We start from the raw sequence: 115343 nt of genomic DNA, 5'->3' as shown, positions 1-115343 counted from the left end.
CATCTGGTCAGGTAAAAAAGGAAACTCCAACATCAATCATAGCGCCCATCTTTGGGGAGCTGCTTATGGGGTCATCATGACCTTAATTTTAGAGCCGCGGCTTATCCCACACTTTCTGAACAAATTAACCCAGTTACCTATTTAAAGCTGAACCCCTAGTTTGCAAATGGATTGCATCCATACGCATATAGGCTCAGTAACATTTTTTCACAGCAACGGGTGGTCCTGATTTTTACAATGAACATCAGGACAACTATAAACCAAGGAAATTGCGATGAAAATAATGTCTATATTTGCAGCCTTGATGATCAGTCTCAGTTTTACAGCCTGTGCGGTACACACCCCTGAAGGGAGTATCATCGTCGATCCTGATCGTTCTTATTATCCTCATGGCCAAGGCGATTTCTGCCCACCTGGACAGGCCAAAAAAGGTCGCTGCTAAACTCAAAAGCCTTCTATTCAGAAGGCTTTTTTATTACATATATTTTTACATAAATTTGGCATGAAATGCCAAGCAGGAATTTGATTTGGCATAGATAATGTTTACAACTGTATATAAATAGCAAATGCCAGTGAGATTTCTTGCATGTCCAATCCCTTAGATGGTCTTCAATTTCCAACTTACCCTAAAACACAAAAAGTTAGTACCTCACGTACAGGGAAAGAGATTATTGCAGAGGCCTTAGCCAATGTTGATCACCAAACCTCTGTTACTGCACTTACAGAAAAGAACTGGCGTAAACAATATCCACGCTATTTTAAATCCTTAGTTGAATTTGGGATTCGTAATCAAATTGCACCGATTCAAATGGCACAAGACGGTCTTATCAAAGTACACAACATATTTGAGTTTTATCGCGATGGGCAAAAGCATCTCCTCAAAGATGTAATGTCACTTGAAAGCGCACCACTGCATACTATTAAACTCAAAGGCGAAAGTCATGCGACGCCTGAATGGTCTGTCCCTTACAAAGGTACACAGCTTAAAGGGGGAGCTTTACTTGCACAAATCCAAACGTGGTTAGATGCAGGTGTGATTGAACCAAGCCATGCTGAAGCACTGATTGCTTGTGTGAAACATCCTGAATGGTTTGATTTATCAGATCGCACGATGGTTTTGTTCGGTGCGGCATCTGAAGCTGGTCCACTCACATGGTTAGCCCAATGGAAAGCAAATATTGTGGCGGTTGATTTACCCAATAGCCGTGTATGGGGCAAAATTTTAGACACCATTCAACACGGCAATGCCACGCTATATGCCCCATCAGTTGAAGCTTTGAGCGAGGAAACACCTGTGTCTGTGCTTAAAGAAAAACTTGGTGCGAACTTACTGACACAAGTGCCTGAAATTGCACAATGGTTGGTACAAAACCCACATCAGTTAGATTTGGCCGCGATTGCATATTTGGATGGAGAAAAGCATGTCCGTGTTTCTGTTGCAATGGATGCGATCATGCAATATGTCAGTGCGCAAAAAGCAGATACCAGTTTGATGTATATGTGCACACCTACCGATGTCTATGCAGTCCCAGAAGAAGTCATTACAGCGTCTGAGCAAAAGTTCAGTGGTCGCTCTAAAACCCAGCAGATGATCAGCAAGAGTATTTCAACCCTCAGCGGACAACTGTTTTTTAAGAAAAACCTACATGAGCTCGTCGAGTCAGATAATGACAAGTCTTATGGTATTACCGACTGTTTAGTGATTGAACAAGGACCAAACTACGCGTTGGCTAAACGTATTCAGCAGTGGCGTGCAACGCTTGCTCGCTCGGAAGGTCAGCGGGTCAGCATCAACATTGCACCATCAACCACCACACACTCCGTCACTAAAAATCCACTGCTCAAAGCCGCATTTAATGGTGCGAGCTTGTTTGATGTTGAAGCCTTTAAGCCTGAAACCACCAATGCCATCATGGCGGCTTTATGGATCCATGACCTGCGTAATCCTGAATCTGTAGCCAATCCAGAGAACAAACTTGAACATCCTCTAGAACTGATGATGCACGGCGCCAATCATGGTGGCTTATGGCGTGTAGCCTATTTAGCACGTACTGCACTGCCCTTTGCTGCACTCTATGGCTTTGCCGCAGATAAACTACCTTTAGACAAAGTGTGGGCGAAATTCAAAAAGTAAAATATGAACAGTATCGTTCATAAAATACAGAGCTAAAAAACGCTACCCAAGGTAGCGTTTTTTTATCATTGGTTTTTACCAATCAGATTAAACAAACTGTAGGAACAACCAGAACAAGCCACCTGATAAACAGATCGTTGCTGGTAAGGTAAAGATCCAAGCCGAAAGAATGGTTCTTACTGTTGCAAAGTTCAGACCAGACTTGTTTGCCACCATGGTCCCTGCAACCGCAGAGTTCAATACGTGTGTGGTCGATACAGGCATACCAAAGCCATCCGCGGCTGCAATCGTGGTCATCGCCACCAGCTCTGCTGACATGCCTTGACCATAAGTCATATGGTTTTTACCAATACGCTCACCTACAGTCACCACAATACGCTTCCAACCCACCATCGTACCTAGACCTAAAGCCAATGCCACAGCCACTTTCACCCATGTTGGGATGTACTGCAAGAATGAATCAAGGTTACTACGATATTCTTTTACCGTCTTCTTGCCCGCTTCAGACATCGCTGGTAATTGATCTGCTTTATCCAAACGTTTGAACGCAGTCGTACTTAAGTACATGTCATTACGTAAGGCAGAAACTTCAGCTTCAGGAATATCTTTAAGATCTCCATAATGGCCAACACGCTCACCCAAATGATCTGTCAAACTGGCTAAAGCAGGTACGACTTCTGGGGTCATTTCTTTGGTTTGAATATATTGCGTGATCACCGTACGGGCTTTTTCATCTGCAATATCGTTATGATTCGGATAAATCACAGCCGCAGTTTGATCTGAAAGTTGAGCAAATGACTGAATGTGCTGTGAATCTAAATTCTTATTTAAAGAATAAGCCAAAGGCACAATACCAATCAAAATCAGCATGATTAGCCCCATACCTTTTTGACCGTCATTTGAGCCGTGTGCAAAACTCACACCGGTACAAGTAAAAATCAAAATGGCACGAATCAGTGGCGGTGGTGGTTTGTTGCCTTCAGGTGGTTGGAACAGTTCCAGTTGTTTCTTAAAGATTTTTTTCACCAACAAGAACAACACTGCTGCAAAAGCAAAACCGATCATTGGTGAAAACAGTAAAGCTTTACCGACTTTAATCACCTGATCCATATCGACACCTGAAGCTCCACTGCCTGAATGCATCAGGTAGTTCATGATGCCCACACCCAAGATTGAACCAATCAAAGTGTGTGAACTCGATGCTGGAATACCCAAGAACCATGTGCCCAAGTTCCACAAAATCGCAGCGATCAACATGGCAAACACCATGGCAAAACCTGCGCCTGAGCTGACATTCATAATCAACTCAACGGGCAGCAACGCAATAATACCGTAAGCCACTGCACCACTTGCGACCATAACCCCAAGAAAGTTACAGAAACCTGCCCACATCACCGCAACAGGTGCAGACAGTGCATTTGTATAAATGACCGTTGCAACCGCATTGGCAGTATCGTGAAAGCCATTTACAAACTCAAAACCCAAAGCAATGAACAATGCCGTTGCTAAAAGGATTAAAGAGTAAAGATTCAGTGCAGGAACATGCGATAAGTCAGCAGAAAGCTGAAAGCCAATATAAATTAGCGTTGAAATAATGACCGTTAAAAACACCGGCATAAAAAATTTCGGTGTAGGTACGTGCACATTCGTCGACTTGACCTGTGTCACGTGCACCTGATCTTGGACGGGAGGAATATTAGAATTCATGCAGACGGCTAAAGAGGATATCAATATCCCCTATTGTTCAATTTAATTGTGACAATTATATGACAAATGCGTGTCACATGAAGCCAATTTTTTCATAATTGGCTTATTTTAGATCAGCAGTAAATCACCTATAGGCCTTGAACGCACTGTGCTGGCTCAAAATTTAATTTTTCGGTGCTACTTACGCTGAATTATTTTCTTACATTTGGCTGTGCTGTCTGTAACAATCTGCTCTAATCAATATTTTTTCATCTCTACTTATTCTGATCTATTAACATAGCGGGTCTATATTTCACTTTCGTGAAAACTAAAGCTAAATCAGCCTTTTTTATTTGCCATATAGCCAATACCACTTGAATTAGGCATCAATGAACCTGCTTTTCTGCTAAAATATTGCACGTTTTGAAAACCTGTTTGTGAGTTTTGAATGTCTACACTTGCCACCTTAAAAGCACTTCTTGCCGAGCGCATCCTTATTATCGATGGTGCGATGGGTACCATGATTCAGCGTCACAAGCTCGAAGAAGAAGATTATCGTGGTGAACGCTTTGTAGATTGGGCTTCTGACCTCAAAGGCAACAATGACCTTTTGGTGCTGACTCAGCCACAAATTATTCAAGGTATTCATGAAGCATACCTCGATGCAGGTGCAGACATTATTGAAACCAACAGCTTTAACGGCACACGTGTTTCGATGTCGGACTACCACATGGAAGACCTCGTTCCCGAGATTAACCGTGAAGCTGCACGTTTAGCGCGTGCAGCATGCGACAAATATTCAACCCCAGATAAACCTCGTTTTGTTGCAGGCGTACTTGGCCCAACCTCCCGTACTTGTTCTATTTCACCAAATGTAAATGACCCAGCGTTCCGTAACATCACCTTTGACGAACTCAAAGAAAACTACATTGAAGCAACCTATGCCTTAATCGAAGGTGGTGCAGACATCATCTTGATTGAAACCGTGTTCGATACATTGAACTGTAAAGCGGCAATCTTTGCAGTCAAGGAAGTGTTCAAGCAACTTGGTCGTGAACTTCCCCTCATGATCTCGGGCACCATTACCGATGCATCAGGTCGTACTCTAACAGGTCAAACCGCAGAAGCGTTCTGGAACTCGGTGCGTCATGGTGACTTACTCTCAATTGGTTTTAACTGTGCCTTGGGTGCGGATGCCATGCGTCCACACGTTAAAACCATTGCGGATGTTGCAGATACTTTTGTTTCTGCCCATCCAAACGCAGGTTTACCAAATGCCTTTGGTGAATATGATGAAACCCCAGAGCAAACCGCAGCCTTCATTAAAGAATTTGCAGAAAGTGGTTTGATCAATATTACAGGTGGTTGCTGTGGTACAACGCCTAATCATATTCGTGCCATTTACAATGCTGTTAAAGACATTCAACCACGTCAGATTCCTGAAACCAGACCTGCATGTCGTTTAAGTGGTTTAGAACCATTTAATATTTATGATGATTCATTATTCGTTAACGTCGGTGAACGTACTAACGTTACAGGCTCAAAAAAATTCCTGCGTCTTATCCGTGAAGAAAAATTTGCTGAAGCCCTAGAGGTGGCACAGCAACAAGTGGTTGCAGGCGCACAAATTATTGATATCAACATGGATGAAGGGATGCTCGATTCGCAAAATGCGATGGTACATTTCCTCAATCTCGTTGCATCTGAGCCTGATATTTCACGCGTGCCGATCATGATTGACTCATCAAAATGGGAAATCATTGAAGCAGGCCTAAAGTGTGTTCAAGGTAAGGCTGTCGTGAACTCAATTTCCTTAAAAGAAGGTTATGACGAGTTTGTCGAAAAAGCACGTTTATGTCGCCAATATGGTGCAGCGATTATTGTCATGGCCTTCGATGAAACTGGTCAGGCAGATACCGCAGAACGCAAGCGTGAAATCTGTAAGCGTTCTTATGATGTTTTAGTCAATGATGTTGGCTTCCCCGCTGAAGATATTATTTTTGACCCGAACGTGTTTGCAGTGGCAACAGGGATTGAAGAACACAACAACTATGGCGTCGATTTTATTGAAGCCACAGGTTGGATCAAACAGAACCTACCGCATGCCATGATCTCGGGTGGTGTCTCTAACGTCTCCTTCTCCTTCCGTGGTAATGAACCTGTACGTGAAGCGATTCACTCGGTGTTCCTTTACTATGCCATTAAGCAAGGCATGACTATGGGTATCGTGAACGCGGGTCAAATGGCGATTTATGACGATATTCCAAAAGAACTGAAAGATGCGGTTGAAGATGTTGTACTGAACCAAAACCAAGGTGAATCAGGTCAAAACGCCACAGAAAAATTGCTTGAAGTGGCAGAAAAATTCCGTGGTCATAGTGGCGCGCAGCGTGAAGCTGAAAATCTTGAATGGCGGAATGAGTCGGTTGAAAAGCGTCTTGAATACGCACTAGTAAAAGGCATCACTACCTATATCGACGAAGATACCGAAGAAGCCCGCCTCAAAGCCAAACGTCCTCTTGATGTCATTGAAGGCGCATTGATGGATGGTATGAACGTGGTCGGTGATCTATTCGGTTCGGGTAAAATGTTCTTACCGCAAGTAGTAAAATCTGCACGCGTGATGAAACAAGCTGTGGCATGGCTGAACCCGTACATCGAAGCCGAAAAAGGCAATGCACAATCTAAAGGCCGTGTTTTGATGGCAACCGTAAAAGGTGACGTACATGATATTGGTAAGAATATCGTGGGCGTGGTCTTGGGTTGTAATGGCTATGATATCGTTGACCTTGGCGTAATGGTGCCGTGTGAAAAAATCTTGCAAACCGCGATTGATGAAAAATGTGACATCATCGGTTTATCTGGTTTGATCACCCCGTCTTTAGATGAAATGGTGTTTGTGGCCAAAGAAATGCAGCGTAAAGGTTTTGACATTCCTTTATTGATTGGTGGTGCAACCACATCGAAAGCACATACTGCCGTTAAAATTGATCCGCAATATTCAAATGATGCAGTGATTTATGTGGCTGATGCGTCTCGTGCGGTGGGTGTGGCAACCACCCTACTCTCGAAAGAAATGCGCGGTAATTTTATTGCCGAGCATCGTGCGGAATATGCCAAGATTCGTGAACGCTTAGCCAATAAGCAACCGAAAGCAGCCAAACTCAGTTATGTAGAATCGATTGAAAATGGCTTTAAAGTGGATGCGAATTATGTGCCACCTATTCCAAATACGATGGGTACACATGTCCTCACCAACTACCCACTTGCAACATTGGTGGAGTATTTTGACTGGACACCATTCTTTATTTCTTGGAGTTTGGCGGGTAAATTCCCGAAAATCTTAGAAGATGAGATTGTCGGTGAAGCTGCAACGGATTTGTATAATCAAGCGCAAGCCATGCTCAAAGATGTGATCGAGAATAATCGTTTCGATGCTCGTGCTGTATTTGGTCTATACCCTGCACAACGTACAGGTGCAGATACAGTCAGTGTATTTGATGAAACAGCGCAGAAGGTTACGCATACTTTTGAACACTTGCGTCAGCAGTCTGACAAAGTCACAGGCAAACCGAATTTATCTTTAGCCGACTTTATTAGCACCTCTAAAGACAATACGGATTATCTCGGTGGTTTCACGGTATCGATCTTTGGCGCTGAAGAATTGGCAAATGAGTATAAAGCCAAAGGGGATGATTATTCTGCAATCTTAGTTCAGTCTTTAGCGGATCGTTTTGCCGAAGCGTTTGCCGAACATTTGCATGAGCGTATCCGCAAAGAGTTCTGGGGCTATAAAGCCGATGAGACTTTGGGCAATGAAGAATTGATCAAAGAGAAGTATGTCGGTATTCGTCCTGCGCCAGGTTACCCTGCTTGCCCAGAGCATTCTGAAAAAGCGGTGTTATTTGACTGGTTAGGTTCGGAAGAAAAAATCGGTACGAAACTGACTGAACACTTTGCGATGATGCCGCCTTCTTCTGTAAGTGGTTTCTATTATTCGCACCCTGAAAGTGAATACTTTAATGTGGGCAAGATTTCTCAGGATCAGCTTGAGGATTATGCAAAACGTAAAGGTTGGACACTGGATGTAGCGAAGCGTTGGTTAGCACCGAATTTAGATGATTCGATTATTTAATTCATAGCCTTCGAGATCGCTTTAACAGATGAAAGAAATCCCCTCAATTGAGGGGATTTCTTATTCTAGAAACTCAAAAGATCACCATCATTTTTATGACAAATCTTGCTAAAAAATGTCTAAAAACTTGATGCATTAGCAAAATCTATCGTCATTTTTTAAAAAAATTGATCATTTCTATTATTGTAATTTTATAAAATATAATTAATATCCTCTTGGATTAGTTAATTGATTAATCAATTAACGCTTAGCATTCATTTTTATTTAATTAAAACAAGGACGGATTAAATAAATTGATGCATCAAAAGCTAAAACAAGGACAGATTTCTTTGAATATATGCAAATATTCTACAATTCATAATCCCGACTTTATTCTAATGGCAACATCCATCATTAGCGCATGAACAAGTCCATCAAAGGGTGAAGAAGTTTTGTCCAGAATTTTAGTGCTTATTCACTCCTATATATACTGATTGGTAGCTCAATGAAAAAACTCATGAACGATGCAGAAAGCATCGTAGTCCAAATGTGCAAAGGATTTGTACTAGCTCATCCAGAACTTGCATTCAATGAATCTTATAAAATTATTTCCCGTAAAGAAAAACACCAAAATGTTGCCTTGATCAGCGGTGGTGGCAGTGGTCATGAACCTGCTCATGCAGGCTTTGTGGGACAAGGCATGCTTGATGCTGCTGTTTGCGGCGATGTCTTCGCATCACCTTCACAAATTCAAGTCTATAAAGCCTTACAACAAGTAGCCTCAGACAAAGGCGCACTGATGATCATCAAAAACTATTCTGGCGATATGATGAATTTCCAGAATGCTGCTGCACTTGCTGCTGATGATGGTATTCAAGTCGATTTCGTTAAAGTGGCGGATGATATTGCGGTGAATGACAGCCTATATACTGTTGGTCGTCGTGGCGTTGCTGGAACCATCTTTGTACACAAAATTGCAGGTGCTGCAGCATCTAAAGGCTATGAGTTGGCACAGGTCAAAGCACTTGCACAAAAAGCTGCGGACAGCGTCACCAGCCTTGGCTTTGCATTTACATCATGTACAGTTCCCGCGAAAGGTACACCAACACTGATTTTAGCTGACGACGAAATAGAATACGGCGCAGGTATTCATGGTGAGCCAGGTATCCGCCGTGAGAAAATTTTGCCTTCTAAAAAATTAGCACAACGCATAGTCGATGATTTGTTCCTCGACCGTCCAAACTTAACAGAAGTTGCCGTACTTGTTAACGGCTTTGGTACAACGCCATTACAAGAGTTGTATGTATTCAACCAAGATGTTTGTGAACATCTCGCAGTTCGAGGTATTAAAATTTACCGCACCTTTGTCGGCAACTATATGACCAGTATCGATATGGCTGGTGCCTCTGTTTCGTTATTGGCTTTAGACGATGAGCTAAAAGGTTATTTAGATGCTGAAGCAGATACTCCTGCATTTAAAATGGATGGTTCGGCTGCCCTGCCATTGGAGTTTGCAACAACTGGTTCACAGGTGGAAGGTACATTAAATACCGATATTGAAACGCAAGCAGAGCATGCAGAAATTGCCAATGAGCAATTCACTATTGAAAATATGCGCTATGTGGTTGATGTCATGAGTGCTTGCATCATTAAAAATGAAGTGCCGTTCTGTGAACTTGATGCACATGCAGGTGATGGTGATTTTGGCATGAGTGTAGCCAAAGGCTTTAAACAGCTTAAACGCCAATGGCATGAACTTGCACAAGCACAACACATGGACGACTTCTTGTTTAACTGTTCAATGATCATTATGGAGCATTGCGGTGGAGCTTCTGGACCAATTTGGGGTTCTGCTTTCCGTGCTGCGAGCAAATCGATCCAAGGTAAAGAAACCTTAACAACAGCTGACTTTGCTGCCATGCTACAAGACGCGGTTAAAGGTATTCAAATCACAGGTGAACGTTCATTTGGCCGTGGTGCTGTGGTGGGTGATAAAACCTTAATTGATGCCTTGGTACCATGTGCGGATTCATGGTCTGCAAATACCAACAAAAGCTTTAAAGAAAACTTTGTCTTAGGTGCTCAAGCCGCGGTAAAAGGTGCAGAATCAACTAAAGAGGTTGTCGCTCGTATGGGCCGTGCAGGAATTGTTGGGGATCGAAGCTTAGGCCACCCTGACGCTGGCGCGCATGGTTTAGGTGTAATCTTTACCGATATCGCCGAGCATCTTAAATAAGCTAGCTTACACAACACCCTAAAAGCATCGAAATCATTTCGGTGCTTTTTTATTTTTTAAATCTCCTTGTGCATCATTTCTTTCTACTTTGAAAAAAGAAGAAACCCTAAAAATTATTTGGAAGCTGAAAATCAGAAAGATTTATAATCAAATGACCTAATTGCTTGTGCTTATTGCCACCACATTCCAGTGATGCATCATCTCGCGCAGTACAATAAAGTAAACCAAACTAGAAAGACCGTCATCAGCCACTTTAGACACATAGTATTCCCTGCGCTCAATAAATGTATTAAAAGCACTTTCGAGCTGCACACGGTCAATTTGCTGCTGATCTGGAAAGAATAATGCTAAGACTCTTTGAAATAAGGTATCTGAAGTCATGGCAGTCTTGGGTTGGGCATACTTCATCTGAACGGATTCTAACAGCTCTTCAATCACATAAATCATCGACTCAATCGCAAGCTCATCCAGCAGCCCATGGCGCATACTATTCGACTGTATATAGCTTAAACCTTGATCTAGCTGTATATGCTGTCCATCCATTTCAAATGAAAGTCGATCTACGCCCAAGGAAAATTTGAGTACACCATTCAAATCAGTCATCGCTTCAATACTCCAAAGTCGAAGCACATAGCCCCAATGTATTTATACATAACGATAATCAACCTACCGAAATGCAATCGCGCCATCTTCGTTTGATAAGATAGCGCGATTAAAACTAAAGGTCAGCAGTATTCAGTTAGTTTGCTTGAGTCTTCGGTAAAAAGAAGGTCGCCAAACCAATTAAAGGCAATAACGAACACACGCCAAACACCCATTCAATGCCTTTGACGTCAGCTAAATATCCTAAAGCTGCTGCGGCGATGCCACTCACCCCAAACATTAAACCAAACATCAAACCTGCAATCATGCCAACTCGTCCCGGAACAGCTTCTTGCGCATAGACCACCATTGCGGCAAAGGCAGAAGACAGCACTAGACCTGTTATGACTGACAATACTGTAGTCCAGAACAGATTGGCAAAAGGCATCATTAAAGCAAACGGTGCCATGCCAACAAAAGACACCCAAATCACTGCTTTACGCCCAATTCGGTCTCCAATCGGCCCACCAGCAAATGTACCCAGAGCCACCGCAGCCAAAAAGGCAAAGAGATGTAATTGCGCACTTTGTAAACTGAGCTGAAACTTGTGCATTAAATAAAAAGTGAAATAGTTACTGATGCTGGCGATGTAAGTAAATTTGGCAAACATCAACACGCAAATGGTCGACAGCGCGATGACGAGTTGACGCCCATGTAGTTTACTTTGGACTTGATGCGCACGTGCTGCCAACTGTTTTTTACTGTGGCTGATGCTCCAACGGCTGACACCGAACAGAACCCAAATCGCAAGTAAAGCAAATACAATCAACCATGCCACGGCATGCTGTCCAAACGGTACAATGATCAACGCTGCCAATAAAGGCCCAATGGCTGTACCAGTATTGCCACCGACCTGAAAGGTCGATTGTGCTGTACCAAAGCGTCCACCTGAAGCCATTCGCGCCACACGAGAGGCTTCAGGGTGAAAGGTTGAAGATCCCACACCAATCAATGCCGAAGCCATAAGCAGTACAATAAAATTTGGTGAAAATGCCAACAGTAAAATGCCGCTAAAAGTCACCACCATGCCGAGTGGCAGCAGATAAGGTTTCGGATGTTTGTCGGTATACAGTCCAATCCAAGGTTGCAGTAGCGATGCCGTAATTTGATAGACCAATGAAATTAATCCGACTTGCGCAAAGCTTAGGGAAAAATTGGTTTTCAGCATTGGATAAATGGCTGGCAAAACTGCTTGAATCAAGTCGTTGAGCAGATGCGCAACCGCCACCGCTCCCACCACTTTTATAATCATACCTTGCGGTTGCTCATTGATTGTAGCTTGACCCATACCCTCTTTCATTTGAATTGAAGACGACATCCCTCGCAAACTCCATGTATTTTTCATCAGGCATTGATTGTAAAATGTCATTCATAAGACTATCTTCCAATAATCATTGTATAACTGACAATTTTAAACTGCACATGCCAAATTCTCTGATTCAAACCGAAATGTCCGAATTGGTGATTGGGCTTTCTTCTGAGCATACCTATCGAGAGATTACCCCTGCGCATACCCATTCGCGGGCGCAGTTTCTATATGCTTCGACAGGGATGATTCAAGTGTTCACCCCGAATCATGTCTGGATCGTGCCGCCAATGTGCGCGCTATGGATTCCGGCACATGTTGAACACAGTGTGATTTCATTAAGTCGGGTGAAACTCAATACCGCATTGGTTCAGGCAGATGCAGCTGCACTGCTAGGGCAACATTGTTTTATTATTCGGGTTAGCAAGTTATTGCATGAACTCTTGATTCGACTCAATGCGATTGAACACATTCCACCTTCCGAGCTGATCAGCTCTGATGAACTGTCACGATCTCTACAGATTTTAATTTTTGATGAAATTCATAAAGCCAATCTGTTGCCGATTCAAATTCCATGGCCGCAAGATCGACGCTTAATGAATATTTGCCAAGCGCTATTAAGTACGCCCGATCAGTTAAAAGATTTAAGCACATGGGCTGATGAAATTGGCACCAGCTCCAGAACCTTGATGCGCATGTTTCAAAAGGAAACAGGGCTGTCTTATCGTGCATGGGTTCAGCAAATGCATATTGCCCATGCCTTAAGTAAAATTGCCAGTGGCGAGTCCGTTGCGCAGATTGCAAGATCTCTTGGTTATAGCAATCCGAGTGCGTTTAGTAGCATGTTTAAACGTCATTTGGGACAAACCCCACAACAGTTTAAATATAAAGATGAATAAAAACAACACTCGCGCCTAAGCACTCAGGCGATCGACAAATAAAATACCATTTAGATGGTCTATTTCATGTTGCACAATGCGTGCAGGAAAACCTTCAAAAGTGCTTTCCATTACCTCACCAGTCAAAGTGTGATACAGCACCTTAATGCTTTGCGCACGCTGTACCTGACCACGCTCATTCGGTACGCTTAAACAGCCTTCTTCACCTAAGGTCGTTGCCTGCGAAAACTCTAAAATCTCAGGATTGACCATCACCACGGCGTCCATTTCAGGCGCATCGGGATAGCGTAAATTTGGCCGTGAAGCCACAATAATGACCCGCTTTGAAATATAGACTTGTGGTGCGGCAATGCCCACACCGCTCCGCTCCAACATGGTCGCAATCATGGCAGAGGCCAACAGCATGAGCCAGTCGCTATTAAATTCTGCATCTGCTACGCGAGCAGCTTTGAGTCTTAAAATATCTTCACCACGTTGTGCAACAGGTAAAATGACACTCATACACAAATCCTAATTTTTATACCTATTTATTCTTTTTATATCATAAGCTTTTTATCTCGCCTGCGTTATATATTTACGTTGACCATCAAATCAACTATGTTGATTCATGTATAATTTTTAGTTCACACCCAGTAAAGAAAGATTGATTATTCATTCAAAAAAGACTTCTTTAAAATCAAATATAAACCTTTATTCAGCTTTGGAAATATACGCATGGATGCAACACCACGTTTGACCAGAGAAGACAAACGTACCCTTGGGCTGTCATCACTCGGTGGTGCACTTGAGTTCTATGACTTTGTTATTTATGTTTTTTACGCCAAAATTATTTCTGAGTTGTTCTTTCCCGCAGGGCTCAGCCCATTTTGGGCCATGCTGAATACTTACGGTATTTTTGCCGCAGGTTACTTCTTCCGTCCACTTGGCGGCGTAGTCATGGCGCACTTTGGCGACCTCATCGGGCGCAAGCGTCTATTTAGTTTATCTATTTTGCTCATGGCTTTACCTACCCTCATGATCGGGGTCATGCCAACTTTTGAAACGATTGGTTATGCTGCGCCGCTGCTTTTGCTCCTTATGCGGGTTGTACAAGGCATCGCAATTGGTGGAGAAATTCCAGCGGCATGGACATTTGTCTCCGAACATGTCCCTTCTAAAAAAATTGGTTTTGCTAATGGCTTACTTACGGCTGGTTTGTCACTCGGCATCTTGCTCGGTGCTTTAATGTCACTGTTCATTTCTCTTCAGTTTAATGAAGCAGCTATACATGATTGGGCATGGCGCATTCCCTTTATTGTGGGTGGTATTTTTGGCTTAGTGGCCTTGTATTTACGCAGTTATTTGAAAGAAACACCTGTATTCAAAACCATGCAAGCACGTAAAGAGCTGTCTAAAGAAATGCCGGTGAAACAAGTCTTAGCCAACCATAAAACCGCCGTGGTGATTGGCATGCTCTTGACTTGGTTCTTAACTGCTTGTGTGGTGGTACTGATTTTAGCCATGCCAAACTTACTGACGGGTGCCTTTGGCTTTGAACGTAGCGATGCTTTTCAAATGCAAAGTGCTGCGATCATTATGCAAATGCTGGGATGTATACTCGCTGGGACCTTAGCCGATCGTTTTGGTGCAGCCAAAGTCCTGATTGTTGGCTCGCTCGGTGTTGCCGCTATCGCGACCATTTTCTACCACAGTTTAGGTGCGGTCAGTCCAACTACTGTGTTTGTACTGTATATGCTTTTGGGATTCTTTTCAGGCACGGTAGGGCTTGTGTCCTATAGCATGGTCAAAATGTTCCCTGCTCCGATCCGCTTTTCGGGCATTTCGTTTTCCTACAATGTCGCCTATGCCATTGCAGGAGGCATCACACTGCCTTTGGTTCAATGGCTCAGTCTCTATAGCAACATTGGCGCGATGTATTATATTTGGCTGGTCTGTTTGGTTTGCTTCTTCACAGCTTTGGTTTATCGAACTCAGTTTGAAACCAAGCCATAAAATGATAAAACCCTTCAATCGAAGGGTTTCTTTTTATGTAAGCTACTTTGAAAACATGAGGTCAAAGCCTTTAGCTTAAGGTTTCTGCATGCAGATTTTGGCGCAGTTCATCTTCCACAATATCCAACTCGATTTGGCTAAACTTACGGATTTCACCTTCAGCATGTTTTTCTAACATACCGCCAATTAATGGTACTTTTACTTTTACCGTCCATTCCAGTTGAAAGTGAATCTGCTCATCATTACCCGATACACTACGTTGGCACACGGCTTCTAAAGGTAAGTTGGGGTCTAAACGAACTTCCGAGCTGAGCACAACTAAATTGCTGACGTCCGTACGTTGTAAACGAAAGGCATCTTTTAGAAATTTCTTCGCAATATCGGGAATATTGACATCCAAATTATACGCGCGCTTGAGGGTATAAATATCGCCGACTTTATTCGACTCCAAAATTTCCAACTTCTCACTGGGAATACGACGACAAACATTTTCATGTAAGCTGATATCGGCTGCGAGTCGACGGAAGTCATCCAATGAAACACCTTTGATGGTGGCATTGACTACAAACTGATGTGCCATAGTATTAAATCCTTTATTTTTTGTTTTTGTAAACATCCATGCCCTGATCAGGACTGAAAAACTGGATCTCGTCATCCTGTAGAAGGGTCAAATATAGACGATGCTCCAGCACCGACTATACCGTGATCTAGATTTCAATGTGTGCCATTCTGTATGACAATATCATCTGCAATATAAATAAAAACCACACGCTCAAAACAGGCCAAGCGAATATCAAAATGCTCGGCCCCATCATCCAGTCCTGTAACCGACCAAATTGCACTGCTGGGTAAATCACCCAGCCAAGTGGCCTGATAAAAATCCGCAACCGAATCAAAGTCCAGATATTGCTTTGGACTTCCCTTTAACCGTTCGATGACCGACTCAAATTGAACCAATTGTGCGTGTTTAAAGTCAATCAACATTACCTAGCCTAAACACTTTTCAGCTGTTGTTTATGGCGTACCTGTGTCCATTGCCACCATCCAAAAGCCGCCAAGCCAACAAAGCCTGCATATAAAGCTGCGGTTAGGAACAAATCTTTATAGATAAACATACCAACATAAACAATATCAACAAATACCCACAGTATCCATGTCGCAATATGTTTATGACTGGTCCAATAGGTCGCCAACAGACTAAATGCTGCGAGCTGCGCATCCAATAGCGGTACAGCAGCATCGGTAAAATACTTTAAGCTCAAGCCAAATGCTGCACCAGCCACAGCGGCAAGTAGCATTTGCAAAATCACTTGCCGAACTGTAATCGGTTCAATCCGAATGTCATGATCTTGTTGTTTACCTTTGAGCCAGTGATAAAAACCGTAAAAGTTCACCACTACAAAGAAAAACTGCAAAATGGTTTCACCATATAACTTATAGGTATAAAACAAATAGGCATATAACAAGAAAGCAGCGAAGTTAAACCACCAACACCACATATTGCGCTTAATGGTCAACGTCACCCCGATTAAGCTAATGATGACTGCAAATATTTCAAGGCTAGACATGGTTCAACTGGTATTCAAAGAAGTGCTGCTATTATGAAAAAAAACTCAATAAAGGCAAGACAATTCCACTCAATCTAAACATGGATCTTTTTTCGAGGAATCGGATCAAACTATCGAGTCACAGAATGCATACGCATAAGTTTTGACAGTTTTCTAACAATCGTTTAAAAACTTATAAAACGATGCAGGAATAATCAAAATGTCAGAACAACAAGGTCGTGTCAGTCGCGAAGTTCGCGGTTCGTTATTTTTAATTGGTTTAGACCGCGCAGCCAAGCGCAATGCTTTCGATAGTTATATGATTCATGACTTATCACTGGCCCTTACCGAATATGAGGATGATCCTTCACTGCGCTGTGCTGTAATTTTTGCCCACGGGGAACACTTTACCGCTGGGCTTGATTTGGTTGAGTTACAACCCAAACTCACTGCAGGCGTTTTCGACTTTCCTGCGTCACAAATTAACCCTTGGGGCACCAGTTCCAGACCTCGCACCAAACCCGTGGTTGTGGCAGTCCAAGGCTTTTGCTTTACCGCGGGAATTGAACTCATGCTCAATGCAGATGTGGTGATTGCCGATGCCAATACACAATTTGCCCAAATGGAAGTACAGCGCGGCATTTTACCCTTTGGCGGTGCAACGGTTCGCTTTGTACAAGCGGCGGGTTGGAACAAGGCTATGCGCTATCTACTCACAGGTGACAGCTTCAATGCACAAGTAGCTCTCGATCTCAATTTAATTACCGAGGTCATAGAAACATCCACGCCAAATGCTGCATTAGAGCGAGCATTGGCCCTTGCAGAATCAATTGCACAAGCTGCACCACTGGCCGTCCAAGCCACGCTGGCTTCTGCGCAAGAAGCCGTACAACACAGCGCAGACTATGCCTTTGCACATTTACAAGAGCACCTCAGCCCGCTACTCAAAACCCAAGATGTCCAAGAAGGTGTCATGGCAATGCTACAACGCCGCCCTGCTCAGTTTAAAGGACAGTAAAGCTCAAAAGTCTGGAACCGACTTTAGTATTTAACAAAAAAGAAGAAACGATGATGCAAGGCACAGCCCATTTAGATTCGCCCCAAATTGAGAAACAAACTGTAAAATTTTCAGCAACCGATGGTTATGTACTCGTTGGTACACGTTATCGCTCATCTGAGCCGATCAAAGCCAACATCATTGTTGCCAGTGCAACAGGTGTACCACAGCAGTTCTATCGTCGCTTTGCTGAGTATGCAGTAGCTCTAGGTTATCAAGTCCTAACTTTTGATTATCGTGGTGTGGGGCTTTCTGCACCGAAGCAACTCAAAGGTTTCGGCATGTCCTATTTGGACTGGGGGCAGCTAGACTTGTCGGCTGCCATTGACTCTATCCGCAAAGATGACAAACCTATCTTTGTGGTTGGACACTCTTATGGAGGCCAAGCACTCGGTTTAACCCGCAACCATGACCAAGTCACTGCGATGTATTGCTTTGGCACAGGTGCGGGTTGGCATGGCTATATGCCGTTTCGGGAGAAAATGAAAGTACATGTCATGTGGAATCTTATTTTCCCGCCGATGGTTGCACTAAAGGGCTATCTGCCTTGGAGCCTGCTGAAAATGGGTACCGATTTACCTGTAGATGTCTACACACAGTGGCGAAAATGGTGTAAAAATCCGACCTACTTTTTTGCAGATCCCGAGCAACAACACTTACTGGAACAGTATGCACAGGTCAAAACCCCAATCTATGCTGTTTCAGCACTGGATGATGACTGGGCTTTACCGAACTCAAGGCATGCATTTATGCAGCATTATCGGCATGCGAACATGCATTATCTCAATATTGAAGCCAGTGACTATGGCTTGAAAGAAATTGGACACATGGGATATTTCCGCCAAGGGGCCGAAGCCATCTGGGACGATATGCTGAACACTTTCGATGGCTATTTATCATCACCAACCACGACGGAACGTTAAAGCTCTATGCGCCCACAAAAACTGAGTAAAGAACAAATCCAGTTGCACTGCATGCAAACCTTTAAAACCCATGGTTATGCAGGCACCAGTATGGATTTATTGGCAAAGTCTTGTGGGCTCAGTAAAGCGGCATTTTATTATTATTATCCCAATAAAGAAGCTTTGGTTTTAGATATTTTGCAAGTCAGCCAGCAATACTTAAACCATAAACTGTTCAGCATTTTGTGTGATACGCACTTAGAGTATTGCGTTCGCTTTGAACACTTGCACCAGCAAGCGGTCAACTTTTTTAGTGCGGGTGTTCAAGGCTGTTTAGTCGGGATGCTGTCTTTGGAAGTCCCACATTTATCCGAACAAATTCATCTCAAAATTCAATCGATTTTCCAAGATTGGGAGTTGGCGTTGTTGCACTACTTTCAGCAAGTCATGCCTATTGCTCAAGCTGAGGCACTGGCTAAAATCAGTGTTGCCGATTATGAGGGGGCAATTTTAATGACACGCTTAAAACAGGATGACTTCTACCTAACTCATGTTGCAGAACGAATTCTTAAACAGTTATCCATGGCTGTGATAGATGCTGTAGAAGCTTAAGCGAGGAGATCAATCCCGAGTACGATAGCTTTTTTTATGCTCGCATCCACTGCGGTCAATATGCGTATAAAACATGCCATAACGACTTACATAGTATTCAAGCGACTGATCATAAAAGCTCCAAAAAATAGACCATTCATTTAAATCCATTTTGCGAATTTGCGTCTGGGTTTTCGCAGGCATTTTGACCAATAATGTGCTTTGCATCAACGTTGCATCTTCTTCGACCGTGAGCAATATCGCTTGATCTAAAAATAGAGTCGCCACGTCATCGAACAGCTCTTGTTCATAAGCATCAACTTCAATAACACGCTCAACCTGAGGTGATATATTGGTATGCGTTGCCATTTGCACAGATGCTGCTTCCGATTCAACCGCTTTTTTTTGTCGCTTCAGAAAGCGGTGCTTTTTTTGAATTTTGATTACAATAATAGATGCCGCAACCAAAGCAATGAGTATGCAAATCATCAGTAAAAATGTCGCCATGCCCTGCTCTCGTAACAAATATTCCCTTTTAAAATACAGCATTATCGCTCAAATAAACATCAAAATAATTAAAGCAGACTGCGTATGAACTCAAATGCTCAATTCGATGACTTGTAATTGGGTGTTGATTCTCAGACCAATTCAAGTGATTCAACACATATTCGCACGAATGTGAAAGGCATCACGATATGTGATTTTTCACTCACAAAATCACTATAAAAAATAATTAACTTAGTGTGATTGAACAACAAAGTTACATCCGTACTAACAGTAATTCAATTTAATAAATACAGTCGCTAGCATGAAATAGCTGTTTCTATAGCTCTAAGAAGAAAAGATGATACGGGCAGCCCAACTTCAGGACATTCCTGAAATTTTAAATGTCGTGCACGACAGTATTCGATCATGTATCAAAGACCACCATCGCCATGAAAGTACGATTCAAATTTGGCTAGAAAATAAAACCCAATCCAACCTGATTATGTGGATGCACTATAACGACAGCTGGGTCTATGTACTCAATCAGCACGTAGTAGGGTTTATTATGGTCAGTGATCAAGGTCGTATTTTACTCAATTATATTTCATCCGCTGAACAACAGCGCGGCATTGGGAAAGCCTTATTAGAAACCGTTATTGAACATCTTAAACGTAAAAAAATTCGTCAAATGAGTTTAGAAAGCACCCAAACAGCATGCTCTTTTTATCAAAAACATGGCTTTCAAATCCACATCCAAGACATCTCAAATCCCAAAATGGTGACTATGGTTAAACTCTTATCCTAAAGGTGATTGACCGGAGCATGACTCACCTAAAAATCACTTATTTTCATATGATTCATTGGGCATTTTCATCTGATCACGCCCCGCTTCTTTGGCTTGATACAGTTTTAAATCGGCCGCTTTCATAAGGTCGTGAATATTGGCATAACTCGTTTCACGATCCATCCACGACACTCCCATACTCAAAGTCACATAATCTTTGCCATCTAGGCGGTTATGATGCTCAAAGCGCGCACTGCGCACCGCATCTAAAACGGTTTGCATGATCTGACTAATAATCACAATTGGGACATTATATAAAACAATGGCAAACTCTTCCCCACCATAGCGTGCTAAGTAGGCATTATGTGGCAGTACCGCACCAATCACTTTGACTAGATTTTGCAGGACTTCGTCGCCCTTTAAGTGCCCATAGTAATCATTATAATTTTTGAAATAATCGACATCCATCATGGCAAAAACCAAAGTTGCATGACTATCTTGTTGTGTTTCAACAAAGCGCTGCTGAATTTCTTGATTCAATGCACGCCGATTATAGGCGCCTGTTAAGGCATCAATTTGAATTTGATATTCGAGTTTTTCATTTAAGTCATGTAATTGAGAGGTGCGCTGTTGCACTTTTTGGTCTAGAGAATCATTCAATTCAATTAAATTATTATTTAAACGTTCGGTATGGTAAGTCTGATAAGCATAGTTACGTGATTGTTGGAACATCACCAAAAGTGCATACAGACTGGTAGAGATAAAAGAGAGATGAATCGAATCAATCACATGCAGCGTCAACAAAAAGTCATGGATAAACGATATACACAGCAATACCACGGCGTATAAATTGAGTTTTGAATATTTTTGCTTGGTCTTTAAAGTAATGTAAAAACCATAAGCAAAATTAAGCAAAATTATAATACTGAAGAATGCGCTATAAAAAGCCAGCTGCTCAAAAATGACTTGATCGGATAATAAGGTAATGACGATATTCAAGGTCAAAACCAGCATTGAAATGGTATAAATCCAATGCTGTAAATAATGCTGATTAAGAAAATACATATAGCTCAAAAAGAACATGACCGCTAAATAGATAAATAAATATTCTAAGCGTATACCCCACAACCAGTTGATATCTAGGAAAGTCGTATAAGCATATGGCGCGGTAAAAAGATTATGTAATGCTAGGAATAAAATAAAAATACCAAAAACAAAAATACTTTTACTATTCCGTTCATCTGAACCACGGAACATCGAGAACATGGTGGTGAACATTCCAACACCAAACACCACGCCACAGATCATGGCAATACTCATCATCAGTTGCTGATAATGTCGATTAATCGTTTTAGCAATGCCAATATGCATGGGGCTTTCAAGGCCGCCGCGTAAATTGTTAAAGTTTGAGGCTTGTATACTTAAAGTAAAATAGGGGCCGTCAGGGACAAAATAAGCAATCCGCGGTGCATTTTCTGTTTGCTGTGCTCCCGCATTATCCGCGACATCCCCTAAACGAACTAAAAAATCGCCATTGAGATAAACCCGATAAGCACAATTTTGATTGGGGATATGAATGGCTAATCTTCGGCCAATAAATTCCTCCGGAATTTTGAAATGACCGACAAAAGTCCCATAACCCGTATTACTGCCTGTAAGTTCTTGAAATGAAATTGGCAGTTCGGTAGTTTTAGAAGGGAGTTTACGATTAGGCTGAGAAATCAGCTCTTGGTCATAATAAGACCATGTACCTTTTAAATAACTGGTGGTTTGTTCGGTGAATTGAATGTCATTGACATTTTTTTGGTGCAAATAATACTGCGTAGGCTCAGCTTCATATTGTGCCCACGTCGAAGGTATTAAACTTAAAACCAGCAAACAGCCTAAAATAAGCCCAAACAAAGACTGTTTGCTCAATGAGCTATACAAAAGCGACTCTTCCCTTAAATACGCTCTGCCTAAGAATTAATCTACAAATGTTTTTCTTAAAAACCAAGTGTTTTTACAAATGAATCAAATACATCCTTGTAATTGCCTAATTATCACTAATTTTGATTAATCACGTGTTTTTACATCATACAATTCAATTTCAAAAATCAAATTTGAATTGGCAGGAATAATATTGCCCATTTTACGCTCACCATAAGCCAAATGTGACGGTACGATGAGTTTACGTTTACCGCCCACTTTCATCCCCATAATACCTTGGTCCCAACCTTTAATGACACGGCCTGTCCCAATCACGGTTTCAAAGTAATTTCCGCGGTCTAACGATGAGTCGAACTTGGTTCCATCTTCTAACCAGCCCGTATAATGCGTGGTGATTAAAGCACCTTTGACTGCTTCTTTGCCTTCACCGACAACCAAATCAATAATTTCTAATTCTGCGCTCATGTTCTCGCTCCAACCTGTTCAATCAATAAATCTAGTTAAACTGCATGCTTATTGCAATTGCGTCCACTCAATAATGGCTTGAGCATGGTCACCAATTAAGGTCCACTCACCATCCATTACATTCAACTGAAGTTGCATGGTCCGCTCACACAGGGCTTGAACCGCTTCAGTACTTGCAGTCGACAATTGCCAAATTTCAACATTGTTCAATGTCTTCAACTTACTGTTGCGCTTATACCATTCATCGACCGCTGTGCCATAAGTGACAATCGCCACTTGCTTACAACGTGCACTGGCTTTTTTCACTTTATCTTCGTCTGGGCTGCCCACTTCAATCCATTTCACCAGCTGACCCGTGAGGTCTTTTTCCCACAGCGCAGGCTCATTGGTTTCAAATAAGTCTTTGGTAAACTCTAAAGCTTCATCCGCAAAACGTGCAAACGCTAACAAACGCACCATCAAACGCTCAATGGTTTCTGAAGGATGCAATGCCAAAGTCAGTTGATAGTCCCCATATTGGTGGACATCCATATTGGCAATATTCAAATCTGCCTTATAAATTGTAGCTTTAAGCGCCATACATACCATCCTCAAATTTGCCGACTAGCATATAAGATTTCGGCTTTTTTTGCTTAAAACAATTTAAGTCATTGCTCAATGCGGCATGCAAAAAGTGCGCTTTCAAAACCCATCCAATCTCTTTCTTTTTGAACAATCAATTCAACTCGGTTATCAATCCCTTCTTCAACATCTTGATAGTTAAACTGTTCAGGATTGAAATTAAATGCCTTCCACCCCTGATTGGTATGGAAAATTCCTTTAATCCGTCGCCAATCTTGCTGTTCACAAAGTAAATCTAATAAATCGTAAAAGTCAAAAACCCAACGCTTCGGCATTTTCCAACCTGCAACACTATAACCTTGCGCCGTTTCTACATAGTGATACGGCAACTGTTTAATCTCAGGAAAATCTTGTTGAGTTGCTTTCAACTGTTGCTGAATGTTCAGTAAAGGCTGCTTTAGTCGTTTTGTTCCGATGTACTCAAAATCGATTTGCGTAAGCTCAATCTTGCCCTGCTCTGCCATCAGCCACTGCTGAGCATAAGGCTGATATTCGGTTTGCAGTTTTTCAAGAGCATCTTGATCTGCTTTTTGCATATGAGCTTGATGCGAAACCACCACAATCTGCGCCGCTTTTAATTGATCCTGATAGAGATTTTGTAATGTCCATGCATGATCATGTAAACGTGAACCATCCAGCACCGTGATCGGTGCACGCATGTGCAGGGTCGAGTGCCAATGTGGCTCGGTCAGTTGCTCTAGTAACTGTGCTGGATGTCCCAAGCCTGTGGGTTCAATAAACAGCCGATCAGGCTTTTGTTCTGAGAGCAACCGAGACAGTGCAATTTGCATCGGTAGTTGGCTGCTACAACATAAACAGCCACCAAGTAATTCTTTCACCGCATAGCCTTCTGTTTGTGGCATGAGCTGTTGATCTACGCCAATTTGCCCAAACTCATTCATCAGTACCGCCCAAACTTCATGTTCCGGTTTCTGACCTAACAAATGCATGAGCAAAGTAGTTTTACCTGCACCAAGAAAGCCCGAAATAATATGCGTAGGAACCGCCTGCGGCATCGACATCAGTTTCAAAATTTTATACCTAGCATGGAAAATGATAAAAACAGCACAATAAAATAAGCCATCATCTTAATTTAAATAACCAATTTTCTCATCTCAAATCCATGGCATCGAACACTCAGCATTCAATTGGCTGACATTCCATTCATCGATACCCGTATTAGACAAACTTCCTTACATTTTACTCAAAACTGAAATTAGGGTTTCGCACTTAATTCGCATGCTTTGTACAGTTTATGTGAGTTTTCAAACATCTATATTGATCATTAATTCTTCATTCCCTCTCAATCTATTCACAAAAAACTTCTACTTGTTACTTAAAGCTTACTATTTTTTCATCATCTGTAGTTTTAGGTAATGTGCACTTTTCACATTGTTGCTTCGATTGAACCGCAGATATTCAGGCGATAGCATGAAGCTCAGTTCAAATTGATGTGATGATCAGTCTGAACTATTTTTATCTATAAAATATAAGGATGCCAAAACCATGAAACTTTCACACTTAATTATTGCAACATCTTTAACAGCTGCGAGCTTTGCAACTTTTGCTGCACCTCAACAAGCGCCAGCTCAAGAAGACAAAGTTGTGGTATCAACCCAAGAAACAGCTGAAACCACAGACTTAAGTGCAAATGCACCAGCTTCGGAAGCATCAGCAGAGCAACCGAATCAAGAAAAAGCCGCTAAATAATTGAAATGTTGAGAGATCCAGTGGCTTTACTCTCCTGCTGGATCGCAACAACTTTTTAGCGTCACTTGAAACCAAGATATATCCTGTCTTGGTTTCTTTTAATTTATGTGCATGGACTATAGAAGTTCAAGATCAACAGGTGCAGAAAGCCAAATTTGCGTAGTTTTCCCACATGAGCTTCTATTCAAAACATAAACGTCAGACATAAAAAAGATCCCCTATGCAGGAGATCTTTTTTTAAAAACTTAACTATGTGAGGTTTTTTTATAAATACTGCACGAAGGATGATGGTTCTCTTGTAAACGCGCGACCTTACGTTGTTCTGCCGCTTCAAAACGGCAACGCTTCCAGTCATTGTCCAAATTCAACGCAGGAATTTGTTTTGGCTTACCATTTTCATCTACCGCGACCATGGTGAAGTAACAACTATTGGTATGGCGTACTGTACGCTTTTGAATATTTTGTGCTTCAACACGAATACCAATTTCCATCGAAGTACGACCGACATGGTTCACGCTTGCCAAGAAAGTCACTAACTCGCCCACATGAATCGGCTATTTAAAATTAACTTTATCAACCGATAAGGTCACCACATAACTTCCTGAAAAACGACTTGCACACGCATATGCCACTTGGTCTAACAGTTTCAAAATGGTGCCACCATGCACATTTCCTGAAAAATTCGCCATATCAGGTGTCATTAAGACCGACATAGTGAGTTCAGACTGGTCATCCGCAGCCGCAGCAATTTGATCTAATGGGGACATCGCGTTCTCTAATTGGTAAGATAATAGGATATGTGACATTTATTATATCGGTTTTGAACGCTAAATTTGGTAACAAAACCATCATTATTATTTATAGTGATTTGAATATCATTCAAAAATATATATATAAAGAAGACTAAGCTTTTGAATCTATAGGCCTTCTTTAAATTTTAATTTATTCAAAAACATTGTCGCTGTGATCTTTTCGCAGCACATAAATGGCTTTGAGCCTCATTAGCATGTATTTCTAGTTATAGAAACACATGCTAGTCCAGTCCATTCAGGCTTTTATTTTGAGATCACACCAGATCAATGCGTTCGTGCTTGAATACTTTGAATATTCAATTTTTGCTTATAATTTTTCTGCGCAAAAACTTTTTGAATCTGTCCTAACTGCGCAACGGTTGCATCGACCCCAGCTTGCATGGTCAACTCACGTCCACTCACATCAAAAATATGTACTTTCTCACGTAAGTCTGGCTGAATCACAATATCAGCATTTTTCAGCTCAATTTGTGCAAGGTTCTTTTGCATAATATTGATATTTTGGTTAAACAGCCCCCAAACATTTGAGGTTTCGGTATACATTGGCTGTGCCAAAATATCAACTGCAATAATAATATCCGCCCCTAACTTACGTGCGACATCAACAGGCACGGGGCTGACTAAACCGCCATCCACATATTCATCAGTACCAATCTTAGTTGGAATAAACATACTCGGGATCGATACCGATGCTCGAACCGCTTGACCAGTATTGCCATAGTTAAAGACGACTTTTTTGCCTTCTTTTAACTGCGTCGCCACCACATACATCGGGATAGGTAAGCGTTGAAGTGGAATGTCGTTCACTTGTTCATTGACATAGTCTTCAACTTTTTGACCATCAAAGAAACCTTTCATGTCCAAACGAATATCTCGCACGTCATTGGCTTTCATATTCAGCGCAATATCACGAATTTGATTGGCATTTTTACCACTTGCATACAGTGAGCCGACGATACTGCCGGCACTAGTGCCGACGATAAAGTCGGGATGAATCCCCGACTGCTCTAAAACTTGAATCGCACCAATATGCGCATAACCACGTGCACCACCACTCCCCAACACCAAGGCAATAATTGGACGGTTTTGTTCTTTTTTGAGATGTTTAAAATTGATCTGGTTGAGTCGCTCTTGGGCTTCCCCTGACTCAGTTTCGGCTGAAAAAGCCTGATTTGGCGTTTCTTGAGCAACTTTGGGCATGCTTTGACAGCCTGCTAAAGCGAGCAATGTAAACGACATAAGGCTAAGTTTAATGTTCAACATGATTCACCGAGGTTGAGATAGCGCGAAGTTTTCCAGCAGCATAGTGTATGAAAATCAGCAGTCCAAGTACTGTTGTTTTTCGTAAAAGCGTCATATTCCCCTATTATAATCTGTTTCAATTTTTCAGCATAATTCAACATGCACACTCAGCAACTCACTCGCATCTTTCTGCACTTTTTAAAATTGGGTTGCTTGTCTTTTGGTGGGCCTGCTGCTCATTTGGTGTTTTTTCACCGACATTTTGTACAGCAACTTCGGTGGTTGAGTGATGCTGAATACACCCAACTGGTTGCTCTCGCACAATTGCTCCCTGGGCCGACCAGCAGCCAAGTGGGTATTGCCATTGGTTATCAACTCCAAGGCTACCGCGGTGCGTGCGCGGCTTGGCTCGGTTTTACTTTGCCGTCTATGCTCCTCATGGCATGTTTCGCGGTACTGGGTCAGCAGTATTTCAATCAACTCAGTGCGATGACACTACATAGCATTCAGTTGATCGTTTTTGCTGTGGTGGTCTGGGCCTTTTGGCAAATGTTGACAAGTTTCTGCAAAACTATCTGGCAATATGTGCTGATGCTACTTAGCACCTTGTTTCTTTACTTTGTGCCATGGTCATTCAGCCAAGTTATCGTCATCTTTGTTGCTGCTCTGGTCGGTATTTATTTCGCATCAGATTCGACATCAAAGCTCCAAGACAGCAGCTTAAAATCAAAAGTCCAAGCAAAGCAGACTTATCTTTGGCTAATTGCCTTTGTTTTGCCTTTTGTAGTTTTTATAGTGTGGCATTCATCTTCTTTACTCTTTTCACAGAGCCTATTTAGTTTTTATCATGCAGCATCTTTGGTTTTTGGTGGCGGGCATATTATTTTGCCACTTTTACATCAGGACTTCGTCGTCAGCCATATTTTATCTGCCGAACAATTTGACTTGGGTTATGCACTGGCTCAACTCATGCCCGGCCCCTTATTTAGTTTCGCCAGTTACTTAGGTGCTTTATTACCTTTAACGCCCTTTGTTTGGCTGAATGTGGTTCTAGCCACTTTAGCAATCTTTCTGCCCTCATTCTTTTTAATCTTTGCAAGCTTGCCCTATTGGTCTTGGCTTATGCAGCAAGCTGCGATACGAAAAGCCGTGATTGGGATTAATGCTGCAGTGGTCAGTTTACTGCTGTGTTTAGTGATACAAATGGGACAAAGTTATTTCAAGCATTGGACTGACTTAGTTTTTGTAATCGCTGTTATTTTACTGCTTCGAACCAAACTCCCGATTTGGCTAAGCCTGATTTTAAGTTTTGCACTGTATCAGCTGTTGTTTTACTTTAGCGGTTAAATAGCCATAAAAAAGCCCCTATCAATGTAGAGGCTTTTTTATGGCTAAATAATTACCAAATGTCTGATTTCACTTTGTCTTTAAATTTAGGATGGTTATCCAATTTAAACACTGGCTCTTTAACACCTTGTTTCAGCTGTGCCAAATAGTCTTTTAACAGCATCAATAAGAATGGTGTTAACAGCAAAATAGCAAACAAGTTAATGGTGGCCATAATGCCCATGAACAAATCCGCAGTGTTCCAAATGAGAGGCACGCTCATTACTGAACCGAGATACACCATAATCAAAACAAAGATACGGAAGACGAACATCACCTTGGCATTGTTATTGATAAATTGCACATTCCCTTCAGCATAGGCATAGTTACCAATGACTGATGAAAAGGCAAACATGAACAAAATCGTTGCAAGGAAGTCATCACCCCAAGAACCAATTTGGCTCTCTAAAGCCATTTGGGTGAGCGCTACACCTTCAAAGCCCGCATCATGATAAAGTCCTGAGGCCAAAATAATAATCGCTGTACATGAACACACCACGAAGGTATCCACAAATACACCGAGCATTTGTACCAAACCTTGGTTTACAGGGTGCTTTACATCCGATGCAGCTGCCGCATTCGGTGCTGAACCCATACCTGCTTCATTAGAGAATAAACCACGTTTAATCCCCATCATCATTGCCATAGAAACCATCGCACCGAAGAAACCACCAGCAGCAGCTTCAAACTCAAAAGCTTTAGAGAAAATGAGCTGGAAGATATCGGGTAAAATAGCGTAATTAATTATGGCGATATATAAAGCAACAGCCAAATACAACAAGGCCATCAATGGCACAAAACTTTCTGCCACTTTAGCAATACGTTTGATCCCACCAAAGATAATCATTGCGGTCAGCAAGACTAGACCTAGTCCAACCCAAGACACCACAATATGAATGCCACCGAGTTCAAATGCTAGATTGGCTTTATCCCATCCCCATGCGTGTGCTGTTGCACCTGTAATTGCATTGGCTTGTACTGCGTTAAACACAAAACCATAGGTTGAAATAAGCGCAACAGCAAAGACTACACCCAACCATTTTTGTTTCAGGCCTTGGGTAATATAGTAGGCAGGTCCACCACGGAACTGTTTATTTTCTTGGTCACGCACCTTAAACAACTGCGCGAGAGATGACTCTACAAAAGCCGAACTCATACCCAAAAATGCAGTGACCCACATCCAAAATACTGCACCCGGTCCACCAATCGCAATTGCGATCGCAACGCCCGCAACATTACCTACACCCACACGACTTGCAAGCCCAGTGACAAAAGCCTGAAAAGGTGTAATGCCATGATCATCATCACATTCCTTACGGCTTGATTTCATGACCTTGATGCTGTGCAAAAATAAGCGAACCTGTACTGCACCCGTAATTAGGGTGTAAAACACTCCGACCGCAACAAGGAAAATCACCAAAAAGTCCCACAGAGGTCCATTCAGTGTATTCACCCACCCGAGTAATGTTTCATTTAATTGATCATTCATCTCGATATCCTAATTATTGTGAGAGACCTGAAAGCAAAAAAGCCCTAGTTTCCTAGGGCAAATTGCATTTCCAATTAGTTAAAATATTGCAAAATAGACTGAATGACAGCCACGTTAATCAAGTCTACAAAGAATGCGCCACATAAAGGCACAATCAAGAATGCCTTGTGCGAAGGACCATACATGTTGGTAATCGCCTGCATGTTTGCAACCGCAGTCGGTGTTGCACCCATACCAAATCCACAGTGACCCGCAGATAGCACCGCAGCATCGTAGTTTTTACCCATTACACGGAATGTCACAAATGCAGCATATAAGCCCATCGTAATCGTTTGCGCACCTAAAATTACCACAAGCGGACCTGCAAGGTCAGCCAATTGCCATAATTTCAACGAAAGTAGCGCCATCGCAAGGTACAACGACAATGATGCGTTACCAAATACATCAATCGCACGGTCAAAGATTTGAACTTTGAAAATACCTTCCAGCACATTACGTAAAATCACACCACCTGCAAGCGCCCAAACAAAAGTCGGTAACTCAAGCATTGTGCCTTTCATATGGCCGGTCATAAAGTCAGCAAAAGCCAAACAGCCTGCAAACAAACCTAATGTGGTAATCGCATTATCCGCAGTGATTAAACGCACACGATGTGGATATTCAAACGGTACATATTCTGTTGAATTAATATCAGTCAGTGGCGTGTTATCACTCTTTTCAATTTGTTCATTGGTACGTGGCGTCGCCAATTGATAGCGGTTAATAAGTAACTTCGCTAAAGGACCACCAATCAAACCACCGATAATCAAACCAAATGTCGCACTCGCCATACCCAAAGCTAATGCACCTTGGATACCATGTTTAACTTCTAGAATTTCACCCCAAGCACCCGCAGTACCATGACCACCAGTTAAGGTAATTGAACCTGCAATCAAACCAATAAGTGGGTCAATGCCCAATAAAGTTGCAAGGCTAATGCCGACAAAGTTTTGCACCACAATAAATGAAGCGACAGCCATCAAGAAAATAATCAGACCGATCCCACCCTCACGCAATTTGGCAAAGTTTGCACTTAAGCCAATTGAGGCGAAGAAAATCAGCATAAAACTTGTTTGCAATTCGCTACTGGTCGTGATGCTATAGCCCCAAAGACTATGCACAACCAAGGAGATAATCGCTGCAACTAAACCGCCTGCGACAGGCTCAGGAATGTTGTAGCGTTTCAAGAAACCAATTTTATTTACCAAGAAGCGGCCAAGTAACAAAACAATGACAGCAGCAATCAAGGTATAAAAAGCGTTAAAAGTAAATTCCATGACAATTGTCCATAAAGCGGATGCTTAGATTTTGTTATCTGGCTAATAAGCCACCGAATCCATTGATACTTCAAGAGATATTTCGTAAATCTGAGACAAACTCAGTCTTGCGTATGGAAATTCAGGCAATGGGTAAATTGGTAACAAACTAAGCGATCTGATGCATAACATGTTCAGTTCTACATGATGAGTAAACTGAAATAACGTAATGCCCAATAATGTTTGGACACAGATACGGTTTTTTGAAAAAAATCACAAAACCGCCCCATATTGGCTCAAAAACAACCAATAAAAGTACAATATGGGCGAAAGACCGACATTATGCAGATTTTTTATAGATAATCTTTATTTTTTTACAATAATTTCCAACTATTTCACTTATTCTTTTCTGACTTAATACTTAAGTCTATATTCAAAATGTATTTAGTCTGTATAAATTTCCCTACTCAAACAAAACAGGAGCCTAAAGCTCCTGTTTTTTAAACTACAACTATTTCATCACATGATTAGAAGCTGTATTTCGCCATTAAGCCAACACGGTTGTCTTTGTAGCTATCACCAGCAAATGTATCACGTTTACCATTGATATATTCAACACCTAGGTCCAATGGCTTAACTGGTGAATAGATGAAGTTAATCCATGCTTGGTAAACTTCTTCATTTGCTGTTGGATTTAAAGTTGCATAATCTGTGCTGTCATCTGCAAATAGAGCGCCATACGCTAAAGTCGAGCGTAATTTTTCGTTGAATTTATACGTACCACCAACTTGCACACCAAACGCTTCATTTTGCTCGATATTGCCATTTGCAGGATCTACATAAAATGCCGTGTTGCTTCCGTATAAGTAGTTGCTATTGCCCTGTACATAAGACACATCAGCACTGAGTTTTAACGGATCAATCACTTGATAGTTCACACCAGCAGCAATACCCCAACCTGTTTTATCATCACCCGATTCTTCAGATTTGTATTGCTCGACTAAACCACGTACAGATGCATTGGCTTTACCATCTGCAAAACCTTGCGTTAATTTCGCAGTTAAAACTGGCAAGCTATATTTCACATCAGATGCAACATTTTTACTGTCCGTAGCATTCCACTGTGTCGCAGAACTGTTGCCCTCTTCTGCAGCAAGGAATAATTTGGTTGCTGGCGCTAAATTAAAGCCATAACGTACTTGTGGAATACGTGTTGTACCGCCACCCACGTTCGTGCCGAAATCAATCATTTCTGGCGCATGGTTAGACAAGAAGTTAGATGTGGTTTGACCAAATAGCCAACTGTTATAAGTCAAATACGCATGACGAATACGAAGGGCTTCATTTGTTCCAGCAAAGTCCACTTCTACTTTACCGCCAAGTTTGTTATCACCACCAACATTGGTATTAAAGTCTAAACCTAAACGCGTGGTTTTCGCTGTTGCACGCAGTTTATCTTTAGTTTGGCCATCTGAGCTTGCAACTTTGTTGAAGTCGTCATCCGCACCTTCAATAATGTAGTTTGCATCGCCACGAACAAAACCATACAGGTTAATGTCTGCGCCAGACTTAGATTTGAACGAAGACAGTGGAGATTCAGCTTTTACAGGAGCTGGCTGTGTTTTCACCTGTTGAATCTGAACTGCTTGTTGTTGTTGAACTTGTTGCTGTTGTTGCATCAATGCTTTTAGCTCTGCAACTTCGGCACGTAGCTGAGCGAGTTCTTGTTGTTCTTTGGTTGCAGCATGAGTTGTTGTCATCATCAGAGCAGCCACACTAAGTGCTAGGCTTTGAGCGATAAATGGCTTTTTATTGAGGGCTAAACGCATACACAAACTTCCTTTATTACATTGTTAATGGTGAATCAAAAATTCCATTTCATTAAAATTTTTTGCACAAAAGACCACTCCGTTTTGGTCTTTTCATATGCAAAGTAATCTTATAAAGATGAAAAATCGCACATTTCGATGTTTTAAGATATGACCTTTTATTACTCTTGCCACTAAAGTCTAATGCCAGCAATTTTGAACGATAATTGATGCTATTCGCGATTGGCTTTGAAGCATCAAATTACAATTTAGCCAGACTTTTGCAATAATTAAGTAACAATTCTTCATATTTTCTTAAATATAGACTGAGTTTTATTTGAGATCTATACTTTTTTCTTATAACTAAAGTCTTAGTCTAATAGATAGCCACCTATGCCCAATGATGGGTTAAAATCACAGCTTTGCACCAAAAAAGCCTAACTATTCAGACGATTATTGAGCATGATAAATAAAATATCCCCAAGCACGAATACACGGTTATGGCAAATAGATGTGCTCATAGGAAAACTCCTAACAAAATGTTTGAGCAAACCCGTCAAACTCAATTTAGACCGTCTGAACATCCTGAAAAAACATCGAACAACAAAAAAGTTTTGTATTTTATCCAGAAAAATGGATTTCGCCTTTTATTGAGCGCCGCCGTGAAAATGGTTGGGGAGTGTATGACTTGCTTAATATTCAAAAAGGTGAAAAAGCGAAAATCGCACAGCAGCAATCACGTAATGACTAATTTTTTTTACGCACCTGTCGAACTATTCTTCACAGTCAATCAAGCCATGGGCATCGGCGCGAAAATATTTCCATATGATGCAAAATGTCATGCTTTGCAGCCAAAGCACGAGACTCAGGCACTTGCTTACAAGCTGCATAGAATCATTTTCATGCTCTCGTGCTGAATACACTTGGTGCTGCACAATTTGAAGAATTGGTCTGCAGTGTGGCACTGGGTTATGGGGATCCTGAGCAGATCGTCAATCACTTTATAACACCACGCGTATCAGTTGAAGATTTTGCAGTATTATTAAATAATGACTAAGATTTAAAGCATTCATTTAAATAAAAAAAAGACTAAAATGAGTCTCTTTTTTATATAGTCACGACTTCAGTTTTTAGGCTTTTTCGTGCTCAAGCTTAAACACATAATACAAAGCCAAAGCCACAAAAATAGCCATGACAATGGCCATATTCAAAAGTGCCGACCAGAGTAGAAAATTAAGAATCACACCACAAAGTAGACCACAACCAAATTGCATACTGCCCATAATCGCACTGGCCGTTCCTGCCCGTGCACCCTGCTCAGACATTGCAATCGCCATGGCATTTGGCCCTGTAAAACCGATTGCTGCGACAGCGAGAAACATCCCTGCACATACGATATATAAGGGCGCATGCGTCATGCTACCCGCTACCAATAGCAGCCCCACACCAGCCAGTTGCAAAAAACTGCCTAATTTTAAGCGCTGAAAAACACTTAACTTTTGTGCCAGACGTTTATTTAAAGTCGAGAACAGCATAATTCCAACTGCATTGGCACCAAAGGCATAGGCAAAAACTTGCTGACTTAAGCCGTAACCATCCATCAGAATGGCAGCAGAAGCACTGATATAGCAAAAGAGTACAGCCCCAGCAAAGCATCCAACAAACATCGGGCGTCTAAAGCTCGAATCTTGCAGAATCGCTCCGTAGAGGTTTAAAACTTGGTTAAAGTTAAGCTTTAAACGACGCTTCGGGTCTAAAGTTTCTTCAAAGAAAAAATGTACGCAACACAAACTTCCCAAGCCAACGACCATCAAAAAGCCGAAAATACTATGCCAACTACTGAAACTCAGTACCAGCGCGCCTAAACTCGGTGCAATAATCGGCGCGATGGTGGTCACAATCATCATACTGGCAAATGCTTGGGCTGAGGCTTGCATATCTAAACGGTCACGAATCGCAGCTCGAGCAATCACCACACCTACACAACCGCCTAAGGCTTGTAAAACCCGAGCGGCAATGAGACTCCACTCACTGTTTGCAAACACACACAGTAAACTGGCAATAATGTAGAGACTCAGTCCAAAATACAGCGGTTTTTTCCGCCCAATTCGGTCACTTACTGGCCCATAAATCAGTTGTCCAATAGCCAAGCCTAAGAAGTACGCAGGTAAGCTGTTGGCCACCATTTGTGTGCTTACCCCGAAATCATCTGCCATTTGTGGCAAAGCGGGTAAATACATATCAATAGACAGTGGACCAAGCGCAGTCAGTGAGGCAAGTAAGAGAATCCAAGCGTTGGAATAGACCGCTTTTTCCTGTGTAGTCGACATAGGATTAATTTATGTTTTGGAAAGAGAGTTTGCAGACAAGTTTACACGCTCCATAGTATGATTTATACCAGAGCAGGTGAAATTTCACATATTCTCATATTTGAAAATTGTCCAACCCTAAGCGACAAACAAAGGTGCCCTTTGAAAGCATGGCTGACCAGTCTAAAACAGGCTACTTATAATACAACCTTCATGTATAACCTCCGCATGGTCATTACTTTTGCAGGGACTGCTTTTGTTCCATATTTTATGGGTTTTCAACTGGCAACTATTCCGCTAACACTCGGCGCAGTTGCTGCAGGTTTAAGTGATATTGATGACCGCTTTTCCGTGCGAATCATGAATTTAATTTTTACCTATATTGGCTTTTTCATTACTGCAACGTCGATTTACTTTTTATTTCCGCACCCAATTTTATTCGCACTGGGTCTAATAGTTTCGTGTATTGGTCTGATTTTACTGGGCTCACTGGGACGTCGTTATGCCACCATTTCCTATGGTTGCTTAGTGGTTTCCGTTTACTCCATGCTCGGTGTCGGACTTTTTGACAACTGGTATACACAACCATCTCTGCTGGTGATTGGAGCAATTTGGTATAGTATTATTTCAACCATCAGTTTTCTGCTCTTTCCCGTTCGTCAGGTACAAGACAATCTATCGAAGTGTTATTCCTCACTCGCCGATTTTCTGTTTGCCAAATCCAACCTGTTTGATGTTGATATGACAGCTAACAGCTATCAACAGAGCATGATTGAACTGTCGTTGGAAAATGGTAAATTAATTGCAATTTTCAACGATATGAAAACCGCCCTACTCACCCGATTAAAAGGTGATCGTGGACAACGAGATACCCGTCGCAGTCTGCAATATTATTTTGTGGCACAAGATATTCACGAGCGTGCAGATTCAGCACATATTGATTATCAAAAACTGGCGAAAATTTTTCAACACAGCGATATCTTATTCCGCTTTCAACGAATTTTATCTATACAAGCTAAAGCCTGTAAGGACTTAAGCAGCAGCATCTTAAACCGTCAAACCTACACCCATAATAAACGCTTTAAACATGCTTTTGAAAACCTCCGTTTATCATTAGAAAAGCTCAGAGACGAACAACAATATGACCAAATTTGGGTCAATGCTCTGTTTTCACTGTATCAAAACTTAAAGTCGATTGATGCACAGCTACGTAACTTAGAAACTGAACGCAATATTAAACTCGATAAAGCTAAGCATATCGAAAGCCAGCTCAAAGATGATGACCTGAAAGGCTGGGATGACATTAAGGTTCGGATTAAACAACATCTCACCCCCGAGTCAGTTTTATTTAGACACGCGATTCGTCTGTCTATCGTGCTATTAGTTGGATATATCTTTGTTCAAGTCACTAACATTGAATATGGGTACTGGATTCTACTTACAGCACTCTTTGTCAGTCAGCCCAATTTCAACGCAACCAAACGTCGTTTACGTTTACGTATCGTAGGGACGTTGGTCGGAATCATTTTAGGGTATGCCGTATTGTACTTTGTACCTTCGATTGAAGGACAACTTCTCGTATTGGTTATCAGCGGGGTACTTTTCTTTGAGCTTCGCAGTAAACAATACGCTCAAGCCACCGCTTTCATCACCATCTTGGCGCTGATTAATTTCAACTTAGATGGTATGGGATATGAAGCTGCCCTTCCGCGCATGATGGATACCTTAATTGGCTGCGGACTAGCATGGTTAGGCGTGAGTTTCATTTTCCCTGACTGGAAGTTCCGTCGCCTACCCCGCACAATTTATCGTTCGCTTTCCGCTCAATGTGATTATTTAGCTGAGGTGATTGAACAGTATAAGTCTGGACGCAACAATGGCCTGAATTATCGTGTGGTCCGTCGTGCCGCACACAATACTGATGCCGAGGTTGCTTCACTCATTTCCACTTTAGCCACCGAACCCGACTTTGACCCAACGCAAAAGAGCTTGGCGTTTGAGTTCTTGTGTCTAAATCATACTTTTATTAGCTATATTGCAGCTTTGGGGGCTCATCGCTAAAAAATTGACGACTCAGAAATTTTAGAATTGATGGATCGCGCTTTTGACAATATCCAAGGTGCGCTCCTGCGGGATGAAATGCCTGATTTAACTGCGCAAAATATGCTACAGACCATTCGTCAGCGTTTAAGCCAAAATAATGAGGAAGATCAGAAAGCATTGATCATTTTACAACAGCTTTCGTTGATGTTTAGCATCTTGAATCAGTTTAGTCGTTTGAAGCAAAGTTTAAGCCACGAACGGGATCATGAGGCCACAGAACTGGCTTCATTATAATTTGGGTGATTTTGGAACAATATACTCACTGAAATGCTCTAAATGATGCTAAACTTTTTGCAGTTTTAAATCTGTTACTTTCACTATGACCGCGAAAAATTTATACGCTTATACTTTACAGCCTGTGACCTATGAAATCACTGAAGCTGAACAACGCGATGCTCAATTAAAAATTTGGCGTAGCACAAACAAAATTAGCATGAAAGCTTGGATCATCATGGCTGTCGTTACAGCCCTTTCGATTCTTGGCCTAATTTTACTCAAGAATTATTCAACCATCTTTTGTTGGGTCGCAATCGCCTGCGTCGTGGTTTACCTTTTAGTCCGTAAATTCGGTTTAGAATGGTATGTGAAGCGAAAAATGAATGAGTTTCCAGTTCAGGAAATTAAAGGCATTCGTTTAGGTGTACAACCTCACGGTCTGATTATGCGCCAACAAATGGGCATGCAAGAAGGTGTCGGTGCGATCGGTTGGAAAGACATCTACGAATGGTACAACACACCTGAGTTTTTGTTGATTAAATTCAAAGTGAAAGGCCAAGAAGGTGCATACATTCTGCCAAAACGCATGGATAGCAAAAACTTCTCGTTTAATACGATTCGTAAACATTTAAAAGAAACAGTCGGTGAAGCGCAGCCACTTTAAGTCCTGCCTTTCTCTTCTATAAAAAAACCTCCAACTTTTGGAGGTTTTTTATATCTTCGACTATTAAATATAAATGATAATGAGAATAAATATTAATTTCTAAATCCATATTATCTTCTCAATCTTCAGGTATAATTTCCGCACAACAAATCGCTCACCATTAAGTATCGCCATGTTTAAAAAAACATTTTTCCAAGTGCATTGGTTTTTGGGAATCACTGCGGGTCTTATCCTGTCGCTTATGGGCGTCACAGGGGCTATCTATTCTTATGAACAACAAATCTTAAAATGGATGAACCCAGACAGCTATACCGTTCATGCAATACAAAACAATAAATTAACCCCTGCTGAGCTGTATCTACATTTCCAAAAACAAGATCCTGCCATCAAAATCAATAGTATTACGATTGCTCAAGAGCCAAGCACTTCAAGTACGGTCAATATCGAGAAAGAAGGCGCACGTCGTGGTTATAACATGATGGTGAACCCGTATACTGCTGAAGTCTTACCCGAAGTTAAAGGCCGTGAGTTTTTTAACTTTATTCAACAGTTACACCGTAATTTAACTGTCGGTCCTGTCGGTAAACAAATTACTGGCGCTTGTACCCTCATGCTTATTTTCTTTGTGTTGAGTGGTCTGTACTTACGTTGGCCCAAACGTCATTCCATCAAACAATGGTTTTTTATTAAACCTAAATTGAAAGGACGCAACTTCATTTGGGATTTGCATGCTGTTGTTGGTACTTGGGTGGTGATTTTTTATCTGATCTTGGCCTGTACAGGACTGTACTGGTCTTATGATTGGTGGCGTGATGGCATGTTTAAAGTTCTTGGTGTTGAGCGCCCACAAGCCCAAATGCAAGAAGGACCCCGTCCAAATGCTGGTACAGCTCAAGGCCCACGTGGCGAACAGGCTGGTGCTCGTGGTGGAGAATCACGTGAGCAAGGTCGTGGCGGCCCACAAGGTGAGCACACTGCACGTGGCGAACGTGGCCAAGGCGAACAACATGGTGAGCGTAAAGGCTTATCTCCAGAACAAGTACAAATTGCTTTAACCCAAACATGGACAGGATTTAACGCACAAGTTGGTCGAGACTATTCAACCCTGACCCTAAATATTCCGAAAAAGCCCGATGGTACACTTGAGCTTTCATTTGTAGATGCAATTCCACAACATGAGCGAGCGCGAAATTCAGCGGTCTTCAATTATCAAACTTCGCAAATTGAAAAAATGGAGTTGTATGAGCAGAAGAAGCTGAATGAAAAAATCATGAGCAGTATGCTTCCTGTGCACCGTGGTAGCTTCTTTGGCCCAATTTATCAATTCTTTGCCATGTTTGCATCACTGATGATGCCACTGTTCTTTGTAACCGGTTGGATGCTGTATCTAAAACGCCGTAAGCAGAAGAAACTCACTCAGCAAGCCCGTGGTGGAGCTTTGAATGTTCCAGTTGATCCAAATACGAAACCATGGCTCATTGCTTATGCAACACAAACGGGTGTTTCTGAACAAATCGCTTGGCGTACTGCAACCAGCTTACAAGAAGCAAGACAACCTGTAAGTGTTAAAGCTGTCCAACACTTAACGCAAGATGACTTAAAAACTGCTGAACAAGTGCTTTTTGTTGCAAGTACTTATGGCACAGGTGAAGCACCTGACTTAGCTAGTAGTTTTGAAAAGAAATTTTTAAATACAACTTTGGATTTGTCACACCTTCACTATGCCGTGTTGGCTTTAGGCTCTCAAGAATATCCTGATTCCTATTGTAGTTTTGGACATCGTATTGACCGTTGGTTAAAAGCCAATGGAGCGCATGCTTTGTTTGCAACCATTGAAGTCAACAACGCAGATAGCAATGATATTCAACGTTGGAACAATGCTCTTGCCTCTGCAACCAAACTTGAGCTTCAAGCCATGAATATTGACAAAACCTTTGATCAATGGACTTTGGCACAACGTGAAGTACTCAATCCAAACAGTGTCGGAGCACATGCTTATAATATTGAGCTAAAAACCAACTTCGATGCAACATGGCAAGCGGGTGACATTGCTGAGGTTCAGCCAGGTAACAGCTCCGCACGTATCCAAGCCTTTATGCAAAAGCATCATATTGCAGCACAGAGCATCGTTGAGTCTTTAGCCATTTCAATTGAGCAAGCGCTTTGGGATAAGAACCTCAACACAGAGATTGAACCTTTTGCCAATTTGGAACATTTACTGGAACAGTTGAGCCCTTTACCTACACGTGAATACTCGATTGCAAGTGTACCAACTCAACAAGTGTTACGTTTGGTCGTGCGCCAACAGCAAGATTCAGCAGGTGAACTGGGCTTAGGTTCTGGTTGGTTAACCCAACATGCCGAGCTTCAACAACCTATCGCACTACGTATTCGTACCAATGAATCATTCCACTTGATCAATGACAACCGTCCTATCATTTGTATTGGTAACGGCACAGGCATCGCTGGTTTAATGAGTCTACTCCATGCACGTACCCGCCTAGACTATACGCAAAACTGGTTGATCTTTGGTGAGCGTCAACGTGAACATGATTTCTTCTATCAAAGTACGATTGAAGCGTGGCAAACCACAGGCATGCTACAACGCTTAGATTTAGCCTTCTCGCGAGATCAAGCAGAGAAAGTCTATGTACACCATAAACTACGTGAACAAGCCACTGAGCTTAAAACATGGGTTAAAATGGTGCCGTAATTTATGTCTGCGGTAGCATTAATGGTATGGCGAGCGATGTCGATGCTGCCCTAATTGAAATCTTAGGCGAAGAAAAATTAGATCAATTGCGTCAAGAAGGTCGTTACCGTCGTGATGTTTACTAAACACTAAGCCCGAGTAAAAAACCGAGCCACAGTGCTCGGTTTTTTCATGCGTAAATTTGCTAGAATCCATGCAAACGATAACCCACAAGCCTATATGCAAAAATCAAAAAGAGTCATTAGTTTTATTATCGGGTCATTACTGTTCGCAGACGGTTTGTATTTTGTTTTACAACTACGCTTTAATTTTGGCACCCTCTTGCCCTTATTGATTGGACTAGGTCTAATCATTTATGCACTGGCTTATCCTAAGCTTATCGCCTATATTCAAACCAATACAATCAGACAATCAATATGGCGTTGGGCTTGGGCGATTTTCTTTGTTTGGGTTTTTAGCTTAGTCATTTTCTTCGTCTTTTTAGGGTTTTCAAATCAACAAAATACCCCTCATGTCGCTGCACCCGCTATTGTAGTTCTTGGCAGTGGTCTGAAGCATGGCAAACCGAGTCCAACATTGGCCAGCCGTTTAGATCAAGCGGCAAGCTATGCCAAGCTACATCCCAACAGTATTATGGTCGTCAGTGGCGGCCTCTCCTTTCAGCAAAAAAATAGTGAAGCTGAAGCAATGCGACAATATCTGATTGATTTACACCATATCCCAGCACAGCGTATTTACACCGAAGATCAAAGCACCAGTACTGAGTTAAATCTGATCAATAGTAAAAAGATTTTAGCCAAGCAGCATATTTCTCTCCAGCAACCGATTGCTATTGTGACCAGCGATTTGCATATCCCCCGTAGCCGTGCTATAGCCATACGTCAAGGTTATCAAATGCCCATCATGATCAGCGCTCAGACACCTCTTGCCACTCGCTATAATGCATGGTTACGTGAATATTTTGCGTATTGGAGTGGTTTATTACTCAACGAATACTAAAATGGGATCATCTTGAATTAATGGAGGCGAATTGTCCGTGGCGATGGTAATTGTAATTGTTTAAATAATTCAGGTTTCTGCATTGAAAATTGGTATAAATAGTTTTTGATATCTAATAATAATTTTTCTGGTGCAACCAAGACATTCTGCCCTTCTGGGCTTAAATTCATCGAGACCGTGGTTTTTTCTGAACGTAAGAATGGAATCACTTTTTCGACTAAATCGCTAAGACCAATACTCTGGATTTCGTAGCCCGCCCAATTATCTTTCACTAAAAGTTGTGCTAAACCTTTACTCTGCCACATTGCAAAAGAACGTTGTCCAGTCGGCGTAGCACATAAAGCCCAACCATCTTGATATAAGGCAATAACATGACCTTGATGCACGATAGTTTCGATAAAAAGACGATAGATTTCAAGAGGATCGTAAGCAGTATTTTGGTTTTTAGACGCAGCTTTGCGTTGATATGGGTTTCTCATAAATCTGTCATATTTTAAAATTATTATTGCACAGAAGTGTATGAAAACAGCTTGAGATAAGCAAGGTTTTTACGATAAGGGAATATGGTGGGCGCTGACGGGATCGAACCGCCGACATTCTGCTTGTAAGGCAGACGCTCTACCAACTGAGCTAAGCGCCCTTGAGAAATAAAAATAGCGTCGCTATTTTTATGATGCAAGAAAGAAATCTTACTTGATTCCATTTACTAGCACAAGGGATCTAGAAAATGGCGCAGCGGACGGGGCTCGAACCCGCGACCCCCGGCGTGACAGGCCGGTATTCTAACCAACTGAACTACCGCTGCAACGGTAATTGCGAATGCAATTAGGGTCATTAAGCTTTACAGCTTGAATATGGTGGGCGCTGACGGGATCGAACCGCCGACATTCTGCTTGTAAGGCAGACGCTCTACCAACTGAGCTAAGCGCCCTGATTTAAGATTGTCAGTCTTAGTGTTCAAATTTAAGCTCAGGGACTTAAATTTATATTTTAAATGGCGCAGCGGACGGGGCTCGAACCCGCGACCCCCGGCGTGACAGGCCGGTATTCTAACCAACTGAACTACCGCTGCGTTGTAAAATATGGTGGGCGCTGACGGGATCGAACCGCCGACATTCTGCTTGTAAGGCAGACGCTCTACCAACTGAGCTAAGCGCCCTGATTAAGATTGTCAGTCTTAGTTTTAAACTTAAGTATAAATGGCGCAGCGGACGGGGCTCGAACCCGCGACCCCCGGCGTGACAGGCCGGTATTCTAACCAACTGAACTACCGCTGCACTTACACAAAGTCACTAATGTGGTACAAACAATATTAAAAATCTTAAGTGGCGCAGCGGACGGGGCTCGAACCCGCGACCCCCGGCGTGACAGGCCGGTATTCTAACCAACTGAACTACCGCTGCACGTAAGATCTTTAACGTAAAGGCTTGGTGGGCGCTGACGGGATCGAACCGCCGACATTCTGCTTGTAAGGCAGACGCTCTACCAACTGAGCTAAGCGCCCTTAACGTCTTTATCGTTTGTGAGGTGCATTATAGAGAATCTTTACAGGCTGTCAAACGCTTTTCGGCTTGTTTTCACTTTTTTGCAATCGAGTGATTAAAAAATAGGTTAAATGGTATAAAAACAAGTATTTTCTGTATGTTATTTAACATATTTGCGAAAATTAAAATGATTATTCGCTAAATTTCTTTTCCTCAAAATACACATTTTCTATGATTAATCCCTTCTTCTACTCAATATTCATATTTTAAATTACAGCGTTGAATACTCAATAAAATAAGCTTGCATATTTTTTAACAGCTATTTTTAGAGTTCAAGTTTATGTTCGGAAATATAAACCAGTGCATTGCAATCAATTAGTTCAAATAACTCTATGACATCCGTATTACGCATACGAATACAGCCATGCGACATCGGCATCCCCATTGGTTCGCTATCAGGTGTTCCATGAATATAGATATAACGTTGATAGGTATCGCAGCCTTCCCCGCAATTAAAGCCCTCTTCTAAACCACTCAGCCATAAAATCCGAGACAAAATCCAGTCCCGCTCAGGAAACTGCTTGGCTAAATCGGTGTCATATACTTCACCTGTCGGCTTTCGAGCAATAAAAACGGCATTTTGCGGTTGCTCAGCACCATGCTTCTCAGCAACCAGATGCCAACCTCGCGGCGTTTTACCACTATTTTCAGTTTCGCCAATGCCATTTTTCCCCGACGAAATCAGATAAAATTTATTCTTTTTAGGCAGCGTTAAAGTCTGTTCAGCCAGATCAATCAAGACGTCTGCATCAGCAATTACATAAGACATCAGTTGTCCTCTATTTGTTTTTTATCTATTACAGTATTTGGTTCTGGGCGTAACCATAACCATATTGCGACAAGCAACATGGTGGTATTGGTAAATAATTTCACTAAAAATGGTGCATTGGTCAGTAGCATGATCAGTCCACTGATCAACATCATGATACTGGCAAACCATTTCGCTTTACGTGGTACAGTTCCATTGGCACGCCATGCTCTTAACGTTGCGCCATATTTAGGATGGTTGAGTAACCAAGCATCCATTTGTGGCCAACCTTTAGATGCAGCCCAAGCGGCCAAGATCAGAAAAACAGTGGTTGGCATACCCGGCAACAGTGCACCGATAAAGCCTAGGATGACAAAGATCACCACTAAACAACGCCAAAACAACGTTTTCATACCACTTTCCTGAACACCGAATTGCGGTAGTATAAAGTGTTTTTTAATTTTATCCGTTGTCCTTCTGCATATTTAGCTTCTTTTTTAAGGCACTCACATGCATCTCATTTCACAGCATCAGTTGTTCGAACCTTGGCTCCAACTCAGACATCCATTGGTTCGCCAGTTAGCTTTTGCTGTAGCAAGTCCAAACATTTTGTCTGCGTTGCCGTTAGAGCTCGATATACAACATGCTTTTCATTTTCATCCCTCACAGATCTGGCAACAGCACTTTTACACCTATTTACCTCGCCTTAAACAGCTCGATCAAGGCCCTAAAGAACTTGAAGACTTTATGGCTCAACTGAAAAGTACCCGTCTGGGTCTGCGCTTTGAAATGTTCATGTGGTTTTGGTTACTGGATCATCACTATCATGCTTATGAATTATTGGGTCATAGTATCCAAATCATTGATGGTGCACGTACTACGGGTGAACTGGACTTTTTAATTAAAAATACCGAAACCAATCAAGTCGAGCATTGGGAAGTCGCGTTGAAATATTATTTAGGTGAAACAGATCTAAGCTTAACCACATGGTATGGGTTGAATCGTACTGATACTTTAAACCGAAAACTAAAACACTTTACCCATAAACAGTTTCAATTCCAGCAAGCTTTAGACACAGACATTCAAACGCGCTTTGCCGTTTTAAAGGGGCAACTCTTTCTCCCTCTAAGAAATGGTTTCACGGCAGTTGATGCTTTAAATCAATACTCCCTTCCCGATTGGCTCAATCCAGACCGTCGACTGGGCACTTGGGGTAACATCATTCCAAAGGCCGACTTGAATTACTATCGCCTACAGCGTCAAGAGTGGATTTGTCCAAATGCAGAAATCAGCAGCCAAAATGCACATTGGTGGACAAATGGACTGTACTTACAAAATCAAAACAATCAGTTTTATATGTACCGAAATCCAAATCTGATTTTAACTTGATTTTGCAGAAGTTACTTTATACAAAAATACATAACGCAACATACGCTTACTCATCTCCTGTAAAACGATGCTATTGTTTAAAGTGTTTATTTTTTAACCTTTAAAAACATCAGAACAAAATCATTTGATGACAATACCAAAATTTTGGAGAATGAAATGAAGAAAATTATTGCTAGTTCATTAGTTATGCTTTTTGTTTTAGCCGGCTGTAATACCGTCAAAGGTATTGGTGAAGATGTCTCTTCAGCAGGTAATGCTGTATCAAATACCGCTGAAAAAACCCAAGATGAAATCCGCAAGTAGTTAATATTTGCATCAAAACCTTATCCATTGATAAGGTTTTTTTATTGCTAAGTTTCGCATTCCAGAGATTAATCGCCTATTATAGTGCCGACTGTTTTATTGACTTTGAAATGCGCATGACCTCTTCTGCTACTCTCGATCTAAGCCTCCAACTTTTACGTCAGCCATCGGTTACACCTGTGGACCACAACTGTCAAAATATTATGGCTGAACGCTTAGAAAAAATTGGTTTCAACATTGAATCTATGCGCTTTGATGATGTTGATAATCTATGGGCACGAAAAGGTACTGAAGCACCTGTATTCTGTTTTGCGGGTCATACCGATGTCGTCCCTACAGGTAATTTAGACGCATGGAACTCAGACCCATTTGCCCCTGAAATTCGTGATGGCAAGCTTTATGGTCGCGGTAGCGCAGACATGAAAACAGCCTTAGCCGCGATGGTGGTTGCCTCTGAACGCTTTGTTGCAAAACATCCGAATCATAAAGGCTCAATCGCCTTCCTCATCACCTCAGATGAAGAAGGTCCATCAATCAATGGCACGGTCAAAGTGATCGAAACACTCGAAGCCCGTAATGAAAAAATGAAGTGGTGTTTGGTGGGTGAACCTTCAAGTACAGATCAACTGGGTGATATTGTTAAAAATGGTCGTCGTGGTTCACTCAATGCAGTACTGACAGTCAAAGGAAAACAAGGTCACGTGGCTTATCCACATTTGGCCATTAACCCAATTCACATGGCCTCTAAAGCTGTTGCTGAACTTTGTGATACAGTTTGGGATCAGGGCAACGAATACTTCCCTGCAACCTCGTTCCAAGTGTCAAATATTCAAGCAGGTACAGGGGCAACCAATGTCGTCCCAGGCACCATGACCGTAACTTTCAATTTCCGTTATTCAACTGAATTGACCGCTGAAGAATTAAAAGCACGTGTTTTAGAAATTTTGGATCGTCATGGTTTAGTCTACGACATTAAATGGACGCACTCAGGCTTACCATTCCTGACTCCAGTCGGTGAGTTGGTGAATGCGGCTAAAAATGCCATTCGCAATGTGACTGGTGTAGAAACTGAGCTTTCAACCTCAGGCGGGACATCAGATGGTCGCTTTATTGCACCTACAGGAGCTCAAGTACTTGAACTTGGTGTTCTCAATGCCAGCATCCATCAAATTGATGAGCATGTAAATGTCGCTGATCTGGAACCGCTTGCTGAAATTTATGAACAAATTTTAGAAGGCCTTTTGGCATAAGCGTACAAACCCACATAAAAAAGGAACTCTATTGAGTTCCTTTTTTATTGCATTCAAACTTAAGCTTAAAGCCCTAAACTCGCCTGAATTTTATTTAAATTCGGTATGTGGTAAGTCTCATCCCCCATACGCACCAGCTGGAAAATGGTGGGATCATTCACAGGGCTTTCATCATCAACAATTTCAGAAATACGCAAACGAATTGACTTCGGCATTTCATTACACATCAAAGCAAAGCGCTGAGAAGCATCATCCCCCTCAATCACTAGCGCAACGCCATCAGTTTGGTCTGGACGGTTGATGGCATAAACAGGCAGATGAAGATCATGCCATTCCACCGTTTTCACTTGCGTATCACTGTCGAGCGCTGAAAGTACAATATTTTGTGGCAAGAGCATGGGGGTTTTACCATGACATTCAATGATATAAGCATCAATAAAACCTGTTGATACCGTAATCAGGTATTGCAATTCTTGCTGACTGATTTGCTCATTCATGCTCTTTGAAACATTTGCATTCATTTATTTACCCCTGCTTTTCAGCCAATAACTGCTGAATGTTGGCAAGTAATTCTGCCTCTTGGAACGGTTTGCCCATGTAGTGTGTCACACCCAAGCTGAAAGCACGTTCACGGTGTTTTTCACCCGTACGCGATGTAATCATAATAATCGGCAAGTTCTGGTGAATTTCGTGGTGACGAACCAAGTTCGTTACTTCGAAACCATCCATACGTGGCATTTCAATATCCAGCAACATCAAGTCTGGTTTAACACTCTCAAGCTGCTCCATCGCATCGACACCGTCTTTTGCTGTCACAATATCAAAGCCTTGGCGCTCTAATAAGCGCGATGTGACCTTACGAACCGTTACCGAGTCATCCACAATCATCACTAAACGACGCGTATCCTGATGACGACCAAAGTCACGATGATCAGCTGCATGCGTTACACGCTTGGTACTTAAAATCTGACGTGCAATGTTCTGACCATCTAAAATCAAGCATACATGACCATCACCCAAGATCGTTGCACCCGCAATTGCACCAATGCTGGCAAACTGTTGTCCAACTGGCTTCACTACAATTTGCGCACGTGAACCAATCAGCTGATCGACCAATAATGCAATGGTTTGTCCACTGTTGCCTTTAATCAACAACACCGGCAATGAATGTCCAATATTACTCAAACGTGGAATCGGCTGATTGGATAAAAACTCAGATAAATAGCGCAGTTTATAACTCACACCATCAATTTTGAATTGGTCATCTTTGCTGTGGAAATAGTGATCCAGTGCTGTTGGAGCAATACGCACAATACGATCAATCTGCGCCAATGGAATCGCATATTGTTGATCACCGGCTTTCACCATCAACGCATCACTAACCGCTACCGTAGTCGGTACGCGAATAATGAAGGTCGTACCGAATCCAATTTCCGATTCAACCGTGACATGTCCACCCAGTGCTTTAATTTCACTTTGTACCACATCAAGACCAACACCACGTCCAGAAATCTGCGTCACTTCTTTGGCCGTACTAAAACCCGGATGGAAAATAAACTGTAAGATTTCTTGTTTGTCTAGCACTTGATCGGCTTTAATTAAACCTAAATTTAGCGCTTTCGCTTTAATCGTGCTTTCATCAATACCCTTACCATCATCTTTAAAGCTGACGATAACATCTGTACCTTGACGACTAATGTTCAGTTCAATTTGGCCTGTCGCTGATTTTTTCGCAGCACTACGTTGTTCCGCATCTTCAATACCGTGGTCGATTGCATTACGTAGCATATGCTCAAACGGTGTAACCAAACGTTCAAGAATCGTACGATCTAATTCACCTTCGGTATTGTGGACAACCAATTCCGTTGGACGGTTCAAGGTTGATGCAGTCTGACGCACAATACGCTGCAAACGCGGCAACATACGTGAGAACGGTACCAAACGTGTCCGCATTAAGCTTTCTTGAATTTCCGCTTGAATACGGGATTGTTGTAATAACAAACCTTCCGCATCACGAATTTTCTCAGCCAAAGTGCTCTTAAAATCGACCAAATCCGAAGCCGATTCGGCTAAGGACTTAGACAATTGATTGAGCGATGAATATTGGTCCATTTCCAAGGGGTCAAAGTCTGCGTAGCGCGAGTTTTCAGACCCGTGCTTCGCAATAATTTGACTTTCAAGCTCGCCTTCCATTCGACGTAACTGATCCGCCAAACGCTTAATTGCAAGCTCCATCTCGTTCAACGTATTGCCGAGTTGACCTAAGTCCATCTCAATACGTGAACGGTTAATTGCATTTTCACCTGATAGGTCGATCATTTTCTCAACCAAATCAGCTGAGATACGAATCATCTCATTACCACCATCCAAATGAGTCGTTTCTTTCCACTCACCCAGCATTGCTGGCGGCTCAGTACCATCACCCTGCACAAACTCAAAACTTGGTACCGCATTAAGTAAATCAATTTGAGTTACACGCGTCGGTAATTGCGCAATCACATCCACATAATCAATAGATGCTAAGCTGTTTTTCAGACCATCATAATTACTAAAATCACGTTTGAAGATGGCTTGTTTTAACCATTCAAATGCGGTTTGCAATAATGGGTCATACACGTTTGAACTGAAATTATGTACAGCAAATTGCTCAAATGTGGTTTCTAGCTCATAAGCAATCGCACCAACGGGCTCATTCTCCGCCATACGCGCGCCGCCTTTTAAGCTGTGCGCGGCACGTTGCAATTGTAGTAACACACTACGGTCACTACGTTGTTCAGTCCACTGTTTCAGTAAGCCATCCGTAGTCGCTAAAATTTCTTCAGCTTCTTCCAAGAAGGTTTCTTCAACAATTGATAAAAGACTGGCTGCTTCTTCAACAGCGCTGACTGCTTCTTCTTGGACAAGTGACGGAGTATCCAGCTGTTCAACAACAGTAACATCAGTGTTTTCAACTACACTCGACGCTTCAGTCGCAGTTGCTGACTCAACAGCAGCTGTTTCAACTTCAATTATTCTATCTACATTAGATAAAGGTTCTTGAACTGGAGGCTGAGCCTCTTCAATTGCTGCAACGAACGTCTCAGCCAATGGTTCAGATGCTGTAGTTGTAACGACCGTACCCTCAACTAGGCTCTGAATGTTATGCAATACCTTGATGGTCGCTGTTGCTGGATAATCAACCTTCTCGGTGCGAATGACCTGAATTCGGTCTGCGACATCATCCTGTACTAAACGTATGATGCTGATCAACTGTGGCGTTGTGGCAATTTGCTGACGAATCACACGCTCATAAATAGACTCTAATTCGTGTGCAATCGAACCAATAAAAGGTGCAGAAATCATATTGGCACCACCTTTTAAGGTGTGCAAATAACGCATTAAATTATTGAGTGCTGCTGTATCATTGCCATTTTTAGACCACGTATTGAGATCCTGATCCATCCCCATCAATAATTCTTCGGCTTCTTCCAAGAAGATATCGAGCAAATCATCATCAAAATCGGTATTGGCTGTATTCGATTGCTTGTACTGATGATCCGATGCAATTTGCTGCGAAATCTGCGCAAGATCAAGGCTTGGTTGTAAAGTATTTCCAGAAACAATAGCCTCAGCAACAGGTTCAATTACCGTCGTCGAAGTCGATTCAACATCTTGCTGTACGAAGGCCATTAATTCATTCAGAACTTTATGTACATCTTCAGTCAGAATGACACGCTGACCAGCTGCTAAAGTGTCAAATAAATGGATAAATTCTTGATGTGCCTGACCAAATAACTCATATGCATAGTCTACATTGAGTAATTCTGGCTTTTCCAGTAAGGCTTGATAACCGGCATATAGCTCAGAAGTAAAGTCATGAATTCCTTGAGCAGCACGGTTATTGGTAAATTCCAGCAATTGTTTTGCTTGTTCACCTAAGTGCTGAATATATTCAGGATATTCAACCTTAGCACGCTGATCAAACTCAAACTCGGCATCAAGCAGCAGATCAATATTTAACTCGATCAGCTTCGAGACCATACCTTGTGGGTTCAGTTCATCGTCTACGTCTTCTATACTGAAACCATAGTTATCCCAAGCCGTAGTGAACGTAGCATAAATCACGTCAAGCTGTTCGTTCGTACCACGCCCAAGCACATGTAAATAGTCACGTACAAATTCAGCATATTGGGTGAGTAAAGAGATTTCCTTCGAAGTAGAAACGATCTCTTCTTGAACCAAAGTTTTAAATAGATTTTCAACTTTTGAGCTGGCATTAAAGACATGCTCAATTTGCGCCATAGACGAACTACCGCGCAATGTATGTAAAGCCCGGATTAAACCATTGTAATCTTGTACTTTGGTTTCATCTGCATTTAAGAACTGATCGATAGTCGCTAAATGGTCTTCCGCTTCTTCAATGAAGATCGCTAAAGTTTCTTCAAGGACATCATGCACTTGATCATCCTGCTCAGAAACGTCTGCAACTTGTGGCTCAGATTCAGCCACTTCGATATCGCTCAGCTCTAGTCCCGTCACGACATCATTACTATTTAGATGATTAGACAGTTGTAGCAACTCTTCTAGAGCAGGTTCTAAACTTTGATTTTGTTGTAATTGTTGTCCAATTAAAACCAATGGACGAAGATCAAGATCAATTTCCTGCACCGCTTTAAAAGTCGGATACAGTTTAAATTGATACAGTTTAAATACTGTCTTAGCAAATTTTTGAACCGTTGCTGTGAGCGGTACAGCTCCTGAAATCACACGATTTAAGGTGTCTTCAACTGCCCATGCTGTTTCACCTGCTGACTTTGCCCCTACCATACGACCAGAGCCTTTTAAGGTATGGAAGTGACGACGTATGCTCAACAAGGTTTCTTGGTGGGTCGGTTCAGCGTACCACTTTTCAAATAATGGATCTAACTCAACGAAGATTTCTTCAATTTCTTCAACAAAAATTTCAAGAATTTCTGCATCTTGATCTAGATAACTATCTTCCGGAAGCGTTGTCGTTTCAACTAAATGTTTTAATATTTCTTTCATAGCTAAGGCTTCTTGCGTTGTCAGCTACCCAAAAAAGGTGCATAAACTTCATTATAACCATCATCCCAAACCAGTCTTTTTGCGCAAACTAATTGAGTTGATGTGTATCCTGATTTTGGCATGCCACTCAAGCGATGAGCAGCATACCTCCCCCAAAGCAAGTGCTTAATCAGGCAGTTTAAAGTCTGTTACAGACTCACGTAACGCTTCCGCCATGTTCGCAAGTTCAGAGACTGAACGTGCTGTATCGAAAGTCGCAGTGGTGGTTTGTGAGGTAATTTCTTGTACGACATTCATCGTGGTTGCAATATGACCTGCAGACGCTGACTGTAGCTTTGCTGCATCCGAAATGTTTGCAATCAATTTCGCCAAATTACCCGATACGTTTTGAATCTCATCCAGTGCAACACCCGCATCCTTAGATAAGTTCGCACCGCGTACAACCTCAGACGTGGTTTGTTCCATCGAAATTACAGCTTCGTTGGTGTCGGTCTGAATGGTTTTTACCAGTGTTTCAATCTGCTTGGTTGCTGAAGCTGAACGCTCTGCAAGACGCTGTACTTCATCTGCAACTACGGCGAAACCACGACCTGCTTCACCTGCCATCGATGCTTGGATCGCTGCGTTTAAAGCCAAGATGTTCGTTTGGTCGGCAATATCGTTAATCAAGGCAACAATGTTACCAATCTCTTGCGAAGATTCACCCAAACGTTTAATACGTTTAGAGGTTTCTTGAATCTGCTCACGAATGATATCCATACCTTCAATTGAACGGTTTACAACGTTCGCGCCATTTGCAGCAATTTTTACTGAACGTTCTGCTACTACCGCTGATTCTTCAGCGTTTGAAGATACTTGGTCAATTGACATTGCCATTTCGTTAATCGCGGCAGATGCACCCGCAATTTCTTGCGCTTGGTGTTCAGATGCTTCGGCTAACTGGTTGGTAATCCCCTGCGTACTTGCCGTATATTGTGCAACCTCTTGAGAGGTTTCAGTAATACGCGATACAAGGTCACGCAATTGGTCAATTGCGAAGTTAATCGAGTCGGCAATTGCACCCGTGAAGTCTTCAGATACCGTAGCATATGAACGCAAGTCACCATCTGCAAGATCGGCAATCTCATCCAGTAAACGTAAAATCGCGTTTTGGTTACGGTCATATTCATCTTGTAGACGAGATACACGTTTTTTATCTGATTCGCCACGAAGTACAAGTAATTTAAATACACAGAATAAGAAGGCAATCAGGGCTAGAATTAGACCTAAGGCAGGAATTGCAATCGCTAAACCTGTACCACCTGACAATTTGTTCAAATTACTTAACAAAGCATCTGACTGTTCAAAAATCGATGATGACGCTTGGCGTACTTTAACGATTTGTGATGAGTTCTTTAAGACGGTTGCTGCTGCTGACTTCAGTACATCATCATATTCAGATTGAATACTGGTCAAAGAGTCACGCATTTCAGGGTCATTAATACGCTCTACACCTAAATCCGCACTGCCATTTAACTGTGCGTTTAAGTATGATGCGAAGGTTTCTGTATCTGAGCTAAAGTCATCCGCAGATTCACGCGAGTTGTCTGAACCGGTTAATACCGAACCAATTGAACGTAAAATACGTTCCGCAATAAATACTTGGTTTTTTGCAATTACGACTTGGTTGGCTGGCACATTTTGACGTGCCATTTGGTCAACCATTAAGTTGTATTCGGCCTGAATCCCCGGAATACTTTCACTAATCGCAATGTTGGTATCGTAGAGTTGGTTAATGATTTTTTGTTGTGAAGCAATTAAATCAATATTTTCAGAAACTTTTTTCCACTGTGCATCTACTTCACGCAGTGCGTCTGTGCTCGCGTGAATATCTTTTACTGTTTCTAAATTTTCAGCAAAAGACTTTTGTGATTCTGTCAGTTTTTTAATGGCGTCAGGCGTACCTGATGCTGTTGCTTCAGTTGCCTGACGCGAAATCGTTTGTGATAAAAGACGTAAATCACCCAAGCTACGGGTGAATTCGTTATTTCGAGGTACGCTATAGAATAGGTACAACAGTAAGAAAATTGCCAGTACGATACAAAATGCCGCACCCAAAATTAATGGCTTGGACTTTTCACTATCACCAAATACACGTGAAAACTGTTCCGTCTGTGATTGAAGTTTTGCTACTAAAGCATTTCCACCTGAGCGGTTACTGCTTCCATCCGTATTTTTCTTTTTAAGTTTAAAGCCCATGCAGCTTCTCCCCGATTTACGCCCTTATAATTTCGCGCGCGACAATGATATTAATTTATAAATTTTATAGATGCGTTCATATACTTTGGATTGTCTAATAAGCGACTGAATAAGAAAACATGCCATTGTTGGTTGTGTTGGTGAAAATACCCTTGGCAATATTCTTTTAAATTCCGATCTAAATCTTCATGTTTAGAAAAGAAACTTTTCTTATTAAAGTGCTGAATCCCCAGAACCTGATCTACAACTAAACCGACATAGTGGTCATTGTGACTAATACAGAGTACTTTTTGAGTCGGTGAATACGCACTGCGATGCCCTGATACATAGTGCGCTAAATCGGCAACAGAAAGTAAACGTCCTCGAATATTGGCCAAACCCACAACCCAAGGTTGAGTATTTGGCACTAAGGTATATTTCGGAGGATAAATCACCTCTGCAACTTCACCTAATGGCGCAACAAAATATTGCCCCATCATCTCAAATGCAATGCCCGACCAGCGGTTTACCTCATTTTCGTTTGAAACGTAGTTTTTATTACCACGTTTAGCAAGTCGAAGTAATTCGATAAATCCATTTGCTGCCATAGAGCTTATCCTGCGTTCAGGTGTTGCTTAATCACATCAATCAGTTGGTTTTCATCAACAGGCTTGGTTAAATAATCACACGCACCTTGACGCTTACCCCATACACGGTCTGTAGCCTGATCTTTAGTACTGACGATCACTACGGGAATGTGTTTTGTTGTTGCGCCACGCGCAATTTGACGGGTTGCTTGGAAGCCATTAACGCCTGGCATCACCACATCCATCAACACAAGATCAGGAAGTTCAGCTTGAGCCATGGTTACACCATCGGCACCATTCGACGCTTCAATCACTTCAAAACCGTGTTTCCCCAAAATTTCTTTAAAGCGGAATGTCTCTGTAGGTGAGTCATCCACAATTAAAATACGCGCCATAATTTTCCCCAATTACACTTATATTATTTATGCTGAAACATGATTACGAATCGCATTTAATAATTCATCTTTACTAAACGGCTTTGTTAAATATTCATCTGAACCGACAACACGCCCTTTGGCTTGGTCAAATAGACCATCTTTGCTAGAGAGCATTACGACAGGAATATTTTGATAATTTTGTGAATTTTTGATTAATGCACACGTTTGATAACCATCTAGTCGTGGCATCATAATGTCGACAAATACGATATCAGGATTGGCTTGAGCAATTTTTGACAATGCGTCAAAACCATCGACGGCAGTCACCACTTCACAACCTTCACGTTGCAATAATGTTTCAGCTGTACGACGAATGGTTTTTGAATCATCAATGACCATTACTTTTAGATTCTGGAATTTATCGTCCATTTAATATGACCCTTCCCATTTTTAGAATGTTTGTAGAAACAGATTCGTAGACGCTTTACAAGTTACGTACACTTTTAACATATATTTACTTATATTTTCAACGAACAGTTTCCGCATAAAACCACACTTCATCTTCTTTTTAAGAACGGCTTCACACTTTCCTATACCCGTCGATTTTTTTTTGACTGATTATATTTTTTATTCCTAAATTTAGGACTAATATAGCACTATTTATTGCTTGTAAATAAGTAATTTAGTCAACTTTAAACTGGGGGTATCGATGCTGAGGGAGTTTAATCACAAACTTGCTTTGATCGTGAAAAAAAGGATGACTGCGAAAGTCATTTTGCTGGCTTTGCTAAGTTTGCAGACCATCTCGATTATGGCCGATCCACCTAAAGCGGTCTGGTATCGATATTACGACAGTAAAGGCATCGCGAACGTCAGTAGCAGTGTCACCCCCAACCATATTCGTTATGGTTATGAAGCACTCGATAGCAACATGCAAGTGATTCAACGGGCACGCCCATACAACGCAGAAAAAGATGCGCAATATGCGCCGCAACGTGCAGCAGCAGCCAAGCAACGCGAGTCAGATCTTAAATTAAAACGCGCTTATACCAACAGCCAAGTCGCCACTCAAAAACGCAATACCGCCCTTTCCTATATCTTAAAGCAGATTAAGTTTCAGCAAGATGAATTAAAACAATTACAGAATGACCGTATTGGATTCTTACGCCAAGAAAAAGAGAACATGCGTAAAGGCAAAAGCAATCCGAAACCGCTCCAAGATATGATTGATTATAACTCCAAAAATATTGTGATGAAAAAAGAGCAAATACAATCGTTACAAAGTCACTATCGTAATACCAAGGCTGAATACGACAGAATTATTGCTCGTTTAAAAACACTTGAATAATCTGCGTTTTATTTACAGTGTGCTGACTTTCGCCGCTAGACCAAAGGATTTGACTCAATGCAGGCTGCACCATGTATAAAAACTAAATTAAGCCGCCAAGTGCTCCCTATTTTTAAACTCAGTCCGCTGTGTTTGTGCTTACTCCTCTCGGCCTGCCAAAAACAAGACGAACCCACCTCACCTACTTCTAGAGCTAAAATCGAACTGATCGCAGAAGACTTAGTCCAGTTCCAAGAAGGGCCTTCTATCCAACGTACAGCCTTTACTGGCACCATTCGAGCCGTCAACCAAAGTTCCATTCAGGCTCAAGTGACAGCGACAGCCACCGCCGTCTCCGTTCAAGTTGGACAAGCCGTTCAAAAAGGCCAAGTACTGGTTCGATTGAATAATCAAGATAATGCTGCACGTCTCGCTCAGGCTCAAGCCAATCTTGCTTCAACCCAAGCCCAAGCCAATCTTGCAAAAAGCATGGTTCAAAGAAAAAAACGTTTACTCGATCAGGGCTTTATTTCTAAAGTGGAATATGAACAAAGCCTTGTAGACTATCAAGCTCAATTAGAAAATGTACGTGCGCAACAAGCCAATGTTGATATTGCCGAAAAAGCGGATAGCGATGGCACTATTTTAAGCCCGATTTCAGGGGTTATTACTCAACGTCAGGTGGAACCTGGACAAACAGTATCCGCAGGACAAACCCTTTTTGAAATCATTGACCCGAGTCATTTAGAAATACAGGCCAAAATTCCAAGTGATCTACAAGCCGCTTTAAGTTTGGGAGAAAAAATTGAATATCGGCTGCAAGGCAATCCCCAAAAACTGACAGCCAAGCTTACTCGTATTTCCCCGATTGCAGATCCCACAAGCCGTCAAATTGAGTTTTTTGCTCAGCCAATTGAAAGTATTAATTCATTGAGTATTGGGACCTTTGTAGAGGGAGACATACTTGATTCACAGTCCATCACAGGCCAAATTATCCCGCTTGATACCATTCAGGATATACAAAATTCGCCTTATGTTTGGGTGATTCGCCACAATAAAATTGAGCGTATTCACATAAAAGTCTTGGAACAACGCTATAGCAATAACAGCTCTGTAGTACAGGGACTACAAACCGGCGACCGCATCAGTCGTATAAAGTTTAATGAAAAAGATTTGCATCAAATGGTGACAATCAATCCATAAAATAAGAAAAGGTTGTTGCTATGTGGTTAACCCGTATTAGTGTAAAATATCCTGTTTTTACCATCATGATGATGTTTTGTCTGATGGTTTTAGGCTTAGCCTCTTGGCAAAGAATGGGAGTTGAGGAGTTTCCTGATGTCGATTTCCCCTTCGTGGTGGTGTATACCACATATCCAGGAGCATCGCCTGAAACGGTGGAGTCTGAAATTACCAAGAAAATGGAAGATCAAATCAATACCATTTCAGGTTTAAAACAGGTCATTTCACAATCTAGCGAAGGCTTATCGACCATTATTGCTGAATTTGATCTCGATGTTTCTTCTGCTATAGCCGCACAAGATGTCCGCGATAAAATTGCACCAGTCACCGCTCAATTTCGAGACGAAATTCAAGACCCGATCGTTGAACGTTACGATCCTTCTGCCAATGCCGTGATGTCAATTGTATTTGAATCACAAAACATGTCACTGAAAGCGCTCAGTTCTTATTTGGATCAGCGCATCGTTCCACAGTTTAGAACCGTTTCTGGTGTTGGGACCGTCAACTTATTAGGTGATGCCAAGCGACAAATTCGCATACAGATTGAACCCCACAAATTACAAAGTTTTGGGATTGGTATTGACCAGATCATCAACACGGTAAAAGCTGAAAATGTCGAGGTTCCGGGTGGAACGTTGAAACATGGTAACAGTGAACTTGTGGTCGAAATTAAGTCTAAAGTGATTCATCCTTTAGCCTTCGGCGATTTGGTGATTGCCAATAAAAATGGTGTACCGATTTATTTACGCCAAGTTGCAAGCATTTCAGACAGCCAAGCAGAACTTGAGTCGAGTGCCTACTTAGATGGTAAAACCGCGGTTGCGATTGATATTTTACGCAGTTCCGATTCAAATGTGATTGACGTGGTCGACGGCACATATGAGACCTTAGCAGATATCCAAAAACAGTTACCTGAAGGCACCACAGCAAAAGTCGTGGTAGATTCATCCAAAGGCATTCGTAACAGCATCACCGATGTTGCACGCACCATTATTGAAGGCGCGGCTCTTGCCGTTTTGATTGTCCTGCTGTCTTTAGGCTCATTCCGTTCCACCGCCATTACAGGCATGACGTTGCCGATAGCTCTCCTTGGCACTCTGACGTTTATTTGGATCTTTGGCTTTAGCATCAATATGATGACCTTACTGGCACTATCACTCAGTATTGGTCTACTGATTGATGATGCGATTGTGGTCCGTGAAAATATTGTGCGACATGCGGACATGGGCAAAGACCCTGTCACGGCAGCCCTTGATGGGACCAAAGAAATTGGACTCGCTGTTTTAGCCACCACCTTAACCATTGTTGCGGTGTTCTTACCTGTGGCGTTTATGGGCGGTATTATCGGTCGCTTTTTCTATCAGTTTGGTGTAACCGTCAGTACTGCTGTGCTGATCTCCATGTTTGTCAGCTTTACTTTAGATCCCATGCTATCTGCACATTGGGCTGAACAGCATAATCCATATAAACCACCCAATCGAGTCAAACGTTTCTTTAATTGGATTTCTAGTAAACTAGATAATCTCAGCCATGGCTATGAGAAATTACTCAAGCTTGCTCTGCACTTCCGATTCATCACCCTCATGATCGCTGTGGCTTCACTGTTCGGTGCATTCGGCTTATCTAAACTGATTGGAACAGAGTTTGTCCCTGTTCCAGATAAAGGTGAGATTCGGATTAAGTTCGAAACACCTGTCGATGCCTCTTTGGAATATTCACAAGCCAAACTGCTGCAAGTCGATAAAATTATTCAGCAGCACCCTGACGTTCGAGCAACTTATGCTGTGATTAATGGCGTTACAGATCGTGGTAAAAACCATGTCAGTATTCGCGTAACCGTCACGCCACGTACAGAACGTAAGAAAAGCTTAACCGACTTAAACAATGAATTCCGTCAACGCCTACAACAAGTGGGTGGCATTACCGTGACCTCAATTGCCTCGGCAGATGAAACGGTATCGGGCGGGCAAAAGCCCGTGATGATTTCCATCAAAGGTCCAGACTTAGCCGAATTGCAAAAAATATCAGACCGCTTTATGGCAGAAATTGCACAAGTCAAAGGCATTGTCGACTTAGAAAGCTCACTTAAAGCCCCTAAACCGACTTTAGGCGTACATATTAATCGGGTCTTAGCCAGCGATTTAGGGCTATCGGTCAACCAAATTGCCAATGTCATTCGACCACTGATTGCAGGGGATGATGTCACCACATGGCAAGACAACAAAGGTGAAACCTATGACGTTAACCTGCGCTTAACTGAAAATGCACGTAGCTTACCTAGTGATGTACAAAACCTTTACCTCACATCGCAAAAAACGGATGCCAATGGTCAAGCTTTATTGATTCCCCTTTCTAGTGTTGCGCATTTAGAGCAAAGTCTGGGGGCATCGCAGATTAATCGTCGCGATCTAGCAAGGGAAGTCTTAGTTGAAGCCAACACTGCAGGTCGACCTGCAGGTGATATTGGTGCAGATATTAAAAAAATTGAAGACAACTTTGACCTTCCAGCAGGTTATAGCTTTGACACACAAGGTTCAAACAAAGACATGGCTGAATCTGCAGGTTATGCCATGACCGCAATCACCTTATCCATTGTGTTTATTTATATAGTACTGGGTTCGCAGTTCAATAGTTTTATTCACCCTGCGGCGATTATGGCTTCCCTGCCACTCTCGTTGATAGGGGTATTTTTAGCACTCTTCTTATTTAACTCCACCCTGAACTTGTTTTCTATTATCGGTATTATCATGTTGATGGGCTTGGTGACGAAGAATGCAATTCTATTGATTGATTTCATTAAAAAAGCCATGGATCACGGCGTTGATCGTTATCAAGCGATTATTGATGCGGGTAAAACACGCTTACGGCCTATTTTGATGACCACAAGTGCCATGATAATGGGCATGGTACCTCTGGCTTTAGGGCTAGGTGAAGCGGGGGAACAAAGCGCACCTATGGCACATGCAGTGATCGGCGGTGTCATTACATCGACACTGCTGACCTTGGTGGTGGTTCCTGTGATCTTCACCTATTTAGATGACTTTAAGAACTTTATGCTGCGTCAAGTACGTAAAATCATGTCATAATAATCAACATTTTTCTGAGGCGGTGTCGACATGCCTCCTCATTTTTTATCGTATAATCTTTGACTTTCAAAGTTTAAAATTTTAGGACAGTTTCCATGCGCGCGAGTCGCTTTTTATTTGCAACGTTAAGAGAAACCCCAAATGATGCAGAAGTGATTTCACATCAACTAATGCTACGTGCTGGGATGATTCGTAAATTGGCTTCAGGTTTATACACTTGGCTGCCGATGGGCGTTCGCGTATTAAATAAAGTTGCAGCGATCGTTCATGAAGAAATGAACAAAGCGGGTTCACTCGAAGTCCTGATGCCCGTCACTCAGCCAGCATCTTTATGGGAAGAATCTGGTCGATATGTCCAATACGGGCCTGAATTGCTTCGTTTTAAAGACCGCCATGGCAACCCTTTCGTGCTTGGTCCTACACATGAAGAAGTTATTACCGATCTTGCGCGCAATGAACTCAAAAGCTATAAACAATTGCCTGCAAACTTCTATCAAGTACAAACCAAATTCCGTGATGAAATTCGTCCACGTTTCGGTGTAATGCGTTCACGTGAATTTATTATGAAAGATGCTTATTCTTTCCACGCAAACCAAGAATCACTGCAAGAAACCTATGACATCATGTATGGCGCGTACTGCAAAATCTTTAGCCGTTTAGGTTTAGATTTCCGTCCAGTACAAGCCGATACAGGTTCAATTGGTGGTTCAGGCTCACATGAATTCCACGTATTAGCATCAAGTGGTGAAGATGATATCGCCTTCTCGACTGAATCTGACTATGCAGCAAATATTGAAATGGCTGAGGCCGTTTTAGTCGGTGAACGTGCGGCGCCAACCAAAGCTTTAGAAGTTGTCGATACACCAAATCAAAAAACCATTGCAGATGTATCAAACTTCTTAAAATCTGATCCTGCACACTCTGTAAAAGCCTTGTTAGTACAAGGTATTGCAGCCGAAGAAGGCGAAGCAACTCCGGTAGTGGCATTGTTCTTACGTGGCGATCATGAGCTAAATGAAATTAAAGCCGAGAAGCATCCGCGCATTGCATCACCATTAACTTTTGCAACTGAAGAACAACTTGCTGCACTGGGTTTAACCGCTGGTTTCTGTGGACCACAAGGCTTAGTTGAAAAAGGCCTAACGGTCATTGTCGACCGTGCTGCATCGGTACTGTCTGACTTTGTTGCGGGTGCAAATGAGGTTGATAAACACGTGACTGGTCTAAACTGGGAACGTGATGCACAGTTCACTGAAGTTTATGACTTACGTAATGTGGTTGAGGGCGATCCTTCTCCAGATGGTAAAGGTACGCTGCAAATTAAGCGTGGTATCGAAGTGGGGCATATTTTCCAACTCGGTCAAAAGTACTCAGAAGCTTTGGGCTGTAAAGTTCTAGGTGAAGATGGCAAACCATTTACGGTAACCATGGGTTGTTACGGTATTGGTGTAACACGTGTAGTTGCCTCTGCAATTGAGCAAAACTTTGACGAAAAAGGCATTATTTGGCCTATGGCAATTGCACCGTTTGAAGTTGCCATTGTGCCTATGAATGCACATAAGTCTCCACGTACTTTAGATGCAGCTGAAGCCTTATATGCTGAACTCACGGCAGCAGGTTATGATGTTTTACTGGATGATCGTAACGAACGTCCAGGCGTGAAATTCTCAGACCTTGAGCTTACAGGTATTCCTCACCGTATTGTGATTGGTGAGAAAGGCTTGGATGCAGGTACTTTTGAATATAAAGGCCGTCGTGATGCTGAATCTGTAAACATTTCTAAAGAAGAGTTATTGGCGAAAATTGCAAAATAATTCATTTTAGATTAAAAAAATCCCGCGTATATCGCGGGATTTTTTATGAAAATTTAATTAGCAGAATTTTAAACCACCGTAACAGTTTGATCTAAAGTTTTGCCCTTGTAAGCTTAAATTGGTCAGTGGAAAATCCAAAGTCGTCGTATTCATTGGAACATTCCCAACAACTAAGGCAGAACCACCGACACATCCTGTTAAAAGATTACCGCAATTTCGAGGATTGTCCGTTAGATCTTTATTAATACCTGCAATGGTTTGTTTTAAGACTTCATTGGTAATTGCCACTTTGGTCGTTGGGCTTAAGCTACCCAGTTCGACTTCATCTTCCATTGCCAGCCACCAACCTTTATTCGCACCAACCGCAGCACCCGTCCATAAAATATCTTGGGACTGCAAGGATAATGATGCTGGGTTGTTTAAATACAGTGCATGAATTAAGCCTAAACTTTGGTTCACAGTGATATCTGTTTTAAGCCCAGTAATATTGCCGGACACCTGTTTATCTAAGTTTAAAAAACCGAGTACTTTAGCTGTTAATTGTCCACTAAAATCAATTTGCCCAACAGTACCCGTCCCTTTTAAAGTTACATCCTTCATTCGAGTCCCCGACACAACTGTCGAATTAATCGTAAAAGGCGCTGTAGTCGAAGATAAATTTAAATTATAAGTATCAGACGTATATGAAATATCATAACATGGGTCTAAAAAACCACCTACACAAGTTGTCCCAGAACTACTTCCGAGTAATCGTCCTTGCACAATACCATTCATAGTTAATCCTGTATCCGCAAAGGTCATGCTACGAGCTGCTGTCACTGCAGTACCAGATGCAGTTTTGGTTTTCATATATCCACTAAAGGTATTAATTCCATTAGGTACCGCATTATTATTTGCATCTACATCATTATTGGTACCTAATGTCATCAAGCCTTTAATCTTTTCAGCACTCACACGAAAGCCTAACACCTCACGTGTTGCAGCTGAAGTCGGATTTTTAATCGCAAACTGAATAAATGGATTTGTGATTAATGCCGAAGTTGCTGCACGCTGATCCGATGTATAGTTCGGATCATCAGGCAATCCACTTAAGCCAATATGATCGATATCAATATCACAACTGTTCGCCCGAATGGAATTGTTGTCGCCACCACATCCTAATTGAAGCTTTTTAATATTGGCATTCAACTCCAATTCGGCACTTAGAGCCAACTTATAAAACCCAATATTTGATTGATTATATGTTTTCCCTTGTGCATCGGTTGTATTCGTCCCCTGCTGAAACTCTAGATTCATCAAAGATTGACCTTCAACTTCTGACAACTCCTCGTCATTTAAAGCGGTCATCGCATAACTTTGACTCAAGCCTAATGTTGCTGTGATTAGAATTGAAATTAAAGACTTATTCATTTTATTTATTCCTTGTCATCCTTTTTAGCGCGGCGTAATCCCTAATGTGCTACGCATAGCCCCACCCGTAATGGCAATATCTGCAACCTTCTGCATGGTACCTGTTGGAGACAATGCAACCTCCGTTCTAAAGGCAGTTCCTTGTCCACCTGCTAATGCTTTATGGTTAAATTGCACTTGATTGTCTATGACAACTGAGTCCTTTTGCATATGAATTTTTCCATTCAAACCTAAGTGACCTTGCATTTTGTTTAAGTTAAAACTTGAGGTTTTTGTTGCTGTTCCATTACTATCGGTATTACTTAAACTAATAAAACTGCCTTTTTTACTTTCATTACTCAGGTCTGTGCTACTCAACATATTAAACTCAAAATTGGATTTAAATGACAAATAGTTGCTTTGTGGTGTCCCGCCTACGGCCTCAAGCCCTGGAATAATAAAGAGTTCGCCTTTACCATCTAACATAAAAGCAATCGATGCGAGAACATCATCTTTTTTGCCAAAGTTATTAATCGGCACGACTTCTTTGGCACAACTATTCACCCCTGCTGGACAGTTATACAGTGCACCCGGAAGCTGCCCAATTGCGATTTCCGCATTGGCAGCAAACAATAAATTATCAGCTTTGATATAGATTTCATTTTCATTAAAACCAATCACACCATTGGCTTTAAAATATGAATCAATATTGCGTAAGCCTGTATAGTAGTTAACTTCTTCGCCATGCTTACTCATCGCACCATCAATGACGATAATAGACGTTGTTTTCGGGTTGCCTTGACTATCTTCACCATAACCATCGGTTGATACCGCGATGTCATAGCCCAACCCATCCTTCACTGTTCCAACGGTATTGGTATATTTCTTGGCAAAAAATGCCGCATTGGCATTTAGGTTATAAATTGGAATACCTAAACCCCATGTTCCTTCGTTAGTATTGTTTACTGCAATCGAATTATCTGAAATAAAGCGGGCTTTGCGTGCAATAGCTTGAAAATCGAGCCCACGTACAGCAATAAAAGCCATATTTGAAGCATTGCCCGTTGGTGATGGGTTATAAATTAACTCATAGTTTTGTGCACCCAATATCGTCTTAATTTGGTCATTAACCACAAAACCCATTGAGTTAGTTCGAATGTTATTGATATAAATCTGGCCAAAATCAATATAGGCATTTTGACTGTTTATTGCTGAATTTGGGTCAGTAGAAGTACGCACGTTCAGCGGTGATAAGTTTGAAAATTCGATGGCATAACTACCTGTACCAGTATGCCCTAATTCAAACGTTGTCGGTGTCGCAGCGCCGAGCAAACTATTCCCTGCACGAGTAAAGTCAGCCGATACATTTAAATGTAAGCCGCCCGCATTCTTAAAACCATAACCTGCAGATGCAACCACCTCATTTTCTTGAACATTGCCGTTAACACGGTTGACCGTATTAAACTTAGCAACACCAGTTTGGTCAGCATTCAATGCGATCTTGCCATTGGTTAATGCACCCGATGCCCCTATCCGAATTAAGTTCCGGTGAGTCGAGTTTGCTGAGCCATAACGTAAATCAACGTTTAACCCCGGATTTGTGGCATTACCTACACGGCTGTCATGTACATCTGTCTTATCTTCCACTCGACCTAAAACAACAATATTATCGCCAACACTACCCTTGGAGGTGAGAACCACACCTTCCGTTTCATCGATATAGAGGTATCCATCAGCAGATAAATTGAAGTTGAAATCTTTTAAGGTTAAATCTTGATTATTTTGTCCATAACTAATACTAGCATTCTGCAATTTAAAATCTAAATGCACCTTTGAGTCGCGGTTAAACAGCCCATTCGTCGTTGCCAAATACACTTCAAAAGGTGAAATAGTTGAAAGCTTAAAACTTCCTAAATTTTGATCCGTTTCACCCGTTGCACAATTTGGTGAACACATCAGCATGATTTGGGCAGCCGTTGCGGTAAAAGGTGACACACTGGCAGAGAGCTGAATGCCAACCCCTTGCGTACCATTGGCTAATTGTGTTGTTCCCACATCAAAATCGAGTTTGGTTTTAATGTTGTTATAACCAGTCGCCGTTTTAACGTCAATATTATGTAAACCCAGTTTAATCGGTGTTTTTCCGACTTCCGCTGGATCGACCCAATTCAATTGTTTAATGTCAACTTTTGAAGCTTCATGGGTAATTGAAATACCATCTTGACCCGTTACATCACTTAAAATCTGATCATTCAAAGCTTGTAATGCATAACTTTGATTCGCTGCACAGATACACAGTGTCAGAAGGTTTAGTTTTATTATTTTATGCATCTCAATATCCTTTTGAAACTATGTGTCTAACAGCGGCTACCCGCAGTGCCCGAGCAGTTATAGCTAAAGATTTTTAGATTTCCATCCAGATGTAAGTTTCCGTGAACATTTAAGCCCATAAAACCTTGTTCCTGACCTTTATCAAAAGTGGGGACAATTTTACTCGTACCATAACTGTTATACGTTGAGGTATTGAAATATCCATTTTCACCACTTTCTACTGAAAGGCTGGAAAAACCTAAGTTACGAATTTTAAGGGGTTTATCATCGAAAAACTTTAACAGCATCGCAGTTTGTGGCTTACCTTCTTTATTCAGAATTGTGGTACCTTCCAGCGAAAATTTATCAATTTGCATGGTGCCTTGAAACTGCTTAAACACCAGCCATTTTCGTTGCCCATTTTCCTTATGATTATTTGGAGAAATGGCAATACGACACAGTTCTAATAAAGCGCAGTCTTGATTTGCGCGCATTTGATAATACGCTTCAGTGACAATAGCTCGCCCATTTGCATCTACACCATTGATCCTAGAGATCGTATTTAAACTCATATCATTAGCATATTGGTGGTTGATCGATAAGGTTAAGCTCAAATCTGCACCGCCCTGTCCAGTCACACCGACCAGTTCCTTATTATCCAAATCTACCAAACCCGCTTGAGACAACATGGATACAGACATCAACATGGTTACACATAATTTTTTCATCATGTCAGTATCCTATAGCCCTGTGGTCTTAATTTTTAAGTGTTGGATCAATACACCATCTATAGCAACCGAACCGAGATTTACAGGAACTGCTGTTCCAGTCCCGCGGAATACCACACCAGTAGATTGTGTCGCCGTATTGGCTTTGAGCGTATTGGTGGTCGGATCTCGTGTCACGCTACCAATCGAAATACTGCTATGTGTTGCGTTATTCCCTTGGTACTGAATCGCGGTACTCCCTGCCCCCGTTTGAACAAAATTCGAACCACAATAGGCCACATTACAGGTTGATCCTTTATAGTCAGCATTGTTTCCACCCTGTACATCTGGGTAGTAGGTATAAATCTGCTTATAAATCTCAGGCACATTCGGAATACGCGTGACTTCGAGAATAATATTGCGTCCTTCCGAACCTACAACAAAAGGCTGATACATATTACCCAAGACCAAGTTAATATTTGGGCTGTATAAATAAAGTCCCTCGCTCGCATCAAAAATTGGAGCCAATGAACGATCTAATGCGGGTGTGACTGCCGTACCGTCGTTGGTCGCAGCTGTGCTCAGTCGAAGGACTTTAGCATTCAATAGCGCTTTATTTGCGTCGTTGTTGGCATAGACCAATCCAGATGGATCATCATTGGTATTGATCCGAAGTAAGGCTGCCATCCCAAAGGTTTTATTTTGCTGGTCTAAGGTAGATGCTTGAGTTTGAAACATACGAACCTGTGAACCATTTAAACTCAATCCGTTGGCAACCGCTTGTAAACGTATTCTTTGATTTAAACTTAAATCAGGATCCGCAGCCGCATTGGTTGTTGTCGGTGCACCAGTGATAGGGTCCACTTTATTCTGGGAGTTCCAGCTACGCGAAAAAGCATCCCACCATAGACCTAATTTAATATTATTATCTGTGTCACTCGCTACAACCGTTGCTAAAGGTGCTTCCAGCCCTAGAAAACTTACATCTGAACTTGCATTCGACTGATGAAACTGTTTAATCCCCGTGGCTGTGCCAGCGCGAAATAACCAAGGGTTAACATCGCTTCCCCATGTAAAACCCTGATTGCTGAAACGACTATTGGCATTATTATCAGACCGTGAAAGTGCTAAACCATAAATAAAGATGTCCGCTTTGGTTCGTTTCGTGGTCAGATCATCGGCATTGGTATATTTGGAGTAGTTCTCACCCACAGGAATAATACGAATGAAACCCGTGTCGTATTGTTGTGGATTGGCCACGCCACGGTTATAACTAGAAGCCGTGGAGAGATCATTAGCCCCTTGAAACACCATCTTGAAGTTTTCAGGAAGTAAAGCAATGCCTTCACCCGTAGTATCCGCTAGATATTCATCGGAAAGTGACTCAAGGGCAAATGTAGGCTGCGCAAGCATGAGTCCGACAAGACTAGCTAAACAGGATTTTTTCAATCCTGCGGGATATATACGATTTGTCATCTCGACCATCCTTATTATTCGATGCTCCGCATCTTTATGTACTGCATCCTTTGCTTGGCATTCTACTCTGCGCACTATAATTTTTATTTGCGTCAACCAAAGCACTCTATTTCACAATTGATTATGCTGAAACTCAGCACAAATGCAAAACCAACTGTCCGATAATATTTATTTTCCGATGAATGAATTGACATAAAAAAAGCGGATCAATGATCCGCTTTTTTGAATATTTAAAACTTAGGTCTTCGGTAAAGTCACACCTGTTTGACCTTGGTACTTACCACCACGGTCTTTATACGATGTTTCACACACTTCGTCAGATTCGAAGAACAACATTTGTGCAACACCCTCACCTGCATAAATACGTGCAGGAAGATTAGTTGTATTCGAGAACTCTAAAGTAACATGACCTTCCCACTCAGGCTCAAGTGGTGTGACGTTTACGATAATACCGCAACGTGCATAGGTCGATTTACCCAAACACACAGTCAACACATTACGTGGAATACGGAAATACTCAACGGTACGAGCTAAAGCAAATGAGTTCGGCGGAATAATACAAACATCAGCTTCAATGTCGATAAAACTTTTATCATCAAAGTTTTTTGGATCTACAATTGCCGAGTGAACATTGGTAAAAACTTTAAACTCACGCGCGCAACGAACATCATAACCATAGCTCGACACACCATAAGAAATGAGTTTTTGACCATTTTCATCTAAACGAACTTGGTTTTCTGCATACGGTTCGATCATGCCGTGTTTTTCGCTCATTTCGCGAATCCAACGATCGGACTTAATAGCCATTTATTCTTTCCAAAAAAGCTTAATTTCAATAATTGCGTTGTACTTTAACTGAAATCGCTTTCAATGAAAATAAGCGCGTTTAAGTTCGCAAAATTTCTGTCTTTAATTACTAAATTAAAAACTTAAAATCGCAGAATAGCTCAGTGGAATCGAAAAACTCATCAAAACCAGCGACGCTGTTTTTTGCAGGTTAGATTGGTTCAGCCAACGAATTTTATTGCTCGCTAAAATTGACCCAATAAAAGTCCAAAAGAAAGCTATAGGAACAATTAACACCAAAAACAGCGACATATGCGAAAGGTAATAATCCAATTTTGTCCACGCAATAGTCGGGAAAATGGCAGAAGCAAATAACAATGCTTTAGGGTTCAATAATGTTGCCAAAAACAGTTCACGCGCCCGAATAGTCGGTTGATTAAAACTCATCTCGACATCGGCTGTACGCCATAATTTGATGGCCAAATAAATGATATAGCTCGCACTGAACAGTTTTAAAATGGTGGGCAATAAAGGCAAGTGCACAGACACTTTTCCAATGAGGAAGCCCCATGCCGTGATTGAAATGAGATAACCAAAAGCTTCTGCAGGAATAAGACGCAAAGATTTACGAATACCGACTTGAATGCCTGAAGAGGCAAGTAAGGTATTGGTCGGTCCTGGAGTTAAAAGAATGGTTATCACTAAACCAATAAAAAACCAAGTGACCATATTCACAGACCCACATATATATAGCTATAAGCGTAATGACTTGCCTTGCTGAAAGCAATCAAATTTAGTGAACCGTGATAACAGTTTTTTTAATTTTCATTCAATAAGTAACATAAATGAAGCGTAAGACCCTTACCAAATCTAGCTTTCATAAAGATGACGCCATATGCTTTATTCTTTTTTCAAATCAATGATTTTATAAATCAAATAGACATAACTAATGAAAAAAAACTATTCAAATGATTTTTAATCAGTTACTTTTTAAAACATGCGTATTTTTATTCATCAATCTGATCACGCAAAGTCAAGGATAAAAGAGCCAAGTGAATGGCTTTGAAGATAATAAAACGAGGAAAAGTATATGAAAAAATGGACTCAACTCACGCTACTTTCAATTGCACTTGCAGGTCTAGGAGCATGCTCAAGTGACAATAAAACCGCAACTTCAGGCGATGCTCAAACCGAAACCAGTGCACAAGCATCCGACAAACTCCAAAGTAAATTTGTCAACATAGCGACAGGTGGTGCATCTGGCCCATATAACGTGATTGGCACCAGTTTAGCTGAAATTTATAATAAAACCTACGGTGTAAATTCAAAAACCCAAACCACAGGCGCATCGGTAGAAAATCTTAACTTACTCAAACAGAAAAAAGTCGAAATGGCTTTTGTCATGAGTGATAGCTTAACCGAGGCGCTGAATGGCACAGGCAGTTTTGCCAGTGGGAAAATTGAGAATGTCCAACAAATTGCAGCACTCTATCCCAACTATGTGCAAATTGTGGCGTCAAAAAAATCAGGCATTAAAAAGCTTGAAGACTTAAAAGGTAAGCGTATTGCCGTCGGTGCCCAAAACTCAGGGGTTGAAGTTAATGCGCGCACCCTCTTAAATGGTTTTGGTATTACTTACAATGACGTGAAGGTCGACTATCTAGGCTATGCAGAAGCCGCGGATGCTTTAAAGGGTGGAAAAATTGATGCTGCATTCTTAACCAGTGGTATCCCCAACTCATCCTTGATGGAACTGCAACAAGGTTTCGATTTACAACTGGTCGGGATCGATCCTGAGAAAGTGAAACAAATCGCCAAGAACCAAACCTATTTCCTATCTCTGAATATTCCGAAAGGCACTTATGGCAATGCAGAAGATATTCCAACTGCGGCCATTATGAATGCTTTAGTGGTACGTTCCGATCTTTCTGAAGATGATGTCTACAAACTGACCAAAACCTTCTTTGATAGTTTAGGACAGTTGGCTAACTCACATCAGGCAGCGACAGAAATTAATCTGGAAACGGCCCAAAAAGGCGTGGTTGCTCCGCTACACCTTGGGGCTAAGCGTTATTACGACGAACTCGCAGCGAAAAAATGAAGCTGAAAAAAAGTGCAGTGTTTACTGCACTTTTTCTACTCGGTTTATGCGGGCTGTTGTTGTTACCTGTTCGCTATAGCGAAGTAACTGTTGCTCAAATGCAGTGCCGAATTTCAACAGCACAATTTAGTTTGCAGTGGAAACATTCAGTTGAAAAAACTCGTTGGATTGAAAACTATCAACGGGAGCAACAGCACTTTATATTGCACTACACTGACCTAATTTCTTTCGGTGCAGGTACACCGAATGACTATCCCATCATCTTTCAAAAAGACGGTATGGTCAGAATGAAAGTTAATCGGCGAATTGATCAAATCAACTGGATCATTTCCAAGAATATGCAAGGCAGTATCATTATTCACCAGAGCGTCTGGCCCATTTTTCAACAATATCCAGATTACACCTTGGTGCAAATTACAGCACAACAACAGCCCTTGTGGAAAGCATGGCAGATCGGAGAATGCCGATGACTCAAAATGAAGAAAAAGTTGCCCCTGAACAATTAGATGAGCAACAACAACAAGCCATTTTAGAAAAATTTGATCGTGAGTCAGTGACTCGTTCCCCAAGCAACAAATCTGTGGCATGGTTCATAGCGGCGATTGCTATTTTCTATTCCTTATTTCATTTATTTATTACCTTTAATCCACTACCCGAACTGATTCAACGTTCCGCCCATGTCGCTATTGGTTTGGTTTTGATCTTTCTACTTTATCCTGCGCGTCAGTCCAGTTCACGACAAAGCATCCCTTGGTTGGATTGGTTACTTGCTTTAGCCTCTTTAGCAACCTTTTTATACCTTTGGAAAGAATATCAAGCCATTATGACCACACGTGGTGGTATTCCAAACACATTAGATATTGTTTTTGCCATTTTAGCCGTGGTGCTGGTGGTTGAAGGTGCTCGGCGGGTCATGGGATGGATGCTGCCTATTTTAGGTTTAGTCTTTCTGTCTTACCCGTTTTTTAGCCACTATGACTGGGTCCCTGATCGTTTATTGACGCGTCCATATAGTATTAGTGATATTTTCGGGCAAATGTATTTAAAAACCGAAGGTCTTTATTCTTCCGCAATCGGTGCTTCAGTCACTTTCATTTTTCTGTTTATTTTGTTTGGTGCTTTTCTGGCGAAATCAGGCATGGGAAAACTGTTTAATGATCTTGCGATGGCACTTGCGGGACATAAACAAGGTGGCCCTGCAAAAGTTGCCGTCATTTCCAGTGGATTTATGGGCAGCATTAATGGCACAGCGGTGGCCAATGTCGTAGGTACTGGTTCATTTACCATTCCCCTGATGAAAAAAATTGGCTACCACAAAAATTTTGCAGGCGCTGTTGAAGCCAGTGCCTCGGTGGGTGGACAAATTTTACCGCCTGTGATGGGAGCCAGTGCCTTCATTATGGCTGAAACCACGGGTGTAAGTTATGGCACCATTGCCCTTGCAGCCACTCTTCCGGCTTTGCTCTACTATTTGGGTGTAATGGCACAAGTTCATTTCCGTGCTGGTAAAGACAATTTAAAAGGTGTCCCGAAAGCGGATTTGCCACGGGTTAAAGATGTCCTAAAGGAACGAGGGCACTTGCTTATTCCGATTGTGGCCTTGGTGTTTTTCCTCTTTCAATCCATCCCTGTCAGTTATGCCGCGGTCTATACCATTGTCTTAACTGTGGTCGTGGCGAGTTTCCGAAAATCGACCCGTATGGGCTTCAAAGAAATATTAGAAGCGCTCGCCGATGGTGCAAAACAATCCCTTTCAGTCATGGCAGCCTGTGCTGTGGTGGGGATTATTATTGGTGTGGTGAGCCTGACCAGCTTTGGCTCTGTCATGACCTCCTCGATTATGAGCATCGGTGCAGGCAGCCTATTTTTAACGCTGTTCTTTACCATGATTGCATCGATGATTTTAGGTATGGGACTTCCTTCGATTCCAGCCTATATCATTACCGCGACTATGGCTGCACCCGCTTTGGCAAACTTTGATATTCCCACGCTAGTGGCGCATATGTTTGTGTTCTACTTTGGTCTGTTTGCCAATATTACCCCCCCTGTCGCCTTAGCCGCCTTTGCAGGTGCGGGAATCGCAGGGGGCGACCCAATGCGCACGGGCTTCCAAGCCTTGAAGCTTTCTTTAGCGGGTTTCATTGTCCCGTTCCTGTTCGTCTATAACCCTGCCATGCTGATGATTGATATGGCCAATGTCGCAGTCAATGCACGTGAGTTTGCTTTTCCTGCCTGGACAACTATTGTGAGTATTGTCTTTACCTCAGTGGTTGGGATTTTGGCACTGGGGGCAGCAGTTGAAGGTTACTTTAAAGTTGGTTTGAACTGGTTCTGGCGAATTTTCTTAGGTGCAGGTGCTTTATGTATGATTATCCCTGAAACTGTGACTGATATTATCGGGATTGTGATGGTGGTGATCGCCATCAGCATTAATATTATGCAAGCCAAAAAACAAAATCAGTCCTATTCACTCTCCTAAAAAAGAAACAAAAAAAAGCCCAACTTAATGTGTTGGGCTTTTTTATGGCTCATTTAGAAAATACGAGTCTGATCTTTTTCAGCCTGAGGCAGTGCGGCTGCAATTTTTTCAGCAATCTGCATATAGCTATCTGCTGCACTGTCTTCCACTAAAACAGAAGGCTTGCCCGCATCCGCATTTTCACGGATTTGTACATTTAAAGGTAGACGTCCCAACAGCGGAATAGCATATTGCTCAGACAGTTTATCACCGCCGCCCGTACCAAAAATTTGCTCTTCAAATCCACAATTTGAGCAAATATGGGTCGACATATTTTCCACAACACCCATAACTGGAATATGTACGCGGTTAAATAACTCAATGCCTTTAGTCGCATCCATAAGTGCCACATTTTGCGGGGTGGTTACAATCACCGCACCTGTCACAGGAATACGCTGCGCAAGCGTCAACTGAATATCACCTGTGCCCGGTGGCATATCAATCATCAATACATCTAAGTCAGGCCATAAGGTTTGATTGAACAGTTGCATCAACGCACCTGTCGCTTTCGGCCCACGCCAAGCCACAGGAGTATTGTGATCACCTGTTAAATGCCCAATCGATAACACTGCCAAACCATAGGCATCTAAGGGTACAAAATTTTCCGCTTCAATCATCGGCGTTTTGCCCGCATTGCCCAACATGGTCGGAATACTTGGACCATAAATGTCCGCATCTAAGACCCCAACTTTTAAGCCGAGCTTTTGCAAAGCAAGTGCAAGGTTTACCGTGGTGGTGGATTTGCCCACGCCCCCCTTGCCTGAGGACACCAAAATCACATTTTGAATACGCGGATGCTTCGGCACATCACGTTGTTGTGGCGCTGCTTTTTGAATAGGTGGATTGTTTGGATCAGTTTCAACGGGTTGTGCAGCAACTTGGGCTGCTGAGTCTGAAGCATCAATCACTGGGGGCAAATTGCTTTTTGGTGCAGCCTCTTTTGCTTGGCTTGAACAGCTCTCACCTTCGGCATGCTGATGCCCACAGCCACCTGACTTTTCTTTATGCCCCGTTTTTTGCTGAATCACATGCATGTTTAATTCTTTGATACCACATGCTTCAAGCGCAACCGCCAAATCATCATGAATCTGTTGTAAATCATCGGCTTCGGCAGGAAAAGTATTGATGGTAATTTGCAGAATATTGCCCTGCACATTCACTTGAGTAATTCGGTCTTTCAACGCCTGGTTTGAATTGGGCAAAATATAGTTTTGCAGTACTGTTTGGATTTCTTCTTCCTTTACCTCCTGCGCAGGAGAAAAAACTGATTTAAGAGAAGAAAGCCACGACATATATGTACTCCAAATTCGAGTATTCAGCTGAATGCTATAGTTTAACCACAAAACGAACTTAGGTTAAGTTCAGTATTTATGGATTATGCCATGAAATTTAGTATTCCTAGCTTTTTAGTTGGTTTTATACGCTGAATATCGAAGGACAAAGCTTAGCTGTTTAAGCTAACTGAAAAAATAAAATCGGTGAATTGGATCAAATTTGAACGTAAAGAATTGTAAGTACAATCCAATCTCCCTAATTAAGGTGATGTTATTGCATAGCAAAATATCTATATTCTGTTGTTCTATCTTTACGCGATTTGGGGAGAAAAAAATGAAACTTTGGGCCGTGGTTGTATTGGCTTGCACAATATCTAGCTTTAGTTTTGCAGACACCTCAACCAACTCATTTAAAACCCCTGCGGGTCAAACGGTGACTATCGGTGATCAAGTTCAAGACATGCAGAAAAAAATAGATTTATCGCCGATTTCTATGTCCTCTACCCCAATCAGCAGTGCGCCGAATAGCCCACTTGAGACGGTATATGTATATGAAATTGCGAACTATCGTTACACCATTCGCACCGTGAACAATCAAATTCAGAGCATCATGTGGTTTAACTTAGACGCAGACCCTGCACTGAGTACACAGTCTACGCCGTAATATAGCCAACATCGAAAAGATCGGCATTCGCCGTTTCAGACGGATTAAGCTTGGTCGTCTTTTTTAAACTTTTGCAGTGTTTCTGTGGCTTTCTTTTTCAACTCGTCAAACTTTTCAGTGGCTTGCACCTTAAATTATTCCAGTTTAATTTCGGCCTCATGCTTTAACTCAGTGGCTTTAAGTTTCGCCTCATCTAGTTTATGCCCTGCTTCAACTTTAAAATGATCCAATTTCTCCTGCGCGACTTGTTTCGCATGCTCGGCTTTGGCTTGTGCAGACTCCAACTTTTGCTCAAAAGCTGCATCACCTTCGGCTTTACTTTCTGCTACGTTCTGCTTTAAGTCGGTCAACTGCTTTTCAGCATCAAGCTTGGCTTCAGTAGCCTGATGTTTGACATCTTCCAGCACTTTCTCGCCTTCGAGTTTTGCCTCTTGAGCTTTCAACTTTAATTCTTCGCCCAACTCAGTCGCTTTGGTTTTTAAATCATCGAGTTTATTGTCATTCGTCATGTCACGGCCCTCTTTCGTATTTAAAATTTTGCTTAACTCAGAGTTATACCTTGCTTTTTAAGTGCTGACGTCATTTGCATCATTTGGAAACAATAGCTGTACAGGATGCATCAATTTAAACGCCATCCTGTACCACTCAACGGAAGAGACTAACGCTTTACGGTACTGATAAAGCTAATAACTGCAAACAGCCAAATAAACAGAATGAAACTGCGTGCTTGAGTGAAATGGGTCACGTCCGCACCGTGTACCATATTATGACGGCTGGCGGTGACACTTGAACTTGCATCCATTTTCAATGCTTCAAGGCTCAGGAAATACGGATTGATTTCACTGGCAATTTTAACTTTATGCCATAGGCTTTTGACTTCATGGCCTTTCAAACCCGGCACGATTTTATACACATCGACAAACTTAGTTTGATTTTGCTGTAAATAACCATGCTCAATTAGCGCATCCGTCAAAATCCCTTCAATTTGACCATAAAGAACCGTAATACAACCGGCATAACACTGCTGTTGATACAGTTTTAAAGTTTCTTCAATCACGCTGCGGCGCTGGACTTGGAATGCTCCCAAATCCATCGCGTCGTAAGCGTCAAGCAAAGTTGTTTGGAAATAGTCTGTTTGGATTAAATTAGGCAACTGAAACTTAGTCATATCCGCTTCTTTTTCATGGGCCATTTGCCAGAAAAACAACAGATTGAGCACGTCATTGGCCATTGGTTCATCACTTTCATACTCAAGCTGATCGGCCATGACTGCAAAGTACGGGTCTTCAGACTCGAGCTGACGGAGCGACTCGACCAATTGTGCATGTTGGCGACTGCCCATTGAAGCAAGGTATTGTTCAGCTTGTTGTAAAAGTCGATTGCCCAGTAGTTTGGTCGCTTGTGGATTTTGCGGAATTCGGGTCACGGGTTGGTCGAAATCAAAATCATCATCGATCATGGACGGCATACTCTTAAAAACGGGCTGAATGCACGTATTATCGCTGTTAATGGCGCATGAATATAGCGAAAATACGCATTAGTTTTAAGTTCCATCATTTGAATTTTGAGCAATCCATTCAATCTTTCATTAAAAGATGAACAAGCTGTTTTATGCCGTTTTAGAAAAGGCATTTCCCATGATTTTTTCAGTATCTGGCTCAAATTAGCGATTGATGCTCAATCTAGCAATCAATTCCTATGGGCTTTAGTCTCATTTGAAAACTTTTCACCGATTCACTTGTGCAAGTCGCGGCTATCTAAGGTAAAATCGTTGACCTTATATAAAATACGAATGAGAGAGTCATATCCGTGCGTAATATTTTAGTCACTAACGCCCTACCATACGCCAATGGCCCCATCCATATGGGACACTTACTCGGTTATATCCAAGCAGATATTTGGGTTCGTGCCATGCGTGCAATGGGACACGATGTGACTTATGTATGTGCGGATGATGCTCACGGTACAGCTATCATGCTACGTGCCGAAGCCAATGGTATTTCACCTGAAGATCAAATTGCCAATGTGCAAAAAGAACACATCCGTGATTTTGACGGTTTTGGCGTGCATTTCGATCATTATGATTCAACGCATAGTGATGAAAACCGCGCGCGCGCTTCTGAAATTTATGTAAAAAACCGTGAAGCAGGCAATATTGCCATCCGTCCTGTCAACCAGCTTTTTGACCCTGAAAAAGGCATGTTCTTATCGGATCGTTTCATTAAAGGCACGTGCCCGAAATGTAAATCGGAAGATCAATATGGCGATGCGTGCGAAGTCTGCGGTACAACATACAATGCGACTGAGCTTTTAAACCCGAAATCAACTTTAAGTGGTGCAACGCCTGTTGAGAAATCGTCAGATCATTACTTCTTTAAACTGCCGAATTTCTCAGAATATTTACAAAAATGGACGCGTGACCAAGGTCGCCTACCAGTTTCAATTGCCAACAAACTGGATGAATGGTTTGAAGCGGGTTTATCTGATTGGGATATTTCACGTGATGCACCGTATTTCGGTTTTGAAATTCCAGATGCACCAAACAAATATTTCTATGTTTGGGTAGATGCGCCAATTGGTTATATGTCGAGTTTTGAAAACTACATTAAAGCGAAACGTCCTGATTTAAATTTTGACGACTTTTGGAAGAAAGACTCTGACAAAGAAGTCTATCACTTCATTGGTAAAGACATCGTTTACTTCCACGCGCTGTTCTGGCCTGCAATGCTTGAAGGTGCAAACTACCGTACGCCATCAGGTTTATTCGTCAATGGTTTCTTGACGGTGAACGGTCAGAAGATGTCGAAGTCTCGCGGTACATTCATCAAAGCTGAAACCTATTTAGAGCACTTAAACCCTGAATATTTACGTTACTACTTCGCGTCTAAACTGTCAGATAAAGTTGAAGACTCTGATCTGAACTTGGATGATTTCGTTCAGAAAGTAAACTCTGATCTAGTTGGTAAAGTGGTCAACATTGCCAGCCGTTGTGCAAAATTCATCAACACCAAGTTTGATAATAAATTATCAGCAACTTGTGCAGAGCCTGAATTGGTACAAAGCTTTATCGATGCAGGCGATTCAATTGCGAAAGCCTATGAAGCACGTGAGTTCTCTGCTGCGATTCGTGAAATTATGGCGCTTGCAGATAAAGCCAACCAATATATTGATGAGAAAAAACCTTGGGCTTTAGCGAAAGTTGAGGGAGAAGAACAGCAAGTACATGATGTATGTTCGGTCGGGATTAACCTGTTCCGTCAATTGGCTGTGTACTTGGCACCCGTACTTCCAACCTTAGCGGCTCAAGTTCAAGATTTCTTAAAACTAGACCGCTTTGACTTTGCTTCTGCTCAAACGGCATTGGTCGATCATGAAATTGCATTGTTCCAACCTTTAATGCAACGTGTAGACCCGAAAGCAGTTGCGGCAATGGTCGATGCATCTAAAGACTCTTTAGCTGCTGCGGCTGAACCTTTAAAAGTGTAAAAGAAAAAAGAAAAGAACGCTGCACCTGACAAAGTTGAGCCTAAAGTAGGTGAAGCAGAGATCATTGGCATTGAAGACTTTATGAAAGTTGACCTACGTGTCGCTGAAGTTTTAGAAGCTGCAACGGTAGAAGGCTCTGACAAACTTCTGCAACTGACTTTAAATGTTGGCGAAGCTGAACCGCGCAATGTATTCAGTGGTATTCGTGAGTTTTACCAACCAGAAGACCTTAAAGGCAAATTGGTGGTGATGGTGGCGAACCTTGCACCACGTAAAATGCGTTTTGGTATTTCTAACGGTATGGTTTTAGCTGCGGGCAATGGCGAAGGTGTTTGGGTGATTTCACCTGAATCTGGCGCTAAAGCTGGTGATAAGGTTTCTTAAAGATTAAAAAGTGAACTAGTAAAAAATCCGCTTACCTAAGCGGATTTTTATTAGTAAGTTAAATAATTTGAAATTATCAATTCATCACAGGCATCCATAAGATTATCATAATGAATAAAATGAATATTTTTATTTCTAAACTCTCTTACTAATCTATATGTTCGATCATTAAAATCATTTCTTTTACCCGCTACGACTACATAATGTATTCTTGTTCGATCAAAGTTACAGAATTCATTAGGTAATGATTCGTTTGGTTTAATTTTTCGCAAAAAAAACTCTTTTAATGAACTAAAATTTTTTTCCAACCAAATTTCCCAATCTTTTATCTGTGATTCACCTTTTCTTAAAACTAAACCAAAGTCTCCATTTCTAGTTGTTATCTGCCCACTCAATGCTTCAAATTCTACAAATACAAAATGCCAACCATGAGAATTCCGTCCAAGTAATAAATAATCAGCTTTGTATGAAGTTCCAAGTGGAAATTCTGAAAATATATGAGCTTCATGATGCCCAAAGTTAAACAATTCTTTCATTATCGAGCCGACTATAAAATTATGTTCAGTCGAAGAATTTATAAAATTTAGAATTTCTCTTTCTTTTGTGCAGGAGTCCATAACAAATGAATTAAATTTATAAAAAATATCCCATAATTTGTCTTTATTTTGCAATTCGACGATATCTAAATAATTATTTGGAAATAATGACTCATAATATCTTAAAAATTTAGGGTATTCCCAAAACAAAGATCTTGTTATTTTTACATCACTTTCTGTTACAGAAATAATCTCTCTTTTTTTATAATCATCTCTTATCAACATCTGCTCTGAATCTAAAACTCTATAATCAATCATGTTTTAATATAATTTAAATTTTAGAAAATTATAGCCTTATTTTATTAATAAAAGAATAATTAAAAGTGGTTTTAGTAAGAGTAATTCGATTCAGTACCTGAAGGTAATATGAGTTTTACTAAAGCATTTCTTTACTTTAAATCTAAAAAAATTCATGCTAAAAAATAGACAATTCAACAAATTTTGTGAAACTTTATAAATGAATAAGTTACTTGCTTCCGCTTTAATTATCTCTAGTATCAGCAGTGTTTCAGCCTTCGCTCTTTCCCCACCCGCCCCAATCTCGCAACAAAAACAAGTTTCAGGCTATTACCAATATCAAGCAGGTGATGTACAAATCACTGCCCTGCTCGATGGCACCAATTTCATGTCGCCTAAACTCTTTCAAAACATTCCAGAAAAAGATGTGCATGAAATATTAAAGAAATACGCTGCCGACCAAGCCAAAGGCGTTCAAACCTCTGTCAATGCCTTCCTTGTGAATACAGGTCATTCTCTGGTTTTAGTGGATAGCGGCGCTGCGAGCTGTTTTGGCGCACATTTGGGTTCAGTGTTAAGCAATTTAAAAGAATCAGGCTATCAACCAGAGCAAGTCGATACCATCTTACTGACGCACCTACACCCAGACCATGTGTGTGGTATTAGCCAAAATGGCGTGGCAAACTTTCCCAATGCAACGGTTTATGTCTCGAACGATGAAGCGAACTATTGGCTAAACCCGAAACAAGTCGACAAACTCCCGAAAGATAAGCAAGCAGGCTACTTAGGAACTGTTGAAAAAATTAAACAAGCGATTGCACCCTATCAAGCCAAAAACCGCTTCAAAACGTATCAACTGGGCGATCAAGTTCAAGGCTTTAAAGTGATTAATACCGCGGGGCATACACCTGGACATTTTAGCTATGAGCTGAAAACCAAGGATGAAACGGTGGTCTTTATTGGTGACATTGTGCATTCACATACTGTGCAATTCGACAAGCCAGAAACCGCTATTGATTATGACATCGACCCGAAAAAAGCAGTGCAAACACGCTTAAAACAATTTGCGGAATATGCAAAAGGCGGGCAAACCATTGCAGCACCACACTTGCCATTCCCTGCTATTGGACATATCTATTCGGCAGATGGGAAAAGCTATCAATGGATTCCTGTGCATTTTAAGGATTAATTTATACGAAAATTAACTCTTCTTTTGGCTGAGAGTTAAAAGACTCTTCATCCAAATAGAAGCTTGTTAAATCATAAAAATCCCCTCATTTGAGGGGATTATTTTTTACTGCTGCGGACTCATCGAATTTTGTACAAAATGCGGAGAGCGAGGTCCATATAGCAACCCTTTTTGCTGCATCAACTGCGGAGCATACAACTGCGTACTCACACTGTTAGACAGCACATAGGCTTTGTCCGATAGGTGATTGGAAATTTGGTCAATCAAAGCACCCACTAACATCCCGACCAGACCGGCGTTGCTATTATTATTGGCTTGTTGGATTTTTTCCTGACCTTCCCATAATAATGCTCCGGTTTTTAAATCCACCAATTTCGCCTCTACCGCAACGGTCGAAACGGATTGAATCACCTGATACTTAGAACCATATTCTTTAACTTTGACATACAGTGCGGCATCCGCTCCAAAAATTTCATTGAGTTTCTGAATTGGAATTTGCTGCGCATCATAGCCATTGGTTACGCCGTTTTCTTTAAATAGCGTATCGACCACAGAAATAGGAAACACATAATAGCCCGCTTCTGCTACAGGTAAAGTCACGGTAGACCAATACCCATAAGTTGCCCGTGTATCGGGTGACTCATTTACAGGCGGCAACACCAAAATGGATTTTGGCATATTGGCATGATATGCAGATAAGTCACGTTTACTTTTAGGTGTCGTAGCACAACCTGTGAAGAGTGTCACAGCAAGGCCAAGTACGCATAGTTTTTTGAAATGTTTCACTTCACACTCCCTGCGGCAGACTGGGCTGTCATTTTTTTCAAAAGACGATCCATTAATACTGCCGACTCTGGGTAGGTTTGACGTTCAAGTTCAAAATACTGAACAGCACGTGGCCCATTATTGATATTTAAATTCAACAAACCCAAATGTGCATACAAGCCCGGAGGCACTGCTGCATTTTTGGCTTTGGCTTTTTCAATATCTTTTTCAAGTTTACCAATCTGTTCTTGTGGAGAAGTCTTTTCTGGCAGACTCAACATCAAATAAGTTTGCTGCGGGTATTCACCCCAGCTATATAACGATTTTGGCGCTGAAACACAGCCCACCATAGTCATGGTGCAGATCGCACCTAAAACCAATACGATTTTTTTCATTGATTCAAACCAATTACTGCGCAGACCACTTATTGGTTTGAATATCCAACACCAAATTATTAACCGCTTCACGCACAGCCAAATCTAAAACTTTACCGTTTAAAGTTGAATCATAAGAAGCGGTAGAACCAAAACCTAAGATTTCACGTTCACTGAGTGCATACTCACCTGCACCTTGCACAGAGTGAACAATTTCTGCTGTTTTTACATCGACAATATTTAAGTTCACTTTGGCATAAGCAATTTGGGTTTTACCACGGCCCAATATGCCAAATAGCTGGTGATCACCAACTTCTTTACGGCCAAATTCAGACACGTCGCCCGTTAATACATAACGTGCGCCTTTGATGGCTTGAGAAGATTTGGTAAAACCTGCTTCTTGTTGTAATTCAGCAAGGTTGTCACGGTTTAGGACAGAGAAATAGCCCGATTGCTGTAAATGCGTTTCTAAAATAGTTTTCGCTTGACCACCTAAACGGTCAACATTGTCTGAAAAAATGCCACGCATGTAGCTTGAGCGGTTGTCAAATTTTCCTACAGAAACAGGCGTTTTAGTGCCAGCGTATTTAACGGTCGCCACTGCCGCTGTTACTTGCGGTGATTGAATTGTTTTTGACGTTTCTGTTGTTGAACATGCAGATAATGCGAAGCCACTCAAAACGGCCAAAAATATAGATTTATTCAAAATTTATCCCTCAAATCTTTAATTTAAAAATCATTAAAAAATCAAAGGGATTATAACCATTTAGCTTTTAGTTACCTATACAAAATCCAGTTTTGTTGTTGTAAACCTTATCACTTCATGCCAAAAATAAGTTTCAAACCCAACACCGTCATCACCGCCCCTGCTGCGCGGTCAAATACGGCTTTAAACTTCAAATACACACGGCGCGGCTTTTCAGCAGACAATGCCACTGCAACCAACGAACACCAACCCGCATCAATAAAGAAACATAGAATAGGTAGTACAAAATAGTAATAAGTTGGGATTTCTTTGGGTAAAAGTGCAGTAAAAATACTGGCTAGAACAATCGCAATTTTAGGGTTGGACAGCTGGGTAATTAAGCCAGTCATAAAGGCACGGCGTAAAGTCATTGCTTTTGAGCTGGAATGATCTGCCTCAATTGGCTCTTTGGCGTGTTTAATAATTTTAAACGCGAGCCAAAGCAAATAGATCCCACCACAAATTTTTAAGGCCAAATACGCTGACGGCACTGCCAACAAAAAGGCTTGTAAGCCAAGTACAGCCAACAGACCAAAAACAGCTGCGCCTGTTCCAGTCCCCAGTGCGGTAAATAGGCCATGCTTTCGAGAAATCGCTATCGAATTTTTTGCTACATAAATCGACGTGGGTCCAGGGCTCATTGCGCCTAACATTAATGCAAAGGCAATCGAGCCCAAAATCCAAAATGATTCCAAGAGTGACCTCTAAATTGAGAGAATTTATCAGCTGCGATTTTACGCTAAACAAAGTTTTTACGATATTCACTTTATCAGTTATTTTTCACATTTATATCGTGATCAAGCCACAGCATGTACGTCCATTATATTTTTTAATGATAAATAAAAAGCCTATTTTTAAGGAAATTTGGCATAGGGCATAGTGAAAACAACTATAGAGCAATTACTCAACAATAAACTGCAACATCAGTTATTTAGATCATATTCAATTTTAATAAAAAGACAAATGTGTATTAAAAATAGCCATCATGTACTTATTTTTGATTACAAAATATAATGGGGGGATTGCTTCCCTTTTCATACATTTTTCAGTATATAAAAAGACTTACTATTTATAAGGTTTTATTTCTAAAAACTACATTTTTTAACTTCATAATTTTTAACATCATAATTAAAGGTGAACCATGCAAAATAAGAAGCGCACCCCATTAGACGCGCAACAGTCCCATCTTTGGATCATTGGTGGTGGTATCGCAGGTATGGCTGCTGCTGCATTTGCGATCCGTGATGCCAAAGTCCCTGCCAAAAATATCCATATTTTAGAAGAATTCGATATTTCAGGTGGCTCGATGGATGGCGGACATACACCGCATGCCGCGCAAGCTTGGGTAACACGTGGTGGGCGAATGCTGACCGATGAAACTTATTTATGCCTATGGGACTTATTTTCCAGTATTCCATCCTTGGAAAATCAAGACATTTCAGTTCGTGAAGAATGTCGTGAGTTTAATGAAAAAGTGAAAACCCACGCCAATGCACGTTTAATTGATGCCGAACATGTCATTGCGGATGCTGCAAAGCTTGGTCTGAATACACTACATCGCGCACAGATGCTGCGCTTACTGGCTTCAAAAGAAGAAAAAATTGGCAGTCGCCGTATTGATGAGTTTTTTGATGAAGCCTTTTTTGAAACCAATTTCTGGCGCATGTGGCGCACAACTTTCGCTTTTCAAAAATGGCACAGTGCAGCCGAGTTAAGACGTTATTTCTTGCGTTTTATTCAAGAATTGCCACGCATTCATACATTAGCAGGTGTGAAACGTACTAAGTACAACCAATATGATTCAATGATCCTGCCCTTACAGCGTTGGTTAATCGCACAAGGGGTCGATGTGCGTTTTGGACACTATGTCACAGATGCGGACTTCATTACCAATACTGAAACTCAAGAGCGCCATGCGTCGCGATTATATGTACAACTGCCTGAAGGCTCAGAGCAAATTAATCTAAAAGCCAATGATCTAGCTATTTTCACTTTAGGTTCCATTACCGCGGACTCACGTTATGGTGGTAATCATGACGTGCCTGCCCTCATTCGTAATCGAGAAGATCATGGCTGGACGCTTTGGGAAACTCTGGCCCAAAAAGCCCCAGACTTTGGTCGTCCAATGACTTTTTATGGCAATGTCGATGAACATAAGTGGGAGTCTTTCACCCTGACCATGAAAGATGACGTGCTGCTTAAACGCATTGTTGACTATACGGGGAATGAACCAGGCACAGGCGCACTGATGACTTGGTATGAGTCGGGTTGGCATTTATCCATTGTGGTCCCTGCGCAGCCACACTTTGCCGACTTACCTGAAGGCCTGTATACCTTATGGGGCTATGGTTTCCAAATTGACCATATGGGCGATTACATCAAGAAACCAATGTCCGAAGCCACAGGGCAAGAAATCCTAACAGAACTGATTAAACAACTCGGTTTTAACGACATTTTAGATCATGTTTTGGCAACCACCAATGTAACCACTGCCATGATGCCATATGCCTCTGCCCTATTCGCCTGCCGTAAACCGGGGGATCGTCCACAGGTAATTCCACAAGGCTCACAAAACTTTGCCTTCCTTGGACAGTTTGTGGAAATTGAAGACGATGTGGTCTTTACTGTGGAATATTCAGTTCGTGGAGCGATGCTTGCCATTTATGAATTCTTTGGGGTCGAACGTGAAATCCCTGAAATTTACAACGGTCTGCTTGATCCCAAAGTCGGTTTGAAAGCTTTGGAAACCGTGTTCCACTAAGCTTTTAATAATAGTGATAAGAACACGTTTATATCGCTACTATTACATAGTTTAATTTAAGCAACGTTTGGATACGCGAGTGTGGCAGGGATGCCACACGTTATCCATCATAATAGGGATGTTATGTATGGATAACAAAGGCTTTTGCTTACTTTTGGCCTATCAAAAGTAAGGGTATTGCCTACACAAACACCTTTTGTACTTTATTGAAATGTTGAGGCCGTGTACGCACCTAATTTTAAATTGGATAAAAAGCAAAATTAGATAAAACTTTATACCTCATTAGTAAATAAATTGACTAATCAACATAGGAAAAACATCTCCACGTTTTAAATAACACTCCGAAACTGACTAAGTGCTTTTCTATCGTTTTCTCATGATTTTAGATTTCATAAAAATTACAAAACTCACTTGAAGCTTTGACTGCACAGATGCAGCATAAGACTCATCTAAAACTTTAAAAATAAACCTATGAAACTAGCAGAAGCACTTTTATTGCGTAGTGACTTACAAACCAAACTCGCTTCTTTACAACAACGCATCAACAATAATGTGCTAATCCAAGAAGGCGATGAACTGAGTGAAGACCCCAATGCGCTGATTGGTGAGGCCTTTAGTGTGAATACAGAGTTACATCATCTGATTGAAAAAATTCATACGACCAATGCTCAAGCTAAAACCAGCACGGGCCAATCGATGCTCAGTGTTTTAAACACACGTGATTTGCTCACACAGCAGCATCGCATTATTCAACAAGCCATCGACAGCTCACGACGTGAAAATGGTCGTTATAGTTCGAGTGAAATTCGCTGGGTTAAAACCATTGCGGTTGGAGACTTGCAAAAACAAGCCGATGCAATTAGCCAGCAACTCAGGCAAAATAACTTAGAGATTCAGGCTTCAAATTGGCAAATCGAACTTATTTAGCCAATTTGAGCCACAACAGTTTGGGCATATTGGGCGAGTACAAGGCCTTTTATACGTTTGTAAGGCTTTAATTCAACAAACGTTTGCAGGAAGTAAGACGTCTACTTCACATTTTTACAAATCTGACGTAGCACAATGCATCTTTTATACTGCACATCGCACCTTGCACCACCATGTACTGACAATATGCCTCCCTATTTTCACCTATTAGTACGCATCAGCCTGTGTAGACGTTTTCTGATTAAAAGCCATTTCTTGTGATGGTAGTTTATAGTCACGATCATGCACAGGAACACCACCAATAATCATGGTACGAGCCTCAGTTCTAGGCTGATTCAAATCCTTTTTTGCATCACACGCGGTCAGTTGAGTGAGCAATAAAACCAATACTAGGGTAGATAAGGTTTTCATCATATCCCCTCATTTATCATTATTGTGCTTTCAGCATAGCACTTTTATTTTTCCAATCCTATCGACTTTGTTACAACTCTTATCCATCTACATAATGGTTCTCTGCGTATTTTCTTTATTAAAAGAAATATCAATCATTCATAGATAAAACAATAACATGAATGATTTAGATTAGAAAAACACAAAGTAATTTACAAAATCTTACAGGATTGAATATTTACATCGGACACTTTTGTCCGTTAAATAATAGCACTTCCAAATTAAATGAAATAATCACTATGACCAGTCGTCAACAGCGTGCTGCACAAAACCGTGAAGAATTACTGGAAGCCGCAGTTCAGGTTTTTCGCACACACGGGATCAATGCACCCTTACAGCAGGTAATTGATGCAGCCAATGTCGGGCGGGCGACGTTTTATCGTAATTTTGATGACCGTCGTGCCTTGGTGATTGCACTCATGGAACAAGCGTTGGAACGTCTTGCAGTTCGTGCAGAAGCATTTTCTCAGTATGACGATGGTTTTATTCGTTTAATTGAAAACCATGTCTATAACTTACCGTATTTAACCGCACTGATGGAATATTGGCGGGTGATTGAGCGTGATGATCCTGTCATGGTCGATATCTACGCGCGCCGCGATGTGATTTTACAGCCTTTGATTGATCAAGCCATTCGGCACGGCATATGTCGCCCTGATTTGACCACCCAAGATTACGCCATGATTACGGCCATTTTAAGGACTTCATTTCAAGGGCTGACCGATATAGAGCAACAACAACTCGCACAACGTGCGATTGAGCTCTTACTCAATGGCATTCGGGCATAAAGGTCACACTCATGACACAGCCGCCGCGTTTACTCGAACCTGCACCAAACTGGACAGCCGAAGAAAAGCCAACCCTGCCCGGCTCTCCTGCCGTGATTGCGCACTCCACGCCTAAGCGCTTCATATATTTTTTTATTGGTTTGTTTGTCGCACTGTCTGCCAGTCTCAGTAACGGTTTTATTACCGCAAATTTACCCTTAATTCAGGGTGAATATGGACTAACACCCTCTGAGGTAGCATGGATCCCCGCAGCTTATGTGATGGCCAATGTCAGTGCTAACCTGATTCTGTTTAAAGCTCGCCAGCAATACGGTCTGCGTCTATTTTCTGAAATTGGCTTACTGCTTTTTATTGTGGTTTTGGTTTTACACGTCTTTGTGCATACCTTTGAAATGGCCGTACTGGTGCGTTTCATTAGCGGCATGGTTGCCGCACCGCTCAGCTCCTTAGGCATGTATTACATTATGCAAGCCTTTAAGCGGGAAAATTTTGGTCACAGTATTTATTTGGCTTTAGGCTTTCAGCAGCTCGGTATTCCTTTGGCATGGATCATTTCTCCCTATCTTATTGACGTCAATAACTGGAATGTCCTGTATACCTTTGAAATTGGTTTAGCCCTGTGCTGTTTCGCAATGGTGGTGTCTCTTAAGCTCCCCCGTAGTTTAAGAATTGCTGTTTTTGAAAAGCAAGACTTCTTCACCTTTGCACTGCTTGCGCCCGGTTTTGCCTTTTTGTGTATTGTGCTGACCCAAGGGCCTATCTTATGGTGGTTTGAAGTGAAATGGTTAGCCTATTTGCTCATTGCAGGGTTCAGCCTAATTGTCATTGGTTTGGTCTACGAGCATTATCGGGTCAATCCACTGATTATGACGCGTTGGCTGGGGACTTCGTCCACGCTTCGTTTTATCATCGGTGCCTTTGCAATTCGCTTCTTAATGTCGGAGCAAAGTTATGCTGCCGTGAGTTTTCTCAAAACTATGGGCATGGGCCCCGATCAATTTGTTCCGCTCTATGTGGTGATCTTTTTAGGCATTGTGTCTGGCACCTTATTTAGTGCCATCACTTTTTCACGTGAACGGATTATTTGGCACTTACTATTAGCAGAAGCTTTGGTCTTGATTGCTTGCGGGCTGGATTTTCACCTTACCAGTGATATTCGCCCTTCCAACTTTTACGGCAGTCAGTTTTTGGTGGGCTTTGCCAGTGGTGTGTTTATTGGCCCACTCTTAATCACGGGTATCTTAAGCGCCATGCAAAAAGGCCCCACCCATATTGTCACGTTTATTGTTTTATTTTCAGCGACTCAAACATTTGGTGGCTTAGTCGGTTCATCGTTTTACTCCTCCTATCAACAAGTCCGAACCCAAAACTATCGTGCTGAGATGATTCAACAGCTACCCGAAACCAATCCATTGATTGCACAGCGCCTTTTAGCGTATCAACAAAGTTCGCATAGTTACACGCTCGATCAGCAGTTAGAGCAACAACAAGCCTTAAAAAATTTAAATCAAGTGGTGACTCGAGAGGCTCAAGTACGTGCCTATAACGATGTGATTAGTTTCAATGGTGTCGTGGCCATGCTGCTGTTGCTGTGGGGGACATTCCTGATCGCGCGGAATCAATATCAACTGCGGCAACAAGCGAAAATCGGTCCTGCCTAATGCCATTGCTCCCTATTTATTGAGAAATTGTTATGTCTGAAGATCAAAAACCAATAGCTCCCGCTGAAACAACTGCAACTTCTGAAGATGCCTCTCAGCCTGAACAGCCCGTGACAGCAACAACACCGATTACACCGCCTTCAAGTAAACTGATTCCAACAGCAAAACGGACCTTGATTTTGATGTTTTTAGTACTGATCATCGGTATTGGCATCATCTTGTGGGCATGGAAAATTGGGCCATTTGACAGTGCCGTTGAGTCCACTGACAACAGCTATGTCAAAGGCAAAACCACGGTGCTTTCTTCGCAAATTAATGGCTATGTCAAAGATGTATTGGTCAGTGATTTTGATCACGTCAAAAAAGGACAGGTGTTGATGCATATTGATGCCACGACTTATGACCAAAAAGTCACTCAAGCAGAAGCTGGGGTGGATCAAGCGCAGAATAACCTCTCCAATCAAAGCCAAAATATTGCACAGCGTAAAGCCGATATTGTGGCGGCAGAAGCCAGAGTCGAACAAGCGCGTGCAGCGTACCAACTGTCATTGGCACAACAGCAACGCTATCAACAGTTAGGCGACTCTGGTGCAGCATCTAAATCGGAACAAGACAAAGCCTTTGCCGATACCCAAAATAATTTAGCATTACTACAACAAGTACAGGCCAATGTATTGGTGGCAAAAGAAGCGCTCAAAACAGCACAAGTGGCTGAAACAGGACTTAAAGCACAAGTGACCAATGCCGCGGCCCAACTGGATCAAGCAAAAACCACCAAAAACTACAGCAGCATTATCGCCCCGATGGATGGGCAACTGGGTGAAGTCAATCCACGTGTGGGACAATATGTGGCAGCAGGCACACAGTTGCTCTATCTGATTCCGCAGCAAACGTGGGTCACAGCAAACTTTAAAGAAACTCAAATTGCCAACATGAAAATTGGGCAAAAAGCATGGTTCACGGTGGATGCCCTCAATCATCAGAAATTTACAGGTCATGTCGAGCAAATTTCCCCAGCAGCGGGCTCAGAGTTCAGTGTGCTTAAAGCTGATAATGCTACGGGTAACTTTACCAAAGTGGTGCAACGCATTGCGGTACGGATTGCAATTGATCCGAATCAGACAGGAATTGAAAACCTACGCCCAGGCATGTCCGTGATTAGTTCGGTCGATACGCATGCAGCAAAGGATTAATACTGTAAAAAAAATGCCATTTTTCACTTACACTAAGCACTTAACCTGATGGATAAAAGTCCTATGTTTGAACAGATTGCACAGTCCATTCCCTATCAGCACATCAGCATTGACGGGATCAATATCAGCATCAAACGTTTAGACTTGGTCCATCCACATATTTCAGGCAATAAATTTTTTAAACTGAAATACAATTTGCTAGCGGCGCAGCAACAAGGCTATAAAAAACTGCTGACTTTTGGCGGTGCCTATTCCAATCATATTGCCGCAACAGCTTATGCAGCACAGTTGTTTGGATTTGAGAGTCTGGGCATTATTCGGGGCGAAGAACTGGCCAGTAAACCCCTGAATGCAACCTTAAATACCGCACAGCAATTCGGCATGCAGTTGCAGTTTGTGACGCGAGAAGCCTATCGGCAAAAGCAAAGCCCAACCTACTTAGCACAGTTACAACACGATTATCCTGATTATTATGTGATTCCTGAAGGGGGAACCAACCCTCTTGCGATTCAAGGCTGCACAGAAATTCTCTCTGATGCGGATCGAGAAAATTTCGATCTGATTTGTTGTGCCGTGGGAACGGGTGGCACCATTGCGGGTCTGATTGAAGCCAGTCATCCACAGCAGCACGTTTTGGGCTTCTCCGCACTCAAAGGCGATTTCCTCAATACAGAAGTCAAGCAACTCACCCAAAAACGGAATTGGCAAATTACCGACCAATATTGCTGTGGTGGTTATGCCAAAACTAGTGCTGAGCTATTGCAGTTTATCCGTGCTTTTGAGCAGCAATATGACATTCCACTGGAACAAATTTACACAGGCAAAATGCTGTTGGGCTTAACCGATTTAATTCAACAAGGTACATTCCCCAAAGATCATCGTATTTTGGTGATTCATTCAGGTGGGTTGCAAGGTCGTTTAGCCGCGCTTTAGATAGTCCTGAAAAAGCAAAAAAGATGGTCTATAATGCCCTGCTTTATTCTCCCGTGAGTGTGTCATGTCCGCAAATCAATATGATGTCTTAGTTTTAGGTGCAGGTGCATCTGGCTTAATGACAGCCTATATGGCAGCTCAACGCGGACGTAAAGTGGTGGTGGTAGAAAAAGCCAATAAAGTCGGCAAAAAAATTCTCATGTCGGGTGGGGGTAAATGTAACTTTACCAACCTCTATGTCGAGCCAAGCAACTTTATTTCACATAATCCGCACTTTGTAATTTCAGCCCTCACTCGTTATACCAATTGGGACTTTATTGGGATGGTTTGTGAGTATGGTATTGAATATGAAGAGCGTAAACACGGTCAGCTCTTCACCCTAAAAGGTGCCAAAGAAATTTTAGCCATGCTATTGAGCGAGTGTGAAAAAACAGGTTTGGTCGATATTAAAACCAACTGTGAAGTGAAAGCCATCACAGCACTCGATGAGCAGGCTTTTCAAATTGCCACGACACTAGGGTATTTTGAAGCCGAATCTGTGGTCGTTGCATCGGGTGGTTTATCTATTCCGACCTTAGGCGGCTCAGGAATTGGCTATGAAATTGCAAAGCAATTTGGTCATCATGTTTACCCAACTCGCGCAGGTTTGGTGCCTTTTACCTTTTCAGATAGCTTTAAAGAAGTGACCACACGCTTAAGTGGCAACGCGGTCGATGCGACTTTATTGAATGACTTAAACGCTTTCACCGAAGCCCTTTTATTTACGCATCGTGGGCTCAGTGGGCCAAGCTCGCTACAACTGTCGAATTATTGGGATGTGGGACAAAGCTTCAAAATTGACTTCTTGCCAAGTGTGGATTTGCACGACTACTTAAAAGCCAAGAAGCACAGTCAACCCAAAGCCCTGCTGCGTACTTTACTGGGTGAACATTTTCCTAAAAGTGTGGTGGTTGAACTGCAAAACCTCATTTGGCCTGAACTGGCTGAAACAGCGATTGGCCAACTGTCAGATGAGAAACTGGAGCACATTGCAACGCGCTTGCATGCGTTTGAAGTCAAACCATCAGGAACCGAAGGCTACCGTACTGCTGAGGTGACTTTAGGTGGCGTAGACACCACTGAAGTTTCATCGAAAACCATGGAAAGTAAAAAGCAAAAAGGCTTGTACTTTGTCGGTGAAATACTGGATGTTACAGGACATTTGGGAGGATTTAACTTCCAATGGGCATGGTCATCTGCGCATGCTGCATCAGAATATGTTTAAGCCATGTGCTTAAAACTATAAATTATTCCAAATAGTCCGTGCGTAGCAGTACGCACTGCTTTTGCTTCTGCTGACGGGCAAGTGCTAAGTCCATTTTCGCAATGGCAATATGGACATGGCTCGGCTGGATCACTGAACGTTTCGTCATCAAAGTTTTTTTTAATATTTGCATCATCTGTTTTTCCTTTTTAAACTGCAATTTATAAAAATAAATTGTGAAATGTCCATGCCGCTATAATAAAAGTATAGGCATGTAAGTATTTCTAATTTATGAAATATCCATATTCCACATGCATCAAACATACCAAATTAAATTTCATTCCACACTATAGACTTTTGTATTATTTTTCATCAGATTCATCCGCATCACGGCCTTCAGTTGCCGCAGTCGGTATTCTTTCAACATTGGTCTGCGTTGTCTCACTGGTCTTAGGTTTTGCAAATACAAATTTATAAGCACTTATAAAAAATCCAACCGTAATACCCGCGATGATGATTGGGGCAAAATATTTATTTGGGGCCTTTTTTGACATCGGTTTACTCCAAAAAAACACCAACCGCCATCAGCAGTCGGTGTTTAGGGTGATTAATTTAGTCTGGATCTTTGGGGTGAACGTCAATATCTTGTTCAGCTTCACCCGTTGAACCAAAAGGTTTATTTAAAGGTTTATGCGCAGGATCGACCTCTGCTGTAGTTGGAATATCATCTGTATGTTGATATTCCTCTGCAACTGTTGGTGTATCCATTTGCTCTTTCAGTGAGGCATGTTCTTCTTTGCCCTGTGCGGATTGCGTGCTTTCAGCTTTGGCCTGATAAAGTGGATTCGGTTGCGTACCTTCTTTTTTGGCTTTATCTAACAAATCGGTCAAAACCCGTTCCGCAGGTTGACGCCCACCGAGGCCAAAAGCCAGTGCAAAAGCAATAGCAACCGCACCAAGCGTTAAACCAAAGGCCAAGTTCACAATGGAGTCTGCAATACCCATTGCTCGCAAGCCCATCGCCAACACTAAACCAATGATCAAGACACGTACAATGTTCGCCACCCAACGAGAACTGTTGTATTCACCACGTTCAATCACCTGTGCAACCAAATTCGCCAACCAGAAACCCACGCCCAGAATGACTGCACCCAATAGGATGTTTGCACCAAACTGGATAAACATCGCAATCAAACCACTGATCTGTTCAAAGCCGAGTCGATTTGCTGCTTCAGAGACCGCAAATAGCATGGTAAAGAACACAATAAAGTAACCCACAACGCAAGACGCTTTGGTGTTTCCTAAGAAACGTTGCAAGCCAACTTTGTTTGGAATGTCATCTACACCTGTTCCCGACAAGACTTCAACCACAAGACTTGCGACAAAACGTGACACCACATAGGCCAAAATTAAAATTAATGCCGCTGCAATGATGTGCGGAATCGCATTCATGATCTCATACAGCATGGCCGTCGCTGGTTGAGAAATTGCATCAATGCCTAAAGCTTCAAACGCAATAATCAGCGCTGTGATAATGACGATTGCAAAAACAAAAGATCCGAGCACTTTGGCCAAATCTGAGTTTTTAAACAGTCCTACTTTTTCAACCTGTTTTTGTACATCTAGGCTTCTCAATAAGCCCTCAATAATGCCCCGTACAATTTTTGCTAGAATATAACCTGCAAAAACTATTACACCCGCAATAAAGATATTTGGCAGATATAGTACGGCTTCATTGACCATATTTTGGATCGGAAAGAGCAGCCCAGTCAGACCGAGTATCGACAAAACAATGGGTAAGAATAGTAATAAAATCAGCCAATAGACGATTTCACTAATATTTTGACTCAGCGTACTGACTCCTACATCCTGACTGAGTTTTTCATCTAGCTGAGTCCGATCAAGTCCTTTTTGTAATCCCACTTTGACCAGATTTGCCACAATCCAGCCAATGAAACCCACAGCAACTGCAGCCAACAGTTGTGGAATAAACAACAAGAACTGTTGAACCATATTACTAAATGGCCCACTTACACTGGTGAGATTGAGAACATTGAGTGCACCAATCACCGCAATAATCAAGATGAGCCAAAACACAACTCGAGAGATAATATTTTCAATATTTGAGCGATGGCCGGTAGCACTGGAAAGTTTTTGGTTGGTGCCGAGTTTGGTTAAAACCTTTTTCACAGCACCTGCAATCAATAATGCAATAATCCAACCAATGATCAGGATGGCGATTGCGGACAGGATCGGGTGAAACTGGTCCCAATAATACATCGCATCAAATCGACCCTGATGCCCTACATAATCATTCATTTTGTTCTCCCTCTTGTTATGTCTACACCACAGCGACCTTTGCTCAAATACAGATTTTAGTTTTGAAGTGCTTGTCTGCCATGAGGTATGAATGAGAAATGGAATACCTTTTTGATGACTGCTAAAGAAAAAACCCCTGTACATTACAAGGGCTTTAGTCTCATTTAGCGGTCAGTTGCAGTCGCCGTATTGCTATCGGCGGCTACTGCTTCATCACCTGCTGTTGCAGTGGTGCTGTTATTGGGTGTTGCAGGCTCTGCACTCGGATTCGGATGTCCTGGAGGCGCCTCATTCGGATTTGGCTTGGTATCTGCAAACATATAAAGTAATAATGCGATTAAGAAAATTCCGACCAATGCCAACATATACACAGGCACGCGTTTTTTCTTTTGCCGCTCCTCTGGCGTTTGTACATGGGGCGGTTTATTGAAATCATGTGTCATAGCTCCCCCTCAATTTTCTATTATCAAGTTGTCGAATTTTTATACTAACAACTGCTTGTGTAGCATTGTGTTTCAAAGCATAGTGAGATAGTAAACAAGCGCCTTATTTTAAGGTAAATTATTATTTTATAAGGCTTTAAAAATACTCATTCACCTGTCAATTCAGTGTTAAAAGTCATATAAAAAGTATTTCATATAGGCGTAGACAAAAAGAGTCTGGCGAACAGCGCTCTTCAACTGAATTTGCGCTATAATTATGCACCTTGTTTTAGCTGTTTTTGGACTTTATGGCATATCGTCAACAAAGTGTAACGCTTGATTTAGACACTGATGTTACGCACCAATGTCATTTGCACTACACGCGAGACCAACATCTTATTGGTATTATTGAATTTTCTAAGCCCAGTTATATTCTAAAGTGGGGCGATCTGGAGTTTTTTCGCCGTCGTACTGAAGAGTTTTCAGTGATGCCTTTTCCTGAATGTGTCAATGCCATGATTATTGATATTCGAAATGTGCAAGCCTTTTTAGACAATGAAACACCCATTATTCCTTGGCGCTTACTGGAAGAAGAATGTCCTGTGCGTTTAGTTGTACCTCAAGACCGTTTAGATCACTATATTGGGCTGTTTGAGCCAACATGGCTGACGACGGATATTGAAACGGCTATTTCTGAAATCCGTGAATATATGGATATGTTTGTGCACTAAGCACTTCTTTATACATGCCTGATCATCTCCTCCCCTTGCGATTGTGCCCCGTCATTTATTCATAACGTACAGTCGCGTTTTTTTTTTTTTTTTTTATATCTTCTGCGGAAAACGTAGGACAGTAAACCGAATCTAACTGACTTTTATATACTGCCTCATAAAACGGATCATCTTCAAAATAAAGCACTTTTCTTTGCTATTGCCGTTTTAGCATGTTCTACACAAGCAAAATCCATTCTGTCATGCATCCATAACAAAACGAATAGCCAACCCTGTGGCATTAGACATTAGCCTAATAAAATGAATTATAAAACTTGAAATGGCACGTATTATGCATAATTTTCTTTTTAATATCAGAGAAATATAGCGATGCACTTATTTAAAGCATTATTAACAAAATATTAAAAATCCCTCTTGAGCAGCAAAAGCAATCTCGATTAAGATGCAGACTAAGCTGTAAAAAAATACCATAAAAAGAACATCTTTTGCACAGAATAAAGCTTTAACCCAATTCTGACGTTTTTGATAAAAACAATGCAATTGATGCTGCAAACAAAAGGAGTTTGTACATGACCATGCAACGTAATCTTTCTGCCCTATTTTGTGCAAGTGCACTTGCGCTGAGCCTCAGTGCATGTAGCGACAACAAAGCACCTGCAACGGATGCAGCTAGCACTGGTGCAGATGCTTCACAGTCAGGCACTTTAGATAAGATTAAAAAATCAGGAACCATTGTTTTAGGTTACCGAGATTCCTCTATTCCATTCTCCTATATCGCAGACAACCCAAATCAACCTGTCGGTTATGCACATGATTTACAGCTCAAAGTGGTTGAGGCTGTTAAACAAAAGCTGAATATGCCTGATTTAAAAGTTCGCTATAACTTAGTCACCAGCCAAAACCGTATTCCATTGGTTTCAAATGGCACAGTCGATCTTGAATGTGGTTCAACCACAAACAACAAAGAACGCCAGCAACAAGTTGATTTTTCAGTGGGCTTCTTTGAAGTGGGTTCACGTTTACTTACTGCAACAGATTCAGGCGTGAAGGATTTTGCTGACTTAAAAGGCAAAAAATTAGTAACAACTGCAGGAACAACCTCTGAACGATATATCCGTCAGCATGAAAAAGAGCTTGGTATTGGTGAAGTGATTTCTGCCAAAGACCATGCTGAATCATTCTTGATGCTCCAAAGCGGTCGTGCTGCTGCGTTTATGATGGATGACATTTTACTTGCTGGAGAAAAATCGAAAGCCAAAGATCCAAACAAGTGGCATATTGTCGGTACAGCACCAATTCAAGAAGTTTATGGCTGTATGTTACGTAAAGGCGACACAGGCTTTAAGCAAGTGGTTGATGATGCAATTAAAGCCACTTATAGCTCAGGTGAAATTAACAAGATGTATAACAAATGGTTTGAACAACCAATTCCACCGAAAAACATTAACCTGAACTTTGCTATGTCAGACCAACTTAAAGCCTTAATTGCAAACCCACATGACCGTGATCAGTAAACGATAAAGGAAAGATTAATGTTCACTCAGGCAAAGTTTCTTTGCCTGACCTATTTTAGGGGATTGTCATGAATTATACCTGGAACTGGGGCGTCCTTTGGCAATCCACAGGCGTCGGAGATAGCACCTATCTCAGTTGGATTTTAATTGGTTTAGGCTGGCTGATTGTTATTGCAATCATCGCTTGGAGCATTGCAATGGTGCTCGGAAGTATTCTCGGCATTATGCGCACACTTCCCAATAAAACCGCACGTGCTATCGGCACTGGCTACGTCACCATTTTTCGTAATGTACCGCTACTGATCCAATTATTTATTTGGTTTTATGTGGTGCCGAATTTCTTACCTGGCCCGATTAAGTCATGGTGGATTAATGATTTAAGCGCAGGAACAACAGCGCTGATTTCAGCCAGTATCGGTCTTGGACTGTTTACCGCAGCACGTGTCTGCGAACAAGTCCGCACAGGTATTGAAGCTTTACCTACAGGACAGGTCAATGCAGGTTATGCCATGGGTTTTAGTACCGCACAGCTATACCGCTATGTCATTTTACCGCAGTCCTTCCGTACGATTTTGCCGCCTCTGAGCTCAGAACTGACCAACTGCGTCAAAAATACTTCTGTGGCCTCTTTAGTTGGGGTCTCCGAGATTATTTCGCAAATGAAAACCATCAGCGAATATACGCAGAACACCATCGAAATCTATACCTATGTCACGATTATTTTCATCGTTATCAACGTATGCTTAATTACCTTAATGACGCTGCTTGAAAAACGTTTACGTGTCCCAGGTTTAATTGCAGGAGCTAAATAATGGAATGGCTCACCGCATTTACCCATGATTTGCAGTTATCTGCACCCGCCCTATGGCATGGTTTAAGTATCACTTTAAAAGTGGTCATCATCGCCACCATTGGTGGTATTTTCATTGGCACCCTGTTGGCACTGATGCGTTTGTCTTCAATTCGCATCTTGAATTTAATTGCCCAAGGCTATGTCAATTTATTCCGCTCGATTCCACTCCTGTTGGTATTGATGTGGTTCTACTTTGCTGTACCGTTCATCTACACCACAGTTACGGGAAATTACCTGACCATTGATACCGCGTTGGTCTCAAGTATTGTGGCATTCATGTTGTTTGAAGCGGCCTATTTCTCGGAAATTGTACGTGCAGGAATTCAATCGATTCCTAAAGGACAGTCTGCCGCGGCTTATGCACTTGGCATGACCTATGGTCAGTCCATGCGTTTAATCATTTTGCCGCAAGCCTTTCGTAAAATGACACCGCTGCTGTTACAACAAACCATCATCTTGTTCCAAGACTCGACCATGGTATACGCTATTGGCCTACTCGACTTTTTCCGCACCAACTACGTGCGGGGCGATTTGATGTCTCTATTAACGCAATATATTTTATTTGCAGGCCTAGTGTATTTCACCATCAGTATGCTAGCCACATATGCAGTAAAACGATTACAAAGGAGGTTAAGCGTATGAGCGACCAAAAAGTAATGATTGACCTCCAAAATGTCAGTAAATGGTATGGCGATTTTCAAGTCTTAACCGATTGCACTACACAAATTTGCCAAGGTGAAGTGGTGGTGGTCTGTGGTCCATCAGGCTCAGGCAAATCGACCCTGATTAAAACAGTGAATGGACTGGAAGCTTTCCAACAAGGTCAAATCACAGTCGATGGAATTCCCATCAAAGACCCGAAAACAGATTTGACCAAATTACGTAGTCGCGTAGGCATGGTGTTTCAGCACTTCGAGTTGTTTCCGCATCTCAGCATTACCGAGAATTTAACCATTGCCCAAATTAAAGTGTTGGGCCGTTCTGAAGCTGAAGCGAAAAAGAAAGGCTTAGGCTATTTAGAACGGGTTGGGCTGAGTGCACATGCACATAAATTTCCAGCACAACTTTCAGGTGGACAACAACAACGTGTCGCAATTGCCCGTGCATTAAGCATGGATCCGATTGCCATGTTGTTTGATGAGCCGACATCGGCGCTTGACCCTGAAATGATTAATGAAGTTCTTGATGTGATGGTCGAGTTGGCACATGAAGGCATGACCATGATGTGTGTCACCCATGAAATGGGCTTTGCCCGCCAAGTGGCCAACCGTGTGTTGTTTATGGATCAAGGTAAAATTGTCGAAGACTGTAGCAAAGATGATTTCTTTAACACCAAACGTGGTGATCGTGCTCAACAGTTCTTAGACAAGATCTTGCACTAGCACAGACGTGTTATCCCACATTAAAAAAGCAGATCACACGATCTGCTTTTTTAATTCACGCTCTAGTCTAAAACCAAGCGCGCATTGGTGGCTTGAACAGGACGATTATTCGGATACCCCATCAGTGCAGCGAAGTTTGCGATTTGCTGTGCTGATGCCTGCTGTATATCTTTTAAGACCACCCAACGTACACCTTCAGTACACGGCGGTGTCGTGAGCGAACCATTAAAACGGTAGTACTCGCGATGTGTCGGCAGAAATTGATCTGCGTTTAAATTGAGTACTATCTGGGGGTGCCTGTACTGCTGCCATATGCCATCAAGCGCTTGATTCTTTTCACCTTGTTCATACATCACCGCAACCACAGCCAGCTCGCCTTTTTCAGAAGCATGGACTAAATGTAATTCTATCGGAAAACTTTTGCCGTGAACCGTATTTTCTGAAGGACTATGTAAATGCATTTGCAATAATTGAAATCGTTCTCCCTCTAAACTTAAATAACTGCCTTGATGAAAATTGGCTTGTAAAGTATGAGGGAGCTTCACGATACTCGTTGGAGCCGTTTTATAATCAAAATCAAGTGGCGCAAGGTCTGCTGAAATGACCCGCTCAATATTAATGGGCGATTGATTATGCCCCGCACAAGTTTGGTATTTGGTGTTGAGCTGACTCCAATACTGCGGTGCGATTTGTGCTTGATAACCCCAATCCGAAGTTATGTCACTACCGGCCCAAGCCACCACACATGGGAGACCAAACAATGTTGCTATTAGTTTTTTCTTCATCATAATCCATCAAAAAATATCAGTTTAAAACGCCCCAATATCCTCTAAAAAATCACGCTCAAGCAGCAAAACCTAAAATGCCATTTCTGACTGCTTGTCTTTGTTTTCTGTGCAAACTCTGTAATCATGGCTTTTCAGCAAAAAGCCAATGCTGCCCTACTTTTTGTCTTGTTCTAGATGAAAAATGATGAAATAGGACTGATCATATATGACAATAATTACAATTAATTACATGCAGTTATGTGATTATTCACCTTTTATCTGTGATAGATTAAAATAAGAATGAGAAAATACAATCATGTTTAAAATCTTTCACTGATGCACAATCAGCACGCGCATTTCATAGCATGAGAGCTCCAAAAGAGAACAGAGCAACGGAGACTCAGCTCACAATAGCTGCTAACCGAATTTTTTTATCATTTTTTTGTGTTGCTACTTTTTGGGTTTCACTCAAAAGATAAAATATACACCTGTATATTTAAAATAAAGAAACTTAGATAAACATAATATATTCATAAACTTAATATTAACTTATATTTTAACCCATGCACCACTGCAATGCACAAACCCCATCATGGTGCACACTTTTGCTTTATATCGAGTCTTGTTATTTTTAAGCAAAACTTAATCAATATTTCCTTTTTGCTGAGATCTTCACGAAATTACAGGCATCAGTATACTGAGTTTCTTTTTGCAAAATTTTGCACTCAAATGGAACCTAAACATGCAAAATATTGACTTACTTTTTCTTCTTCTTGGTGCGGTTTTAGTCCTTGCCATGCACGCAGGCTTTGCTTTTTTAGAACTAGGGACAGTTCGTCATAAAAACCAAGTCAACGCTTTAAGCAAAATTTTAACGGACTTTTCACTTTCCGCAATTGCCTACTTCTTTGTAGGTTATTACATTTCCTATGGACACCATTTTTTCCATATCGGGGATACCTTAGCGGCGGATCATGGTTATAACCTGATGCGCTGTTTTTTCCTGCTCACTTTTGCGGCCGCAATTCCAGCCATTATTTCAGGCGGTATTGCCGAGCGTGCCAAAATGCGCTCACAAGCGATTGCAACCGTGTTATTGGTGGCCTTGGTTTATCCTTTCTTTGAAGGAATCGCATGGAATGGCAACTTTGGTTTACAGCAGTGGCTACAAGACACTTTCGGTGCAAGTTTCCATGACTTTGCTGGTTCAGTGGTGGTACACGCTATGGGAGGCTGGATCGCTCTGGCTGCGGTGGTTCTACTCGGTGCACGTGATGGTCGCTACAAAAAAGATGGGCGTGTCAGTGCGCATCCCCCTTCGTCTATTCCGTTCTTGGCTTTAGGTTCATGGATTTTGATTGTGGGTTGGTTTGGCTTTAATGTGATGAGTGCTCAGCGTTTAGATGCCATTTCAGGACTGGTCGCGATTAACTCACTTATGGCCATGGTTGGCGGTACTTTGGCAGCCAACTTCGCCGGAAAAAATGACCCGGGCTTCTTACACAATGGTCCTTTAGCGGGTCTCGTTGCAATTTGTGCAGGTTCAGATGTCGTACATCCGATTGGGGCATTGGTGATTGGCGCCATTGCTGGACTGATTTTTGTCAAACTTTTCACCTACACTCAAAATAAGCTGAAAGTCGATGATGTGCTCGGTGTGTGGCCTTTGCACGGCGTATGTGGTGCCTTTGGTGGGCTTGCAGTCGGGATCTTTGGTCAAAAATGGCTTGGTGGTTTGGGCGGTGTTGCGATGATGTCACAGCTGATTGGTACGCTCTTAGCAATTGGTATTGCTGTTATTGGTGGATTGGTGGTCTATGGCGCTTTAAAAGCCACGATGGGCATCCGTTTAAGCCAAGAAGATGAATTCCGCGGTGCAGATTTATCTATTCATAAAATCTCTGCCAACTCAGATGACAGCATGTTCTAAAGCATTTCCATTTTAATGCGGCTCACATGGGCCGCTTTTTTTATTAGTATTAAAAATTATAAGAGGCTTTTAGCGTTCTAAATAATCAAAAATCTCGGACAATGCCGTGATACTCGGTGCAGTCATCTGTAGTGAAGGAACATGAAAGCCGGATAACCACAGTGCTTGCATTCCAGCCTGCTGCGCACCTTGTACATCATTAATAGGATGATCTCCTATAAATAAGCACTGCTCCACGTCAACAGCCAGTTGCTGTGCGGTGTCAATAAAAATATCAGCTTGGGGTTTGGCTTGACCAAACAATCCAGAGCTATTGATCACATCAAAATAATGCTGAAAGCCCAAGCCATTTAATATAGACAGCCGTGTGGCATGACCGCCATTTGAAATAATGGCGAGTTTATATCCAGCTTGCTTTAGACGGGTCAGTGTTTGCTCAGCCTCAGGCATTGCAACAGCACTGCGACCAAACTGTTCAAACCAAAAATTGCTTAACACTTCTAAATGCGGAGGCACCTGCCAGTTTAACTCCTGTAGCAAAGCGTAAGCCACTGAAGCACCGATACTGAGATGGGTTAAATACTCTTTTAAGGGATAACCACCATTGTCGATCCGATTCACAATCGACTCAATCTGCTCCACATCAACGCAGTTAAGCTGGCTTTGATACGTGTCGGCAAGGCCTTGACTAAAAGCCGCAACACTTCGCCCACGATGCGTCAAGGTATTATCCAAATCAAATAGAACAGCACGTATCGACATGTTTAAACCTCATGTATTTGAGAGCAAATGTAACACTGAACCGACACTTTGTATTTGCCATAAAGCGATAACCAAAGCACAGATCATGCTAAAGCAGATGAAATAGCGTTTATGTTAAGCCTCGTTTAAGCTGACGCTGTTGGAATAGCGCTTATTTTCAGAACATGGCCTCACTTGTGTCGGATCAGCAACGTTTTTTCATCCTTCAGTTTTTTATTTTGACGCTGGGTTTTGCCGTATTGTGGCTGCTCTTCCCTGTGGCGGGCACCATCGATTTACAACTGATTCACCCCTTCATGGATCAAACGGGTCATTTTCCACTAAAGCGCGACTGGGCATTAGCAGAACTGAATCACCGCTATGTCAAAGACATCATCATCGCAGTGTATATAATTTATTTGCTGAAATGGCTCGCTTCATATAAATGGGATGCGTTCAAACCCCAGCGTTGGCAAAATGGCTATTTCATTGGCTTAGTCCTCATCAGTACTAGCCTCATTGGGATTTTAAAATCACAATCCGCGCATGCCTGCCCATGGGACATGACTCTAGCCACGACACATGATTTCTTTTGGGACTTATCCGCCAGCGCAGGACATTGTTTCCCTGGAGGACATGCTGCAACAGGTTTTGCGCTCTTTGTAGGATATTTCGTATACCGTCTAAATGAGCCCAAACGCGCATGGTTTTATTTGCTTGCTGCCCTGATTTTAGGCTTTGTCATGGGTTGGGCACAAATGATGCGGGGCGCACATTTCCTCAGTCACAATTTATGGACGGCATGGGTGATTTGGCTGGTCAATGTACTGGCCTATGCGCTGTGTTATAAGCAGTTTACACCGTCCAGCCCAAATCAAGCTGAAACTATAGCTTAAAGATCACTTGAACCTGTAAGCCGCCCAATCCTTTACTTTGTCCAAAGTGCAGTTTGGCGCCAATTTTTTCTGCGGCTTTATCGACAATGGATAAGCCCAGTCCACTGCCGACTTCCAGATGATGATGTACGCGATAGAAACGCTTTAAAATATGATCATAAAGTTCTGGTGCAATGCCCGGCCCACTGTCTTCAATTTGAACAATCGCTTGCTGATCTTGCTGATAAATGGAGACATTAATCACGCCCTGTTCAGGCGTATATTTAATCGCATTATCCAAGAGATTATAAACAATGGAATGTAAGGCTGAACTTTGAGTTTCTAGCCAAAGTGCTTCATGCTGTTCCAAGCCCAAGTCAATATTTTTGGCCAGCGCTAGCTCCATCAGTTGCTCCATACATTCAACCGCCACATCACTTAGCCCTAGTCTCTGTGTAGGTTCTAAACTCGGCACAGAAGCATCCTGCTTCGCCAAATTGAGCAGTTGTGACACCAAATGTTGAGTCCGAATTAAGCCTAAACTTAGGTTTTTTAACGCTTGGTGTTCCGGAAATTCATGCAGCAAAATTTCCATTTGCAAATTCAGCGCAGTAATTGGGGTTCTGAGCTCATGCGCTGCATCGGCAATGAATTGCTTTTGTTCTTGTTGCGACAGCGAAATTCGTTCAAATAAACGGTTCATTTCATTGATGGTCGGAAGAATTTCCAAAGGATAACCATCGGGCCTAATCTCGCTTAGTTCATGCGGTTCACGCTGTGCAAGTTCCGCTTTAAACTCATCCAAGGGTTTTAGACTACGCCCAATAATCCAACTCAGCCCCCATAAAGCCAAAGGCATAAACAGTAAATATGGAATCAACATATTGGCCGCCAGCTCTAAAGCCAGCTTTTGTCTTACACTGCGCTGCTGACTGACTTGAATTTGATACTTTTCTGTTGGCAGCACATAGGTATTCCATAATCCTTGTGCTGTATGATGGGTATAAAATCCAGCTTTTTTAACGGGTTGTATTAATAAATCAAACTCATGTTGCCGTTGTTCAGGCAGTCCATATGACCAGACATCTACAAACAAATCTTCTTCGTGATAGTGTCTGTCCGCTTCAAACTCACTCTTAATTGGAGCGGGATCATGCTCTGCAACACGCTCAGCCAAATTACGCATTTGTGCATCGAGTATCTCATTGGTCTCTTCAAGCGCAATGCGATATGCTGCAATCACCAACAAACACCCCATCACAATACTAAATAAAGAGGTATAGGTAATCAGTTGACGCTTTAAGGAAACAGGAGTCGACTTCGCCATTTTATGCTTCAACCTGCCCCAAACGATAGCCTAAACCTCGAATGGTACGGATAAAGTCTTTGCCAAGTTTGGCACGTAAATGGTGAATATAAACTTCAATGGTATTGCTGTTAATTTCCGAGTCAAGGTCATAGAGCTTTTCTTCCAAATTGGTTTTGGAAAAAATTTTATTTGGATGACTGACCAAAGGAATTAGAATAGCCCATTCACGGTTCGATAAATCAATGGTCTGCCCTTTGTACTTGGCTAAGTGCAAATCTTCATCTAATTCTAGACCTGCATAACTCAAAGTCTGGCTTTGCTTTTGCTGTTTTAACGCGCCACTACGACGTAAAAGCGCATGAATACGTGCCAACAACTCATCAAACTCATAAGGTTTGATTAAGTAATCATCCGCGCCATGATTTAAACCATCGACTCTGTTTTGTAACTGATCTCGCGCTGAAATAATCAGCACAGGCAAAGTTGGATAAAGTGAACGAATATTTTTTAGAACCTGCATCCCATCCATCATCGGTAGACCCAAATCCAGCAGCACCACATCAAATGGATATTGTTGTAATTGCTTTAAACCATCAAAACCATTGTTGACCCACACCACATCAAACTGCTGATAACGCAGCAGCGTTTGTGTGGACTCAGCAATCATAAAATCATCTTCAATAATCAATATTTTTGACATGGTCTAAGCGCTCGCTTTGGTCGCAGTACAGTGTTCTAACATATTATTTTTTGAATCAATCACTGTACTTTTTACCCCAAGTAAACTCAGCAAGCTTGGGAACAAATGATCTTGGCTTAATTCTTGGCTTTTTTGTTGCCCTAAGCAAGCGATTTGTTGCGGATTCTGCTTTTGCCATGTTTCTGAAAACCACATCAGCATCGGTACGTGGGTCTGTTGGCTCGGTGCAATAGCATAAGGTGAACCATGTAGATATAGGCCGTGCTCACCAGTCGACTCACCATGGTCAGATAAATACCAAAAACCAGTTTCAAAGTTTGAGTTTTGCTTCAATACACCGATCAGTTGACTCAACACATGGTCGGTATAAACAATGGAGTTGTCATAACTATTTTTCAGCTGTTCAGATGTGCAGGCTTGAATGGCGTTGGTTTCACACATCGGTTGGAAGGGCTGAAACTTAGGCATTGAGCGTTTATAGTAAGCTGGTCCATGACTGCCCATTTGGTGTAACACAATTAAACGTGGCGTTTTATCATCAGCCGCAATACCAGCCATATAGGCTTTTAAGCTATCCACCAAAATTTCATCGGTACATTCACCATCGGCTGAACACCATTTTTTCTGTATCGGTTCAGGAATTTTATACTGCTCAACCCGATCACAAACGCCTTTACAGCCAGAGTTATTGTCAATCCATGTCACTTTGTAACCAGCACGCTGTGCAAGATCTAATAAACCTTCACGGTGATGTGCTAACTGTGCATCGTAGTTTTCACGAGGCATGCCTGAAAACATACAAGGTACAGAAACCGCAGTAGCTGTACCGCAAGAACTGACTTGATTAAAGTTGATAACATTGAGTTTTTCCAGCTCAGGGTTGGTCTTTTTCGCATAGCCATTTAAAGAAAAACTTTCTGCACGTGCCGTTTCACCGACCACTAAAACCATCAATTTCGGCAAATTTTGCTGTCCGACTTGCTTCACCAAATGGGCATCTTCACCATAAGTCACCAACGGTAAATGCTGCTGTGGTCGATTTTTTTTATAATACGACAGGGTTGAACTGATCGCATTTTGCGGTGAAATCATCCCTTTGAGATCACGATGTTCACGGAAAATCGCGGCATAATCAACAAAGAAAATAAATAACATGCCTGCTATCAGCAAAATAGAAACTGCACTACCGAACAGCTTGTGCAATAACACGGTTTTGAAAGGATCACGGCGGATTTTGACCTTAAATAAAACCACTAAAGGTAGTACTACCATCGCCCCAATCCACAGTACAAGACGCCATGACAACAAGTCGCGCACTTCATTGCCATCGGTTTGCATCATGTTTTGGATCTGATCTGGTGTGATCGAAACGCCTAAACTGTTAACAAAATATGCACTCATTCCACCAATGACGATCAATAGCGCAGCCAACCCTTTAGCCATCAGCCGCCACTGTAGTAGCTGAAAAACCAAATGATAAAAAGCCAACACCACCAAAATGGTAGCACCGATAAAGGCATAAGCTTTGAAACCGTGATACGGCGTAAGCAACTGAACTTGCTTATAGAACATCACGTTTAAAACCACGGCTAACCACAGCGCCAAATATACGTTAAAGCGCGAAAGTGAAACTTCTTTAAAAATAGACTGCAAATTGAACATTTTAAATCATGTCTTGCTGAGCGGATGCCCCAATGTAGTTTTCTAAACTTAAAACTCGCTTAAATAAAAAAAGACGCTGTCTGTGCAGCGCCTTTTTTCTATAGCTTAAAAAATTAAAATTTGTACTCGATCCCCGTGCCTACTACAGGTTGTTTGGTTTCAAATGATGCTTGTTCAAGCGTCAAAATCCCTGCGTAACCATAAGCTTTAACTTGCTTGGTAAAGGCATAATCAGCACCTGCAATAAACTGCTGCGCATCAAAGTCATCTTTAGATGTTTTAAAGCTGGTTGAGTTTTGGCTATATTGCGCTTTCACTGTCCAAGCTTTGGCAGTCGGTAAGTTATATTCAGCACCAACCAACCAGCCTTGTGCGTCGTCTATGGCAGCTGCGGCAGCATCATTACCTTGTACATCCGCCACTTCAGAAGTTTGATATAAGACTTTCAACGCTAAACCATTATTCAGATTTACTCGACCAATGGCACGCAAAGTATCAGCTGCGGCAAAAGCACTGCCTGCCACCCCGCCAGTCACCTCAGGCACTGAAGCATTCAAAGTGCCACGTCCTGCAAAGGTTGACGGAATGGCCTTATCATAACCAATCCCTGCAACAAACTTTTTACTGTCATAGACCACTGATGCTGACCAAGCATCGCCCAGACCACGCCCTGCAACTTTTGCACCGCCTTTAGATTTTTCAATCCCCCCTGCTTCACCTGTTGCTAACAGTGCCGCAGCTTTCAGTTTACCTGTACCCACTCCCCAAGCAGGTGTTTCATAGACCAGCACGTTATCGACTCGGTTTTCACCCGTGAAAATTCCCGCCACATCGGCTTTGTTGGCCACATAGTTATTAAAGGTATCTACCACTGAAGACAGTTGTTTAACCGGGGTATCAATTTTACCGACTTTCAATGTACCCAATTTCTGGTCTTGTAAGCCAACGAGTAAATTACGCGGAACGAAAGTATCCGTGCTACCGCCATTGTCCACATAGAAGGTAAATTCAGTTTGGTATAATGCATTTAAGCGATCTGTCAGCTTCTCTTCGCCCTTTAACCCCAAAAAGGAGTTGTTAGAATTCAGCTCGACCACATCGCGGTCTTTATTTGGCGAAGCATTGTCTTCAGGTAAATAATCGGCCGTGACATCAATTTCACCATAAAAAGTAGGTGCTGCGAATGTTACCCCTGCCACTAAACTTAAAGCGATTGCGGCTGCAATTTGTGTTTTCATTATCAAAATATCCTACGGTAAATTTGTTACAAATATTACCGTTCAGACATATATGACAGAACAATTAAAAAATTATTTAGTTATATTTTTTAATTGTTTACGTCACTATTTAGCACTTTTTATGATTTATTTATGAATGAATTATGAAAGGTCTGAATGCATCGCCATTTGAAGATAAACCACATGCTCAACATCGCAATGACTACAATCATACACAGATAATTAAAATAGCCGAGCCAATCTCCCAATAGACCGCTCACACTATACAAACCACCACTGACCGTGGCCATCAGCGCCACTTGAAAAGTAAAATCCGTGCCTGCCAGATGTTTACGACTGTACTGCATCACTAGAGTGAGCATGACCACCAACAGCATCGATGAAGTCATATCTTCAAAGGCATTGATCAGATAAATCAGCCACGGCTGAATACTGTGCTGGTTTTCATATTGAAAGGCTAACCATGTATAAGCCGCCAGACTAAATATTTTAAGCACCGAATACAGCACTAAAGCCGTGGCACGGCGAATCAACTTCAAACTATAGCCCGCAAATCCTGCACCTATTAAAGCGGCACATGCACCTAGCATAGTGACATAAAGCCCTATCTGAGAAAAACTCAGACCCAAATCGACCATTAAAGGCTTCAAAAGTGGCCCTGCTAAACCATCAGCAATTTTAAAGCTCAACAGCACTGCTAACCATGCTGTGAGTACGGGACTCTGGACAAAGTATGCCAAATAGTTTTTGATCTGCTGGAGATTGAAAGGTGTGGTCTGAGCTGCTGAAACCTCTCGATGCTTTGGCTCTGGATAAATTAAAATCGGCAGCGTGTTTATAAAGACAATTGCCGCCAGCATCAAAAAAGTGCTCTGCCAGCTCAGCCAATCCAATGCCCACAAAATTGCCCCACCACCGACAATAAAACCCAGACGCGATCCAATCACCTGAAAGGTATTGCCCCAGTGCTGTTGCTCCCCTTTTAAAATATTGACCGCCAATCCATCGGTTGCAATATCTTGCGTTGCCCCTAGCAAATTCATACTCAGGAGGCCCACAAAGAAAGCCCATAAATAAATAGGTTGATTTAATCCATCAATCGGGAGGAAAGACAGTCCGATCAGCACCAGCACCGTAAGGAACTGCAATGGAATAATCCAACTCCGATAGTGGCCGAAATGAGTGATCCCAAAACGATCCAGTACAGGTGCCCAAAACACTTTGATCGACCACGGCAACATCAATAGTCCGAAGCCTCCAATCTGTGCCAGTGACACACCCTGTGCTCTTAAAATGACAGGTAAGGCATGGGTCATAAACCCAACGGGTAAGCCCTGCGCCCAATACAATGAAAACAGCAAAATATATACATTGCGAGTCTGTAGCATGCTGTTCCTATATAAATGGATTGGTCAAAATGTTCATCTGAGATCGCTATCCGTTCACTTTTTTTGCCAATGAATTCAAGCCAATCAGTGCTTATGATGAGAGGATATACATCTTGGTCGATTGAGTATAATAACAATGAACCAATATTTTCCAGAGCTACCAGATCAAGTTCCAAGTCGTAACTCATCTGCATTCACTCGCGCTATTTTTAAGCGGCTTTATTTGGCGCAAGGTTGGCGCTTTGTTGGTGAATTTCCCAACCTGCCTAAAGCGGTAGCAATTATCTCACCACATACCTCAAATATCGATGCATGGCATGGTTTTACAGCTCTATTGGGTTTGGGCCTGCAAATCACTATTTTTGGCAAGAACAGTTTGTTTCATACCCCTCTGAAACCTTTACTTGAGTGGGTTGGCGTAATTCCAGTCAATCGTACCCATGCTCAAGGGTTAACCCAAGACATTATCGATATTATTCACAGCAAAGAAAAAATTTGGGTCGGTATGGCGCCTGAAGGCACACGTAAGCAAGCCGAATCTATCCGTAGTGGCTTTTATCGCATTGCGCATGGTGCACAGATTCCAATTGTGATGTTTTCCTTTGACTATGCGCAAAAAACCATCCACTGCTTGGGTGTGTTTCATCCTACTGGGGATTTTGAGCAAGACCTAGAACATATTTTAGATCTGTATATCGGCAAATTTTCAGCGAAGAACCCAAAATGGTTGGCCAAGCCTTTACAAAAACGCTTAAAAAATAGCTAGTAAATCAAGGTCGAATCTGCTGAGATGTGCACCATTATTTGTTTTGCGTTTTAGTACTTTTGACCATGAATTTTGCTCGTTTATCTCTGATTGGTGCACTCACACTGACTATGGCAGGATGTGATCTTGCATCAAAGAAAACACCAACCACAACTCCCGTTCAAGCCCGCGAACCTGTGATTGCGATTGCACTCGGCGGTGGCGGTGCCAAAGGTTTTGCACACATTGGGGTGCTTAAAGTTTTAGAGTCGCATGGTATTAAACCTAAAATTGTCACGGGAACCAGTGCGGGAAGTTTTGTGGGCAGTATCTATGCCAGTGGTAAAACGCCTTTCCAACTTCAGCAAATTGCCTTGACCTTAAAAGAATCGGACATTCGAGACTTAACCCTCAATTCCCAAGGGTTTGTTCAAGGTCAAAAACTGCAAGACTATGTCAATAAACACGTTGGCAACAAACCGATTCAACAGTTCCCTATCCGCTTTGCTGCGGTGGCGACCCGTCTTGACACTGGACGTAAAGCCGATTTTATCAAAGGCAATGCAGGCCAAGCAGTACGTGCTTCATGCAGTATTCCGAACATTTTTGTACCTGCGGTGATTGGTGGAACCAAGTATGTTGATGGCGGTCTGGTCAGCCCAATTCCAGTCAAAACAGCCAAGGACATGGGCGCTGATATTGTGATCGCGATTGATATTTCAGCGCGCCCTGTCGGCAACAAACCCCTCAATATGTGGGGCTTGCTAGACCAAACCATTAACATTATGGGGCAGCAAAGCATCAATGAAGAATTGAGCCAAGCGACTGTGGTGATTCAACCCAAAGTCGGACACTTGGGTACTTTGGACTTAAAAGCCAGCAATCAATCTATTTTAGAAGGTGAAAAAGCCGCGCAGCTCAAAATTAAATCGATTGAAAAAGCCATAGGCGATTTTAAAAAGACCCCAGCTGCTTTTAAACCTGCCCCTAAAGCCAAATTCTAAAAAATTTGATTTTTAATATTCAAAGACTTATTCATCTGCTAAATTGATATAGATGCTTCTGCATCTATATCCCTATAACGAATATATGAGTAGATGTATGGAATTTGCTTTTGAACCTTGGCACTGGTTTGTATTGGGCGTTCTGTTAATGTTATCAGAGCTGATTCTGCCTGCTTTTGCCGCATTGTGGTTCGGTATTGCGGCCATTATGGTCGGTATTCTGTACTGGATGTTCCCAATGATGGGCGTTACCACGCAGTTTGTGACGTGGATTATTTTGTCGATTTTATGCACTTTACTTTGGTTTAAGTTTATTAAACCGCTTTCGACTGACAAAACCAAAGCAGGACTGTCTCGCGAAGCAACCATCGGTCAAATTGGCATGGTGATTCAAGCGAGTCCTGAAAATGAACACATTCGCGTTCGCTTCCCCATTCCAGTACTCGGTTCAGATGAATGGAACTGTCGTACTTTAGATAAAGTCCACGTCGGCGACCGAGTGCGTGTCGTTGAAATACTGGGCAATGATTTAATGGTCAAAGCACATCTCTCAACCAACGAAAATAGATAAAAGTGAGTTAAGCATATGTCTGGTGGATTTATTGTCGTTTTAGCAATTTTGGCTTTTGCCGCTGTCACCATTTTTAAAGGTGTCCGTATTGTTCCACAAGGTTATAAATGGATCGTGCAACGTCTGGGTAAATACCATACCACGTTGAATCCAGGTCTCAACTTTGTGATTCCTTATGTCGATGAAGTGGCTTATAAAGTGACGACCAAAGACATTGTATTAGACATTCCCTCTCAAGAAGTGATTACCCGCGATAATGCCGTTTTGCTCATGAATGCAGTGGCCTATATCAACATCACCACGCCTGTAAATGCTGTCTATGGAATTGAAAACTATACATGGGCCATTCAAAACTTAGTGCAAACGTCACTGCGTTCAATCGTTGGTGAAATGGATCTCGATGATGCGCTATCGTCTCGTGATCACATTAAAGCCAAACTTAAAGCAGCCATTTCGGATGATATTTCAGACTGGGGCATCACCCTCAAAACCGTTGAAATTCAAGATATTCAACCCTCTTCAACCATGCAAGCAGCAATGGAAGCTCAAGCGGCGGCTGAGCGTCAACGTCGTGCGACCGTGACCAAAGCAGACGGTGAAAAACAAGCAGCGATTTTAGAGGCAGACGGCCGTTTAGAAGCGTCTCGTCGTGACGCAGAAGCACAAGTGGTCTTAGCAGAGTCTTCTCAACGTGCCATTGAAATGGTCACTTCGGCTGTGGGCGACAAGGAAATTCCTGTGGCTTACTTATTGGGTGAACAATATGTCAAAGCGATGCAAGACATGTCTAAATCGAACAATGCTAAAACAGTGGTATTGCCAGCCGATATTTTAAGTACCATCCGTGGTGTTATGGGACGTAAAGACATCTAACTGATGCTTGGTTTGATTAAATGAGGACAGCTTTCGAGCTGTCTTTTTTATTGTGGTTGAGGAAAAACTCAAGCCTCTAACGAACAAGCATTAAAAAGAGGACACGCTATGTCCTCTTTTTAAACGAACCACTGAAACTTAGCTTTGGCGGGCCAATAAAAATTGTGAAATCTGATTAAGTTCTGCTGCCGCATCCGTTGGGAAATAAGCCAAAGCAGCAAAGGCTTGATCATGCAAAGTCTTGGCATACTCTTGTGCAGCACCTAGCCCCATCAAGGCTGGATAAGTCGATTTTTCGACTTGCTCATCCTTCCCT

The 115343-nt window shown here is 41.9% G+C and carries 98 protein-coding genes, 8 tRNA genes and 5 pseudogenes (2 of these 111 only partly in view); 49 read left to right on the top strand and 62 right to left on the bottom strand.

Annotation, left to right across the window (positions count from 1 at the left end; genetic code table 11):
- From WH214_RS08835 to WH214_RS08825, 3 genes are all read left to right on the top strand, one after another.
- On the top strand, positions 1-145 hold the 3' portion of the coding sequence (locus tag WH214_RS08835) for a rhomboid family intramembrane serine protease (RefSeq protein WP_004981045.1). The gene continues 473 nt to the left of window position 1, outside the view; only the last 145 of its 618 coding nucleotides appear in the window; its start codon lies off the left edge, out of view; it ends in the stop codon at positions 143-145.
- 129 nt (positions 146-274) lie between these two features.
- Positions 275-442, top strand: a complete 168-nt coding sequence (locus tag WH214_RS08830; RefSeq protein ID WP_004694400.1) for a hypothetical protein — start codon at positions 275-277, stop codon at positions 440-442.
- 144 nt (positions 443-586) lie between these two features.
- Positions 587-2134 (top strand): hypothetical protein, encoded by a 1548-nt coding sequence (locus WH214_RS08825; RefSeq protein ID WP_339421383.1) that lies wholly within the window; start codon positions 587-589, stop codon positions 2132-2134.
- An 87-nt stretch (positions 2135-2221) separates the two neighbouring features.
- Here the strand turns inward: WH214_RS08825 and WH214_RS08820 are convergent, their stop codons facing one another.
- Positions 2222-3841: an inorganic phosphate transporter gene (locus WH214_RS08820; RefSeq protein ID WP_005399885.1), complete on the bottom strand. Its 1620-nt coding sequence runs from the start codon at positions 3839-3841 to the stop codon at positions 2222-2224.
- A 427-nt stretch (positions 3842-4268) separates the two neighbouring features.
- Here WH214_RS08820 and metH point away from each other — a divergent pair, with 427 nt between their 5' ends.
- Complete coding sequence (gene metH / locus WH214_RS08815; protein WP_339421385.1) at positions 4269-7955, top strand: methionine synthase; 3687 nt, start codon at positions 4269-4271, stop codon at positions 7953-7955.
- Between the two features lie 484 nt (positions 7956-8439).
- Positions 8440-10170 carry a dihydroxyacetone kinase subunit DhaK gene (gene dhaK / locus WH214_RS08810; RefSeq protein WP_336955343.1) on the top strand — a complete coding sequence of 577 codons (1731 nt, stop codon included), beginning with the start codon at positions 8440-8442 and terminating at the stop codon, positions 10168-10170.
- A 156-nt stretch (positions 10171-10326) separates the two neighbouring features.
- Here dhaK and WH214_RS08805 read toward each other — a convergent pair whose 3' ends face one another.
- Positions 10327-10773, bottom strand: a complete 447-nt coding sequence (locus WH214_RS08805; protein WP_159128198.1) for a hypothetical protein — start codon at positions 10771-10773, stop codon at positions 10327-10329.
- A 136-nt stretch (positions 10774-10909) separates the two neighbouring features.
- Complete coding sequence (locus tag WH214_RS08800) at positions 10910-12130, bottom strand: MFS transporter (RefSeq protein WP_159128197.1); 1221 nt, start codon at positions 12128-12130, stop codon at positions 10910-10912.
- A gap of 104 nt (positions 12131-12234) precedes the next feature.
- Here WH214_RS08800 and WH214_RS08795 point away from each other — a divergent pair, with 104 nt between their 5' ends.
- Positions 12235-13017 (top strand): AraC family transcriptional regulator, encoded by a 783-nt coding sequence (locus WH214_RS08795; RefSeq protein WP_159128196.1) that lies wholly within the window; start codon positions 12235-12237, stop codon positions 13015-13017.
- Positions 13018-13032: 15 nt separating this feature from the next.
- Here the strand turns inward: WH214_RS08795 and def are convergent, their stop codons facing one another.
- The gene (gene def / locus WH214_RS08790; RefSeq protein WP_159128195.1) at positions 13033-13518 is read right to left on the bottom strand and encodes a peptide deformylase; all 486 of its coding nucleotides are present in this window, start codon (positions 13516-13518) and stop codon (positions 13033-13035) included.
- Positions 13519-13731: 213 nt separating this feature from the next.
- Between def and WH214_RS08785 the strand changes: the two genes are divergently transcribed.
- Positions 13732-15009 carry an MFS transporter gene (locus tag WH214_RS08785; RefSeq protein ID WP_339421392.1) on the top strand — a complete coding sequence of 426 codons (1278 nt, stop codon included), beginning with the start codon at positions 13732-13734 and terminating at the stop codon, positions 15007-15009.
- Positions 15010-15079: 70 nt separating this feature from the next.
- Here WH214_RS08785 and WH214_RS08780 read toward each other — a convergent pair whose 3' ends face one another.
- The 3 genes from WH214_RS08780 to pnuC form a co-directional block, all read right to left on the bottom strand.
- Positions 15080-15589 carry a DUF2505 family protein gene (locus tag WH214_RS08780; RefSeq protein ID WP_159128193.1) on the bottom strand — a complete coding sequence of 170 codons (510 nt, stop codon included), beginning with the start codon at positions 15587-15589 and terminating at the stop codon, positions 15080-15082.
- A gap of 134 nt (positions 15590-15723) precedes the next feature.
- Complete coding sequence (locus tag WH214_RS08775) at positions 15724-15993, bottom strand: hypothetical protein (protein ID WP_339421395.1); 270 nt, start codon at positions 15991-15993, stop codon at positions 15724-15726.
- Positions 15994-16001: 8 nt separating this feature from the next.
- Positions 16002-16577 (bottom strand): nicotinamide riboside transporter PnuC, encoded by a 576-nt coding sequence (gene pnuC, locus WH214_RS08770; RefSeq protein WP_339421397.1) that lies wholly within the window; start codon positions 16575-16577, stop codon positions 16002-16004.
- A 199-nt stretch (positions 16578-16776) separates the two neighbouring features.
- Between pnuC and WH214_RS08765 the strand changes: the two genes are divergently transcribed.
- From WH214_RS08765 to WH214_RS08755, 3 genes are read left to right on the top strand one after another with little or no spacing between them, the layout of a single operon-like run.
- Complete coding sequence (locus WH214_RS08765) at positions 16777-17574, top strand: crotonase/enoyl-CoA hydratase family protein (protein ID WP_339421399.1); 798 nt, start codon at positions 16777-16779, stop codon at positions 17572-17574.
- 53 nt (positions 17575-17627) lie between these two features.
- Complete coding sequence (locus WH214_RS08760) at positions 17628-18536, top strand: alpha/beta hydrolase family protein (protein WP_339422938.1); 909 nt, start codon at positions 17628-17630, stop codon at positions 18534-18536.
- Positions 18537-18542: 6 nt separating this feature from the next.
- Positions 18543-19127: a TetR/AcrR family transcriptional regulator gene (locus WH214_RS08755; RefSeq protein ID WP_339421402.1), complete on the top strand. Its 585-nt coding sequence runs from the start codon at positions 18543-18545 to the stop codon at positions 19125-19127.
- Between the two features lie 9 nt (positions 19128-19136).
- On the opposite strand, the gene WH214_RS08750 is transcribed toward WH214_RS08755, so the two are convergent.
- The gene (locus WH214_RS08750) at positions 19137-19613 is read right to left on the bottom strand and encodes a hypothetical protein (protein WP_339421404.1); all 477 of its coding nucleotides are present in this window, start codon (positions 19611-19613) and stop codon (positions 19137-19139) included.
- A 337-nt stretch (positions 19614-19950) separates the two neighbouring features.
- On the opposite strand from WH214_RS08750, the gene WH214_RS08745 reads away from it, so the two are divergent.
- The gene (locus WH214_RS08745; protein WP_339421406.1) at positions 19951-20397 is read left to right on the top strand and encodes a GNAT family N-acetyltransferase; all 447 of its coding nucleotides are present in this window, start codon (positions 19951-19953) and stop codon (positions 20395-20397) included.
- Positions 20398-20430: 33 nt separating this feature from the next.
- Here WH214_RS08745 and WH214_RS08740 read toward each other — a convergent pair whose 3' ends face one another.
- From WH214_RS08740 to WH214_RS08725, 4 genes are all read right to left on the bottom strand, one after another.
- Positions 20431-22305 (bottom strand): sensor domain-containing diguanylate cyclase, encoded by a 1875-nt coding sequence (locus WH214_RS08740; protein ID WP_339421408.1) that lies wholly within the window; start codon positions 22303-22305, stop codon positions 20431-20433.
- Positions 22306-22431: 126 nt separating this feature from the next.
- Positions 22432-22770, bottom strand: a complete 339-nt coding sequence (locus tag WH214_RS08735) for an FKBP-type peptidyl-prolyl cis-trans isomerase (RefSeq protein WP_004981094.1) — start codon at positions 22768-22770, stop codon at positions 22432-22434.
- Positions 22771-22818: 48 nt separating this feature from the next.
- Entirely contained in the window at positions 22819-23349 is a 531-nt protein-coding gene (locus WH214_RS08730) for a YaeQ family protein (protein WP_004981095.1), read from the bottom strand.
- A gap of 68 nt (positions 23350-23417) precedes the next feature.
- Positions 23418-24422 (bottom strand): CobW family GTP-binding protein, encoded by a 1005-nt coding sequence (locus tag WH214_RS08725; RefSeq protein WP_339421413.1) that lies wholly within the window; start codon positions 24420-24422, stop codon positions 23418-23420.
- Positions 24423-24897: 475 nt separating this feature from the next.
- Here WH214_RS08725 and WH214_RS08720 point away from each other — a divergent pair, with 475 nt between their 5' ends.
- On the top strand, positions 24898-25101 hold the full coding sequence (locus tag WH214_RS08720; RefSeq protein ID WP_004694446.1) for a hypothetical protein: 204 nt from the start codon (positions 24898-24900) through the stop codon (positions 25099-25101).
- Positions 25102-25346: 245 nt separating this feature from the next.
- Here the strand turns inward: WH214_RS08720 and WH214_RS08715 are convergent.
- Together WH214_RS08715 and WH214_RS08710 are read right to left on the bottom strand one after the other, a co-directional pair.
- Positions 25347-25868, bottom strand: a pseudogene (locus WH214_RS08715) (acyl-CoA thioesterase).
- Between the two features lie 309 nt (positions 25869-26177).
- Positions 26178-27176: a patatin-like phospholipase family protein gene (locus WH214_RS08710; RefSeq protein ID WP_339421415.1), complete on the bottom strand. Its 999-nt coding sequence runs from the start codon at positions 27174-27176 to the stop codon at positions 26178-26180.
- Positions 27177-27314: 138 nt separating this feature from the next.
- Here WH214_RS08710 and chrA point away from each other — a divergent pair, with 138 nt between their 5' ends.
- On the top strand, positions 27315-28502 hold the full coding sequence (gene chrA / locus WH214_RS08705; protein WP_339421417.1) for a chromate efflux transporter: 1188 nt from the start codon (positions 27315-27317) through the stop codon (positions 28500-28502).
- Between the two features lie 52 nt (positions 28503-28554).
- Here the strand turns inward: chrA and WH214_RS08700 are convergent, their stop codons facing one another.
- The 3 genes from WH214_RS08700 to WH214_RS08690 form a co-directional block, all read right to left on the bottom strand.
- A complete protein-coding gene (locus tag WH214_RS08700; RefSeq protein WP_339421419.1) occupies positions 28555-30030 on the bottom strand; it encodes an alanine/glycine:cation symporter family protein in 1476 nt (491 codons plus the stop codon).
- Positions 30031-30104: 74 nt separating this feature from the next.
- Positions 30105-31346, bottom strand: coding sequence for a sodium/glutamate symporter (gltS, locus tag WH214_RS08695; protein ID WP_004981109.1), 1242 nt, complete (start codon positions 31344-31346; stop codon positions 30105-30107).
- Between the two features lie 506 nt (positions 31347-31852).
- Positions 31853-33154 carry a DcaP family trimeric outer membrane transporter gene (locus WH214_RS08690; protein ID WP_339421421.1) on the bottom strand — a complete coding sequence of 434 codons (1302 nt, stop codon included), beginning with the start codon at positions 33152-33154 and terminating at the stop codon, positions 31853-31855.
- A 592-nt stretch (positions 33155-33746) separates the two neighbouring features.
- On the opposite strand from WH214_RS08690, the pseudogene WH214_RS08685 reads away from it, so the two are divergent.
- Positions 33747-34190: pseudogene (locus WH214_RS08685) on the top strand (nitroreductase family protein); the annotation flags it as partial.
- 73 nt (positions 34191-34263) lie between these two features.
- Here WH214_RS08685 and WH214_RS08680 read toward each other — a convergent pair.
- Entirely contained in the window at positions 34264-35463 is a 1200-nt protein-coding gene (locus WH214_RS08680; protein WP_339421429.1) for a multidrug effflux MFS transporter, read from the bottom strand.
- A gap of 141 nt (positions 35464-35604) precedes the next feature.
- On the opposite strand from WH214_RS08680, the pseudogene yccS reads away from it, so the two are divergent.
- The 4 genes and pseudogenes from yccS (at position 35605) to WH214_RS08660 (ending at position 42137) form a co-directional block, all read left to right on the top strand.
- Positions 35605-37779: pseudogene (gene yccS, locus WH214_RS08675) on the top strand (YccS family putative transporter).
- Between the two features lie 85 nt (positions 37780-37864).
- Positions 37865-38425, top strand: coding sequence for a YcxB family protein (locus WH214_RS08670; RefSeq protein ID WP_004981126.1), 561 nt, complete (start codon positions 37865-37867; stop codon positions 38423-38425).
- A gap of 172 nt (positions 38426-38597) precedes the next feature.
- A complete protein-coding gene (locus WH214_RS08665; protein ID WP_445206360.1) occupies positions 38598-41138 on the top strand; it encodes a PepSY domain-containing protein in 2541 nt (846 codons plus the stop codon).
- Positions 41139-41357: 219 nt separating this feature from the next.
- The gene (locus WH214_RS08660; protein WP_339422939.1) at positions 41358-42137 is read left to right on the top strand and encodes a YdcF family protein; all 780 of its coding nucleotides are present in this window, start codon (positions 41358-41360) and stop codon (positions 42135-42137) included.
- A 17-nt stretch (positions 42138-42154) separates the two neighbouring features.
- On the opposite strand, the gene WH214_RS08655 is transcribed toward WH214_RS08660, so the two are convergent.
- From WH214_RS08655 to WH214_RS08605, 11 genes are all read right to left on the bottom strand, one after another.
- Positions 42155-42616: a DUF2750 domain-containing protein gene (locus tag WH214_RS08655; protein WP_004694470.1), complete on the bottom strand. Its 462-nt coding sequence runs from the start codon at positions 42614-42616 to the stop codon at positions 42155-42157.
- A gap of 85 nt (positions 42617-42701) precedes the next feature.
- A tRNA-Val gene (locus WH214_RS08650) sits at positions 42702-42777 on the bottom strand.
- Positions 42778-42865: 88 nt separating this feature from the next.
- A tRNA-Asp gene (locus WH214_RS08645) sits at positions 42866-42942 on the bottom strand.
- Positions 42943-42992: 50 nt separating this feature from the next.
- Positions 42993-43068, bottom strand: a tRNA-Val gene (locus tag WH214_RS08640).
- Positions 43069-43132: 64 nt separating this feature from the next.
- Positions 43133-43209, bottom strand: a tRNA-Asp gene (locus WH214_RS08635).
- An 11-nt stretch (positions 43210-43220) separates the two neighbouring features.
- Positions 43221-43296, bottom strand: a tRNA-Val gene (locus WH214_RS08630).
- Between the two features lie 41 nt (positions 43297-43337).
- Positions 43338-43414, bottom strand: a tRNA-Asp gene (locus WH214_RS08625).
- Positions 43415-43463: 49 nt separating this feature from the next.
- Positions 43464-43540, bottom strand: a tRNA-Asp gene (locus tag WH214_RS08620).
- Between the two features lie 25 nt (positions 43541-43565).
- A tRNA-Val gene (locus tag WH214_RS08615) sits at positions 43566-43641 on the bottom strand.
- A gap of 305 nt (positions 43642-43946) precedes the next feature.
- Positions 43947-44450, bottom strand: coding sequence for a cell wall-recycling L,D-carboxypeptidase ElsL (gene elsL, locus WH214_RS08610; protein ID WP_339421436.1), 504 nt, complete (start codon positions 44448-44450; stop codon positions 43947-43949).
- Entirely contained in the window at positions 44450-44842 is a 393-nt protein-coding gene (locus WH214_RS08605) for a YbaN family protein (RefSeq protein ID WP_148826485.1), read from the bottom strand. Before WH214_RS08605 ends, elsL begins: the two co-directional genes overlap by 1 nt.
- A 97-nt stretch (positions 44843-44939) precedes the next feature.
- Between WH214_RS08605 and WH214_RS08600 the strand changes: the two genes are divergently transcribed.
- The 3 genes from WH214_RS08600 to dapE all read left to right on the top strand — a co-directional run bounded on the left by WH214_RS08600 (position 44940) and on the right by dapE (position 47371).
- Complete coding sequence (locus WH214_RS08600) at positions 44940-45818, top strand: DUF1853 family protein (RefSeq protein ID WP_339421439.1); 879 nt, start codon at positions 44940-44942, stop codon at positions 45816-45818.
- Between the two features lie 156 nt (positions 45819-45974).
- A complete protein-coding gene (locus tag WH214_RS08595) occupies positions 45975-46121 on the top strand; it encodes an entericidin A/B family lipoprotein (protein ID WP_126035781.1) in 147 nt (48 codons plus the stop codon).
- Between the two features lie 116 nt (positions 46122-46237).
- On the top strand, positions 46238-47371 hold the full coding sequence (dapE, locus tag WH214_RS08590; protein ID WP_339421445.1) for a succinyl-diaminopimelate desuccinylase: 1134 nt from the start codon (positions 46238-46240) through the stop codon (positions 47369-47371).
- Between the two features lie 65 nt (positions 47372-47436).
- Here the strand turns inward: dapE and WH214_RS08585 are convergent, their stop codons facing one another.
- From WH214_RS08585 to pilG, 6 genes are all read right to left on the bottom strand, one after another.
- On the bottom strand, positions 47437-47892 hold the full coding sequence (locus WH214_RS08585; RefSeq protein WP_339421447.1) for a hypothetical protein: 456 nt from the start codon (positions 47890-47892) through the stop codon (positions 47437-47439).
- 4 nt (positions 47893-47896) lie between these two features.
- On the bottom strand, positions 47897-52396 hold the full coding sequence (locus WH214_RS08580; protein WP_339421449.1) for a hybrid sensor histidine kinase/response regulator: 4500 nt from the start codon (positions 52394-52396) through the stop codon (positions 47897-47899).
- A 165-nt stretch (positions 52397-52561) separates the two neighbouring features.
- The gene (locus WH214_RS08575; RefSeq protein ID WP_332477647.1) at positions 52562-54634 is read right to left on the bottom strand and encodes a methyl-accepting chemotaxis protein; all 2073 of its coding nucleotides are present in this window, start codon (positions 54632-54634) and stop codon (positions 52562-52564) included.
- A gap of 50 nt (positions 54635-54684) precedes the next feature.
- Positions 54685-55221 (bottom strand): chemotaxis protein CheW, encoded by a 537-nt coding sequence (locus WH214_RS08570; protein WP_004694490.1) that lies wholly within the window; start codon positions 55219-55221, stop codon positions 54685-54687.
- 5 nt (positions 55222-55226) lie between these two features.
- On the bottom strand, positions 55227-55595 hold the full coding sequence (locus WH214_RS08565; protein ID WP_004694491.1) for a response regulator: 369 nt from the start codon (positions 55593-55595) through the stop codon (positions 55227-55229).
- A gap of 27 nt (positions 55596-55622) precedes the next feature.
- Positions 55623-56006: a twitching motility response regulator PilG gene (pilG, locus tag WH214_RS08560; RefSeq protein ID WP_004694493.1), complete on the bottom strand. Its 384-nt coding sequence runs from the start codon at positions 56004-56006 to the stop codon at positions 55623-55625.
- Between the two features lie 280 nt (positions 56007-56286).
- Between pilG and WH214_RS08555 the strand changes: the two genes are divergently transcribed.
- The 4 genes from WH214_RS08555 to WH214_RS08540 all read left to right on the top strand — a co-directional run bounded on the left by WH214_RS08555 (position 56287) and on the right by WH214_RS08540 (position 63046).
- A complete protein-coding gene (locus WH214_RS08555) occupies positions 56287-56925 on the top strand; it encodes a hypothetical protein (protein WP_087010454.1) in 639 nt (212 codons plus the stop codon).
- A 57-nt stretch (positions 56926-56982) separates the two neighbouring features.
- The gene (locus WH214_RS08550; RefSeq protein ID WP_339421452.1) at positions 56983-58107 is read left to right on the top strand and encodes an efflux RND transporter periplasmic adaptor subunit; all 1125 of its coding nucleotides are present in this window, start codon (positions 56983-56985) and stop codon (positions 58105-58107) included.
- A gap of 20 nt (positions 58108-58127) precedes the next feature.
- Positions 58128-61232 (top strand): efflux RND transporter permease subunit, encoded by a 3105-nt coding sequence (locus WH214_RS08545; RefSeq protein ID WP_339421454.1) that lies wholly within the window; start codon positions 58128-58130, stop codon positions 61230-61232.
- A 95-nt stretch (positions 61233-61327) separates the two neighbouring features.
- Positions 61328-63046: a proline--tRNA ligase gene (locus tag WH214_RS08540; protein ID WP_339421456.1), complete on the top strand. Its 1719-nt coding sequence runs from the start codon at positions 61328-61330 to the stop codon at positions 63044-63046.
- Between the two features lie 57 nt (positions 63047-63103).
- Here the strand turns inward: WH214_RS08540 and WH214_RS08535 are convergent, their stop codons facing one another.
- The 6 genes from WH214_RS08535 to WH214_RS08510 form a co-directional block, all read right to left on the bottom strand.
- Positions 63104-64456 (bottom strand): hypothetical protein, encoded by a 1353-nt coding sequence (locus WH214_RS08535; protein ID WP_339421457.1) that lies wholly within the window; start codon positions 64454-64456, stop codon positions 63104-63106.
- A gap of 24 nt (positions 64457-64480) precedes the next feature.
- Positions 64481-66766 carry a DUF6160 family protein gene (locus WH214_RS08530; protein ID WP_339421458.1) on the bottom strand — a complete coding sequence of 762 codons (2286 nt, stop codon included), beginning with the start codon at positions 66764-66766 and terminating at the stop codon, positions 64481-64483.
- A 26-nt stretch (positions 66767-66792) separates the two neighbouring features.
- Positions 66793-67476 (bottom strand): hypothetical protein, encoded by a 684-nt coding sequence (locus tag WH214_RS08525; protein WP_339421459.1) that lies wholly within the window; start codon positions 67474-67476, stop codon positions 66793-66795.
- A gap of 9 nt (positions 67477-67485) precedes the next feature.
- Complete coding sequence (locus WH214_RS08520) at positions 67486-68928, bottom strand: hypothetical protein (RefSeq protein ID WP_218288078.1); 1443 nt, start codon at positions 68926-68928, stop codon at positions 67486-67488.
- A gap of 237 nt (positions 68929-69165) precedes the next feature.
- Positions 69166-69735, bottom strand: coding sequence for a dCTP deaminase (dcd, locus tag WH214_RS08515; protein ID WP_004694514.1), 570 nt, complete (start codon positions 69733-69735; stop codon positions 69166-69168).
- A gap of 114 nt (positions 69736-69849) precedes the next feature.
- Positions 69850-70443, bottom strand: a complete 594-nt coding sequence (locus WH214_RS08510) for a LysE family translocator (protein WP_339421460.1) — start codon at positions 70441-70443, stop codon at positions 69850-69852.
- 361 nt (positions 70444-70804) lie between these two features.
- Between WH214_RS08510 and WH214_RS08505 the strand changes: the two genes are divergently transcribed.
- Genes WH214_RS08505 through WH214_RS08495 form a run of 3 tightly spaced genes read left to right on the top strand, consistent with a single transcriptional unit; the run spans position 70805 to position 74294 of the window.
- A complete protein-coding gene (locus WH214_RS08505; protein ID WP_339421461.1) occupies positions 70805-71815 on the top strand; it encodes a TAXI family TRAP transporter solute-binding subunit in 1011 nt (336 codons plus the stop codon).
- Positions 71812-72285 (top strand): DUF1850 domain-containing protein, encoded by a 474-nt coding sequence (locus WH214_RS08500; protein ID WP_339421462.1) that lies wholly within the window; start codon positions 71812-71814, stop codon positions 72283-72285. The genes WH214_RS08505 and WH214_RS08500 overlap by 4 nt, the downstream gene beginning before the upstream one ends.
- Entirely contained in the window at positions 72282-74294 is a 2013-nt protein-coding gene (locus WH214_RS08495) for a TRAP transporter permease (RefSeq protein ID WP_339421463.1), read from the top strand. The genes WH214_RS08500 and WH214_RS08495 overlap by 4 nt, the downstream gene beginning before the upstream one ends.
- A 53-nt stretch (positions 74295-74347) precedes the next feature.
- On the opposite strand, the gene apbC is transcribed toward WH214_RS08495, so the two are convergent.
- Positions 74348-75625 carry an iron-sulfur cluster carrier protein ApbC gene (apbC, locus tag WH214_RS08490; RefSeq protein WP_339421464.1) on the bottom strand — a complete coding sequence of 426 codons (1278 nt, stop codon included), beginning with the start codon at positions 75623-75625 and terminating at the stop codon, positions 74348-74350.
- Positions 75626-75941: 316 nt separating this feature from the next.
- On the opposite strand from apbC, the gene WH214_RS08485 reads away from it, so the two are divergent.
- Positions 75942-76271, top strand: coding sequence for a hypothetical protein (locus WH214_RS08485; RefSeq protein ID WP_004694526.1), 330 nt, complete (start codon positions 75942-75944; stop codon positions 76269-76271).
- A gap of 44 nt (positions 76272-76315) precedes the next feature.
- On the opposite strand, the pseudogene WH214_RS08480 reads toward WH214_RS08485, so the two are convergent.
- Both WH214_RS08480 and WH214_RS08475 read right to left on the bottom strand, forming a co-directional pair.
- Positions 76316-76780, bottom strand: a pseudogene (locus tag WH214_RS08480) (hypothetical protein).
- Between the two features lie 149 nt (positions 76781-76929).
- Positions 76930-77730, bottom strand: coding sequence for a hypothetical protein (locus WH214_RS08475; protein WP_339421466.1), 801 nt, complete (start codon positions 77728-77730; stop codon positions 76930-76932).
- Between the two features lie 350 nt (positions 77731-78080).
- On the opposite strand from WH214_RS08475, the pseudogene metG reads away from it, so the two are divergent.
- Positions 78081-80141, top strand: a pseudogene (metG, locus tag WH214_RS08470) (methionine--tRNA ligase).
- 50 nt (positions 80142-80191) lie between these two features.
- Here the strand turns inward: metG and WH214_RS08465 are convergent.
- On the bottom strand, positions 80192-80995 hold the full coding sequence (locus tag WH214_RS08465; protein WP_195728766.1) for a Shedu anti-phage system protein SduA domain-containing protein: 804 nt from the start codon (positions 80993-80995) through the stop codon (positions 80192-80194).
- 199 nt (positions 80996-81194) lie between these two features.
- Here WH214_RS08465 and WH214_RS08460 point away from each other — a divergent pair, with 199 nt between their 5' ends.
- On the top strand, positions 81195-82163 hold the full coding sequence (locus tag WH214_RS08460) for an MBL fold metallo-hydrolase (protein WP_151837189.1): 969 nt from the start codon (positions 81195-81197) through the stop codon (positions 82161-82163).
- Between the two features lie 105 nt (positions 82164-82268).
- On the opposite strand, the gene WH214_RS08455 is transcribed toward WH214_RS08460, so the two are convergent.
- From WH214_RS08455 to WH214_RS08440, 4 genes are all read right to left on the bottom strand, one after another.
- Positions 82269-82949 carry a DUF799 domain-containing protein gene (locus tag WH214_RS08455; protein WP_151837190.1) on the bottom strand — a complete coding sequence of 227 codons (681 nt, stop codon included), beginning with the start codon at positions 82947-82949 and terminating at the stop codon, positions 82269-82271.
- Positions 82946-83323 carry a DUF4810 domain-containing protein gene (locus WH214_RS08450; protein ID WP_339421468.1) on the bottom strand — a complete coding sequence of 126 codons (378 nt, stop codon included), beginning with the start codon at positions 83321-83323 and terminating at the stop codon, positions 82946-82948. The genes WH214_RS08455 and WH214_RS08450 overlap by 4 nt, the downstream gene beginning before the upstream one ends.
- A 13-nt stretch (positions 83324-83336) precedes the next feature.
- Positions 83337-84008 carry a CsgG/HfaB family protein gene (locus WH214_RS08445; protein WP_339421469.1) on the bottom strand — a complete coding sequence of 224 codons (672 nt, stop codon included), beginning with the start codon at positions 84006-84008 and terminating at the stop codon, positions 83337-83339.
- Between the two features lie 110 nt (positions 84009-84118).
- A complete protein-coding gene (locus WH214_RS08440; protein ID WP_005399945.1) occupies positions 84119-84742 on the bottom strand; it encodes a LysE family translocator in 624 nt (207 codons plus the stop codon).
- Between the two features lie 446 nt (positions 84743-85188).
- Between WH214_RS08440 and WH214_RS08435 the strand changes: the two genes are divergently transcribed.
- Together WH214_RS08435 and WH214_RS08430 are read left to right on the top strand one after the other, a co-directional pair.
- Complete coding sequence (locus WH214_RS08435; protein WP_234965482.1) at positions 85189-86808, top strand: oleate hydratase; 1620 nt, start codon at positions 85189-85191, stop codon at positions 86806-86808.
- Positions 86809-87279: 471 nt separating this feature from the next.
- Positions 87280-87735: a DIP1984 family protein gene (locus WH214_RS08430; RefSeq protein ID WP_336955396.1), complete on the top strand. Its 456-nt coding sequence runs from the start codon at positions 87280-87282 to the stop codon at positions 87733-87735.
- Positions 87736-87942: 207 nt separating this feature from the next.
- Here the strand turns inward: WH214_RS08430 and WH214_RS08425 are convergent, their stop codons facing one another.
- Positions 87943-88146, bottom strand: coding sequence for an NF038215 family lipoprotein (locus tag WH214_RS08425; protein WP_087010409.1), 204 nt, complete (start codon positions 88144-88146; stop codon positions 87943-87945).
- Positions 88147-88424: 278 nt separating this feature from the next.
- Here WH214_RS08425 and WH214_RS08420 point away from each other — a divergent pair, with 278 nt between their 5' ends.
- The 5 genes from WH214_RS08420 (at position 88425) to WH214_RS08400 (ending at position 94024) form a co-directional block, all read left to right on the top strand.
- Positions 88425-88973 carry a TetR/AcrR family transcriptional regulator gene (locus tag WH214_RS08420; RefSeq protein WP_336955397.1) on the top strand — a complete coding sequence of 183 codons (549 nt, stop codon included), beginning with the start codon at positions 88425-88427 and terminating at the stop codon, positions 88971-88973.
- A gap of 11 nt (positions 88974-88984) precedes the next feature.
- Positions 88985-90634: an MFS transporter gene (locus WH214_RS08415; protein ID WP_339421470.1), complete on the top strand. Its 1650-nt coding sequence runs from the start codon at positions 88985-88987 to the stop codon at positions 90632-90634.
- 32 nt (positions 90635-90666) lie between these two features.
- Positions 90667-91827, top strand: a complete 1161-nt coding sequence (locus tag WH214_RS08410; protein ID WP_339421471.1) for an HlyD family secretion protein — start codon at positions 90667-90669, stop codon at positions 91825-91827.
- A 63-nt stretch (positions 91828-91890) separates the two neighbouring features.
- On the top strand, positions 91891-92760 hold the full coding sequence (locus WH214_RS08405; RefSeq protein WP_339421472.1) for a 1-aminocyclopropane-1-carboxylate deaminase/D-cysteine desulfhydrase: 870 nt from the start codon (positions 91891-91893) through the stop codon (positions 92758-92760).
- Positions 92761-92824: 64 nt separating this feature from the next.
- The gene (locus WH214_RS08400; RefSeq protein WP_339421473.1) at positions 92825-94024 is read left to right on the top strand and encodes an NAD(P)/FAD-dependent oxidoreductase; all 1200 of its coding nucleotides are present in this window, start codon (positions 92825-92827) and stop codon (positions 94022-94024) included.
- 22 nt (positions 94025-94046) lie between these two features.
- Here the strand turns inward: WH214_RS08400 and WH214_RS08395 are convergent, their stop codons facing one another.
- The 4 genes from WH214_RS08395 to WH214_RS08380 all read right to left on the bottom strand — a co-directional run bounded on the left by WH214_RS08395 (position 94047) and on the right by WH214_RS08380 (position 96765).
- Positions 94047-94199 carry a hypothetical protein gene (locus WH214_RS08395; RefSeq protein ID WP_004981224.1) on the bottom strand — a complete coding sequence of 51 codons (153 nt, stop codon included), beginning with the start codon at positions 94197-94199 and terminating at the stop codon, positions 94047-94049.
- A 166-nt stretch (positions 94200-94365) separates the two neighbouring features.
- Positions 94366-94557: a hypothetical protein gene (locus tag WH214_RS08390; protein ID WP_339421474.1), complete on the bottom strand. Its 192-nt coding sequence runs from the start codon at positions 94555-94557 to the stop codon at positions 94366-94368.
- A 58-nt stretch (positions 94558-94615) separates the two neighbouring features.
- The gene (locus tag WH214_RS08385; protein WP_168158389.1) at positions 94616-96322 is read right to left on the bottom strand and encodes a mechanosensitive ion channel; all 1707 of its coding nucleotides are present in this window, start codon (positions 96320-96322) and stop codon (positions 94616-94618) included.
- Between the two features lie 164 nt (positions 96323-96486).
- The gene (locus tag WH214_RS08380) at positions 96487-96765 is read right to left on the bottom strand and encodes a hypothetical protein (RefSeq protein ID WP_339421475.1); all 279 of its coding nucleotides are present in this window, start codon (positions 96763-96765) and stop codon (positions 96487-96489) included.
- A gap of 287 nt (positions 96766-97052) precedes the next feature.
- Here WH214_RS08380 and WH214_RS08375 point away from each other — a divergent pair, with 287 nt between their 5' ends.
- The 5 genes from WH214_RS08375 (at position 97053) to WH214_RS08355 (ending at position 101224) form a co-directional block, all read left to right on the top strand.
- Complete coding sequence (locus WH214_RS08375) at positions 97053-97475, top strand: hypothetical protein (RefSeq protein ID WP_004694572.1); 423 nt, start codon at positions 97053-97055, stop codon at positions 97473-97475.
- Between the two features lie 569 nt (positions 97476-98044).
- Positions 98045-98989, top strand: coding sequence for a transporter substrate-binding domain-containing protein (locus WH214_RS08370; protein WP_010326225.1), 945 nt, complete (start codon positions 98045-98047; stop codon positions 98987-98989).
- 68 nt (positions 98990-99057) lie between these two features.
- Complete coding sequence (locus WH214_RS08365) at positions 99058-99801, top strand: amino acid ABC transporter permease (RefSeq protein ID WP_336955411.1); 744 nt, start codon at positions 99058-99060, stop codon at positions 99799-99801.
- On the top strand, positions 99801-100484 hold the full coding sequence (locus WH214_RS08360; RefSeq protein WP_005399959.1) for an ABC transporter permease subunit: 684 nt from the start codon (positions 99801-99803) through the stop codon (positions 100482-100484). The genes WH214_RS08365 and WH214_RS08360 overlap by 1 nt, the downstream gene beginning before the upstream one ends.
- 14 nt (positions 100485-100498) lie before the next feature.
- A complete protein-coding gene (locus WH214_RS08355) occupies positions 100499-101224 on the top strand; it encodes an amino acid ABC transporter ATP-binding protein (protein WP_010326224.1) in 726 nt (241 codons plus the stop codon).
- A 62-nt stretch (positions 101225-101286) separates the two neighbouring features.
- Here the strand turns inward: WH214_RS08355 and WH214_RS08350 are convergent, their stop codons facing one another.
- On the bottom strand, positions 101287-102009 hold the full coding sequence (locus WH214_RS08350; protein ID WP_339422940.1) for a carbonic anhydrase: 723 nt from the start codon (positions 102007-102009) through the stop codon (positions 101287-101289).
- 724 nt (positions 102010-102733) lie between these two features.
- Between WH214_RS08350 and WH214_RS08345 the strand changes: the two genes are divergently transcribed.
- On the top strand, positions 102734-103921 hold the full coding sequence (locus WH214_RS08345; protein ID WP_058952170.1) for an ammonium transporter: 1188 nt from the start codon (positions 102734-102736) through the stop codon (positions 103919-103921).
- Positions 103922-103990: 69 nt separating this feature from the next.
- Here WH214_RS08345 and WH214_RS08340 read toward each other — a convergent pair whose 3' ends face one another.
- Positions 103991-104683, bottom strand: a complete 693-nt coding sequence (locus tag WH214_RS08340) for an HAD family hydrolase (protein WP_339421476.1) — start codon at positions 104681-104683, stop codon at positions 103991-103993.
- A 164-nt stretch (positions 104684-104847) separates the two neighbouring features.
- Here WH214_RS08340 and WH214_RS08335 point away from each other — a divergent pair, with 164 nt between their 5' ends.
- Entirely contained in the window at positions 104848-105558 is a 711-nt protein-coding gene (locus tag WH214_RS08335; protein WP_339421477.1) for a phosphatase PAP2 family protein, read from the top strand.
- Here WH214_RS08335 and WH214_RS08330 read toward each other — a convergent pair.
- From WH214_RS08330 to WH214_RS08310, 5 genes are all read right to left on the bottom strand, one after another.
- Positions 105548-106864, bottom strand: a complete 1317-nt coding sequence (locus WH214_RS08330) for an ATP-binding protein (RefSeq protein ID WP_339421478.1) — start codon at positions 106862-106864, stop codon at positions 105548-105550. The genes WH214_RS08335 and WH214_RS08330 overlap by 11 nt on opposite strands.
- A gap of 1 nt (position 106865) precedes the next feature.
- Positions 106866-107546 carry a response regulator transcription factor gene (locus WH214_RS08325; RefSeq protein WP_004694591.1) on the bottom strand — a complete coding sequence of 227 codons (681 nt, stop codon included), beginning with the start codon at positions 107544-107546 and terminating at the stop codon, positions 106866-106868.
- A gap of 3 nt (positions 107547-107549) precedes the next feature.
- Entirely contained in the window at positions 107550-109208 is a 1659-nt protein-coding gene (locus WH214_RS08320) for a phosphoethanolamine transferase (protein ID WP_339421479.1), read from the bottom strand.
- Between the two features lie 113 nt (positions 109209-109321).
- Positions 109322-110446 (bottom strand): porin, encoded by a 1125-nt coding sequence (locus tag WH214_RS08315; RefSeq protein WP_339421480.1) that lies wholly within the window; start codon positions 110444-110446, stop codon positions 109322-109324.
- 119 nt (positions 110447-110565) lie between these two features.
- On the bottom strand, positions 110566-111834 hold the full coding sequence (locus WH214_RS08310; RefSeq protein ID WP_339421481.1) for an MFS transporter: 1269 nt from the start codon (positions 111832-111834) through the stop codon (positions 110566-110568).
- Between the two features lie 136 nt (positions 111835-111970).
- On the opposite strand from WH214_RS08310, the gene WH214_RS08305 reads away from it, so the two are divergent.
- From WH214_RS08305 to WH214_RS08290, 4 genes are all read left to right on the top strand, one after another.
- Positions 111971-112600 carry a 1-acyl-sn-glycerol-3-phosphate acyltransferase gene (locus tag WH214_RS08305; RefSeq protein WP_339421482.1) on the top strand — a complete coding sequence of 210 codons (630 nt, stop codon included), beginning with the start codon at positions 111971-111973 and terminating at the stop codon, positions 112598-112600.
- Between the two features lie 65 nt (positions 112601-112665).
- Positions 112666-113583: a patatin-like phospholipase family protein gene (locus WH214_RS08300; RefSeq protein WP_339421483.1), complete on the top strand. Its 918-nt coding sequence runs from the start codon at positions 112666-112668 to the stop codon at positions 113581-113583.
- A 97-nt stretch (positions 113584-113680) separates the two neighbouring features.
- Positions 113681-114154, top strand: coding sequence for an NfeD family protein (locus WH214_RS08295; RefSeq protein ID WP_004981271.1), 474 nt, complete (start codon positions 113681-113683; stop codon positions 114152-114154).
- A gap of 15 nt (positions 114155-114169) precedes the next feature.
- Entirely contained in the window at positions 114170-115027 is an 858-nt protein-coding gene (locus WH214_RS08290; protein ID WP_004981272.1) for an SPFH domain-containing protein, read from the top strand.
- Positions 115028-115165: 138 nt separating this feature from the next.
- Here WH214_RS08290 and WH214_RS08285 read toward each other — a convergent pair whose 3' ends face one another.
- A protein-coding gene (locus WH214_RS08285; RefSeq protein WP_339421484.1) for a polyprenyl synthetase family protein crosses the window boundary here: on the bottom strand, positions 115166-115343 show its 3' portion. The gene runs 734 nt beyond the window's last position; only the last 178 of its 912 coding nucleotides appear in the window; the start codon falls outside the window, past its right edge; the stop codon is at positions 115166-115168.

Origin of the sequence: Acinetobacter sp. MYb191 (assembly GCF_037572605.1) — a bacterium.
Lineage (GTDB): Bacteria > Pseudomonadota > Gammaproteobacteria > Pseudomonadales > Moraxellaceae > Acinetobacter > Acinetobacter johnsonii.
Note: the sequence above shows the minus strand (reverse complement) of the source record. Positions and strands in the feature narration are given on the sequence as shown.

Coding starts and splice junctions, on each gene's coding strand:
- WH214_RS08830 (WP_004694400.1), top strand. CDS start 275: ATGAAAATAATGTCTATATTTGCAGCCTTGATGATCAGTCTCAGTTTT.
- WH214_RS08825 (WP_339421383.1), top strand. CDS start 587: ATGTCCAATCCCTTAGATGGTCTTCAATTTCCAACTTACCCTAAAACA.
- WH214_RS08820 (WP_005399885.1), bottom strand. CDS start 3,841: ATGAATTCTAATATTCCTCCCGTCCAAGATCAGGTGCACGTGACACAG.
- metH (WP_339421385.1), top strand. CDS start 4,269: ATGTCTACACTTGCCACCTTAAAAGCACTTCTTGCCGAGCGCATCCTT.
- dhaK (WP_336955343.1), top strand. CDS start 8,440: ATGAAAAAACTCATGAACGATGCAGAAAGCATCGTAGTCCAAATGTGC.
- WH214_RS08805 (WP_159128198.1), bottom strand. CDS start 10,773: ATGACTGATTTGAATGGTGTACTCAAATTTTCCTTGGGCGTAGATCGA.
- WH214_RS08800 (WP_159128197.1), bottom strand. CDS start 12,130: ATGTCGTCTTCAATTCAAATGAAAGAGGGTATGGGTCAAGCTACAATC.
- WH214_RS08795 (WP_159128196.1), top strand. CDS start 12,235: ATGCCAAATTCTCTGATTCAAACCGAAATGTCCGAATTGGTGATTGGG.
- def (WP_159128195.1), bottom strand. CDS start 13,518: ATGAGTGTCATTTTACCTGTTGCACAACGTGGTGAAGATATTTTAAGA.
- WH214_RS08785 (WP_339421392.1), top strand. CDS start 13,732: ATGGATGCAACACCACGTTTGACCAGAGAAGACAAACGTACCCTTGGG.
- WH214_RS08780 (WP_159128193.1), bottom strand. CDS start 15,589: ATGGCACATCAGTTTGTAGTCAATGCCACCATCAAAGGTGTTTCATTG.
- WH214_RS08775 (WP_339421395.1), bottom strand. CDS start 15,993: ATGTTGATTGACTTTAAACACGCACAATTGGTTCAATTTGAGTCGGTC.
- pnuC (WP_339421397.1), bottom strand. CDS start 16,577: ATGTCTAGCCTTGAAATATTTGCAGTCATCATTAGCTTAATCGGGGTG.
- WH214_RS08765 (WP_339421399.1), top strand. CDS start 16,777: ATGTCAGAACAACAAGGTCGTGTCAGTCGCGAAGTTCGCGGTTCGTTA.
- WH214_RS08760 (WP_339422938.1), top strand. CDS start 17,628: ATGCAAGGCACAGCCCATTTAGATTCGCCCCAAATTGAGAAACAAACT.
- WH214_RS08755 (WP_339421402.1), top strand. CDS start 18,543: ATGCGCCCACAAAAACTGAGTAAAGAACAAATCCAGTTGCACTGCATG.
- WH214_RS08750 (WP_339421404.1), bottom strand. CDS start 19,613: ATGGCGACATTTTTACTGATGATTTGCATACTCATTGCTTTGGTTGCG.
- WH214_RS08745 (WP_339421406.1), top strand. CDS start 19,951: ATGATACGGGCAGCCCAACTTCAGGACATTCCTGAAATTTTAAATGTC.
- WH214_RS08735 (WP_004981094.1), bottom strand. CDS start 22,770: ATGAGCGCAGAATTAGAAATTATTGATTTGGTTGTCGGTGAAGGCAAA.
- WH214_RS08730 (WP_004981095.1), bottom strand. CDS start 23,349: ATGGCGCTTAAAGCTACAATTTATAAGGCAGATTTGAATATTGCCAAT.
- WH214_RS08720 (WP_004694446.1), top strand. CDS start 24,898: ATGAAACTTTCACACTTAATTATTGCAACATCTTTAACAGCTGCGAGC.
- WH214_RS08710 (WP_339421415.1), bottom strand. CDS start 27,176: ATGTTGAACATTAAACTTAGCCTTATGTCGTTTACATTGCTCGCTTTA.
- chrA (WP_339421417.1), top strand. CDS start 27,315: ATGCACACTCAGCAACTCACTCGCATCTTTCTGCACTTTTTAAAATTG.
- WH214_RS08700 (WP_339421419.1), bottom strand. CDS start 30,030: ATGAATGATCAATTAAATGAAACATTACTCGGGTGGGTGAATACACTG.
- gltS (WP_004981109.1), bottom strand. CDS start 31,346: ATGGAATTTACTTTTAACGCTTTTTATACCTTGATTGCTGCTGTCATT.
- WH214_RS08690 (WP_339421421.1), bottom strand. CDS start 33,154: ATGCGTTTAGCCCTCAATAAAAAGCCATTTATCGCTCAAAGCCTAGCA.
- WH214_RS08680 (WP_339421429.1), bottom strand. CDS start 35,463: ATGTCGACTACACAGGAAAAAGCGGTCTATTCCAACGCTTGGATTCTC.
- WH214_RS08670 (WP_004981126.1), top strand. CDS start 37,865: ATGACCGCGAAAAATTTATACGCTTATACTTTACAGCCTGTGACCTAT.
- WH214_RS08665 (WP_445206360.1), top strand. CDS start 38,598: ATGTTTAAAAAAACATTTTTCCAAGTGCATTGGTTTTTGGGAATCACT.
- WH214_RS08660 (WP_339422939.1), top strand. CDS start 41,358: ATGCAAAAATCAAAAAGAGTCATTAGTTTTATTATCGGGTCATTACTG.
- WH214_RS08655 (WP_004694470.1), bottom strand. CDS start 42,616: ATGAGAAACCCATATCAACGCAAAGCTGCGTCTAAAAACCAAAATACT.
- elsL (WP_339421436.1), bottom strand. CDS start 44,450: ATGTCTTATGTAATTGCTGATGCAGACGTCTTGATTGATCTGGCTGAA.
- WH214_RS08605 (WP_148826485.1), bottom strand. CDS start 44,842: ATGAAAACGTTGTTTTGGCGTTGTTTAGTGGTGATCTTTGTCATCCTA.
- WH214_RS08600 (WP_339421439.1), top strand. CDS start 44,940: ATGCATCTCATTTCACAGCATCAGTTGTTCGAACCTTGGCTCCAACTC.
- WH214_RS08595 (WP_126035781.1), top strand. CDS start 45,975: ATGAAGAAAATTATTGCTAGTTCATTAGTTATGCTTTTTGTTTTAGCC.
- dapE (WP_339421445.1), top strand. CDS start 46,238: ATGACCTCTTCTGCTACTCTCGATCTAAGCCTCCAACTTTTACGTCAG.
- WH214_RS08585 (WP_339421447.1), bottom strand. CDS start 47,892: ATGAATGCAAATGTTTCAAAGAGCATGAATGAGCAAATCAGTCAGCAA.
- WH214_RS08580 (WP_339421449.1), bottom strand. CDS start 52,396: ATGAAAGAAATATTAAAACATTTAGTTGAAACGACAACGCTTCCGGAA.
- WH214_RS08575 (WP_332477647.1), bottom strand. CDS start 54,634: ATGGGCTTTAAACTTAAAAAGAAAAATACGGATGGAAGCAGTAACCGC.
- WH214_RS08570 (WP_004694490.1), bottom strand. CDS start 55,221: ATGGCAGCAAATGGATTTATCGAATTACTTCGACTTGCTAAACGTGGT.
- WH214_RS08565 (WP_004694491.1), bottom strand. CDS start 55,595: ATGGCGCGTATTTTAATTGTGGATGACTCACCTACAGAGACATTCCGC.
- pilG (WP_004694493.1), bottom strand. CDS start 56,006: ATGGACGATAAATTCCAGAATCTAAAAGTAATGGTCATTGATGATTCA.
- WH214_RS08555 (WP_087010454.1), top strand. CDS start 56,287: ATGCTGAGGGAGTTTAATCACAAACTTGCTTTGATCGTGAAAAAAAGG.
- WH214_RS08550 (WP_339421452.1), top strand. CDS start 56,983: ATGCAGGCTGCACCATGTATAAAAACTAAATTAAGCCGCCAAGTGCTC.
- WH214_RS08545 (WP_339421454.1), top strand. CDS start 58,128: ATGTGGTTAACCCGTATTAGTGTAAAATATCCTGTTTTTACCATCATG.
- WH214_RS08540 (WP_339421456.1), top strand. CDS start 61,328: ATGCGCGCGAGTCGCTTTTTATTTGCAACGTTAAGAGAAACCCCAAAT.
- WH214_RS08535 (WP_339421457.1), bottom strand. CDS start 64,456: ATGAATAAGTCTTTAATTTCAATTCTAATCACAGCAACATTAGGCTTG.
- WH214_RS08530 (WP_339421458.1), bottom strand. CDS start 66,766: ATGCATAAAATAATAAAACTAAACCTTCTGACACTGTGTATCTGTGCA.
- WH214_RS08525 (WP_339421459.1), bottom strand. CDS start 67,476: ATGATGAAAAAATTATGTGTAACCATGTTGATGTCTGTATCCATGTTG.
- WH214_RS08520 (WP_218288078.1), bottom strand. CDS start 68,928: ATGACAAATCGTATATATCCCGCAGGATTGAAAAAATCCTGTTTAGCT.
- dcd (WP_004694514.1), bottom strand. CDS start 69,735: ATGGCTATTAAGTCCGATCGTTGGATTCGCGAAATGAGCGAAAAACAC.
- WH214_RS08510 (WP_339421460.1), bottom strand. CDS start 70,443: ATGGTCACTTGGTTTTTTATTGGTTTAGTGATAACCATTCTTTTAACT.
- WH214_RS08505 (WP_339421461.1), top strand. CDS start 70,805: ATGAAAAAATGGACTCAACTCACGCTACTTTCAATTGCACTTGCAGGT.
- WH214_RS08500 (WP_339421462.1), top strand. CDS start 71,812: ATGAAGCTGAAAAAAAGTGCAGTGTTTACTGCACTTTTTCTACTCGGT.
- WH214_RS08495 (WP_339421463.1), top strand. CDS start 72,282: ATGACTCAAAATGAAGAAAAAGTTGCCCCTGAACAATTAGATGAGCAA.
- apbC (WP_339421464.1), bottom strand. CDS start 75,625: ATGTCGTGGCTTTCTTCTCTTAAATCAGTTTTTTCTCCTGCGCAGGAG.
- WH214_RS08485 (WP_004694526.1), top strand. CDS start 75,942: ATGAAACTTTGGGCCGTGGTTGTATTGGCTTGCACAATATCTAGCTTT.
- WH214_RS08475 (WP_339421466.1), bottom strand. CDS start 77,730: ATGATCGATGATGATTTTGATTTCGACCAACCCGTGACCCGAATTCCG.
- WH214_RS08465 (WP_195728766.1), bottom strand. CDS start 80,995: ATGATTGATTATAGAGTTTTAGATTCAGAGCAGATGTTGATAAGAGAT.
- WH214_RS08460 (WP_151837189.1), top strand. CDS start 81,195: ATGAATAAGTTACTTGCTTCCGCTTTAATTATCTCTAGTATCAGCAGT.
- WH214_RS08450 (WP_339421468.1), bottom strand. CDS start 83,323: ATGAAAAAAATCGTATTGGTTTTAGGTGCGATCTGCACCATGACTATG.
- WH214_RS08435 (WP_234965482.1), top strand. CDS start 85,189: ATGCAAAATAAGAAGCGCACCCCATTAGACGCGCAACAGTCCCATCTT.
- WH214_RS08430 (WP_336955396.1), top strand. CDS start 87,280: ATGAAACTAGCAGAAGCACTTTTATTGCGTAGTGACTTACAAACCAAA.
- WH214_RS08425 (WP_087010409.1), bottom strand. CDS start 88,146: ATGAAAACCTTATCTACCCTAGTATTGGTTTTATTGCTCACTCAACTG.
- WH214_RS08420 (WP_336955397.1), top strand. CDS start 88,425: ATGACCAGTCGTCAACAGCGTGCTGCACAAAACCGTGAAGAATTACTG.
- WH214_RS08415 (WP_339421470.1), top strand. CDS start 88,985: ATGACACAGCCGCCGCGTTTACTCGAACCTGCACCAAACTGGACAGCC.
- WH214_RS08410 (WP_339421471.1), top strand. CDS start 90,667: ATGTCTGAAGATCAAAAACCAATAGCTCCCGCTGAAACAACTGCAACT.
- WH214_RS08405 (WP_339421472.1), top strand. CDS start 91,891: ATGTTTGAACAGATTGCACAGTCCATTCCCTATCAGCACATCAGCATT.
- WH214_RS08400 (WP_339421473.1), top strand. CDS start 92,825: ATGTCCGCAAATCAATATGATGTCTTAGTTTTAGGTGCAGGTGCATCT.
- WH214_RS08395 (WP_004981224.1), bottom strand. CDS start 94,199: ATGATGCAAATATTAAAAAAAACTTTGATGACGAAACGTTCAGTGATC.
- WH214_RS08390 (WP_339421474.1), bottom strand. CDS start 94,557: ATGTCAAAAAAGGCCCCAAATAAATATTTTGCCCCAATCATCATCGCG.
- WH214_RS08385 (WP_168158389.1), bottom strand. CDS start 96,322: ATGAATGATTATGTAGGGCATCAGGGTCGATTTGATGCGATGTATTAT.
- WH214_RS08380 (WP_339421475.1), bottom strand. CDS start 96,765: ATGACACATGATTTCAATAAACCGCCCCATGTACAAACGCCAGAGGAG.
- WH214_RS08375 (WP_004694572.1), top strand. CDS start 97,053: ATGGCATATCGTCAACAAAGTGTAACGCTTGATTTAGACACTGATGTT.
- WH214_RS08370 (WP_010326225.1), top strand. CDS start 98,045: ATGACCATGCAACGTAATCTTTCTGCCCTATTTTGTGCAAGTGCACTT.
- WH214_RS08365 (WP_336955411.1), top strand. CDS start 99,058: ATGAATTATACCTGGAACTGGGGCGTCCTTTGGCAATCCACAGGCGTC.
- WH214_RS08360 (WP_005399959.1), top strand. CDS start 99,801: ATGGAATGGCTCACCGCATTTACCCATGATTTGCAGTTATCTGCACCC.
- WH214_RS08355 (WP_010326224.1), top strand. CDS start 100,499: ATGATTGACCTCCAAAATGTCAGTAAATGGTATGGCGATTTTCAAGTC.
- WH214_RS08350 (WP_339422940.1), bottom strand. CDS start 102,009: ATGAAGAAAAAACTAATAGCAACATTGTTTGGTCTCCCATGTGTGGTG.
- WH214_RS08345 (WP_058952170.1), top strand. CDS start 102,734: ATGCAAAATATTGACTTACTTTTTCTTCTTCTTGGTGCGGTTTTAGTC.
- WH214_RS08340 (WP_339421476.1), bottom strand. CDS start 104,683: ATGTCGATACGTGCTGTTCTATTTGATTTGGATAATACCTTGACGCAT.
- WH214_RS08335 (WP_339421477.1), top strand. CDS start 104,848: ATGGCCTCACTTGTGTCGGATCAGCAACGTTTTTTCATCCTTCAGTTT.
- WH214_RS08330 (WP_339421478.1), bottom strand. CDS start 106,864: ATGGCGAAGTCGACTCCTGTTTCCTTAAAGCGTCAACTGATTACCTAT.
- WH214_RS08325 (WP_004694591.1), bottom strand. CDS start 107,546: ATGTCAAAAATATTGATTATTGAAGATGATTTTATGATTGCTGAGTCC.
- WH214_RS08320 (WP_339421479.1), bottom strand. CDS start 109,208: ATGTTCAATTTGCAGTCTATTTTTAAAGAAGTTTCACTTTCGCGCTTT.
- WH214_RS08315 (WP_339421480.1), bottom strand. CDS start 110,446: ATGAAAACACAAATTGCAGCCGCAATCGCTTTAAGTTTAGTGGCAGGG.
- WH214_RS08310 (WP_339421481.1), bottom strand. CDS start 111,834: ATGCTACAGACTCGCAATGTATATATTTTGCTGTTTTCATTGTATTGG.
- WH214_RS08305 (WP_339421482.1), top strand. CDS start 111,971: ATGAACCAATATTTTCCAGAGCTACCAGATCAAGTTCCAAGTCGTAAC.
- WH214_RS08300 (WP_339421483.1), top strand. CDS start 112,666: ATGAATTTTGCTCGTTTATCTCTGATTGGTGCACTCACACTGACTATG.
- WH214_RS08295 (WP_004981271.1), top strand. CDS start 113,681: ATGGAATTTGCTTTTGAACCTTGGCACTGGTTTGTATTGGGCGTTCTG.
- WH214_RS08290 (WP_004981272.1), top strand. CDS start 114,170: ATGTCTGGTGGATTTATTGTCGTTTTAGCAATTTTGGCTTTTGCCGCT.